We start from the raw sequence: 115,343 nt of genomic DNA on the forward strand, positions 1-115,343 counted from the left end.
AGAGCCAACGGGCATGGCGCAATTGCGGGGCTTTCGGGTGGATTTATACTAGCTATATTTATCATTTTGTCAAGTGTATTTGATTGGGCACCAGCACTTAATGAGATTCATTTCTTACACAAGGCACCGCTCTTGATGTTAGCGGTAATGTTGATTCAAGTATTGGTAAGTTTAATGACTGCTCCGCCAGCAGCAGAGAAAGTAGAGGATATGGTATGGTCAGTAAATATATTTAAGGCGGAAACTAAAGAATTGGAAGGATTACCATGGTATAAAAATTACAGGATTTTATCAGTTTTATTACTACTTGTAACCGCTGTAATTGTGATTTGGTTCTGGTAACTTAACTCATAACTCATAACTCATAACTCATAATTATCATGACTTGGTGGAAAGAAGCTATAGTGTATCAAATATATCCTAGAAGTTTTAAGGACAGCAATGGAGATGGGATAGGGGATTTACCCGGAATCTTTAGTAAATTAGATTACATTCAGTCTATTGGCGTAGATGTGATATGGCTTTGTCCCATTTATCAATCTCCAAATCATGATAATGGTTACGATATTAGCGATTATCGTCAAATCATGATAGATTTTGGAGATATGTCAGATTTCGATCAGCTTTTAGAGGGTATTCATGAAAGAGGAATGAAACTGATTATGGATATAGTTCCTAATCATACTTCTGATGAACACCGTTGGTTTAAAGCTTCCTGCGAAAGTGAAGACAATCCTTTCCGGGATTATTACATTTGGAGAAAAGGAGAAATGGACAAGCTCCCCAATAATTGGCCTTCTTTTTTCTCAGGTGATGCTTGGGATTATGACGAAAAGACCCAATCGCACTATCTACATTTATTCTCTAAAAAGCAGCCCGATTTGAATTGGGAAAATCCCAAGGTGCGGCAGGAGATGTATGAGATCATGCATTTTTGGTTTAAAAAAGGAATCGATGGTTTTAGAATGGATGTTGTTAGTTTGATTTCTAAACTTCCAGGCCTTCCTGATTCTGAAAGCAATGTTTTTACCGAAATCATTTCACAATATTATGCAAATGGGCCAAAAGTGCATAAATATTTAAAAGAAATGCATAAGGAAGTTTTTCAACATTACGATTGTATGACAGTTGGCGAAGGCCCTGGAATCACCTTAGATAATGCTCTGAATTATGTTGGGGAGGATAGAAATGAGCTCAATATGGTTTTCCATTTTGGTCATATGTACATAGATAATGGTCCTGGAGGAAAATATGACCCCATCCCCTTTGACTTGGTAGATATGAAGAAGGTTTTCAACGCTTGGGATGAAAAACTAGCTGCAAAGGGCTGGGGAAGTATCTTTTTAGGAAATCATGATTTTCCTCGGGTAGTTTCTCGTTTTGGAAATGACGGACTTTACTGGCAAGAATCGGCTAAATTGATTGCTACTTTACTATTATGTATGAGAGGAACGCCCTATATTTTCCAAGGGGATGAAATAGGAATGACTAATGTGGCTTATCAGTCTATTGATGAATATCGAGATATTGAGACTTTAAACAGTTGGAAAGATGCCATGCTAAAAGGTGCTGATTCTGAGAATTTTATGAAGCTAGTGCATCAACAAAGCCGAGATAACGCAAGAACCCCTTTCCAGTGGAACAATTCAAGAAATGGAGGCTTTTCAGAAAAGCATCCGTGGTTAAAATCCAATGATAATTTTGAGACAATTAATGTCGAAAAGCAGGAAAATGATGAACATTCAATATTGAATTATTATCGTAAAATGATAGAATACAGAAAGCAGAATCCAGACTTGGTAGATGGAAACTACCAATGCTATGAAGTAGAGCATCCTGAGTTGTTTCTATTTAAAAGATGGAGCGACAAAAATGAATATTGGGTCTTGTTGAATTTCTCCGAAAATCATCATAATGTAGCGATGCAATTTCCACAAAGTATTAGTCTTGAAGTAAACAACTATGGTGAACCCAATGGTATCAATAGACTAAGACCATGGGAAGCTAAGGTTTTAAAAGTTTAACAGTGAAAGATAGCCGGCAAGAAGCTCTTTAGCACGCTAATTAACCATTTAAAAAATCGGATTTTTTATTTTCAGAAAATCCCTCTAATTTCCACAAATGGAAGACGATAAAGATTTAGAGCATAATAATCCGCCAGTGTTAGGAAAGTGGAAAAATTTCTATTGGTTATTGATTATTGTGTTAGTTTCCTTAATTGGAATTTTTTACGCCATAACCCAATATTTTGCATGAGCGCTTTAGATTGGACAGTACTTTTCGGTACACTTTTACTTATAGTTGGGTATGGTGTATATAAAACCAAAGGAAGCAAGAATATTGAATCCTATTTAAAGGGGGATAATAGCATGAAGTGGTGGACCATCGGTCTTTCCATTATGGCAACACAGGCGAGTGCTATTACTTTCTTGTCCACTCCAGGTCAAGCCTACAATAGCGGTATGGGATTCATACAATTCTATTTCGGTTTGCCTATCGCTATGATTATTTTGAGCATCTGGGTGTTACCTATCTACTATAAATTAAAAGTTTATACAGCTTATGAATACCTAGAATCTCGTTTTGATTTAAAAACCAGAATATTAGGTGCATTTTTATTCTTGATTCAGAGAGGTCTTGCTGCAGGAATCACTATTTATGCTCCAGCCATTATTTTGTCCTCTATATTGGGCTGGCCCTTGGTTTATACAACTGTTATTATTGGTTCTTTAGTGATAATCTATACCGTAAGTGGAGGTACAAAGGCTGTTAGCCAAACGCAAAAGCATCAAATGATAGTGATGATGGGGGGGATGATTGTTGCCGGTCTTTTTGTGGTGAAGTTACTTCCTGAGGACATTGGAATAGTAGAAGCTACCAAAATAGCAGGACACTTAGGAAAGCTTGAGTTGATTAATACGGAAGTGGATCTAGAGAATCGCTATACTTTGTGGACCGGTCTTTTGGGAGGCTTATTTGTGGCATTATCATATTTTGGGACTGATCAATCACAGGTAGCGCGATATTTATCAGGTAAATCCTTGACTGAAAGCAGATTAGGATTAATGTTCAATGGATTGCTCAAGATCCCTATGCAATTTGTTATTTTGTTCATTGGAGCGCTTGTTTTTGTATTTTATCAGTTCAATCAAGCCCCAGTTTTCTTTAATGAAGCAGCCAAGGACGAAGTATATCTGGATGTAGATCAAAAGGAAAAGTATCAAGCTATTGAGCAGCAATACTCAGATTTGTTCGAAGAGAAAAGAAGACAAGTGCAACTATTGTCAACGGCAGAAGGAGAGGAAATTGAGGGTTTAAAGGAGCGCATTGCTGTTATCCATGATCAAGAGGAACAATTGAGAGATGAAGCGAAAGCTATCATTAAAGCAACCAACCAAGATTTAGAAACCACAGATACTGACTACGTTTTTATCACCTTTGTAATGGATAATCTGCCCAAAGGGATTATTGGGCTCTTATTAGCTGTGATTTTTTCTGCAGCTATGTCGTCAACAGCCTCGGAGTTAAATGCATTGGCTTCTACTAGTATTATAGACATTTATAAAAGAAATATTAATAAAAACGGAAGTGATAAACACTACCTAATTGCTTCTAAGCTTTTCACACTATTCTGGGGGCTAGTGGCTGTGTTCTTTGCTACTTTCGCAGGACTTCTAGATAATCTGATACAGGCGGTAAATATATTAGGTTCAATATTTTATGGTACGATATTAGGAATTTTCTTAACGGGTTTCTTTATAAAATACATAAAGGGGAATGCAGTATTTGTCGGAGCAGTCGTAGCGCAAATAGTAGTGTTGTATTTTTATTTCTTCAGTGAAATGGCTTATCTGTGGTTCAATGTCTTAGGTTGCGGCTTGGTAATCTTTAGCGGACTCATAATTCAATACGTGAAAAATAGTAAAACAAAATCCGATTGAGGTAAATTATAAGTTTAAACATCTAATGTTTAATTATATTTGGAGGTTTCCTTCACTAGTTGTATTTTTCTAATCTATATGAAGTCTTGTTTTAAAATATTTTTTGTTCTTGTTTTGATTCATATCACTACTTGCTTGGTAGCTCAGGACCCTGAATTGTCAAAAATCTACATGGAACAAGCTGACCAAGTATATGCAGAAGCGAAAGATGCAATTGAAATAGCTAAAGATATTTACGTTCAATCAGCAGAGGCAGATACAATGAATATCCGGGCTAATTACATGGCTGGTAAATTATACCTTGAAACAGTAAATAGAGATTATTCTACAAAGTATTTTGAGAGAGTAAAAAGATTAGATCCTAAATACCGATTTAATATTGATTATTTGCTGGGACGAGGTTATCAATATGGGTTAGAATTCGAGAAGGCGATTATGCATTTTAACCTCTATAAAAACAGGTTAGTGGCTAATAAGAGTTATCGAGGAGGAGACAAAACCTCTGTTTATGATGTGAATGACAGAATTGAAGAGTGCCAAAATGCTAAGGAAATTATTGGAATGCCGTCCTCTTACACGATCGAGAATGTTGGAGATGATGTGAACTCAACTTGGCCGGATTATGCACCGGTTTTGAATGAAGATGAAACCGTGATGATTTTCACTTCAAGAAGGCAAGAGGGTAATACAAACGAAAATGTTGATAAGGATAATTTTTACTTTGAGGATATTTATATATCAAAACGAAAAGGGGTTACTTGGAGCAAGTCAAAAAATATTGGGCAGAATATCAACACCCTTTATCACGACTCAAATTTATTTTTGAGCAGTGATGGAAAAGTTTTGTATATCTATTCAGACGAGGGGAATGGAGACATCTACTACTCCACTGAAAATGCTGCAGAAGAATGGTCTAAACCAGTTCCCTTAGAAGGGAGGATCAATTCAAATGGATTTGCAGAACAGTCCATCTGGGTTTCAGAGGATGGTGAGTTTATGATGTTTGCTTCCAACAGGCCTGGTGGTTACGGAGGCTTTGATATTTACGGCTGCTATCTTGAAGATGGTCAGTGGAAGAGACCCTTCAATATGGGACCTGAGATCAATACTAAACAAGACGAGGACGGGCCTTACATGGCCAAAGATGGTTTGACTGTTTACTTCAGTAGTAAAGGGCACAAAGGATTTGGTGGTTTTGACGTGTTTACTACAAAATATGATCCTAAATCAGAGAAATGGACTAAACCTGAAAATTTGGGATACCCTGTTAATACTGTTGACGATGAAGTCTATTTTCACCCAACTTCAGACGGTGAAAGAGGGTATCTTGCTTCTGTCCGTGAGGAAGGGCTAGGTTTTACGGATATCTACATGGTGAAACATGTGGGCGATTTGGGGATCACAGCTAGAGAAAGAATTGCTAAATTGAAGAAAACTAAGAATGAGTTTATCACTGACGAACAGCTGGAAACAAAGAAATTAATTGATTCAGTGTTAAGTATTTCAGCTTACCAAGTCTATTTCGAAGTTAATTCAACTGATGTCTTAGAAAGACATGAGCCTAAATTAAAGGACATGTCTACTTTCATTAAGGCTCATAATAATTTAGGCATACAGATATCTGCTTTTGCTTCTTCTGATGGTAATCCGAGATATAATTATGAACTATCAAATAAAAGAGCTCAAGCTGTGTTAGATTTCTTTCTTACGCAAGGAATAGAGGCGGATAGAATGGCGGCTAGAGGATTTGGTGTGCTTTCAGGTGGTACTGAAGATAAATCAAGAAAGGCCGAAGTTAAAATCCTCGACCTTTCGAAATTTGATGAGTGAAAAGGATGATTGTTTTCAGCCTTTTTATTTTATAATGAATTGATTAAATCCTGATTTCTTTTAACGTATCCGAAATCACCTGAACTATTCTTTTTAGCTAATTCAATTGATTTTTCTGCTACTTTTTTGGCGTCTTTTTTGTTACCCATTTTAGCTAATATTTGTGCTTTCAAGTGTAAATTCCAAAATTGAGCACTATTGTTTCCTTCCGCTAAATACGTATCAATCCATTTTAAAGCTTGTTTTAAGTCTTTATCCGTGGTGTAATAGTAATTAGCAGCTGTAATAAGATTTCTAGGGTCAACTTTAGTGTTTTGCTCAATTTGAGTCATAACTAAATCATCATAAGACACTTCAATAGGAATCTTGAGGCTAACATTCTCCCACTCAAAGTGAATATTAGCTGATTTATTATCTGCACTAATGTCTGAAATTTGATAAGTCAAAGTTTCTACTGCTTCGTCTAGTTCTTCAACTTCTCTAATAACAGAAATGACTTCCTTAGATTCATCGTAGTTTCCAACATTCCCTCCTAGTGATAAATCACTATACAATTTGAACTCCCATTCGTTTTCTTCAGGAGTCATGAAGATCAAATATTGTCCAGCGTCTACTTTTTTACCTGCTATGATAGCTTCGGTAGAAAGATTTAGAATACTACCACTGTTGGCTCCTGCTCTCCAAAGCACCCCATATGATTGTAAATAATCATCGCCATCTCCAAATATTTGTCTTCCTTTAAGGCTTGGTCTAAAATAGCTAATAGCCACATCAGTTAATCCAACCGTTGTTTCTACTTTTGCTTTTGGAGAAGGTTGAGGAATATTAATCTGTGCTTTCAGCTCAGGCGTACTTATCATGATAATAGATAAGCAAAATAGTACTAGTGATTTTTTCATCATGTTTATTATTTTTAGTTAAATTAAAAAGTATTTAGCATTCAAAAACTACTTTTCTGAATGAAAGTTACAAAAAAAAGATTAGGTAGAGCATTTTTTCAAAATCCAGATGTAGTATCAGTTGCCGAACAGTTACTTGGGAAAGTAATATGTGCACATATTGATGGAAACTATTGTGAAGCGATGATTACAGAAACCGAAGCATATGCCGGGAAAAATGATAAAGCTTGTCATGCACATAGGGGTAGATTTACTAAGAGGACTGCAGTAATGTATGAAGATGGCGGCACCTCTTACATTTACTTGTGCTATGGTATTCATTCTCTCTTTAATATCGTAACTAATGTCGAAGGGGCGGCTGATGCCGTCCTAATAAGAGCTATTGAACCTCTGAAAGGTACAGAGAGGATGCTACAAAGGAGAAATTCTAAAGAAGTTAAACCTAGTATTTTTTCCGGCCCCGGTAAGCTCACGAAAGCTTTAGGGATAGATAAATCTTTAAATGGAATAGATCTCGTAAGTAGTGATGATTTGTTTTTAGCTGATCATAAATTGCTTGTTGACAAAATTGTTAAAACTACTCGAATAGGAATTGATTATGCTGGAGAGGATGCGTTACTACCATGGCGCTTTTATATTTCGGGAAATAAATTTGTTAGTCAGCTCTAAAGCTATGTTTTTTTTATAAATTAGATATCAAATAATAAACAGATGGATAAATTCTTATGCCCAATAGATTTTTCAGCTTATTCCCTTAATGCTGTTGAATATGCAGCAAAAATTCTGCAAATAAGAAAAGGAAGCATGACGTTGATCCATATTTTTTCCGAAAAAGAGTTTCTGCATGCTGTAGAGGGAGAACAGTCTGAATTTGATGACTTAAAACAACATGCTAAGGAAAAATTGACTGGATTAGCAGATGAGATAGAAAATGAATACGGCTTTGAATGTGATTTTGTACTTTCTATCGGTGAAGTGAATAATTCAATTAGTCAATATGCACTCAAGAACGGCTTTGATTTAATTGTAATGGGCACTCAAGGAAATGGATATAATCGAAAGACGATAATTGGAAGCAGGACATTAAGAACGGTTCAAAATGCTTCCATTCCAGTCTTGACGGTTCCTCTGGATGCGGATTTTAAAAATTGGAATTCCGTAGTGTATGCTTCGGATTATTCTGAGCAAGATAAAATTACCATGCAGAAATTGGTAAGTTTTATTTATCCTTTTCGAAGTAGAATTAGATTCGTCCACGTCAGTCATTCTAATAATGTTATGAGTGAGAAAAGCTATGAGAAGTTTAAGACAGAATTATCTAGCTTTCTAGGTTACGAAAAAATAAGTTACTATTTAAAGGAGTACAAAAAAGATATAAGTAGTGGTATAGAAGAGTTTGTGAACGAGCAGCAAGGAGATGTATTAGTATTGCTTAAAAGAAAAAGAAATATTTTCGAGAAACTAATAGGAAGTAGTGTGTCTACTGAAATTACTTATTTAAGTACTCATGCACTTTTAATTTATCATGAAAAGGAATAGATCATTAAGTATATAGGGCTGATCAATACGCAGTTCGATCATGTACAGTTTTTGAAATTAATTTGATTATTTTAATGCGACTCTCGCAGTTTTTTGAATAGTAGTGGTATTATGCAATATGCTCAACCTAGCTAGTAGAAATACCATAAGTAACTGATAAACAACTTAAAAGATGCCTTTAATTATTTTATAACTTTAAGTTGATTTTAGTGAAAAATGTCTTAGATTAGCATTTCAATAGTACATTAGAATTGTTACGTTATTAAATTTTGCAAAGATTGGAAGTAAGATTTACTATCATTGACAATTGTAACAATTAATGATTTACTTTAAATTGTAATAATTATAAATTCTGAAAGAATGCGGGTACGGTTGGTATTTTTCATATTATTATTTTCAGTGAGCTACTTGAGTGATGGCCAGGATCGGCCATTAATTATAGATTCATTAGAAAGTATTTATGATGATATTGCGCCAGTATTATCAGCCGATGAAAACACACTGTATTTTACAAAAAAGAATAATCCTGAAAATGCAGGTGGTGAAAAAGATCAAGGAGACATTTGGTACAGCGAGAAAGTAAATGGAAGCTGGACCAAAGCGCAGAGATTAAAAGGTCCGGTAAATAATCTGAATTTTAATGCTGTAATTGGAATTACACCTGATGATTATATCATGTATGTGGTGGGTAATTACAAAAGTCCTAGAAAAGGAGGGATATCTTATTCAAGAAGAATAGGAGATAATTGGAGTGAACCACAACCGATTGATATCCCTTATTATAAAAATAAATCAGATCACCTTTCGGGTAGTCTAAGCAAAGACGGTAAAATAATGGTTCTAAGTTTGGAAAGTTTTGGGTCAAGAGGTAATGAAGATATTTACTATACCTTTAGGAAGTCGATAGATGAATGGACGGAACTACGAAATTTAGGAGTAGATATTAATACAGAAGCTCAAGATTTAACTCCCTTTTTAGCAGCAGATAATAAAACCTTGTTTTTTAGTTCAAATGGAAGAGGAGGACAAGGTAGTAGAGACGTCTTTTATTCAAAGCGACAGGATGCAACTTGGACTACTTGGTCTGAAGCAAAAAATTTGGAAGGCGTAAATTCTGAAGGTGCGGATTGGTATTTTCAGTTAATCAATTCTGGTAAAGATGCATTGCTTGTTAATACTGTCAATAGTATAGGGTTGGGTAATATCGTGCAAACCAATACTCCAGAACAAGTTGAAATAGAAGCGGAGGTAGAAAAAAGTATGACAGCTTCTTCGCAATCAGTTTTGGCTATTGGAACGAGCACAAATAAAAATAAGCCAATTGTGCGAGAGAAGATTCAAGTCCAATTTGAAGTAGTGGATGGTTTTACAGGAAATCCCCTCAAACCTCAAATGCTGATTAAAGGGGTGAATGAAATGAGTAAAAGTTCATATTCAGAGATTGTAATGGGTAAAAACTCATCATACCAAACGAAGCTTTTTAAAGATTCTATCTACACTATTGATATTTCTGTGGAAGGTTACTTAGACGATTTGCAAACTATTAAAACGGATACTATCAGTAATAATGATGTAGTTAAGTTGGAGCTTTTAAGTCTAGAGGAAGGAACCACAATTCAGTTGAAAAGTGTTTTATTTAAAAGAGGTACGGCTGATATTTTAGATGGCTCATTTGAAGAGTTAGATCGGGTTTATAATATGTTAAAAAAGAACCCAAATGTTGAAATTGAACTATCGGGTCATACTGATAATACAGGTAGTGCAAAGTTAAACATAGAGCTATCTCAAGAGCGCTCGGATAGAATAAAAGAGTATTTGGTAGGGAAGGGTGTAGATGCTAGGAGACTGGATAGCAAAGGATACGGTGGAGCAAGACCAATTGCTAGTAATAAATCAGAAGCTACTCGCAAGTTGAACAGGAGAGTGGAATTTACCATCATCAAAATCTAACAATTGTAAATGGTTACTGCGGGAACTAGTTTAAGGGAAAGGAAATCAGCAAAACTAAAATTGTTAGTATTGACTATAGCCAAAACCATGCTTCGCCAGCAAAGCTTTCAGGATATTCACGTGATGGATCTCTGTAAGAAAGCAGGGATCTCAAAAGTAACTTTCTTTCGCTATTTTCCTCAAAAAGAAGATTTATTACTGTATTTCATGCGAGTATGGGCTTTTGAGCTTAGTATAGACATGCAAACCACTAATATAAAAGGGCTAAAAGCAGTTAAATTTATTTTTGATAGATACGGTGATTTATGTGAGAATTATCATTCAGTCATCCTGCACTTGATTAAATATCATGCTATTTCCCCTTTAGTATTAAAGCCCATAAGTATTAAAAAAGCGGAAAAACAACTTTTATTTCCAAATCTAGAAGGGGTGGATCAAATGGAAGTCCTGGCATTTGACAGATTATTGGAGAAGTATGTGCTTGAAGCCATTTTCCAAACAGAAATTACCAAAAGTTCAGATGTTTCTGATTTGGTAAGCATGTTGTTAACCACTACCTATGGATCAATTCTTGTTGCTAAAATGAAGCAAACTCCAGTCAAAGCGACTTTAAAAAAGAATATTACGGCAGTCTTGGAAACTTTTTGATTTATCCTCCATTCGTAATAGCTCTTCATCATTTTTGATTATTTTTACAACAAATAATTAATTATGAAAATTACAGAGTTTTTAAAACATAACTATCGTCATTTTAATGCTGCAGCGCTTATAGATGCAGCTGATGCATACAAGAGTCATGTCGAATCCGGAAAAAAAATGTTGGTGTCCCTTGCTGGTGCAATGTCTACTGCAGAATTGGGGATTTCTTTTGCTGAAATGATTCGACAAGATAAGGTTCAAATCATTAGCTGTACGGGCGCAAATTTAGAGGAAGACTTAATGAATTTGGTGGCTCATAGCCACTATGAAAGAGTTCCCAATTACAGGGATTTAACACCTCAGCAAGAATGGGATTTGCTAGAAAAAGGACTCAATAGAGTAACGGATACTTGCATTCCTGAAGAAGAAGCCTTTAGAAGATTACAACAACACATTTTTGAAATTTGGAAGGACGCAGAAGAGAAGGGGGAGCGATATTTTCCTCATGAATTCATGTATAAATTAATTAGGTCAGGAGTTTTAGAACAATACTATGAGATAGATCCTAAAAATAGTTGGATGTTGGCAGCTGCCGAAAAAAACCTACCAATAATTGTTCCGGGATGGGAAGATAGTACAATGGGTAATATTTTTGCCAGTTATTGTGTGAAAGGTGAATTAAAACCTTCCACCATGAAATCAGGGATTGAGTATATGACGTTCTTAGCAGACTGGTATAAGCAAAATGCTGGAACAGAGGGCGTTGGCTTTTTTCAAATCGGAGGGGGTATTGCTGGTGATTTTCCAATTTGCGTAGTGCCTATGCTTTATCAAGATTTGGAGTACACTGACGTTCCTTTTTGGAGTTATTTTTGTCAGATCTCTGATTCTACAACGAGTTATGGTTCATATTCAGGTGCTGTACCTAATGAAAAAATAACATGGGGTAAATTGGATATAGATACGCCTAAATTCATTGTTGAATCAGATGCAACTATTGTAGCTCCTTTGATATTTGCGATTGTCTTAGGGCAGTAATAGAAGACCTAAAAAATTGGATTATAACCCTGCTTAAATCACTTAATGCAGGGTTTTACCTATTTCTAATACTTCAAGATAAATTCCTGCAGATTATCAGAACGTTCCAGTTCTAGTTTTTTACGTAATCTATAACGAGCTATTTCAACGCCTCTAACTGAAATATTTAATAGATGAGCAATTTCCTTGGTACTAAGATTCATTCGTAAATATGCACTTAATTTCATTTCCTGTGGACTTAGATTTGGGTAGTCGGTTTGCCACCTTTTAATGAAGTCTCCATGTACTTGATCAAAATGAATAGAAAAATGCTCCCAATCCTCGTCTGCGGTAATGTTTTTGTCAATATTATGAATTACCCGACTTATTTCATGTTTTACCTCTTGATTTTTGCTTCTTTTTAAAATACTGTTAAGATTTGATTTGATGCTATTGATAAAACTATTTTTATTTATTAAGTGCATAGTAGAAGTAGCTAACTCCTTATTTTTTAACTTAATTTCTGATTTTAACTTTTCGTTTTTCAAGTGTTCTAGCTTCTGTTCGGATGTTTTTAATTCACTATCAATTCTGGTGATTTCCTTCTGTTTCTGTTCGGTTATAATTTCTGTTTTCTTTTTGTACCGTAGTTCAAAAAATAGAAATACAAGTACTGATAATATTAAACCTATAAAGAAGTAGGTGCCGTAAGCCCAATTAGTGCGGTACCAAGGTGGTAAAATGGTAAATTCAAAAGTGGCCACAGTACTTAATTGTCCATGAATGTTTTTGGCTCTAACATGAAAAGTGTAATTACCCTCTCGGAGGTTGGTGTATTCTTTGGAAGTTCTTACTGACCAATTACTATAGCCTTCTTCATTGTTTTCCAACCAGTATTGATATTCATTATCAAATTGACCATTCATGTAAGGAGCACTGTATTCTATTCTGATGGAATTTTCTGAAAAAGGGATTTCAATTTTTTTATTGATTTGTTTGAAAGTCACTTTCTCTCCATCCATTTGCCTCCCATATGTGATAATTGAATCTTTTGAATTCAAAATACTCACTTTGGTGAAAATTACATTATAGTTGATCTCCTGCAATTTTGGAATTGAATTGTCAAAATGTATAAATCCTTCTTTAGCCGCAAATAAGACCTTATTTGCTTCTAATGTGGAAATATTATGAAGGTCATCGTTGAGAACATTGCGTAATTGGTTAAAAACTGCAGTATGCTTTTGATAATTACCATTGGTAGACTTTTCTAATACTCCAGTTTCATTTATACTTACAAAGTATATGTTTCCGAGTGCATCTTCAGCAAAGCTTACAAATTGCTCATTTTCATCAAAGTAATCAGATAAAAATGAAGACTTGACAAAGCGATCTTTACTTGTACTATATTCATATAATCCTCTTTCACTAGAAAAAATGAGGTTATTATTTAATCTCCATACATTGATTAAAACATTTGAAGGCAAACCCTTTTCCTTGCCGTAATATTCTGTTTTAACAGATCTCAAATCTTCAGACAATGTAATTTTGTAAACGCCTTTATAACCGTGAGTCATCCATATATTTCCTTCTTCATCTTCTTCCATTACCCGTGAAGACTCCTTAAATCCTTCGAGTTCATATAGAAATTGAAGACCCTCCTCTGATTTTTTAAAGAGGCTTAAACCTTTGTAATTACCTTGTATGACAAGTTTTGGATATTTCTTTAGATCTATACAAGTCCAAGTTCCAGGGATGTTTGCCAGCATTATTGCTTCAGCACCATTGACTTCGTAAGTACCTGAATGATGTCCCATTATAATAGAATTGTGAATTTGCTGAATGCTATAAACCTGGCCAGATGCATTTTCAACCTTTTTGAAGGTGGTGTTTTTTGAAGAAATGTCTTTGTAATATAATCCATTGTTAGTCCCTAGATAAAGTGTGTCTCGCAATAAGAGGGCGTCATAACCGGTTCCTGGAAGTCCAGTTTGTTCATTTACATGTTGGAAGGGCGAATTTAAAGCAACCGATGAAATTCCATTATTGTGTCCAAGCCAAAGGTTACCTTGAATATCTTCATATAGCGAAAGAACAGTTCTATTTTCAATGCCCCTGCCTTTGTTTAATTGCATTTTGATTTCTCCTCTGCTGTTGAGAATAAATAGGCCTTCATTTTGAGTACCAATAGCTATTTCTCCGCTTTTTAGCCTAATTATTTGATTAATATTTGATGATTTATAGGTGTTTTGATTTTCAGTATTCCAAATGGAGATTGAATTGCCTGTTTTTACAAAAATACCATTTTTCAATGTGCTAATTAAAAGCTGGTTATTGCTAATCTCCAGAATCCCACTTATAGTCATATCTTTAAAGAAGTCACCAATATCAGTCTTTTTTATTTCCCCGTTTTCCAAGATTGATAAGCCTTTTTCAACTTGATTGAGGTATAACTGATGGTTTACCAGGAAGAAATTATCTGGGTCATTCTCAGGATTGACCGTATTTATTAATTCCCCTGAATCATTAAATATAAAGATGTCATCAAAGGTGCAGAATAATAATCTATCATTTTGTTTAAATACTCTCCAAGCTTCATCAAAATCTCTTTTCTCTCCTTTGATGCTGTCTGCTAGACTAACAAAAGTTAATTTTCCAAGCCTGTCAGGAATGTAGTATCCGAAATCTCCTTGTGCAGCAATATAGATCTTACCGTCATTGTCTACTAGTACATCTCTACACTTTGTTCCACTTTCTAGTGAGTATTTATTCCAATGGGTTCCATTAAACTCCAATAATCCGAAATTGTTGGCCACGTAAAGTAAGCCATCTTGACTTTGGGTGATTTTCCAATTTTGGATACCACCGTGATAATCTTGGCTGGAATAGTATTTATAAAAAGGGTACCCAATAAACTGGCCATGGCAGAAATTCCCTATCATTAGTAGACTCAGTAGTATGAATAGTACCTTATTTTTCTCTTTCATTTTCCAGATATTAATAATTTACAATTTAGTGAAATATGATAAGATTGTAGTAATAGGGGAGAAAATTGTATAGAAATACATGGGCAATTGAAATAGATAAATAAGTGCTTTTAATCTATCTAATGGTAAGTTATGCTGATTTTTGATGTGGTTTTGAGAAATTGATATTTAGCAGTGAGGTATTATTGACGTAGTGCTTTTTTATGTTTAGAACAATTTTTCATGCTTACTTGAGGAAAAGATAATATCAGTCTGGGTTAATTTAGTGTTAGAAAGCAGTTGGTGGAAGCTAGGTTGTTATTAAGGGAAAATGTCAAATTAAAAAGTTGTCTAAATATGAAGCACGGTATACTTATTCTGCTGATTTTAACAATCAGCTTCAAATCTTTCGGGCAGAGCACTACAATTAATGGTGTTGTGACTGATCAAGCAGGGCAGACACTACCTGGTGTGAATGTCATGATAGTTGGTAGTCTAGAGGGAGCTGTCACCGATTTTAATGGAGAGTTCAAACTAACTGCTAGTCCCAATGATGTTTTACGCTTTAGCTTTATTGGATATAAACCAATTCAGATTACGGTTGGAAGCAAAACCAATATGACCATCCAAATGGAAGAGGATGTGGAAACTCTTGGTGAAGTAGTTGTAGTTGGGTATGGTAGTCAAAAGAAGAGCGATGTCGCTGGTTCAGTGGTGAGTGTAGAGGTAGAAGAAGCAACAGCCATTCCAACCACGAATGTTTCAGAAATGCTACGAGGAAGAGCGGCTGGAGTTCAAGTGAACTTGGGAGACGCAAGACCTGGCGGAAATTCAAATATAGTCATCAGAGGAAACGTTTCTGTGGCACCAGGTGGAAATGCTCCATTCGTGGTGGTAGACGGTGTGCCTTTTGACGACTTGAATGATATTCCACCAGATGATATTGCAAGTATAGAGATTTTAAAAGATGCTGCTTCAACCGCTATTTATGGCTCTAGAGCTTCTAATGGTGTAATTCTTGTTACTACAAAAAAGGGAAAGTCCGGCAAAGCTACCATAAACTATCATGGATACACTTCAACGCAGTCCGTGATCAGAAATTTTGATCAATATGATGGCCAAGAATTTATCGAATTAAGAAGAGAAGCTAATAGAAATAGATTTACTGGTTTGTATTTAAATGATGAAAATATTTTCTCACCATTTGAATTACAAACTATTGAAAATCAAGAATTTGTTGATTGGGAGGATTTAGTATTGCAAGATGCAACAATACAAAGTCATTCGCTTAGTTTTTCAGGGGGAGGTGAAAATACCAAAGTTTTTTCTAGTCTCAATTATTTCGATCAGAACGGTATCATCCCAAATTCTGGCTTTGAAAGAGGAGCCTTCAAACTCAACATTGATCAAAAGCTGAATGATAAGCTCTCACTTAATGCTATTCTAAATTACCAACTTTCAAATCAAGATAGAGAAACCGGCGGATTAAATTTTACAACTCGGTCTCCTCTTGCAAGAGCGTTTGACGAGGATAATGAATTAGTGAAGCTATATTTAGGCCCATCTGATATTCGGGTGAACCCATTGTGGGATCAACGAGAGTCCGTTGACGAAACCAAAACAAATCTTGCTGATATTACTTTAAATTTATCGTATGATATTTTACCGAATTTAAGTTACTCCCTTAACACCTTCGTGCGAAATAGAAATACCAATAGAGGTCTTTACCGCTCATCTCTGCATTCTGCAGGGGATGAAGGTATAGATGGATTTGGTTTACTTTCCAATACTCTTTTTAGACAGGTGTTGATTGAAAACATTGTTAATTATAAACCACAATTGGGTGATGCTCACTCTTTAGATTTCACTGGTGTAAACGCCTTTGATCAACAAAACAATGAGTATACTCAAATTGATAAGTCTGGATTTACAAATGACGCCCTCGCTTACAACGGCAATGCAACTGTTTTGCTGAATAATTTCAGGAACGTATCTCAGCGAAGACTACTTTCATATATGGGTAGGGTTAGGTATGGATTTCGTGACCGCTACTTAGTTGAAGCAACTGCCAGAGCAGATGGCGCTTCTGTTTTCGCAGAGAACAATAAATGGGGTTTTTTCCCGGCAGCATCCGTTGCATGGAAAATGCACAATGAGACTTTCATGGAAGCAGTGCCAGTAGTAAATGAACTTAAGTTGAGAGCAAGTTATGGAGCCACAGGTAACCAAGGTATTAATTCCTTAGAATCGCTTGGTCGTGCGGATGACTTACCCTATATCTTTGGTGGACAAACTGTTGCTGGCGCAACAGCATCATCAAGGTTGCCCAACCCAAACCTAAGATGGGAGACCACCACAACGCTCAATACTGCAGTAGACTTTACTTTATTTAATAATATTCTAAATGGTACTGTAGAGTATTATAAAGCCAATACCACAGACCTCTTGTTAGATAGAGCTATTTCTGGTACGACTGGATTCCAGGTTAGTCGATTCAACGTTGGTGAGTTGCAAAACCAAGGGATTGAGGCAGCGGTAACTTCCTATATATTAGAAAGAGATGATATAGGTTGGACTTTAGGGGTAATCTTCTCGAGAAATGTAAACGAAGTTATCTCTCTAACTGGCGAATTGGATGAAAATGGCGAAGAGATTGACATCAATGACACGTCAGGCAGGAGGTTGTCTGTTGGTGAATCCATTAACAACATTTGGCTTCCTAAATATGACGGAATCTTCCAAGAGGGTGACGATATAGCGGCTTCAGGTAACCCGTTAGCCCAGCCTGGAGATGTTCGAGTAATTGATCAGGACGGAAATGGTCAAATAGATAGCAGAGATAATGTATTCATCAATACAGATCCCGATTGGTTTGGGTCTGTCAACAGTACTTTTCGATTGAAAGGTTTTGAACTTTTTGCAGACCTTTACATCGTGCAGGGTGCTACAAGGTTGAATACTGTATTAGCAGATGGCGAATTATGGAAGGGTTCCATAAACGGAATCAGAACTGACTACTACACACCTGAATTTCCATCAACCGAGTTCCCTAGACCAAAACCGGATACACATTTACACCTTTTTCCTTTTGCTGTAAGAGACGCCTCTTACATTCGATTGAGAACCGTGACTTTAAGCTATGCCATACCTAATGAAGCTTTTGAAAGGATTGGTTTGAAGAGGGGAAAAGTATATCTGACAGGAACGAATCTATTGACTTTTACAGATTTCAAATCATATAGTCCAGAACAGAATCCTTTAAATGGTTCAGAAACAGCTTTCCCAGAAACGAGAAATATAACGGTTGGTCTAAAGTTTGGATTTTAAAAGATAGAAGATATGAAAAATTTAGTTAACAAAGCGCTTTTAAAAAGTAGATACTTTCTATGGTTAGTTGTATTAATGCTGGGTACTGCATGTGAGGACGAATTTTTGAAAGACGAATTGCTTTCGGATACCTCAGTAGATTTCTTATACTCAACCCCTGAGGGACTTGAGTCTGCGGTGGTTGGTCTTTATTCACTCAATAGAAATCTTCATTCAGACCTGAGCTTAAATGGTACGATTCCATTGATACCGCAAGCAAAAAGTGATATTTCCGTTGGAATAACGGGCGAGGTTTCACTGTACAGTAGATTGTTGTGGGGAGCAAGTCTAGGTGATTTTGGTACAACCTCAGGTATAAATGCATATTGGGTCCATTATTATAGATTAGTGGATAGATGTAATGCTATTATTGATGGAGCTGAGAATCTAGAGGGTATTAATGAAGAGAGAAAAAATCAGATTCTTGCAGAAGCAAAGGTTATGCGTGCTAATTCATTGTTTACCCTTTACCGTTTATTTAATAATATCTTCATTACAACTGTGCCTACTTCTCCTGATAATGCCTTCGAAGCTCCTCAGGATAAATCCTCTGAGGAAGAAATTTTTGCTTTGTTGAAGGCGGATCTAGATTTTAGCATCAATAATCTAGAGTACCAAACGAGTGAATTTGGACGATGGACAAAGGGTGCCGCACGGCATCTAAGAGCAAAAGTTGCCATGTGGGAGGAAGATTGGACGGGTGCTGCCTTGCAAATCGATAGCTTGATTACAAGTGGTGCTCATGCTTTGGTAGGTTCTACTGCCGATGTTTTTACCGGTGACTTGAACCACTCTGAAACCTTGTTTGCTCTTAATTTTATGAGAGAAACTATTGGGGGAGGTGGACCACATATACTTAGTTGGAACGTTGTTTCTGCCTACGCTGAAGCTCCAGGTTTGCTGCCGTCCATTGAAAATGGTGGCTCAGGTGTTGGCTTTCTTTCCTTGAATGATTATATGATTAACTTATTGGAAGAGGATCCAAATGATGATAGGAAAAACAACACCTATTACATCTTCGACTACAATTATAATGATGAAGCAACGCTTCCAGCTGGTGCTCAACTTGGTGAGCCCCTAGATTTATATGAGAACAGTCCTGATGATATGAATGAGTTCATGCTTTACTACAGAAGGCAAAACCCGGGAGTTCTTAAGTTTTTGGATGCCACAGCCGAACCAACCGATAGAAATCATTTTCAAAATGTTATGATTTACAGATTGGCTGAATCTTACTTGATTGGTGCGGAGGCACATATGATGTCGGGCAATACTGGTAAAGCTTTAGAGTATTTAAATGCGGTTAGAACAAGAGCAAATGCCGCACCTGCGACCCAAATAAGTCTAGAGACTGTTTTGGATGAGCGTGCTCGAGAATTAGGCTTTGAAGGTCAGCGTTGGTTCACTTTGAAAAGAACCGGATTACTATTTGAGTACCTAATTGATCACATGAATAATGACAATATGAATGAATCCTATCCAGAGGGAAATCCTAAGGATATTCTGATGGAGTATATGCAAAACTGGCCAATTCCAGAACAACAGATAGATCTTTTGGGACCGGGATACCCTCAGAATGAAGGTTATAACTAATATTGTTGCAAGTATTTAAGGAAAAGGAACAAATCATGTATATGTGTTATATAAGTTAATTTTTTAAGGTCAATTACTTTGTGAACTGAAATGCTGCTTGAGGCATTTGAATGCTTTGTCTGATGAGAGAAAAGGTGCTGTTACACCTCCTTCAGAATCTGTTGGACCAGAATCTACTGATGGCTGACCTTAAGATTTTTATTTCTTTATCATAAATCTAATTCACTTTAAAAAGAAGGCATGTATACTTATAAAATAAAACCATTAGTCTTATTTCTACTTATTAAAATAAGTCTCATTACACTACTTGCTTTTGAGTCCGCTTCAATGGATTTAGATGTAGTTCGAGAGAATCTGCAAATAAAAGTGGAGTTAGTAGGGGCTGATGATTCCAATCCAAATGGTGATGGTTCTGGGAAAGTATTTATATCTGCCTCAAAGACTAATGCCTTACGATATGCCTTTCGGTTTGATGATGGAGAGCTTCTAGAAAGCGAGTCGGGTAAGATAGAGCATTTATTTACAAAAGAAGGAGTAAATACCTATACAATGGTTGTTTGGGCTTATTCGGAGTCAGGACAATTTGTAAGCAAACCTATGGATCTTGAGGTATTAAGGTCTTTTAGTAATTTCTCAAATCTAGTATTTTCGGACGAGTTTGAGTATGAGGGAAAGTTAGATGAAGAGAAGTGGTTTCACCAAACCATCGCTCTTAATGACGGAAGTTGGTTCAACGAAGAAGTACAGCATTATACAAACCGGATTGAAAACTCTTTTGTAAGTGATGGCTCATTAAAGATAAAAGCGATTAAGGAAGAATACACTTATGAGGGTTCCACCAAATCTTATACCTCTGCTAGGCTGAACAGTAAATTTGCATTTCAATACGGACGTGTTGAAGTGCGAGCAAAGCTTCCTGCTAGTGCAGGCACATGGCCTGCAATCTGGACTTTGGGAGCAAATGTAAATGAAACTGGAAATTATTTTGGAGACAAGTTTGGTAGTGTTGGCTGGCCAGCATGCGGAGAAATTGACATAATGGAACAAAAAGGAGAAGATAAATCTAAGGTTCTTGGCTATTTTCATTGGGGCGATACCAACACAGGCGAATATAAAACTACAGGTAATGAGATTTCGATTGCAAATGCAGATGATAGCTATCATGTGTATACAATGGTTTGGAACGAAGTATCCATTAAACTGAAAGTGGATGGTAAAATAGTGATTGACCTTCCAAATACCCAAGATAAGCCTTATGATAATCCACATTATGTACTATTGAACATAGCAATGGGGGGTGCATTAGGAGGGCCCATACCAGCAGATTTTACAGAGGATACTTTTGAAATCGATTACATAAGAATATATCAATGAGCTTGTAAAATTATGATTGAGGTTTGATTCAGGCTTTTGACTCGATCGTTTTTTATAATTTAAATAAAAGTGGCTTAAAATACAGACAAAACAATTTAGAAAGTGAAATCGCTGGGCCGAGAAATAAGGAGGGCAAATCCAGTATTCGTAGAAGGGGTCATCAGGATATTGACTGCAAAAAATTCCCGGTCAGAACTAGTGGAAATCGTTTGATCAGTAGCTTAATTTTCTCTTTCATTTTCCCGATGTTACTTGTTAACAATTTGGTAAAATATGGTAAGATTGTAGTAACGGAGGTGAAAATAGTGTAGAAAAAAACCAGACATATGTAGTGACTTAAAAAGGCTTCTATTTGTCTTAAATGTTCATTTAGATGATAATTTGATGTGGTTTTGAGAAATTGAGTTTGTAGTGTTGATGTATTTATGATGTATGCTGAAAATTTGGATACTTTCTTTAATAGTGCTCATTTGAACCCTGCTTATGCTAAGAACGCATCAAAATATTTAATCAGATTATAACAAATGACTATGAAGCACTTTTTAACCTTATTTTTATTGATACTATGCACGTTCAGTGGTATTGCCCAAGATAGGACAGTTTCCGGTGTGGTTACTGACGAAAAAGATCAACCTCTTCCCGGAGTTAATATTATGATTGTCGGAACTTCTTCAGGAACTACCACTGATTTCGATGGGAATTATAAATTGTCAGTAGATGATAATGCCGTTCTCAGATATAGCTTTATTGGATATACAACGACTACTGCAAATGTTAATGGACGATCTGTGATCGACATTAAAATGCAATCAGATTTTGAATCATTGAGTGAGGTTGTAGTAGTAGGTTATGGTAGTCAAAAGAAATCGGTGGCATCAGCTGCGATATCTACAGCTGACGTGGAAACCATGGAAAAAATGAGTGTTCCTAATGTTGGCAGATCTTTACAAGGCTTAGTTAATGGAGTATCTGTTAGTGGGGTTTCAGGACAACCAGGGAACAACCCAACTATTCTTATTAGAGGGGTAGGAAGTAATTCAAATAACAGGCCTTTAGTTGTAATTGATGGTTTACAGACACAAGTTGAAAACTTAAATGCACTTTCTCCTAGTGATATTGAATCAATTCAGGTATTAAAAGATGCAGCTTCAACTGCTATTTATGGTACAAGAGGTGCTAATGGTGTCATAGTAGTTAAAACAAAATCAGGTAAGCCTGGTCAAATGAGTTTAAATTACAATGGCTCATACTTTATCCAGTCAGCATGGGAAACACCTCAAATGTTGAACGCAGAGCAGTACGTTGATATAATTAACGAAAAATACGAAAATGGTAATACTAATTTACCTTTAGGTTTTCCCGAACGAGGAACAACACCTGCTTTTGATACTGACTGGATGGACAGGCTTTTTACGGAAGGTAGTATTCAAAATCATAATTTGTCTATAAGTAAAGGTACTGAGAAAGGACATTTATTTGCTTCAATGACGTATACCGGTCAAGAAGGTATTATAGCTCCTGAAAAATCATATTTTGATCGATTAACAGTAAGACTTAATTCTGAAACTGAAGTGACAGATTTTATTACTTTTGGACAGAATTTGGCTGTTACTGCTACAAGATCTAGTGCGATACCTGAAAACAACGAGTTTGGAACTCCTATTGCAGATGCTATAGTCTATGATCCAATAACTCCTGTTTTTGACAATAATTCTCAATTCGGATTTGCTCAATCTCCATTTGTGCAGAAGGAATATATTAATCCTTTCAGTAGGATATTTATCAATAATAGCGAAACTAGTTCTGAGCAGATTTTTGGAAATGCATTTTTAGAAATTCAACCGATAAGTTGGTTGAAAATAAAAACAGATTTAGGCGTCAATAGATATAGTCAAATAGTTGACAATTATTCACCGGCTTACCAATTGACCCCAGCCATTTTTAATCCTAATAGCACAGTTGGGAACCAAAGTTACAGCAATTTTAGATGGCAGTGGGAAAATTATGCTACAGCTACTAAAGAATTTGGGCTGCATAATATTGAAGCAGTTCTAGGTTCTACTGCTATCAGATTTACTGAAAAGTCTTTTGGTGCCTCTGGTCAAAACTTACCAGTTGAAGCAGTTGAAAATGAAAGTTTAAGATATGTTAATTTAACTCCTGATTCCTCAAGAAGAGCTTATGGAGGAGCAAGTGCTCCAAGAATTAATTCAAGTATATTTTTCAGGACTTTATATAATTATGATGAAAAGTATCTAGCTACGGTTTCGTTTCGTAGAGATGGATCCTCCAACTTTGGTAGTGAATACAGATTTGTGATTTTCCCTTCTTTTTCGGCTGGATGGGTAGCTTCTGAGGAAAGTTTCTTCGCTATTCCTTTTGTTGATTTTGCGAAGCTTAGAGTTAGTTATGGATCAAACGGAAGTGATAATATAGGTGCTTTTAATTACACTAGTTTAGTTACATTTAATAGTACCTATCAGTTCGGTGATGCTTCAAATCAAACAATTTATTATGGTGCAGCACCAGCTAGTTTGTCGAACCCATTTGTACGATGGGAAGAGTCCAGACAGTTGGATATTGGACTAGAAACTAAACTGTTTAATAACCAGGTCTCTTTCGAACTGGATTATTATAGGAAAGTTACTGACGGATTATTGATTGTAAATGGTGCAACTCCTATCATCGGAGGTAATAACCCAGCATTTACAAATGTAGGTCAAATTGAAAATTCGGGTTTTGAATTTAAGGTTGACTATTTCAAGCAAGTAGGAGAGGTCGACTTTGGAATTACACTAAATGGCTCGACTCTTAAAAATATTGTTACAAGAGTCGATGGAAATGAAGGGTTTTTAAATGGTTACAACTGGCCTGTAAGAAATGCTTTTATAAGTAGAATGGAAGTGGGAGAGCCTTTATTTTATTTTAGAGGTTACCAAGCCGATGGTATTTTTAGAAATGAGGCCGAAGTTTTTAGCCATATCAACAGTGAAGGTGATTTACTGCAGCCAAATGCTAAACCTGGCGATTTAAGATATATCGATGTAAACGGTGATGGTGATATTAATCTTGATGATTGGACCAACATCGGAAAACCTTGGGCTGACTTCACTTTTGGATTGAATCTAACTGCCGACTATAAAGGATTTGATTTCAATATGTTACTTGCCGGACAGATTGGTAACCAAATTTACAGAACATTTGAACGACAAGATGTCGTAAATAACAATTACACAACAGAATGGCTAGATCGATGGTCTGAGTCTAATCCTGATGGTTCTTATCCTAGAGTTAATACAGGTGCTGTTGACCCTGTTGCTAATAATTACAGCCCTTCTAGCTTTTACGTTGAAGACGGAGATTTTTTAAGAATTAAAAACCTACAAATAGGATATTCTTTACCAAAAAGTCTCATTGAACAGGCTAAAATCAAGAAGGCTAGAATTTATTTCTCAGTTGATAATTTATTGACACTGACCGGTTATTCCGGGTTTGATCCAGAAATAGGCGTAAATAATTATAATGTGTCTGCTGCAGGCATTGATAGAGGATTTTATCCTCAAACAAGAAATTATGGTGGTGGAATTCAAGTAAGCTTTTAATATTATGAAATCAGTAAAATTTATTTATATCGCAATTTTAGTAGTGTTTATTTCATCTTGTAAAGATGAATTTATTGAGACGGAACCTCAAGCTACTATCTTAGAAGACAATTATTATCAATCTGAAGAGCAAATTTTTAGAGGATTGATTGCAGCCTATGATCCTTTGCAGTGGACTTTTTCGGAAGGTGCATGGTCAAGTAGTGTCATGTTAGGAGAAATCAGATCAGACAATGCTAATGCAGGTGGAGACCCTTCTGATGGTGATCAGCCCGGCTGGCAAGCAATCGATGACTTCCTTAGTAGCAGTTTAACGCTTGAAAGTCAAGCTTTTTGGAAGAAAGGCTGGTGGGGCGTATACAGATCAAATCTAGTAATCAATAATGATAATATTTCCTCTGAAACGGTAGATGCATTTAAGGCAGAAGCAAAATTTTTGCGAGCTTTCTATCATTTTGACATGTTCAGAACCTTCGGTCCAGTACCAATTGTAGACCATGTCATACTTGAGGATGAATATTCTACAATTGAGAGGGCCAATTTAACGGATCTCTTTGAATTTATTACCAATGATTTGGAAGAGGCCATCCCTTTATTGCAAGACTCCAAATATACAGGTTCAGAAGCTGGAAGAGTAAGTAGAACAACCGCTCAAGCTCTATTAGGTAAAGTATATTTGTACTGGGCGGATTTGGCTAATGATGATCCAAATTTATTTGACCAAGCAGCGACCCATTTAAATAGTGTGATTACATCAGGTCAGTATCAGTTATTAGATGATTATCATCAGTTATTTGCATTTGGAGCAAAGAATACAGAAGAGTCAGTTTTCGAAATTCAATTTACGAATGCAGTTCCAGGAGATTGGGGAGGACAAGAATTCATTGATGGTAATATGATTACCCAATTAGTAGGTATTAGAGGCTTATGTAGTGATCATCCTGAATATGATGCAGGTTGGGGATTTATGTTGCCAACTGAAAGTCTAAACGCCCATTTTTTAGCCGATGATCAGTATAGAAGGAATGCAAGCATAACCAGTCCTGCTGATTTAGCTGCTGAAGGTTGCAGTGTGGATTTAGCAGAGCAAAATACCGCTGATTTTGATGGTTACTTTCAAGTTAAATATGCCAACTATAGTAGTTATACTGCTCCTAATGGTGGCGATATAAATTTACAGAAAGATCCTAATCAACCAGTAATTAGATATGCTGATGTCTTATTGATGTATGCAGAAGCCTTAGTTAGAGGTAATGGTGCATCTGGTGATGCCATGCAATATATTGATATGGTTAGAGAAAGAGCAGTAGGTCCGGGTGATAATTCGGCTGATTTTAGAAATACACAACAATTAATGTCTCAGGAAGGCTTGACTTTGCTAGATGCAATATGGTACGAAAGAAGGGCAGAATTTGCTATTGAGGGTGATAGATGGTTTGATTTAGTCAGGTCAGGAAGATTTGAAAACAGTCTGTTTAGTGCTCAAAAGGCGGGGAACCTTGATCAATCAAGAGTTTACCTTCCAATTCCTCAGCGTGATATCGATAATACTGGAGGCTCCCTTACAGAGTACCCTTCTCCCGATTTATTTAATTAAACAGTAAAATCAATATAAATTCAACAATTATGAAAAAAACAATTTATCAATTAGGATTATGGTCATTAATATTGGCCTTAGCTTTTGCCTGTGAGGATGACGCAGAGGAGGTAGGCCTCCCTACAGCTAGTTTTCAGTTTGAAGTAGGTGAAACTGATTTTTTAACGGTAACTTTTGAGAATTTCTCTCAAAATTATGAATCGTCTGAATGGAATTTTGGTGACGGTAGCGCGGTTTCTACAGAGGATAACCCCGTACACACATATGAAGCTGCTGGTACGTATGATGTAACTTTAACAGTTACTGCTGCTTCTGGTGAAACTGCTGAAAGAACAGCGGAAGTGGAAGTAGAAGATCCAAATGCTAAGTTAACCTTGTTAGCTGGTACTGAATCAAAGACTTGGAAATTATTAAGAGAAGGAACTTCGATGTTATTAGCTTCTGATCCAGATTTCTCTCAGATTTTTTGGCCAGGTAATCAGAATGATGGCACAAGACCATGTTTATATGATGATACTTTTACTTTTACAAGAGACGGTGCTTACATATATGATGATGGTGGTACTTTCTGGGGTGAAGATGGAGTATTTCCAAGTGAAGGGTGCTTCGAAGCAACAGCGGCTAACATGGAAAATGTAAATGGAGACAACGTAAGTGAGTTTTTATCAGGAACACATGAATATACCTACGATGCTGCAGCCAATCAAATAACGCTTAATGGGCAAGGTGCTTGGATGGGAATCGTGGGACTAGCTACAACAGAAAAAACACCAGAGCCACAATCTTCTGTAACTTTTAACGCAATTACTGCTGCAGGTGGTGATAGTGGAGTTGATACGCTCTATATAAATTTTGACCATGACGGAACTTTCTGGGCCATCACGTATGTGTCATATGAAGATCCTTCTGTAGAGCCTGCTCTTGTGACTGAATTTGTACCGGAAGAATGTAATCCTTTAGAAGCTGTTTCTCCAGAGATTATTTCACATACTTTTGCGTCAAATGATGCTTCTGAATGGAATTTGATGCAGCCAGTTGAATCTGGAGCAGGACTTACTTTAGGTGTTGACGACCCTACTGATGCTGCGGCAACAAAAGTCGGTCAATACACTCGGAATGCTGGTGTTGACTTTCAAGAACTACAATTCAAGCTTGATCCTGCTAACGCAATCAATTTTGAGAATATGACTACTGTTACTATGGACGTTTATTTACCTTCATCTAATGATTATTCCGGTGATTTAACGGACAACGTTTTTGTAGGTTTTGGTGCTACTGAGTGCCCACCAGATTGGTTTACGGATCAACATGAGTACCAAGAAATGGCAGTTGCTAAAGATACATGGGTAACTATAACCTTTGATTTATCTGCTCCTGATTTTGTTGGTAATGATGGTAATGGAGCTACAGTATTCGATAGAAATGATTTAGATATGATTTATATAGCTATCGGAGGCGCTGGTCACGGTGTTGGCGGTGAATTCTATATGAGAAACTTCAGTATTGAATAATTTAGCTGTTTAAGCTGTCTAATTTCACGTGTATTTGTGATCTTAGGCAGCTTTTTTTATTTTTTTATTTTATTAAATATTCATCCCAAAGCAAATGTTAAAACTTGTTTTTTATTCCTTTCTACTGTTAACCTTAGCAGCTTGCAAAGATACTGCCATGCAAGATGACCGTCTTCCATCTATTTCTGCCAATCCAATAACAATAGCTGAAACTGACCAGAACCAAGAAATCACATTAGAATTAGAACTTGATAAAAGCTCTAATCAGGAAGTCATTGTAAATTTTAGTTCAGAGAACGGAACGGCATCAGCGGGCTCAGATTTTCAGAGTATTCAAAGTCAAACGGTGACTTTTCCTCCTGGAGATTTAACCACCTCAATCACATTAATAATATTAGGCGATGAAATTAAAGAAGATGAGGAGCAATTTTTAATAATCTTAAATTCCGCTATCAACGGTTCTATTGCAACTGAAGAAATAGAAATCACTATAACAGATTCTGATACTGTAGAGCCTAGTAACGATTATGAGGTTCCTACATCTGGCTACACCTCTCCCGATTCTTATTCAGGCTACGAACTGGTGTGGCAAGATGAATTTAATACGGAAGAGATTTCTGACAATTGGGTTTTTGAGATAGGAACAGGCAGCAATGGTTGGGGTAACAATGAATTGCAATTTTATAGAGAGGAAAACACTTTCTTCAAAGACGGGAGTATGGTCATAGAAGCCAGAAAAGAGTCTTTTGGTGGGAGAGGGTTTACTTCTTCTCGTATTATCTCTCAAGGCAGAGCTTCTTTCAAATATGGACGAATAGACATCAGAGCGGCTTTGCCGGAAGGACAAGGTATCTGGCCTGCCTTATGGATGTTGGGAAGTAACTTCTCCAATGTAGGCTGGCCTCGATGTGGAGAAATAGATATTATGGAAATGATTGGAGGAGATGGAAGAGAAAATAATGTATTCGGAACCTTGCATTGGGATAATGCCGGTTCTTATGCTTGTACTTGTGGTCAAGGAAGTGGCTATACTTTGTCAAGCGGAACATTTGCCGATGAATTTCATGTATTTAGTATTATTTGGGATGAAAATGAAATTGAGTGGCTCGTAGATAATCAGTCATTTAAAACCATTGATATTAGTCCTGCAGATTTGTCTGAATTTAGAGAAGAGTTCTTCTTTATCTTAAATATAGCTGTAGGCGGTAACTTACCGGGCTCTCCAAATTCCTCAACTACCTTCCCGCAGCGGATGGCAATTGACTATATTAGAGTTTTTCAACAACCATAAATTATTTAAATCGCCTATAACCATTAAATTTTAAATAAACATGACAATATTTCTACGGAAATTAATAGGTATTTCTTTTGCCTTCCTCATTATTTTTTCTTGCTCTCAGCCTGAAAAAGAAAAGTCGACAAAAAATGGAGTGGATTTAAGAGTAGATTCACTGCTTTCTTTAATGACCTTAGAAGAAAAAGTGGGTCAGTTAAATCAGTATAGTTTAGGGAGTGAATTTACAGGCCCCGGTAATAAAAATGGACAGGATAGCATTCGTTATCGACAATTAATTTCGGGGCAAGTCGGGTCAGTCCTTAATTTGTTGGGAGCTGAGAATACGCGTAAAATGCAAGAATTAGTTGTGGAGAACACCAGACTAGGCATTCCATTATTGTTTGCCTATGATGTTATTCACGGTTATGAAACAATGTTTCCTGTCCCCTTAGCTGAAAGTAGCTCTTGGAACTTAAATTTAATGCAGAAAACAGCTCAAGCAGCCGCTGCGGAATCAGCTGCTTCAGGATTGCATTGGACTTTTGCTCCTATGATTGATGTCACAGTTGATGCCCGATGGGGTAGAGTTATGGAAGGTGCGGGAGAAGATCCTTACTTGCATGCTGAAATAGCCAAAGCAAGAATCAATGGTTTTCAAGGTGACGATTTGGGGCATAATAAAACCATAGCAGCAACAGCCAAACATTTTGCTGGATATGGATATGCCGAAAGCGGGAAGGATTATAATTCTGTTAATATCAATCAATACGTCCTTCATAATCATATTTTGCCTCCATTCAAAGCTGCAGTTGAAGCTAATGCTGCAAGCTTTATGAATGCTTTTAACGATATCAATGCTACTCCAGCCACTGCAAATAAATATCTACTGCAGGATATTCTTAGAGAAAAATGGAAGTATGACGGTTTAGTTGTTTCGGACTGGAATTCAATTGGCGAATTGGTTAATCATGGAGTTAGCCAAGAGTTGAAAGATGCTGCTAAGAAAGCTGTTATAGCAGGGAGTGAAATTGATATGGAAGCCACTGCTTACGTTCAATTTTTGTCGGATCTTGTTAAAGAGGGAGAAATTGAAGAAGCTGTAATAGACAAAGCAGTTCGGCATGTACTCAAACTAAAATTTGAGCTGGGCCTTTTTGATGATCCATATAAATATTCTGATACCTCAAGGGAGAAAGAAATTGTAGGAAATCCAATTCATCATGATTTAGCAGAAGAAATTGCGAAAGAGTCAATAGTGTTATTGAAGAATGAAAATGGGTTATTACCAATTAAGGGCAGTAAAAATATAGCAGTCATAGGTCCTTTAGCTAAAGATAAGGATACACCCTTAGGAAACTGGAGAGCGCAAGCTGTGGAAAATTCTGCAATTTCACTGTTTGAAGGGTTGGAAAATACATTACCTAATTCTGTTAATTTACAATATGCAGAAGGGGTAAAATTATCTGTTGGTCCAAATAACTTTTTCCAAGAACAAGTAATAAACGAAGATGATCGTTCAGGTTTTGAAGAAGCTAAAAACTTGGCCAAAAACTCAGGCTTGGTCATCATGGCTTTAGGAGAGACCGCCTACATGTCAGGAGAGGGCAGAAGCAGAGCAGCTATAGGTTTGCCAGGCTTACAAAAGGAGTTGTTAAAAGAAATTCATGCAATTAATCCTAACATTGTGTTGGTATTAATGAATGGAAGACCACTCGAACTCAGCTGGGAAGATGAAAATATACCCGCTATTGTAGAAGCTTGGCATTTAGGTCAAAGAGCAGGAACAGCTATCGCAGAAACCCTCACCGGAAAAAATAATCCATCTGCTAAGTTAACGATGAGTTTTCCTCGTCATGTAGGGCAGTTACCAATTTATTACAATCACAAAGTCACAGGAAGGCCTTCGACTGGCCCAGGACAGGTTTTCTATTCACATTATACAGATATTGATAATTCGCCACTGTATCCATTTGGATATGGATTGAGCTACTCAACTTTTGAGTATGGCGAACTTGCGCTATCTGGTGAATCAATGACAGAAGATGGAACCATCACTGCATCGATTGTCATCAAAAATACCAGTGATATTGTTGGGCAGGAAATCGTTCAGCTTTACATACAGGATTTAGTGGCTGAAGAGACTCCGATGGTGAAATCACTAAAAGCTTTTGAAAAGGTGGAGATAAAAGCAGGGGAATCTGTTAAGGTTGAGTTTAAAATAAATAAAGAAATGTTGAGCTATTATAAATCCAATGGAGAATGGACATTAGAAAAAGGCCAGTTCAGGGTATATGTCGGGAAAAATTCCACGGTAAAACAATATAAAGAATTTAAACTTAGATGAGATACTTATATTTTTTCAGCTTTTTTATACTTTTTGCGCACTGTAGCGAAAAACAAGAGCAATTGATCTGGTCGGACGAATTTGATGGAGAAGGACTACCTGATACTAAAGATTGGAACATCACCCACGGAAATGGATGTCCAGAATTTTGTGGATTTGGTAATAATGAGAAACAGTTTTACACTAAGAGTCTTGAAAATATCCGTCAAGAAGATGGTAAATTAATGATTAAAGCATTAAAAGATGACAGCAAAGGGTATACTTCTGCCAAAGTAACAACAAAAAATAAGCACGATTGGAAATATGGCTATATTGAAGTCAGGGCTAAACTACCAATTGGAAAAGGAGCTTGGCCCGCTATCTGGATGTTGCCTTCATTATCAGGCGATATGGAATGGCCTAGAGATGGCGAAATTGATATAATGGAGCATGTTGGCTATAATCCAGGGACTGTATATGGGACTATTCATACCGAAAGATACAATCATGTAAAGGGAACTGAAAAATCTGATTCTATTAAAATAGAAGATGCGCATAAGGAGTTTCATACCTATGCCATCCACTGGACGGATGAGAAAATAGAGTGGTTGGTAGATGATATTCCTTACCACACCGTACTCAAAAATGGAGATGGAAAAGCTGGATGGCCATTTGACGAAGAATTTCATTTGATTTTGAATTTAGCAGTAGGAGGAAATTGGGGAGGTAAATATGGAGTTGATGAGGAAAGTTTTCCGCAAGAATTTGTAATAGACTATGTTCGTATTTATTCTCAAAAGCCAGATTTTTCTCAATAACATTAACCTGCTAAATTGAAATTTAGCACCATCTATAAAATTTACGGCTTATTGATGTCTTTACATCAATTTTTTTTGGTAATATAGCTGTTCACTTAAAATTACAATTGGAAAATGTCAAAGAAAGGACTTTTAATATTGATAGCTGCAGTAGCTGCCTTGGGTGGGCTATTATTTGGTTATGATACAGGTGTAATCAATGGGGCTCAATTCTATTTTAGTAAATATTTTGAATTGAATGCTGCTATGAAAGGATGGGTAGTTGGTAGCGCTCTACTGGGTTGTTTAGTTGGAGCATTGTCTGCTGGTTATATTACCACTAGAATCGGTCGAAAAGCCGCGCTGATTATTTCTGCTTCTTTATTTACGATTTCTGCTTTTGGATCTGGGCTACCAGAGTTTATGCAGCAATCCGTTACGCTTCTAGTTGTATTCAGAATAGTGGGTGGTTTAGGTATTGGTTTAGCTTCAATGGCTGCACCAACATATATTGCTGAAATATCGCCTAAAGATAAAAGAGGGATTTTAGTTTCTTTTTACCAGTTAGCAGTAGTAACTGGTTTTTTTGTGGTGTTTTTAGCCACATATTATATCGGTGAAGGAAATTCACCTGAACAAAACATTGAATCAGGATGGAGATGGATGTTTTGGTCGGAGCTGATTCCTTGTTCTCTTTTTCTAGTTCTTACATTTTTTATTCCAAGAAGTCCGAGATGGCTAGTTCTATCGGGCAGAGAAGAGGAAGCTCTTAAAGTATTAAACACTCTACATGAAAAAGAGGAGGCTCAAAGAGAAATAGATGAAATTAAGTTATCGCTAAAAAAAGAACGTAAGACACAATTGAAAGGGGCTTCAGCTCTTCAAAAATCAGTCTTGCCGATAATTATAATAGGTTCAGTGCTTTCATTGCTGCAGCAGTTTACAGGAATAAACGCTGTTTTGTACTATGGCGGTGATATATTTGAAAAAGCCTTAGGTTTTACGCAAGAAGACGTTTTAGCGCAGCAGATTTTATTGGGAGCGGTAAACTTTATCTTCACCTTCTTAGCGATGTTTACCGTGGATAAACTAGGGCGAAAGCCGCTCATTTACATAGGAGCTGTTGGTATGATTTTAGGTTTTGTTTTTCTTGGTGGATCCTTATATTTTGATGCAGTAGGCCTAATATCTCTAATTGGTATTTTACTTTTTATTGGCGCATTTGCTATGAGTATGGGGCCGGTAACTTGGGTGTTATTATCAGAAATGTTTCCAAATAAAATAAGAAGTGTAGCGATGTCGATTGCTGTTGCTATACAGTGGGCTGGTAACTTTTTAGTTTCTCAATCTTTCCCTATAATAGTCGAAAGTGATGCTAACGCTAGAGGCACTGGATTTTGGAATGGTTCTTTGCCTTATGTTATTTTTATAGCATTCATAATTTTCTTGATTTTCTTTACCAAGAAATACATCATTGAAACAAAAGGGAAAAGTTTGGAACAATTGGAAGGAATTTGGGCCGAAAAATATGGAGAAATCGAATCTTAGAATTTTATTTTGTTAAGTATTTTTATTGGGCTTGCCAATCACTGTTTTAATTAAACATATGATTGGCAAGCTTTTTTTTAAATAAAAATATTATATTTTTTTAATATAGCTATGGATTCTTTCTCTTGAATTTAAGAGCTCTTATTAGATTGATCTATTGATTTTGGTAGATTAAGGGTGGATTTTCGTTCTCTCCTTAAATTGTATTATTCAAAGTAATTTAATTTAGTTGTTTTCTTGCACCAACCTTCTGGAAGGTTACTGTGTCACTAAATACAAGACAATAGGAAACCCAGAAGTATGAAAAGATTTTTTTCGACATTTTTATTATTGGCAGCGGTAGCGTCAACTTTAGTAGTTAGTAATAGCTTTTACAAACAGGACAACTCACAATTTTCTGCTCAAAACAGTAATAGCATTAAAAAATCAATTGATTTAACCGAAGCAGATGTTTATCAATCCAAAAGAAATACCGTTTATGTTAGTTTTCCTAATTAACAGTTAGAAACAGAATTTCTTAAGTATATTTGAGTATTACAATAGCAATTACAATATGGGTTACTATTTTGCTCGTTTTATACTTTGGATTGGCGGTTGGAAAGTATCCGCAAAAATACCAGAAAACACAAAGAAAGCAGTGATGATCGCTGCTCCTCACACCTCAAATTGGGATCTAGTATGGGCAAGGGCTGCCTTTTACATTCTCAAAATACCTGTTCGCTTTACCGTCAAGAAAGAATTGCTAAAAGGTCCTTTAAAATGGCTTTTGAATGGTTTAGGTGCGATCGGCATTGACCGAAGCCACAAAAATGGAAAGAGGCAATCGATGACGGAGGCTATGGTGCAACTTTTTAATGAACGAGAAGAGTTAGTAGTCTTAGTAACTCCTGAAGGAACTCGCAGCTATCAACCAGAATGGAAGACAGGTTTTTACAGAGTAGCTGAAGGCGCTAATGTCCCTATATTCTGTGGTTATTTAGATTATAAAAATAAAATTGCTGGAGTTGGACCAAGTTTCATGGCAGAGGGAGACATGTCAGAAACCATTGAAAAAATTAAAGACTTTTATCGACCTATTCAAGGTAAATATCCGGAAAAGGGTGTTATTTGATTTCCTTTTCCTTAAAATCTAAAGCAGCAGAGTTTAAACAATACCTCAAGCCTGTCGGTTTTGGTCCATCTTCAAAGACATGTCCTAAATGCCCACCGCAAGTACCACAAACAACTTCGGTTCTAACCATTCCTAAGGAGCGGTCTTTTACTTCTAAAACATTCTTATCGTTCAGTGGCTTATAAAAGCTAGGCCAGCCTGTACCACTTTCGTATTTGGTTTCAGAACTGAATAGTTTTGTTTTACATCCATTACAAACAAATGTCCCTTCTTTCTTGAAATCGTTGTATTTCCCTGTGAAAGCTCTCTCAGTGCCTGCTTCTCTAAGCACTCTATATTCTAATGGATCCAGTATTTCTTTCCACTCCGATTCCGATTTCTGAACTTCAAAGGAATGCTCTTTTAAATTTTTTTTATTTTCAGAACTGTTGTTTTGCTGCGCACAGGATTGAAAACTAAACGTCAAGATCAACCCTAATATCCCAATATATTCCCCTAATCTAATACTTTTCATTTTTGCAATTTTATATACTGTTAGCTTTTTATACTCTTTTAAATTTATAAAGTTTTGTACAATTTAAATTACGGCTTTGCATATGCAAACTTTTTCAATTTGATTGGTTTAAAGTATTCATATAAACCTGAAATGGCTACAGTTCCTGCCCCAGACAGATCGACTGATCCATCTTCAGCAATCAATTTCTGATCTAAGTAAGCATGATGTATTTTTCCGACTACTAAGATGGTGCTGTTGACTGTGATTGGCAGTTCTTCTTCAAATCTCAAACCTAATTTAATCGTTGATTCTTTAACATATGGTGCGTGGAAATCATCTAGTATTTGCTTTTGAAATCCACAAGCATCAAATTCGGATATGTTCCGATCATATTTTGCTGACGTTTGATGCGCTTTTGCAATGAAATCTTCATGCACATGATTTAAGGTATAAAAGCCAGTGCTCTTAATATTTTCATAGGTGTGTCTATCAACAGTTGTGGGCCTCAAAATAAATCCTAAATATGGAGGATTTGCTCCAATATGAACTACAGAATTGAATATAGCTAAATTTGAGTTTCCACTTTCATCTGTTGTCCCAATTAAATTTCCGCTTTTGAAGCCTGAAATTGTATTGAATAAGTTGCCTCTATATCTGTTTTCCATCTGGGCAATGTCTTCTTCATTAAGATGTATCATTCTTTTTAGTTACTGATTCTATTTGCAATCAAATTCATTCCTTTTTAAACATAAAGAATTTAATACTATTCGTTTGTAGATTTGTTTAACTAAAGTAAAAATAAAGCTCCTTTCTTTTCCAAATATCTTTTTCGGCTGTAAATTGTGGCTGATGATCAACTTTCAAAATATTGAAAAGTCCTTTGGTGAGCAATTGGTATTGAAAAGTATCAACCTAGAAATTAAAAAAGGAGAGTTGATGGTGCTTTTAGGGGCTAGCGGGAGTGGTAAAACTACAATGCTTAGAATGATCAATGGGTTAGAAAACCCTGATTTTGGCTCAATTCAAATTGCTAATAAACGTCTTGAGAATCGTCCCTTATTAGAATTAAGAAAAGAAATAGGATATGTGATTCAAAAGGTGGGACTTTTTCCACATTATTCAGTTTACGATAACGTAGCAACTATTTTAAGGTTGAAGAATGAAAAAGAGCAAGTTGTTAAAGAAAAAGTTGAAAAGTGGTTAGATAAAATTGGGCTGAGAGTGTCAGTATATGGTAGGAAATTTCCAGCAGAGCTGAGCGGAGGAGAAGCACAAAGAATTGGTTTGGCTAGAGCTTTAGTGGCAAAACCTAAAATAATTCTTTTAGATGAGCCATTTAGTGCTTTAGACCCTATCTCAAGGTTGAAAATTAGAAATGAGTTTCGTGAAATTCAGAAAGAAGAAAAGCTAACTGCTGTAATGGTGACACATGATGTATTGGAAGCAGTGAGCATGGCTGATAGAATATGTTTACTGGCTCATGGCGAAATTCAACAAGTGGGCACTCCGCAGGAAATTATTTATAAACCGAAAAATCAATCGGTCAAGGAATTTGTGAAGGGGGATCAATTTCAAGCTGCTTTAGCCTCAGTAAGTTTACGAGAGATTATACCATTTCTTAAGGCAGATGCCCTAGAAAATCAAGACCTTGATAGTTCAGTTCTTGATTATTTACAAGAGGCTGATAGCACCTATCATGCTATTGTGCTGAATGCGTTCTACAAATGGAAGGAGGAACTACTATGAATTCCTTCTATGAATTTCTCTTAAAAAATAAAATGGAAGTCTTTAAGCAACTGATAGAGCATATCGAGTTGACTTTAGTTTCTTTATGTATAGCAATTTTATTAGGTGTGGCTATTGGGATTTTAATAGCTGTTAACAAAAGATCAACCAAGACGGTTCTTACTTTAGTTAATACGATTCAAACTATCCCGAGTTTAGCTTTATTAGGCTTTCTACTGCCTTTCCTAGGGATCGGAGTAGTTCCTGCAATCATGGCACTTTTTCTGTACGCCTTACTTCCTATCGTACGAAATACCTATACTGGAATTTCCGAAGTTGATGCTTCTGTTAAGGAATCTGCCATTGCGATGGGCATGACACGATCACAAATTTTGTTTAAAGTGGAATTGCCGCTCGCTTTACCTTATGTAATGGCAGGTATTAGAACTGCATCGGTAATCAATGTTGGGGTCGCTACTTTGAGTGCTTTTATTGCAGCAGGCGGTCTTGGTAAATTTATTCTTCAAGGGATTCAGCTGAACAATACCAATATGATCTTGGCTGGCGCAATACCAGCCTCTTTGCTGGCTTTGTTTTTTGATGCAATTTTAGGTAAAATTCAAAGCAGTAGCACCAAGGTGATTCGTTGGTTTTCCATTATTCTCTTAGGAGGAACTTTCATATATCTCCTGATATCAGGGGTGCAAAATTTCAATAAATCTACTATAGAAAAGGATTTAATTGGGGGCTTTCCCTCAGAATTTGTTTACAGAGAAGATGGCTTAAAAGGATTATTTAAAGCATATGATTTCGAAATAAAGTATGTAGAAATGGAAATTGGCTTAATGTATCAAGCTTTAGCTAATGGCGAGGTGGATGTTGTTAGTGGTTTTTCAACAGATGGGAGAATCAAAGCTTATAATTTGAGAACGCTTGAAGATAACCGGAATTATTTCCCTCCCTACGAAGCTGCTCCAGTTGCGAGGCAATTGATCATTAAAAAATATCCTGAAATTAAAGAATCCTTAGCTCGACTTGAAGATCGAATCACGAATGATGAAATGACGGAAATGAATTTTAAAGTTGATGAAAGAAAGATGCAGCCTGAGGAAGTCGCTTTAGACTTTCTACTAGCAAAAGGTATTCTTTCAACTGAGCGGGAAGCGCCAGTCAAAAGAAGCGGAATCATTAAAATTGGAAGTAAAGCTTTTACTGAGAATTATATTTTAGCGCACTTATTTAAATTTGTAATAGAAGCGCATACCAATCTAAAGGTAGAACTTAAACTTGGCTTTGGTGGTACTAAATTACTGATGGATGCTATGAAAAATGATGAAATAGATCTATATCCAGAGTACACAGGGACAGCATTATTGTTGCTTTTAGAAACTAACACTCAAGAGCGTGAATCCATAATGTCTAATCCTGAGAAAGTATATGGGTTCGTTAAAAGGGAATCGCTCAAGCAATTCGAGTTTGAATGGCTATCTACCCTGGGTTTTAATAATACATTTGCTATTTTAATGCGGTCTGAGCAAGCAGCAAAACTTAATTTGCAAAATGTTGAAGATTTAGCAAAATATTCTCTTCAATAGAAAATTATGATTTCAGTGCGTTAGATTTTGCTCAGGCTAAATGGTTTAATTTAATTGCTGTTTTTGGTAATCTCTAGGAGAGCAGCCTATGTGTTTCTCAAATTGCAATGTAAAATAAGAAGGACTTGTATAACCCAATTGAAAACCAACATCAGCAATGGGAGCTTCATTCCTACATAATAATAGCTTTGCTTTCTGTATTCTTTTTCCATGAATGAACTCAACCGGTGTAACACCAAGACTTTGCTTAAAGCGTCTGTAAAAAGTGGCTGGGCTCATGCAGGCTTTTGCAGCTAGTTGGCCTATCTCTATTTGAGATGTAAAATTAGCATCGATGTAGGCAATGACTTCTGATAAAGGATTATCTAACATTCGGTGCTTTGCATAACCATTAATAAGTGTTTTGTACATATTTGTTTGCAAGCAACATAATATCAGTTCCTCTATTTTAAGATCTATCCAGCGGTCCTTAAAACGTGCATCACTTTGTAAGAGATTTTGCATGCTCATAAGGTTGTTCATGACCATTTTAGCTCCATTTCCTTGATATACTTCCAGAGGAGAAAATTGCTCGTCACTTTCTGTCAAACTTTCTATTTCTTCTGAATCGTGTAATTTATCAAAAACAGAGTAGACTTTATTTTTTGATATTTCCATGCAAAAGCAATGTGCAGCATTTTGTGTTTTGTCAAGCGGTATTTCCACATGTGCTTCAATGGGAGCTGCTCCCATAATCACCATTTCGGGTGTCAAACTAAAGGGTTGGAGACCAGGTATACTTATATTTTTTAGTCCTCTCGCTACGTAGGCGAAAATAATATTATCAAAAGTATAATCTCGCTGGGCTTTAGTAACATCGTAGGTGATGAGTAACTGAGTATGATCAGAAGTATAAATGGCTTTTTGTGAAGTAGGGTGGCTTAAATCAATCTTATCCATAGCTTTTTAATTGTAGTGATAATATCATTATAGAATTTGATAATATCATTGGATTTAGTCTGCCTAACAAACGTTAACTTGACAAACAATATTCGTCATTTATTGTTTTGGCGACCTATTTATTCTTTAAAAAGTCTTAATATACAAATTATGATTAACCTTTCTGTTATTTTAGAAGATAGTGCTCGAAAATATCCCGATAAAAATGCTTTCATTTTTATGGATAATCATTTGACTTATGCACAAATTAATGGTGCTGCTAATCAGATTGCCCATGGCTTGGTTGCAGCTGGAATTAAAAAAGGAGATAGAGTAGCATTGAGTTGCTTAAATCTACCGTATTTTCCAATGGTTTATTTCGGTATTTTGAAAGCTGGAGCTATAGTAGTGCCGCTTTCAGTCCTTTTGAAAAGAGATGAGATAGCCTACCATCTGCAGGATTCAGGTGCGAAAGCTTATTTCTGTTTTGAAGGAACCCCTGAATTACCAATGGGAACTGAAGGCAAGGCAGGTTTTGATGCATCTAATGATTGTAAAGAGCTCTATATAATCACAGGAAAACCTTCGGATCCTTCTCCAATTCAAGGTGAGAAAACGCTGGGAATGTTGATGGGTAAGCAGCCAGTAGTATTTGAAAATGTTTTAACTTCAGCGGATGATACGGCTCTAATTATCTATACTTCCGGAACCACAGGAAAACCAAAGGGAGCAGAGTTAACACATTCTAATCTTCTGCATAATGCGATGCTTTCAACTGATATAACCGATTTGGTCCATAACGATAGGCAACTAATTGTGCTCCCGCTTTTCCACATATTTGCAATGACTGTGCTCATGAATGCAGGTCTTTACAAGGGAGCTACAAGTGTTTTATTACCAAGATTTGATGCTGAAGCAGTTTTAGGACTTATGCAACAGCATACCATTACTGTTTTTGCTGGAGTACCCACCATGTATTGGGGACTGCTTAATTACGAAAACACAAAATTTGATCTAAAGGGAATAGCAAAAAACCTTAAAACCTGTGTTTCTGGAGGAGCTGCTTTGCCAGTGAATGTCTTAGAAAAGTTTGAGGATAAGTTTGAAGTACCTATTCTGGAGGGATATGGTATGTCGGAAGGCTCACCTGTAGTGACCTTTAACCAAAAAGCTTTTGGGAAGAAGCCTGGCTCTGTTGGTACTCCTGTTTGGGGAGTAGAAGTAAAAGTGGTTGATGGGGAGGATAATGAAGTGCCAGTTGGTGAAAAAGGGGAGCTCATCTATAGAGGCCATAATGTGATGAAAGGCTACTTCAATAAACCGGAAGAAAATAAAGTGACTCTTAAAAATGGCTGGCTACATTCAGGTGACGTGGCAGTAAAAGACAAGGATGGTTTTTTCTTTATTGTAGACAGAACGAAAGAAATGATAATTCGCAAAGGATTAAATGTTTACCCGCGAGAAATAGAGGAGGTAATGGTAAAGCATGAGGCTGTTTCTATGGTGGCTGTAATAGGAGTACCCGATGATGAATCAGGGGAAGAAATTAAAGCTTGTGTGGTATTGCAAAAAGGCAAGAAGATTTCCGAGGCAGATTTGATCGCCTGGACAAAAAATAACATAGCAGCCTATAAATACCCAAGAATAATAGAATATATGGAAGCACTACCTATGAGTGCTACAGGGAAGATTCTGAAAAAAGAACTAAGTAAAGAAATAACTAAAACGATTCATTAATATACTCAAATAAATTTTAGTAACGACTAACTCAAAAAATTATGGAAGCGACATTAGAAGCACCAGTGGAAGCAAAAATTTCCGACATTCAACGCATTTTTGATAAACAACACGCTAACTATATGAAGGTTGGCAATACAACAGTTTCAGAACGAAAAGCTAAGCTTAAAAAATTTCATCAAGTAGTTGAGAAATATCGCCCTCAAATCAAGGAAGCGATGTATAATGATTATCGAAAGCATCCCAGTGAAGTGGATTTAACTGAAGTATATCCAGTTACCAGCGAAATCAAACATGCTCGCAGGAAATTAAGGAGTTGGATGGGAAAACAGCATATATCAACTCCTCTGGCTTTGTTGGGTTCAACTTCAAAAGTACATTACGAACCAAAAGGAATGGTTTTAATCATTTCACCATGGAATTTCCCTTTTAATCTAACTTTCGGCCCTTTGGTTTCTGCTGTAGCTGCAGGGAATACTGTAATTATAAAGCCATCCGAGATGACACCACATTCTTCTGCTTTGATGGGGAAATTATTGGCTGAAGTATTTGAAGAAAATGAAGTGGCAGTAATTGAAGGAGGAAAGGATACTTCTACCGAATTATTAGCTTTAAAATTTAACCACATATTCTTTACAGGAGCTCCTAGCATTGGTAAAATTGTGATGGCTGCAGCAGCTAAGCATCTTACCTCAGTAACCTTAGAGCTTGGTGGTAAATCACCAACCATAGTAGATGAAACAGCTGATTTGAAAATGGCAGCCCGCAGAGTAGCTTGGGGTAAATGTTTGAATAATGGTCAGGTTTGCATTGCTCCGGATTACGTATTTGTACATGAAAGTAAAAAAGCAGAATTCGTATCTGAAGTCAATAAAGCGATCAATCATTTCTACTCAGAAAATGCTTCCGAAGAGAGTTCCTATGCTCGAATTGTCAACGAACACCATTTCAATAGAATCAAAAGCTACGTAGATGATGCGGTAAGTAAAGGAGCGAAGGTTGAACTTGGAGCTAAATTTGATGAGTCGCAGAATTACATTTCTCCTACAGTCATGACCAATGTTTCAAATGATTCGAAACTGATGACCAATGAGATTTTCGGACCCATTATGCCAATTTTCACTTTTAAAGATGTAAATGAGGCAATCGACCAAATTAACGAGCGTGAAAAGCCATTGGCTCTGTACATTTTCAGTAAAAGCAATAAAAATATTAATCATATTTTAAAAAATACTAGAGCAGGTGGAGGCTGCATTAATCACAGTTCGGTACATTTCTTCAATACAAACTTGCCATTTGGTGGGTCCAACAATAGCGGAATTGGTAAAGGCCACGGATTTGATGGTTTTAAAGCTTTTTCTAATGCAAGAGGTGTCTTACGCCAACACGTACCGAATGCATTGGAACTATTGCTACCACCTTATACTAATTTCTCTCAAAAGCTGATTGACTTTACGATTAAGTACTTTTAGTATCTAAACTCCAAACTATGACAAATTCAGAATATGATTTTATAATTATTGGGGCAGGAGCCGCAGGTTGCGTCCTAGCTTCTCGATTATCGGAAAACGGAAAGCATAAAGTACTGATACTAGAAGCGGGAGGCAGTGATAAAAGCAATGATGTAAAGATTCCGGCTGCATTCCCCAAAACCTTTCTTTCGCCACTAGATTACAGCTATTATTCGGTTAAGATGAAGAGTATGAACAACCGCTCGGTTTATTTACCAAGGGGAAAGATGTTGGGAGGCTGTAGTAGCAATAATGCCATGATTTATATCCGTGGTCATAAAAATGACTATGATCAGTGGAAGAAGTTAGGAAATGAGGGTTGGTCCTATGAAGAGGTGCTTCCTTACTTTAAGAAAGCCGAAAATAACGAAACAATAGCAGATGAGTATCATGGCAAAGGAGGTCCTCTTAATATCAATAATAGAAATTACACTAATCATCTATCTGATGTTTTTGTAGAAGCCGGACAAGAGCTAGGTTATTCAAAAAATGAAGATTTCAATGGAGCTGAGCAGGATGGATTCGGTTATTTTCAAGTTAACCATATTAATGGGGAAAGATGTAGTGCGGCTAGAGCTTACCTTCACCCTGCGGAATCAAGGAATAATTTGACAGTAGAGATTCATGCTGAAGTAGAGAAAATAATTATTGAGGATAAAACGGCTAAAGGGGTTGTCTATCATCAAAATGGGGTGCGCCATGAAGTACATGCTCGTAAAGAGGTGATTTTAAGTGGTGGTGCCTACAATAGCCCAAAAGTACTAATGCTTTCAGGTGTTGGTGATCAAGAGGAACTAAAGAAGCTGGGAATAGAAGTTAAGCACCATTCGGCTCATGTTGGTAAAAATTTGCAAGATCATATGGTATTCTTTGTAATGTTTAATACCACTTATAAAAAGACCTTAGATGCTGCAGAACGGTTCCCTATCGTGATTAAGAACTTGGCAAACTACCTGATTTCTAAAAAAGGCCCTTTTGCAAGTAACATAGGTGAGGCGGGAGCTTTTGTGAAATCTTCAGAGGATAAGCCAAATCCAGATGTGCAGTACCATTTCGCTCCTGCTTTTTTTGTAGAGCATGGATTGAAAAGTCCCAAAACAGGTAATGGATATTCCATAGGAGGGAAACTGTTGAATCCTAGTAGTATGGGTACAGTTTCTTTGGCGTCTAGCAATTATCAAGATAAGCCCTCGATTGACCATAATTATATGAGTACTGAAGATGATGTGAAACGTTCAATTTGGGGCTATAAACTTGCTGACAAAATAGGGAAATCAAAAGCTTTTGCTCAACATTATGGTAGTCGTTTTATACCTGATAAACCGATAGAAGATGATCAAGAGATAGAAGAATTTATTCGTAATACGGGAGAGACGCTGTATCATCCTACATCAACTTGTCGCATGGGCAAGGAAGGCGAAGCAGTGGTAGACAATAAGTTAAAAGTCTATGGAATCGCTAATTTGCGTGTAGTAGATGCTTCGATTATGCCGAAGATTGTTAGTGGCAATACTCAGGCACCTACCATTATGATTGCAGAAAAAGCAGCGGACCTTATTTTAGAAGAATAGGTCACTTCTGAATAAAGTCAACTTCTTTACTTTTTACATATGATAAAATTAAAAGATGGATGTTGCTGGGGTCTTCGAAGGAGTCTTAGTGATATCCACTTTTCATTATCCAAAAGTACTAGTTGAGAATGAATAGGTGAAAATTTGAATAATTTAATTTTGAGCAGAGTTTACTCTACTTTATCGACATTTTTTGGTACCTGGGTTGTAACAATTAGTACTCCAATTCCCGCCATTATAGCACCTATTAAAAATGGTGTCAAATAGCCAAATCTAATTGAATAACCCGAGACAAAAGAGCCCAGAGATATCCCCAGACCAAAGGCCATTGTTACTACTGATAATTGCGTTCCTGTATTGCCTTTTTCTGCTAAATCTCCAGCTAACGCTAGGGAAGGGGCAAAGACCATGGCAGCACTTATACCTTGAAATGCTCGTGCCGTTATCAATTGCCAAGGTTGTGTTACCAATCCCTCAAGAAATACTATGGGTATAAGACCGACTAGGCCAATGATGATAAATATTCTTCTTCCGAATTTATCGCTGGCTTTACCAATGATAGGCTGGGCAATAGCCAATGCCCCAATTAGCGCACTAAATTCAAGGGAAAACATAAATGCACCTTGGGAAAGCCTTTCATTAGTTTTGGTTTCAATTGGAGCAAGTAGTGAAAAGCCAAAACTCATAACTAATGTTGCTAGCGCTAAGGCAAATATTGGATCTAGTATTCTCCCTTTTTCCGCGGAAGTAATTCGAATCTTCATTTTTCTGTTGCTAGGTTCGGTTTCTTCCGGATCTGAAACAAAAAAGGCTACCAGCAAAGCACTTAGTAATGCTGCCCCAGAGGCTACTAAAAATGAAGCTACAAATCCGTTGATGGGACCTATTAAGGGCAAGTTATATGGACCGCTTTCTACCAAAACTCCACTAGCGAGAGGACCCAGTCCGAACCCGATCAATCGGAATGAGTTATAGACGCCCATATTATTACCTCGCGTCTTTTTTTGGCTTAGCTCGCTTACCAGAGCCAAGCTTGCTGTAATCGTGAAGGCTGCGGCTATTCCTTGCGCAATACGAATCACCATCAATAAATAATATGTATGAGCTAGTGAGTAGGAAAAATTTGCTAAGGTAAAAATAGCAAGCCCAAGCACTACAAAAAGCTTTCGCTTCCCTATTTTGTCGGATAGTCTTCCGGTAAACGGCTGTGAAAAACTGGTTATCAGTCCAAATAGTCCAAGGATAAGACCTGTGATTAGGCTTTCTGTAAGTCCTAGGAATTCTCCTTTAATGCTTTCGCTTGCGATATAGAGTGGAAGTACTACGATGAGAAAAGAATTACCCATAGCGTCTGCCATTCTAGCAAATCCTAATATTACTACCCTTCTATCAGTGCCGAATATATCTTTCCTTTGTCTTTTTACCAATCCGAGACTTTTAATTTAGCATCTTCTATTTGTCCTGTTACGGCAGTTTTAAATAAAAGTATAGCGTATCAACAAAGAAGGTAGTTGATGGTTTTAATTTTTTAAAGTCTGTTACTTTTTTCAATATACTGATCTAATTTTTTATTGGTAGTTTTCTGAATCTTGTTCTTCATGAAAGAGGTCCATCCCAGCAAATACCCAGTAAAACCCATAGCTTGTTGGGTCCATTTCCACAGGTTAAAAGTATCTATATGTTCAATTATTTTGCCATCCTCAAATTTAAAATTAGCCTCGACTGTATTTACTACTTTTCTTTTCCCGTAAAAATACTCAGCAATCCAACGAGCCTTTCCTGTGTCAGAAGCAGTATGAATGATTTCATATCTAATTTTAATATCTCCATTTTTAGGAGTTAGTAGCATTTTCCACATCGACCGAGCTCTTGGACCTTCTAAGATCCCAAAAGCAGGATCTTGAAAAACTATATTTTCGTGATAGCACTCTACCATTTCTTCACTTTTCCCATTTGAGAATCCAGTATAGAATTTTTTTATTAGTTCTTTATTGTTCATGATGCTTATTTTTTGTGGGAATTACGTTTGAAGTATTCTACTAACTTATATTTTGAACTGTCTACCCTGGCTAGAGCGTGTTTTTTTAGCCACAATGTAGCCATTATTTTCTGATGCTGGACTTTAGATTTTCTAAAGCTTAATTGTAGCTTGATTCTTAAAGCTAAGGTTGATATTTGTTGGAGTGCATGAGAGTAAATTTTTGCTACCTACTATTTTGTTATTTGAATTTAGAAACATCTAAAAAGTTTTTAGTGGAGGCAAAATGTCTCCAACCTTTTCATTCAAAATGGGGTCTTATATCAAACTTAATTGATTTGCGATGAGAAAAATAATTGTTGCCTTTTTTCTTCTAACATGCATCTGGGCATGCGAACCAAAGGATGGAGAAATTTCAAAAGATTGCACTTATACTGCAACGGTTGTTGATCTATCAGGCATGGATGGTTGTGGTTATGTTTTTCAATTGGATAATGGCAACTACCTTGAGCCTGTCTGGCAATGGGGATGGTGTGGTACTCCTCCTTTACCCGAAGGTGCTACTGAAGACCCACTATGGAATTTCAGATTCGTAGAAGGCCAGCGGGTAAAATTAGGATATGAAGTGGCAGAACAAGGAGGAAGCATCTGTATGGTAGGAGAGCAGGTCATTATTACTTGTCTGGAAGTGATTGGAGAGGTCCCTGTTGAGCAATAAAGTGTCGTTCAACCTTTATTCTATCTGTAATTATGCTTCACACAGGCAATCGTTGATCAGCCTTAAATGCTCCTCGCATATGCAAAATCCACTGCGATTCATTTAGAGGTGAAACTCCCTTAAATGGTCTAATCTTATCTTCCGTAGTAGTCGTTTTTTCGTAGCCATCGAGGCTTAGTTTTAGGCGTCCTTTCCCAGAGGTGGTCGCATTAAATTTTATGCCGTAATCAATAGCTTCTGCCACAGCAACACGTCCTTTTAATATAAAAAAATCATCATCGAAAGTCGGAGCCTCTATCTGCGCTCTCATTTGGTTGAGGTCTCCTGAAATGGGCCCCAGTAAATCTTGTTGAGCTTTGATTTCAAATGCATACATCGGTTCTAAAAGATCAGTTCCTGCGTTCTCCAAGCCTCTGAGCACACCCATAGGAGTGGCTAGTAAAAAATCACCTGGGTTAGAATGTACATTATGTTCTGAGCCTTCTATAAGAGTGATGGATAAATCCGTTACTTCATAGCCTTTAAGTCCTTGCTTTAACGACCAAGGGATGGCTCTCTTGACCTCATTGATGTATTTATTGCTTATCTCACTGGTGCGGACTTTAGAAGTAAAGGAAATTCCACTGCCCACTGGTGCTGGATCGAGTAGGAAGGTCATAATGGCCCAGCAAGGTTTAGGCATCCAATAGCGAACATAACCTTCTGCTGACTTGGAAGGTGTTTCCTTATAAATTACTTTAGGTTTTAGGAATTCTGCCTCGATTGACCATCGCTGCACCAAGTTTTCTTTCAAAACTTCTGTTTGGATTGGGCCTAAGATTTTGAGATGAAACTCTCGGACTTCTTTAAACCATTTAAAATCTAAAGCAGGGTCTTCAAGGTTGAGGATCTCCAATGCTTCCCCTAGTTTTTGGTAATCCTTATCTTCAATAGCCTTTACTTCTACTCCTAAAACCGCATCACTAATCTTCGAAAATTCATCATGAAGAATTTCCGTGCCCAGTGCATCTCCAGCCTGAATGATTTCAGTAGTGCTGATAATGCCGACTTCCCCTGGTGACAATTCTGGAAATTGCGCTAAGCTGCCGAGATGTGGCTTAAAGATCTGATTAATTTTAATTTCCTTTTCAAGTTGTTGCGAATGAATGCTGTCTTTGGTTTTTAGGAGACCGCCATAAGATTTTATGTAGGCTAATCTCCCTAATTTATCATGAAACTCTACTTTAAACACCTTGGCAGAGGCTGTTGAGAAATAGGTTTGGGGATGGGAGAGGAGCACTGTGAGATTATTTAATAAAGCTTCTATTCCTATTCCCAGTTTAGCACTTCCGAAAAGGACAGGAAAAAGTGACTTGTTTTCTATAGCTTGCTGAGCTTTTTCTAAAATACTTTCAAAATTATCCGTTTTACCTTCAAGGTATTGTTCCAAAAAAATCTCATTGCATTCGGCTAGATTTTCTAGAGAAATTTCAAGGATTGGAACTCCTAAATGACCAGCAGTATTTGTGAAAGATCTTAATTTAGGATCATTTGCAACGGAAAGATCTGGAAAGTTCAAAGCGAAGAGCTTTGCCCTTAATTCTTCCTGAAGATCTAAAAAGACTTGCTCCGTATTGACTCCATCGCGATCAATTTTATTAATGAAAATGATAACAGGTAGGTTTCGCTCTTTCAAGCTCTCCCATAAATTAAGGGTGTGGGCTTGCACGCCCTCCTTGGCAGAAACGACCAAAATTACCGCATCTAAGATTGAAAGAGACCGATCTACTTCAGCAGCAAAATCAATGTGGCCCGGTGTGTCCACCATTTGAAAAATATGATTTTTCCAAGTAAAATTAACCGCTGCTGATTTGATTGAAATCCCTCGGCTTTTCTCAATCGCTAAACCATCCGTTATAGCAGAGCCTTTATCAACACTTCCTTGAGATGCTATGGCACCAGAATGATGCAATAAACACTCTGTCAGAGAGGTTTTGCCGGCATCCACATGCGCTAAAATCCCTATGGTTGTAATAGTTTTTGGAGACATCAATGAACAAAACTAGTAAGTTTAATAGGCTTTTTCAGGAATTAAAACACTTTTTGGGAATTTTAATAAAAAGGAAAAACATGGGGTTCATACTTTTTTTGTGGTTTAAATACTTTGATAAAACTTTTCTGCTTGTTTTCGTGCGTGCAGATAGGTCAGATTCAGCACTAGATTAGTTTAGAAATTGTAGCCAATGGAAACTGCAGCTAGTGGATGAACTTCTGAAAGAAATTTTCCGGATAATTCCCGCGGTAGTTTAGAAAATATATTTGTCTCTATAATCGGGGTGAAACCTGCTCTAAATAGAAATCGACCATCAGGTTTTTGATATCTGTATCCAATTCTAGCAGATAAGAAACCATCCCAAAACCAATCAATAGCAGTATTACCGGAATCACGAGAAGCCTCTCGAATAATCACCATGCCGACACCTGCTTCAATATGGTGGTTATTAATAGATAAAATCTCGTTAATTCCAATAGGTATCCACACATCTCTAAAACCTATGAAAGGAGGGTAGTACGCGATTCCTATTTGTCCGGTTGTTTTAAGAAGCTCACTATTAATTAATATTCTTTCATAATTGATTGAGTATATTAATCCATGGCCACCAAGTTCCAATTGAAAATTATTCTGATAATCAAATTTTTTTGAATACTGAGCTTGAGCCGAATATAAACTTGAAAGTATAATTACCAGAAGTAAAGGAATTAGGTTTTTCATAAAATAAAATGTAAATAAGATTTGGTCAAATGCAATTTTCTTTCATATTGATTAAACGCTACGTGTATCTATTTTAGTATGAATTGTTGGCATACTATTGATTCCCATTTCAAACCCTATTTCAGTTGTGATAACCCTATTTTTTTTTGTGAAAAAGGAGAATATTCCTTCAAGCTCATTTCCAAGTCCTGAATTAGCTGATTGTTTTCGTTCATAGATCTTTTCAGACTATTAAGATAAAATCCTATTAACAACCTAAGTTGTGAAAGGATGGGTAAAAAATAGCATGGTTTACTATTTGACTATATCTATGATTGATAGTCGAGGATTTCTAAAATTCGAAGGTTATACCTTTTAAGGAAGTGAATTTACAATTTAAAGCTTAGTGCTTTTAAACTAAAAAATTTTATATTTACCTATGGCACTAGCACTTATAAGACAGGCGATCACGATTTACTCTTTAATTTTCATATTTAATGTGAGTTATAGTAAATCCCAGAGTGCTCCTCCCAGCATAGAAATTGATTCGAAAGGTCATTCTGGTAAAATTTATAATCTTTCATATACAGCAGATGGTTCCCAACTTATATCAGTATCGGAAGATAAGAGCATAAGGGTTTGGAATACTGTTACTGGTGAGCTTATCAAAAAATATGTATCTGAAATCAGCGATGGCTATGGTGGAACTTTTTATACGAGCAGCATTTCTCCAGATGGTAAGTTATTGGCCGTTGCAGGCTACCCGGTAGAGAGTCAAAAAGAAAATTACATATTAATAATAGATTTAGAGGAAGGAAAACAAGTTGGCACGGCTGTAGGGCATTTTAATGTGATTCAATCACTCGATTTTAGTGGTAATGGACGATATTTGGCCAGCGGAGGTGATGATGGCTACATCATTATCTGGGAGCTTGAAACAAATGAAGGTGGGATGGATTTAACAAAAGTCTCCACCATTAACATGGGTACTCCTGTATCTTCTGTTTCTTTTAATAAAAAGAGCCAAGATTTAATTGTAGGCGCAGAAAGCGGAATCTTTATTTATGATCTATCAGTTATTCATGAAAATGGTGATTCTTTTCCGAATAAAAAGCTTTCCAAATACAAAGGAATTGTCAATAAAGTGAGTTGTTCTCCTGACGGCAAATATATTGCTGCTAGTACCTTTGAGAAGGAAGTATTACTCTGGCAGAATGATGGTAGTTTTATTACTGCTTTAGACGAGCAGGAAGGCATTGTTAATGCCCTTAGCTTTTCCTATGATTCTCGTATTCTGGTAACGATGGATATTGCAGGTAAAGGCATTAGCTATACACTACCTAATGCTTCTAAAATTGCAAGCTTCGATGCTCACGATAACACTGTTTTCGCAGCAGCTTTCTCACCAAAATCCTTAGAAGGCAATTATATGATAGCTACAGCTGGGGGTAATAATCATGAAATTTACATGTGGAATGCCATTAGTGGGCAATCTAAATTGAGTATCAAAAGCAAAGGAAATACGATTTGGGGCCTCGCTTTTGGTAAGGAACTTGAATTACACATTTCTACTGATCAGCGCAAAGACAAAACTTATTCTCAAAGCTTCGATTTCAAGAGTTTTCAACTGCATGCTGAACCGATTAGTGAATCAGGAAAGCAAATTTCAAGTGTGCCAAAAATGAAAGTGTACCAAAAGGATCTTTATTCTTTGGATATTGAAAGAGGGGGCACTATTGTGAATGATCCAAGAGTGGATGGTAGGATTTTAGCTTTTACTAGTTCAATTAATAATGAACTTATTGTTGCCAGCGATTTATCACTTAAAATGTATAATAGGGATGGGAATCTCAAAAAAATATTTAAAGGGCATAAGGGAAGCGTAAGGTCTGTTTCTGTCAGTGCCGATGGAAGATATCTTGCATCAGGCAGTGAAGACCAATCTGTGATCTTATGGAAATTGGATGAAGAAGGAGTTTTACCTAGCATTCGGGAGGTCTTCGATGATCCTATCTGGCAAGAGTATTTCGAAAGTCTACCATTTGACTCTTTAACATACATCACCAATACCAGTGCTTGGCAGGAAACTATTAACCTGATGAAGGATGCTAAAGATAGAAACTGGAAAGACCTCAATGAAGTCTACGAACAATTAGGTGCTGTTGCCGAACCTTTTTTAAATCTATTTATTTCTGCTGACAAAGAGTGGGTTTGCTGGGCACCAAAGGGTTATTTTAGTTGTAGTAGCGATGGTTCGCGTTATTTTGGCTGGCATATAAATAGAGGAATAAATACGCTTGCTGATTTTTATATTGCTGAACAATATTTTGATATTCTGTACAGACCTGAAATCCTATGGAAAAGTATTGCAAAAGGAGAACGAGTTGAGGATATATTGAGAGCAGAAGGTGACGAGATTTTTGACTTGACAAAGCTAAATAGGCCTTCAGCCATCTTTTTTGAGTTAACGAAGTCTCAAATTGATTCTGCTGGTCTTGATTATCAGAGGGGTACTTATGTTTCTGAAAGTCCGACTTTATCACTAGGTGTAACCTATTATGACGGAGGGGGAGGAGTAAAGGAAATTAACATTTACCAGAATGAAAAACTCATTATTCTGGATAAAGAAGTAGAGAGCATAGGTGAAGGTAGAAAAGAGAAAAAGAGCTATGAGGTTAATTTATCTCCAGGCTTGAATAATTTTACAGTAGTTGTAAAGAATTATCAAAACACTGAATCAAGAGAAGATAAATTAAAAATCTCCTATGATGGTGTTATGGAGGCATCATCTAACCTTCACATTATTTCTATTGGGATAAATAAGTATAAGAATTCTAAGTACAACCTGAATTATGCGTTTTCCGATGCTCAAACTTTTACCTCAACAATTCAAAAAAATACCAGCTCACTATTTAAATCTGTCAATCTAGTAGAGATTTACGATTACGAAGCCACTAAGGATAATATTGTTTCTGCTTTTGATGCGGTAAGTAAAAAGGCCGGTATTCAAGACGTATTTATATTTTACTACGCTGGACACGGAATTATTGATGAGGAAAATGAAAGTGAATACTTCTTGGTTCCTACGGATGTCACTAGCATTTATGGTGATTCAAAACAGCTCCAGCAAAAAGGTGTTTCTGCTTCTGATTTGAAACTGCTCTTGTCAAAAGTAAAAGCACAGAAGCAATTAATTCTTATGGATGCCTGCCATTCCGGTGGAGCCGTAGCAGCAATTACAACGCGAGCCGTGGCCTCAGAGGAAAAAGCGCTTTTTCAATTAGCAAGAGCTTCGGGTGTAGTAATGGTTGCTTCCAGTGGCTCAAAACAGTTCTCCACTGAATTTGAATCTTTAGGTCATGGAGTATTTACTTATGCTTTGCTAGAGGCACTGGATGGTAAAGCTGATCAGGGTGATGATAAAATAACAGTAAATGAAATTAAGCTTTATTTAGAAGAGCGGGTTCCTTTTCTAAGTAATGAGTATGGAGGCAAAGCTCAATACCCAACTGGCTTTGTGCACGGAAATGATTTTCCGATTGGCATCGTGACAAGGTAAGGGAACCGACAACACACAGCTTAACAACTATGCGGGTAGGTCAAAACTGCATAAGTAGCGTGATTTAATTAGCTTTAAAATAAAGGTGGTTACCAAGCTCTCTTAATCGATGGTTTTCTATCTTTTATTAAAAAAACCTTTGTTCCTCCTTTTGATTTTTCTCAAACGTTTCTTTTTATTGATAGATTTCCGAAGACCATTAGGTCTTTTTTTGCCAAATATTTTGAATTTCCCAGTAGTGCCGTAACGTTTGCTTGGGTTGAGCTTTCTTAGCTTTGCACGCTTGAATCCGTTCGGCCGAATAGGACTGCCGGAGTTGTTGGTTAAAGTTTTACGCCTAAGTGCCATAGCCATCTTGGTTTGTTCAATATGGCTTGCGTTTTCGTATTTGTAACCCGTTTTTAAGAGGTCAAAGCGCAACACTATTTCATGAGTAGGATTAGCAGATGAAAACAAGCCATTTCCTATGGTCTCATATGTATATCCTAATGCTAAGCGATTATTAATAGAAATACCAGTAGAGTAGCTCCATACTTCTGAGCTACGAAAAGCTGCACCCACAGTGACAATTTCTTGAAAAGTGTAAAACATACCAGCGGACCATTGACTCCCAGTAGAAGCAAGGTTTTGATAATTAAAAACAGGTTCTAATAAATCTTTTCTTGAACGCATTGGTAACAATACCCGAAGGTAACCATTGTAAAATTGAGAGAAATCTATTCCAGTTCTTTCGGTTTCCAAAGTGCTGATTAATCTGTTAGCAGAAACTCCTACGAGAAAATAACGACTTCTATAACTAGAACCTACTGAGAAATCATAATTAGTGGATTGACTTGCTAAGTTTGTTAAGGCAGACTCTGACAAGTCCTCAGCAAATATATTATCGAAATTCACATTTATAGTGGATAACTCTCCAGAAATACCAAATGAAAAAGCATTATCAGCATTTAGAGGAATATGATAAGCAAGTGCCCCAGACATGTGTAGATTATTGTAAAAATTAATATTTTCAGAAAGAATACTGAAGCCTGCCCCAAATCTAGTATTCGGAATGGGAGTGTTGATACTTAAGAAATTACTATTAGGAGCCCCAGGTGTATCTTGCCAGCTTTGGTTCCTCGCTAAGGTGATAGAGCCGTGATCAATTCCTGCAAATGAGGGGTTATAGATAAATGTATTGGTAAAATTCTGAGTAAACAGCGGGATGTCTTGTGCTACTAATACTCCTGAAAAAAAGCTTAATATTAAGATGATTAGTATTTGTTTTTTCATATTCCGACTATTTTACCACAGTTATTAACTGCTGCTGTTTGACTTGCATTCCAGCGAACCTAATAATCACTATGCAGACGTAATTGCCTGATTCTAGCTCAGGTCTATTAGCTATAGTGCTGGGAGTATTACTAAAAGAGGTAGATGAAAATACCACTTTACCCCATCGGTTTAGAAGTTGCACCTGATGATCCTCATATTTCTCAATATTTTCGATATAAATAAAATCGTTTTGACCATTGTTATTAGCTGTAATGATGTTTCCAATAGTAATAATGATCTCGGTGTTCACAATGACTGTTTGAGTCACAACATCTTCACAAGGACCATTGGAAACAGTTAAAGAAACTGTATAATTTCCAGGGAGTTCATACGTATGCGTTGGATTTTCACTAGCAGAGGTGCTACCATCTCCAAAATCCCAGCTCCAATTATTTACCTCTCCGGTAGAAGTACTAGTAAATTGGTATTCTAAGTCACTGAGAGGAGAAACCATAAAGCTGAAGTCTGCTGTTGCGGGGGGAGCCAAATTATATGAAATGTTTGAGGGTACGCCAACACCACAGCTATTGACACCTGCTACTGAAATTTGACCTGCATCTTGAGCCGTATAAGTAAGTTCAGGTGTATCAGTCGTCACGGATCCAGAAGGAGTTTCCCATTGGTAGCTTTCTGCACCGTTAATTGCCGATGTCGTGTAAGTAACTTCATCGCCAACACATAAATCATTAGGTCCATTAATCTCAGCAGCATCATCTGGAGCAGACAAGACCTCTATATTGATTTCACTTGCACCTGAGCAACCATCAATGTTGACCGTATAATTTATTAATGAAATACCTATGCCTGCTACTGTAGGATCGAAAGTGCCTGCATCAGGGTCAGTAATTCCAGAGCCACTCCATTGTCCACCGCTAGGTGTTCCAATTAAAGTGATAGGCGTACTTTCCAAACAAATTGGAGCCACTTCATCAATCGATACTTCAGGACTTTCATTAACGAGAATGGTTGTGGTTTTTACGTCTTGGCAGCTACCAACCTCAAGGGTATAGGTGATAATATTTTCACCAATAGTTGCAGAAGTTGGATCAAAGATGCCACTAGCTTCATCAGTAATACCAGTACCGCTCCAGCTTCCGCCAGGATTTATTGCACTTAAGGTGACGGGTGCATCTCCAGAACAGAAAGGTCCCGCTGCACTGATACTCGCATCAGGTGTTTCCAATACTGTTATGTCAATACTTTCTTCATTTGAACAGCCTAATTCCGAGATAGTGTAGGTAATCGTAAAAGTACCTACACCTGCTGTATTCGGATCAAAAGTACCAACCGTTCCATCAGTGATGCCAGTTCCACTCCAAATTCCACCTGAAGGTGTAGCGACTAAGGAAGTCGATGCATCTGACAAACAGAATGGACCCTGTGCGTCCAAAGTGATAATGCTAACAGGATTGACAGTAATTGTTGCAGATCCTGTAACAGCTGTTGCTGCACATCCACTTGCATCACTAGCACTTACTAAGGTGTAGGTAGTAGTTTCTGTGGGGGTTATCGCTTCGACATGTCCATTATCTATGCCTGTTAACACAACATCTGCTGCTCCATCATTATAGGTTACCTCAAAAGGACCAGTCCCGGTAAGCGTAAAAGTTAGATCGCTAGATTCGCCTTCACAAATAGTAACATCTCCTGCAATAGCAACCGTTGGTAACGGATTGATGTTGATTGTTGCAGATCCTGCAAGAGCAGTTGCCGCACAGCTATTTGCATCAGTTACACTCACTAAGGAGTAGGTGGTAGTGGCCGTTGGAGTTACCTGTTCTATATGTCCATTATCAATACCAGTTAATACAACATCTGCTGCTCCATCATTGTAGGTTACATCGTAAGGACCAGTGCCGGTCAGCGTAAAGCTAAGATCGCTAGATTCTCCTTCACAAATTGTAGCATCTCCTGAAATAATAACCGTTGGTTCGGGGTTCACTATTACTGTTGCAGAACCTGTGACAGCAGTGCCTGAGCAGTTATTAGCATCAATCACACTCACCAAGGAATAGGTGGTAGTAGCTGTTGGTGTTACCGATTCTATATAACCATCATTTATACCAGTTAACACAACATCTGTTGCTCCATCACTATAGGTTACATCGTAAGGACCAGTCCCGGTCAGCGTAAAAGTTAGATCGGTAGAAGTTCCTTCACAAATAGTAGCATCTCCTGCAATAACAACTGTTGGTACAGAGTTCACGGTTATGGTGAGCAAAGCGTCTAAAATGGTTTCGCAGGTTTGCCCTGCATCTTCACCTACCACGGTTAAAATATTATCTCCCAATATAATACCATCGACACCATCAGTTAAGGTGATAGGAGTGACTGCATTTCCTTCTGTCCAAGTTCCAAGTTCATTTCCTCTAGTGCTTAGATTCGTAAAGTTACTGTACAGCTTATAGGTAAAAGCCGTCTGAACGTTTGCACCAATGCTGAAATCAAAGGAACTCCCGTCACAAACACTTAATTGACTTGCAGTTGGTATTGCAGTCGCATCCACTAAGGGGGCATCCCCATTGATTATCCAATTATTTGGGGCTCCTGTAAGCTCATTTCTTCCTGTGGCATCACAATAAGTAAGTCCTACAGCGCCCAAGGTGATGCTGCTAGGGATGGCAGTTTCCCCTGCTCCGCCATCAATAGTTCCCCAACCCAGTAAAGTAGCTTCATAATTTGCGGTTGACATCCCCGAATTATCTAACATCTCTTCCATATCCAGCACATTTCCAATATCCCAACCTCCCAAATCTTGATCAAAAGCAGTAGCACCTCTAAACATTCCATCTTCAAAAGCACCGCTTGGCGATGCTCCCATATCCGTTACATTGCTTACATCCCAACTACCAATATCTCGATTAAAAGCAATTGCAAATGAAAACATTCCGCTCATGTTTGTTACATTACTTACGTCCCATCCAGATATATCGGAATTGAAGGCCTGAGCATCTGAAAACATTTGACTCATATCTTCAGCAGCGGTTAGTGTCCAGTTTGCAATATTCCCGTTGAAAACATCTGTGGATATAAACATTCTGTCAAAGTTTACCACCGTACTCACATCCCAGTTACTTAAATCCTGGTTAAATGCATTTGCTTGTTGGAACATCCCTTCCACGGTTAAAACGCCATTCAACTTATTTGCCCATCCATCCAAAGGCTGATTAAAAGAATCTGTAAAAGCAAACATCCCACTCATGTCAGTAGCCCCGATAACATTCCACGCCTCAAGAGGAGAATTATAATCATTTGCTCCGGCAAACATCCTTACAAAATTTTCTACTAAACTCACGTCCCATATACTAATGTTCTGATTGAATGCCTCAGCTCCATCAAACATTCTTTGCATTGATGTTACTGTACTCACGTCCCAAGCGGCTATATCGCCATTAAAAACTGATGCACTTTCAAACATGCTCTGCATTGAGCTTACTCCTGATAGGTCAGGAATATCAACAGCGTTATAGGTAAGGTTAGAACATCCTCTAAATGCTGATTCCATTGATCGCCAAGCGATATCTCCCCATTGTTCTATCGTTTGTATTTTGGCAGTGTTCGGATCAAGCTGACTAGGGTCATTGAAATATATTTGGGGAAAATTTCCCGAAATGGAAACCGTATAAGTACCAGCAGAAGCGTAAGTATGAGTGGCATCACCTGTTTGAGCTGTACTCGTATTACCATCACCCCAATCTACGTCATAAAGGTAACCTCCTCCAAAAGTAGGTATGTTAATCGATTCGCTAGCTGTGGTCGTCCTCCAGGTGGTGATAAAGGGTGGGCCAGGGGTCCTAATCAGAACATTTCCATCTCCAGATAAATAATTACCACCAACAACTGTGGTATTTAAGAAATTATCAGAGGAAAGGGATGGATCTGCAGCTAGGTTAGAGAAGAGGCCATTAGTAGTAGCTCCTTGATTAATTTCAAAATCTTGTGGGTTATTATTGTTATGGCTTATAAACACAGACCCGGAAGAAGTGCCTCCTACTGTGGAAATGCTTGCGTTATTACCGTTAAGATTAGAGAAAGAACCAGAGCCAATTACCTCATTTAGAGCAGTTATACTTACGTTACCACCTCCTTCAAGTGGGTATTCTGCACTTATGGTGGAAAAGTTTACTGACCCTGCAGAAGAATTTAAATCTATATTACCACTAGCACCATCACCTACTGTACAAACAGTTTCAATTTCACCTGTAGTAATGTTACCAAGGGCACTAATTGTTAAATCACCACTTCCTGCTGAACCGCCATTTGTAATAATACCATTGGGTATTGTTACAGTTCCATCACTTGTAAGTGCTACATCACCACCGCCATTAGTCCCACTTGTATTAATCCCTAAACCTGCTGCAAAAGTTATGTCAGCTAGTGACTGGATGATAACAGGAGCTCCGAAAGAACCAGATGCCACAACATCTGTATTAAAAATTAAGTCCCCTACAGTACTGATTGTTATATTTCCTGCCCCTTGGGCTCCACTAACTTGAATGCTGGAGAATGTTGTTGGAGCAGCTCCGCCTGTGGTAACATTTAAATTACCAAAAATACTCCCAACACCTGGTTGCGTATTAATATCTAAGGGCTGATTGATATTACCAAAAATATCTAAGGTGATGTTGTTTCCCTCATTAGCTGATGCTATAAGTTCTAATGGGGTAGCAGTAGAATTCAAATTCCCTGCGGTACTTGTAATTGTAATTTCTCCTGCCGTTGAAGGGAAACCAGTCGCTGAAGCATCTACTGTTCCATTTATGCTAATATCTCCGGCGGCTGTTAAGTCAATGTCGCCACCATTGTCAACGGCAGTAGTGTTTATGCCTAATCCAGCCCCAAAAGAAATCGTATTAACATCTATGAGAATATTTCCACCAGCACCGTTAGCTCCGGTAATATTAGAGTTAAGATTTGTATTAAACACTAAGTTTGAACTGCCGATTGCAGTAAAATCTCCACCTCCATTTGTGCCATTCATATTCAGCACAGCAATAGTGGTTGTTCCTGAAGCAATATCAAGTGAGACAGATCCGCCAGCACCTCCCGTTACTCCATTTTCACTCACATTAAAAGACAAGTCGTTTAAAACCTGATTTGAGTTAATAGCTATAGAACCTCCAGCACCTCCGGATGAGGCTGAGGTAGAAACATCAAAAATTAAATTACCTACTGGTTTAGACAATGTTTGAGCATCGATAAGTATAGAACCGCCACCACCATCTCCAGTAGCTAAAAAAGAGCCTGTTATATCCACTATGTTACCTGTTATATCGATTGTATTACCATTTGCCATTGTACTCCCCGCAGAAGCATCTACATTGCCGTTAATAGTAATATCGTTCCCTAATAAAGTAATTGGGCCCGATCCAGGTCCCCCTGTTGCTGCATCGAGAGTTCCAGTAGTAATATTATTTGCGGACGAGATATTAATCGGCCCAGAACCACTAAAACTATCTTCTGTTGCTAAGTCACCACAAGTAATATTACCAATGAAGCTATTGAGGTTTAAGGCAGGGCCTCCCGAATTCAAATCTAATACATTAATAATTCCTCCATCAATGTCTACGCCACCACCGCCAATCCCCCCATTTGTAGAAATATTACCAGTTGCTGTAACTGTGCCGTTAACTGCATTTAGTGTTATTGCACCACCAAAATCAGTGCCTCCGCTAGAGGCAAGGCTAGTGACCGAGATATTTCCGCTTGTACTTGTGATATCAATGGCTCCGCCATTTGGCACACCATTGTTTGTAAATGCTCCTAATAAACTAACATCTCCACCTGCCGTTATATTTAGAATTCCTCCAGAAATTAGTCCGCCATTTAGATTAAAGCCAGGAAGCGTTAAATCACCACCCACATTGAATGTGACATTTCCAGAGGCTCCTAAACCATTAGGACTGATTGTATTAATAGTAGTAGGGCCTATTCCAGAGGTTGTGATACTAATATCACCACCGCCTCCAGCTCCTCCAACCGTATTTATGCTTAGAGGAGTTAAAATACTTCCAGCTATAGTTAAGGTAATCGTGCTCCCGTTTTGGTCTGAAGCATTTAGACTTAGCGGGCTCGCCGAAGAATTTAAATTACCTCCAGTACTCTGGATAGAAATAGTTCCGGCACCAAGCCCACCTCCATCGGAGTTTACAGTTCCATTTATATCTATATCTCCACCTGCAACTACATTTATATTTCCGCCAGCACCACTTGCTGCTTGAGAACTTAAGTTGTTAAACTGTATTACATTTGCAGCAATTAGATCTATTGTTCCTCCATGAGTAACAATAGATTCTGTTGACCCAGCCATAAATCCATTTGCATTTAAAACAACAGAAATTGATTCGGAGTCTCCAGTAACTCCATCGAAGATACTTCCCTGTAAATTAATATTGTTTTCCGCATTGAGCGTAAGTGTATTACCAGCACCACTTCCATTATAATCAATATCAACCAAAAGATTAATATTACCTTGTTGAGCACCACCTGTATTGGTATTGATGGTAACATCACCGGAACCCAGTGCGCTAGTAATTAAATTAACTCCTAGCTGGGCATTATCTCCGGTTGGGTTAAAAGGAGAAGTGGTATTGATATTGGTATTTCCTCCACCCGCTACAATATCAATATTCCTTGGATCTAACAACCACTCGCCTCCATTACTACTTTCAGCGCTCACATCAGGGACGGTGCGCACGTCTAGGTTTATCTTTCCACTGGTTTCAATAAAGCCTCCTTTACCACTACCTGTTCCTTTGGCACTGAGGTTACCATATACTTGCGTAAAGTCATCCGCCCACACAATAATTCTACCGCCATCGCCATCCGCTGTGGCATTTGCTGTTATGGTAGCATTTGGGGCTATATAAGTTTTTTGCGCATTGGGTATACTCCCTTTACCTTTGAAGTCGCCACCAATTAAAATGGTACCGCCTCCATTTGGAGCAGATGCATCCAAGTAAGCTTTTTCTCCGATTTCAACGTCACCTTTAGAGAGTATCTGTATGAGCCCACTTGTTTTGTTGGATGTTATCTCACCAAATACTTGACTTAATCTATCTGCAAAAACTGAAACTTGAGCTCCATTTAATGCCCCTGTTACGATTAATTTTCCTTTCCCATCATTTCCTTCTAGTGCTTTGAGGTCAATATCGCCTGTAGTTCGAATAGTCTCTTTCACTTCGATCTCAGAAGCAGTTACATCTAATCCTTTATCACCCAAGTCTAAAACCTCTGAAAAAGTGACTGTCAGAGGAGTCTTGGAAACGGGATTTGAATTGATCTTCAAATTCTGTCCAAAAGAAGCGGGCAACTTGCCAATCTCTAACTCCTTCACATTAAGTCCTGTCACAATCTCAAGCGTTTTATTTTCTGGTGACAATGTCATAGAAAATTCCTTGTTATTGCATTTAAGGATGAGAAAAGTAGCATCTTCACCAGACTCTAAACTAATATCAGTATATCCGGCAGGAATATTTATTTGTTGTACCCCAATAGCTGAAAATTTGATCCAACTGTCCGGCACAGTTTGTAAAAGCAATTTATCTTTCGAATAACCATCTGAGTCGGAAAGCATTCCTTGATTATTGATCAAATCAGATGTTTTATGAGTAGAAAAGGCTGAACTATGAGCTAATACAGTTCCGTTAGCCAAGGTGAGTTTACTAATAGTTGATAATCGTTTAGTAGTATCAGCCCCTTGTTGTAAAATTTTCGGACTTAGTAACGTTGAGAAAAGTAAAATGAGTAATAAGACATTGTTCATAGAAGATCTAGCACCTAAGATATTAGGTTGGATGTTATTACTTTGAAATATAGTTTTAAGCTTCATTCTGATTGCCTATTTACTTTTTTGGTGTCTCAATAATCGTTTGTAAAAAGCAATTACTTTTGCAACCAGTTGTGATTATATCCCCCTAAAAAGGAGTTTTATATAGTTCAATGCATTTAAATTATACAGTAGCATTAATGTATTTCAGTAGCACTTATTGCTGACTGTAATTTTATTTCCCTCATTACTAAATAGCCCTTACTCTTATCCCTTTAAAGAAGAGATCATTTGTTCTATAAAAAATCTAATATTTTACCTAATAGTGATATAATCATTCATGCAAAATACAGTATTTCATTTTAAAATGATAATTTTTGCACTGTAAATCAACAGTTAAGTCTGAGATAAACAAAATTTTATAATGGAAAATTTAAATTTTTCGATAAAAAGCTTTTCTTATCCTATTGAATTGTTTGATTTTGGCTGGTTAAGCAAGATTAGGAGGCTAATGTGCTTTGCCAATCTTTTAAGATTTTGTGATTTCCATTAGAACCTCATGCTCTAGCTTTTTAAAATTATTAAGGAAGCCAGCAGTTCTCTAAAATATTTAAGATGCAATTTTTTTGTAGTGTGCTGAGGAGGATCAATTGCTGTTATTCCAATTTTTAAAGAGTTTCTATACTAGAAAGTCTATTAAATTGCCTATTAAAATTATAGCTAATGTAAATGTTAGCATCCCCAAGAAATATGCAAGAAAAGCTTTCATATAGCTCGAAAACTTCTTCTTATCAAAAAACTGTGCAATGGCCCAAGTAGCATAAATAACAAATAGTATTGCGCCAAATTGCAATACTGCTAACTGAGTCAGTCCCTCTATAATTCCAAAGAGCGCTAATATTAGCATTCCTATTCCCATTACAAAACATAAAAGAATCAGGATTTCAAAAAAATTATAACCAAATTTTTTAAATAGCACTTTTGCCCATAGTGCTATGAAAATTCCCATAATTAAATTTCCATATCCATAATTATCGGAAATCCATCCAAAAATATACATGGCAGTTGAATTTTCAGAATCATTGTAATGGATATATCCGTCTTCAAATTGTAAAATCTGTCTAATAAGTGAATAGATTAAAGAACATATGATGATGAATATCACGGGTTTGACAAGTCTGTTTCTATCTTCTTTGATAAAGCTGCGGATGGTGGAGCCCGGCCGAATGAGCAATTCCCGAATGGTATACAATATGCCTTTATCCAGGTACAAAACGCTTGTGATTTCTGTGAAGATGTACCGACCGTTAATTCTATTTAAATCAGCTTTTCTTCCACAATTTGGACAATAATTTTGCTCTACTTCGGATTTGCAGTTTTTACAGATGCTTTTCATGCCTTATTTTAAATTTCTTTCCTTTAACAATTGCTCTATTTTCTTAGCTTTTTTAGAATTATTAATAAAGTGATAGGCTAACCATAATGGTATTAAAGTGAGAAAACCCCAAGTGTTTACAACAACACTATAAATAACAATACCAAAGAGGAACCCAATGATGAGAGCATTAGCAATTGGGTTGGACTTTACTTTTTTTGACTCATCTAACACTTCTTGGTCACTAAGTTCGGAGAGTTCTTTGTTTTTCATAGCGTATCTTTTTGAAAGATGAAATCTATTTGCACTTTATTCAAGAGTAGGTAAAAAAGATAGTTTTAAAAGCAAGATAGTAAAAGTAGTTCTATTTAGCACTAATCATCATTATTTAGCATCACCTAGAAATTAAATGCAACTTTCTGAGGAATAGTACGATGGAAAGAAGAGTGTATGTGCAAAGGGTTTAGTTTCTACTGATTACAGCAAATTACTTTGCTCAATATTGATCACCACATTAGAAGGGCAGTGTCCTTTACTTAAATCGTCCATGGCCTCTGCTGCTTCGTCAAGAGTGTAGCGTTTATGGATGATAGCATTAAATTTGCCTTCATCTAATAATTGTACAAGATAAGCTAAATCTTCTTGATCAGCTTTTGCAGAAAGGGTTTTCATTTTCTTTCCTCCAAAAGAAAATAACCAGCCAAAGAATATGGATTTTAATACTTGACCTAGCGTACCGCCTACCATCACATATGTACCATTGGAATTTAAAATCCGTCTGTATCCTAATAAGGGATAATTTCCGTTGATGGCCAGAATTAGATCGTAACGATCGCTGCCTTTGGTGAAATCAGTCTTCGTATAATCTATTACTTTATCCGCACCTAAATCAATGCTTTGCGCCACGTTTTTGGAGCTACATACCGCAGTTACTTTTGCACCGAAATATTTCGCCAATTGAATTGCAGAAGTTCCAACACCACCGGCACTGCCGACAATTAACACCTTTTGTCCTGCGTGGATCTTGCCCTTCTCTCGCAATGCTTGCAGAGCTGTTGTTGCAGCTACTGGTAAAGTGACAGCATCTTCAAAGGATGTATTGGCAAGTTTGAGAGTGAATGCCTTTTCGGCAGCTGCTGTGTATTCTGCTAAGCCACCAAATTTAAAATCTGTTAGATCTCCGACTACGGCATCACCCGCCTTGAACTGCCGAACATTTCTTCCCACCGATTCGATGGTTCCCGATACAGCAGATCCAAATATTTTCTTTTTTGGAATGATCCCAATTTTCAGGGAACGATAGTCTGCAGCATTTAAGGATACTGATATCACTTTTACTAATACTTCATTGACGCTAGGTATAGATTTTCCTATCTCGCTTATTCGCAGTTTGTAAGGGGAGTACTTTTTGTTATATACTACTGCTTTCATCAAAGTCATATCAAATCTTAAGGTTTTTAATTATGCATCGGCTTGCTCAACATTATGCTTATAAAGATATAGTTTTTCTTAGTAAAAACTAGGGGTATTTAGTTGGGGGTAGGATGATACACTAGGAGCTCGCGAAGGAGTAAAAGTAGTTTTCATGCCACCTCAAGGGAGCATGAAAACTGATAGGTTTATAGATTAATGACTTTTTCCTTGGCGTCTTCTGAAGTAATTTGCTCCACGAAATCAGCAAATACCTTTTTATGAAGGTCAAGGTCTAAATCAGGTGATACCGATACTCGGGCAAAATAATCCTTGTTGTCTTCCTTGGTCGTTCCTTGGGTAGAAGTTGCTGGAATGGTCCAGTAGCAGCCTTTTAGCTGTCCATAGCTTACGCAGTATTTACTTTCTTCAGGGATTTCACTGTTCATCATATTGATCAGCTTGTTGTTTAAAGTGCTTTTGTAGGTTTCCCTTTCTTCATGCGTTTCACCTTTGGTTGGTAAGTCTAAGGAATACACAGAAGGAGTGAAGCCTGCTTTAGCTTATTCTTCTGAAACGAAATTGCTAATAGCCCGATATATTTTTAATTCGCAGAGGTTGAGAGAATACTATTTTCATTGTTTTATAAACTTCACTGTAGAAACATCATCGTCAATGGATATTTGTATTAGGTAGATACCAGCTGGAATGGAGCTTATATCGATTACATTATTTTGAACTTCGGTTTTCATCGGAACTGTTTTCGATAACTTTCCTTCTAAATTTAAAATTCTTATTTGATTAGATTCAATGATCATATCTGAATTTATTTTCAAATAATTGTTAGATGGATTAGGGAAGATTGAGAATTTAGGTTTGTCTGCCCGATTATTTATACTCAAAATGGCAGTTACAGAAATGGTGATATTGAGAGCTTCACTGTCAATATCTCCATCGTTTACCTTTACAGGCACCGTAAGATCACCTACAAAATCAGTATTTGGTCTTATTTGATTTTCTGTTAACTGGTAATTATCTCCCTCTAGCACAGAAAGCGAAAAATCGTCAGGAAAATCATTATCAACATCATTTACAGTCAGATCTGAAAGTGAAACCTCCAATAATTCATCTCCCGCTATATTTGTAGGACCCTTATATGCAACTACTACAGGAGCGTCATTAATAGGACTGACCTCAATAGTTAAATCAAAAACTGGACTATTATCTATTCCATCGTTAATTGAGATTGGTACATTAAGAATTCCGTTAAAGTTCTCATCCGGAATTATGATATTGGTACTCACAGAATAATTGTCGCCAGATTTAACAGCAAAAGTGAAATTCTCAGGATATGTATTTTCATCATCTACTATTAACTTATCAAGCGGAATTGATAATTCGGTATCTTCGTCAGAAATAATAGGTTCTTGTGAAAGTATAATTGGAGGAAGGTTCGCTTCAAGAATAGGGAGTTCCCAAACGCTAGAAGCAAATGTACCGGCATAAATTTTATCTGATGTCAAAATAATTTCATTGACTGCTGAATTGCCGAGCTCTCCACTTACATGATACCATTTCTCCCTAGTTTCAGAAGTAACAAATAACCCATTTTTAGTCGCAGCATATACTTTTTTTCCTGCCATAGCAATACCGGAAATAGAGAGATACTCATTGTTTAAGAAGGCCCAACTTTCACCTAGGTTTTCACTAAATAGTAACCCTTTACTTGTTGCTGCATATAATCTATCATTTGAATAATGTAAATCGTAAGTCATATAATAGTCACCTGTAATGGAAACATCTGTCCAGTTGTGCCCTAAATCTTGAGATAAGAACATTTCACCGTTCCGAGTACTTACTACAACTGTGTCTCCTTGCAATAAAATACTTTCATAACCAGTTTCAATATTGAGTCCATTATTTTCGCTTAAGACAAAAGTTTTAGCCGTGTCGCTTGAAACATATATCCCCGTGCCACCTGAGCCCAGTACGAATTTTCCATTATCAAAATCGAGGGTACTTGTCCCAAGGTCAGATATTCTGCTCCATTCAGTACCGAAATTGGAAGAACGATAAACACCTCCGCCAGTTCCGATAAAAACGTCATCTCCCACTATTACAATATTATGAATTGACTTTGCATTTAAGGCATCTAAGCCGAAATTCATTTTAGTCCAGTTTGACTCGGTATCATAACGAAAAATACCTTGCCTTTCAGTGCCAGCAAATATGTAAGTCCCATTTGAAGCGAGTGATTCTATCTCCAGTGCTTGAAGGCCTTGATTACTATTCACCCATTCATTTCCATTATCATAAGATGAATAGATGCCTTCAGATGTACTCATGATTATTGCATTATCTAGTAATTCAATGTCACGGACAAATTGGTCAGTTTCAGTATTTTGAACCAAAACCCAGTTCAAGCCTTCGTCTTTGGAGTAGTAGAATCTTCCCACACTAGTCGTTAAATAAATGCTATCGCCTGAAACTCCCATGTTTAAGATGGATGCATTTACGTTTAAGGTAGATTTGTTCCATGAAATACCGTCTGATGAAACAAATATGTTTCCATTATCTCCAACAATTAATGAATTTTCTGTTGCCGTCATTGATCTAACGCCATTTGCGTCAAGGCCGGTGATTTCTATTTCTTCCCAGGAATTTCCGCTGTTTGTACTTCTAAATAATGAACTCCCGCCAGCATAGACAGCTGATTTGAAATAAGCAAAATCTTCAAATTGTATGTCAGCAATCCCATCACTTTTTTCAGTCCAATTTGATCCATTGTCTTCTGAATAGTAAACACCTCCATTGGCATTTCCAGCATAGATGTCATTTTCATTGACCATAAAGTTATAGAAAGTAAGGTCTTCTACTTCATTATTAATTGCTGTCCAATTTTCAGCTTCGTCTGTAGATAAGTAAATTCCATTGTTAAAAACAGAGGCATAAATTGTTCCATTATTAGACACTAAATCATAGACTGTGCCATTAGTAGGAAGGCCTGTAGTTTTCTTTTCCCATGTTTGTCCATTGTCAATAGATTTATATACTCCTCCATTACCTGCTGAAGCAATAAGAGTATTTTCTGTTTTTACCAATTCACCCATAAACCCTCCATATGGGCCAGAAGTTGACATCCCTTGTGAAAATAATAATGTATACATTAGCAAGTTCAAAAGAACCAGAAGAGATACTTTTTTCATGATTACGTTATTTTAATTATTTCGACTCCTCGAATATAGTATTTATTGTTGACTCAGGTATAAACAGATTTGTGCAATTTATTTTATCAGCAACTATGAATTCGAAATACCTACTTGTGAAAAGGAGCTTTTGCAGGTTCTGGAAGTAAGTAAACTAATAATACCGTAAATATATAGATTTTTTTAGGAAAGCCTAGTGTCGATTCAAGGAAGTGGAAGGGGAGAATAGATTGAAGAATAGTTTAATACCTAGTATCTACACCTACTAACAAACTGAGCAGAGTAAATGAAATAATTTTCATGCCACCTTCAGGTAGCATGAAAACTGATGGGTTTACAGATCCATTGCTTTTTCCTTGGCGTCTTCTGAAGTAATTTGCTCAACGAAATCAGCAAATACCTTTTTATGAAGGTCAAGGTCTAAATCAGGTGATACCGATACTCGGGCAATATAATCCTTGTCGTCTTCCTTGGTAGTTCCTTGAGTAGAAGTTGCAGGGATGGTCCAATAACAGCCTTTAAGCTGTCCATAGCTTACGCAGTATTTACTTTCTTCAGGGATTTCACTGATCATCATATTGATGAGTTTGCTGTTTAAAGCCCTTTTGTAAGTTTCTCTTTCTTCATGCGTTTCACCTTTGGTTGGTAAGTCTAAGGAGAACACAGAAGGAGTGAAGCCTGCTTTCGCTAATTCTTCTGAAACGAAATTAATTTTGGCCGTTGGCAAAGTCTCGTCAATGAAGTTGACAAACTCACGTGTGTTTTTGTACGCATCCTTAATCCTCTGCAACATGGAAGGCATCTGTGCTGCTAAAATCTCTACTTGCAGATCGGTGGCTTCATTATCACAAAGCTTTATGTGCTTTTCAATATTGTCCATCAAGCTGGCTGCTTTTTGATTAGCCACCGTATATCCAGCCGTACATTTTCCGCCACTAGGAAATTTCGATCCGCTTACATATGATATTGTTCTGATGCCGGCAAGCACACCTTCTTCTCCACAGAATTGCACATTAGGACAGAAGGTTTGATCTAAAATGAAAACTGGATCAATGGCTTTCTCGCCTGTTGAGGTTGTGCGCTCCTTGCTTAACACATCTCTTAACTGCTCTAAATCCGGCACTTCTACTCTTGGGTTGGTCGGAATTTCAGCAATGATATAAGGTACCGCACCTTCCTGAGCAACTTGATTCAATACTTTATCAGTGCTTTGCACCATATCGTTATCGCCATCAACAGGTAAATCCAAAATCTCTACATTACTCACACAAGCCGCTACTCGTCTGGCCTGGTCGTTAGTACCGCCATAACAGTTAGGGGGAACAATGATTTTAATGGCTTTTCCCGGGTGCTTTTGTGAGGCCTCATCAATCAGCCCCATCATGATCGCGTATTGAACGGATAATCCGCAAGAGCCTAATAGCGATTTTGAGCTGGTAGCTGTAATTTCTTGAATGGAATTGATTACAGATTCTTTATTCTTCGCTACCATTTTTTTATCCTGTGGAGCAAAAGCTTTGCCTAACAAGAGCTTCAAAGCAGAAAAAGAATCATCCGGAGTCATTGAAATGGTTTCTCTTCTTCTCACATGTTGGACTTCCGATATGTAGGCTTCATTTGATGTACCGTTGACCAAAAGAATACTTCCTAATTCCTCATGACTATTGATGGAAAAGTCAATATTAGGGTTAAGTTCAAATTTACTGAAATCATCTGACGATGAAATGTAAATAGTAGTGCCTTCAAATTCAGGGATATCTCCTGAATCGGATACCTGCTTTAATTCAAATTGGTATTCGTACACTCTCTCTACCGTATCTGCATCAAAAAAAGTGGGTAATTCTCCTCTATAAGCGATCAGGGTATTTTTCTTTTCAAAATGGTTTTTTCTTAATACCGCTAAAACTGGGATCGTCTGTGACGAAAAGCTGATGACATTATCGGCTTTGGTTTCATTCAATTTGGCTATGGCCCATTCCAATACAGAAGATAAAGGATGACCTAAACGAATGTAGTCAAAAGCTGTAGGTAATTCACTAAGTGCTACAGTGTCAGAATTTTGAACGGCATATAAACTTTCAAAACGCTCTAAAAATTCAGTTTTCGCTAATTCTTCATTGTAAATATCAAGTCGATGTGTGGTAAGCTTCAACCAATCTGTTGGCATATTTCCTACTACATCTTCTATAAATTTCAGCACTTTAGTATCCTTCATAATTTTATCTTTTCAATAGATTCTTAACCGCTTTAATGACTAAATGTTACGCCAGATTGAGATCATAGAGCAATAGTCATTCCCATAACATTTACTCCTTTTCATCCAAGCGAGCGCTAAATTAGGCAAGGCTAATGGTTCCAGCAAAAATTCGTGGGATTAATAGGTATCAGCAGAGTGTCGAAGGGTAGATAGTCAAAGCGAAAGTTCAATGTCTTGTAATAAGTTCGGACAGGTCCTGTAGGACACTTGAACCAGTCAGGGAATAATGGGTCCCGCATCATGCTATGGTTACCCTGTATTATTTGCAAATTCTATAAGGAAAGCTTTTAGTTTTCATGTAAGGAGAAAGATTTTCATTTTATAAATAATGCTTGATTAGAACGAGCGGGCAGGAGGACAAACCTGTCTGCTGCAGGCAGGAATGCGGGCCGGAAGAGCATGAGTGTTGGAGCATATTTTTGTGTTGACTTTTTGTTTCTTTTTTGTCTAAGAAAAAAGAAAGTAAAAACAGATTTGGGAATGGAAATAAGTGTGAAGAGAAACGGCAATGCAGATAATGTATTTAAGTCGAAATTTTAGTATTTAAACTAAAAACCTGATTTCTTCTTCTTAACCTTCGGCATCGGCAATTCTTCAACCGAAACCCTCACCAATTCGCTCAACCATCCGCTGTCTTCAATTTTATCTTCAATTAAAAAGCTAGGCTTTGCCCCCGGGTAAGGGGGGTCTTCTACTACATCTCCAATAAATTCACGACCGGCCTTGGTAGGTTTTAAGAATAATTTATTGTTACAAATGAGGCCAAATATCTTCGAATCGGAAAAGATGCCATACTCTCCGAACATCTTTTTAGCCTTGATTTCTCCTGCATTCTCGATTTGTTCCACTATATAATCTACAAATTTTTGATCGGTTGCCATGGGTTTAGTGATTAGGTTAAATTTTATAATTCATGCTATTCTTTATACCTCCAACTACTTAAATTAGCTCCTTCTGGGGCGCTCTCATTAATTCGATTCATAATCTTATCTACATACATCGTGTTGTAGCGCAATCTGGAGATGTGATTTGGGTTTTCCTGATCGCCATTCCAGCAATGTTCGGCTCTGTCTCCATAATCGACTTCTCCATCATAGTAAGGATCAGTGGTGCTTTCCAGAAACTCTTCCATCAGATATACAGCATTATTGAGGTAATAATTATCCATATCACCACAGTAGATGTTAATTTTCCCTTGCAGTTGGGGGCCTAATTCTTCCCAATCTCTTTCGAGTATATATCGTAAATCATAATTCTCTTTCCAATACTGCGCAACTTCAGCGTTGATATCACCAGTCTTTTTATCCCAAATACGAACTGGATAGCCATCTTCTCCCTGAGGTGAGTAAGTAGCTTCCCAAATGTCAAATTGCTGACCAGATCGAGACTTATCGCCAAGTGCTAATTCTTTATGGTTAGCATCTTTCATATAAGAGTTTACTGCCCCTAGATAATCACGATGAGCAGGAATAGGGACTTGCTTGTGTTCACTTTCGTAATAATAAGCATTGTCGTATTCATATAAATCAACTAAGCAATACGCACGGAAATCTATTGGGTCAGGACATGCTGCAAAGGCGCCATTATATTCATCTGGATACATCACTTGCACGGCCAATGCTTCCCAGCCGCCTGTTGACCCACCGTAAAGAAAGCGCGACCAACCTTCACCGATTCCTCTAAATTGTTCCTCTATGTGAGGAATCAGTTCGTAGGTTATGGCGTCACCATAAGGTCCCTGACTTGCTGAATTGACCGCGTAGGAATCATCATAATAAGGAGTAGGATGCTGTATTTCAATGATAATAAAGCGCGGGAAATCATCACTTATCCATTGCAGATATTGATTATAAGCTTCCTGCTGCTGAATGATATTGTAGCCTTCCACATCGAATCTTTCGGAGTACTCCGGGTCCATGGTGGAGTCTGGAGGAGTTGTTCTAAACCCACCGAAATCAGAGGGGTAGTGGCCATGAAAGACCATTAGAGGGTAGTTTGCCTCTGGATGTTCATCAAAGCCTTTTGGCAAGAGCACATGCGCTCCGAGATAAGTATCCCTTCCCCAAAACTCACTTAAGCGCTCACTTTTTATTTTAATATGCTTGATCCATTTGGTGTCTTCCGGCTCCTCAATAGGAGGGATGATCTGATCCATTACAATGGAAAAATTTGCCGATTGATTATTTGGAGGGATAGTTATTTTTTTCGGACTGCTATAGATATTGCCTGGCGATCGATTCCACTGCTGTCCTTCACCATTGTCCATTGGAAGTTTTACCGTATGCCCAGTAGCCAGATTGAAGGTTTCATAGGTGTGCAATAATGCCTGCACCCAGTAATCACCAGGCTCTAAATCATTAAGGTTTTCGATCGGATAGCCAAATTGTTCAGCATTGAAGACTACAGCTTGACTAGCTGCCATCGCATCAACATTTTGACCGTAAACGAGCTGTGTATTGGGTCCGTCATTTATTTGGAAACGTGGTTCTTGAGAATCATCTGTGGAAAGCAATAACAATAGTCTACCATCTTTTGCTTCTTCAGAGACTTGATCACTAAACGAAACTTCAAAAGTGAGGGTGGCTGGGTCTGGCTGACAAGCAACACAACAAAGTGTTATTAAAAGAATTGTGAGTTTTTTCATAGAGATGATTTTTTACAGTAACAAGATACTGATAATCATCGAAATTTTGCTAGTTCCCCCATTTCTATTTAAATAGGTTTTACCTATCTAATTATTTGGCTCTTCTTTTACCTTCCGCATCTCTTCAGCAATGCTGATAGAACTAGAGTCTCCATTTTTTTTCAATTCTGATGTAATGGTACGATAATCTGTTTCATCATGCTTTTGGGAAAGTTTATATGCGGCTTGAACTTCCTTGATCTTAATTGAAAATCCCACAACTCCATTTATTTGCTGCAATGTTTTGCTTGACATTTTGTCAACAGAAACCGGATTTGCTGAATTTTGCTCGTATTTATCAACCAGTTTTTTCATCGCTTCAAATAATTCCTCTCCTTCGATTATTTTGATGGTTCCATATACATGCACTGCAATATAATTCCATGTAGGAACATCCTCTTTTTGGTACCAGGAAGATGAAATGTAACTGTGAGGCCCATTGAAAATGGCCAATACTTCTGCCTTTTCCGTAAAGTTTTTTGCTTGAGGATTCCGTTTGGCAATATGGCCTACTAAAACGTCTTCGCCATTTTCATCCTTATCAAGCTCCATAGGAATATGAGTGCCTGAAATTTTACCATCAACTTGATTGATGAGAATCCCAAAACTGTTTGCCTTTAGAAACTCTTTTACTTCTTCAATATTTTCGTTTTTATAACTCTCTGGTATGTACATTAAAATTGAATTAAGTGTATTATCATCATATGGTTAAACCTACTTATCCCTTACATAAGCTTTAATAATCAAATCCTGATTCGGTGCAGTTGGGTCATTGGAGAATACAGTTATGCGTTTGATTTGTGTGCCTCTTCTTCCTTTTGAATCAAATTTGATTTTAATCTGACCCAGTTCACCAGGCGCATATTCCATTTTTTCAAGTTCAGACACTGTACATCCGCAGGTCGTTTTTGTCTTTCTTATCTTTAGCGCTTCCTTGCCAGAGTTTGTAAACTGAAAAGTATGTGATACCGTATCGCCCTCATTCAAATGTCCGAAATCATATTCCGAAGTTTCAAATTCGATGTGCGGTGCCTTGGCTAATTCTTCCTCAGTCATAGGAGGGAAATACTCGTTAATAGTAGCAATTACATTAAGCGATTTATTACTCTTTTCTACTTCGTCAGTAAAAAATGTAAGCGGATCATTCATAAAACCTAGGTCAGCTCTTATTTTTGGCAAATAGGTGATCTCAATTTCCCCAGATTTTTTCGGTGGAATTATAGCAGGTAATTTTGTTACTTTAATGAAGTCTGCAGATACAAATCGATCTAAAACGGTTATAGTATCTTCTGATTGATTATAGAGCTCAATTAATTTACTAACGGGCTTTTCGTTTGTAATATTCCCGAAGTTGATGAATTTACTTTTAAGTCTAATTCCACCCAATGCTGTATTGTATTCGTCTTCTATGCTTTTTGGCTTCGGCTCTACATAACCTGAAATGCGTAAGAGTTTGGTCGAAGGCTCTCCTGAGGTGGTGATGGTTACCGTTTTGGCGAATTTACCCGGTCGGTTTAAGGGATTATAAGCTACTTCGACTTTTCCAGTATCCCCAGGCATTAAGGCTTCTTTTTCCCAGAAAGGAGTTGTGCAACCGCAGGAAGCTCTTACAGACGTTAGCTTTATGGAATCACTGCCAGAGTTAATGAATTTGAAAGTGTGTTTAGCTATACCGCTTACTTCTTCAATAGTACCGAAGTTATGGCTTTCTTCCATAAATGTGATTTTAGCACTATTATTTTGTGCAAATACTGCAATGTGGAAAAAAAATAAAAAAACAATCACAGGCGTACTTTTAAACAAATGGATATTCTTCATAAATTCGTTTTTTTGTTTCAAGCGAAGATACATAATTCTTTATTTGTTGAGTGGTGCGCTGCCATAGATTTTTAACTTTTACAAAATAAGAAGATCTGATATTAATTACATTTTATAGATTCAATTAAATATGCCTTACAAGAATTTAAGTTTATTGGTTTTGCGATTAGCAGGTGGACTCATGATGTTAACGCATGGCTATCCTAAATTTATGAAGTTGCTAAGCGGTGATTTTAGTTTTGCTGACCCTATTGGATTAGGAGAAGAAGTAAGTCTAGTTGCTACCGTTTTTGCTGAATTTGTCTGCTCAATTTTAGTAGCTTTAGGACTCTACACTCGTTTGGCCAGTGTTCCTATTTTGTTCACAATGTTAATTGCTGCTTTGGTAGTGCATAGTGGAGATCCTTTCGGACGGCAGGAGCTAGGCTTATTGTACGCGGCAGTATTTTCTGTAACGGCTTTGAATGGCGGTGGGAGTTTTAGTTTAGATAAAATTATCAGAAAGAAAAATATTTAAGATGTCAAGAATTTTAACAGGTATTCAAAGTTCCGGAAAACCACATTTAGGTAATTTGTTAGGCGCTATTATTCCAGCGATCAAATTATCACAAGATCCAAAAAATGAAAGCTTCTTTTTTATTGCCGATCTGCATTCACTAACAACAATAAAAGATGCTGAAGTAAGAAAGGAGAATGTTAATGCAGTAGCCGCTGCATGGTTGGCATTTGGTTTTGATACGGATCAAAACTTGTTTTACAGACAATCAAAAGTGCCGCAGGTAACGGAGCTTAACTGGTATATGAGTTGTTATACGCCATTCCCGATGTTGGCCAATGCACATTCATTTAAAGATAAATCTGATCGTTTGGCAGATGTAAATGCAGGTCTTTTTACGTATCCTGTATTGATGGCCTGTGATATCATCTTATATGATGCAGATATTGTTCCTGTAGGAAAAGATCAAAAGCAACATCTTGAAATGACTCGTGATATTGCCAGTGCTTTCAATCACCGCTACGGAGATGTATTTGTTTTGCCAGAAGCAAGAATAGATGAGCAAAGCATGACTATTCCCGGCACGGATGGAGAGAAGATGAGCAAATCTTATGGTAATACTATTGATATTTTTCAGCCTGATAAAAAGCTCAGGAAAAATGTGATGAAGATTGTGACGGATAGCACGCCAATGGAGGAGCCTAAAAATCCGGATACCTGCAATGTTTACAATATTTATAAATTACTAGGCTCCGAAGAGCAGATTGCAGAAATGCGTAAAAATTATGAAGGTGGTAATTATGGTTATGGGCATGCCAAGCAGGCGCTCTATGAATTGATTGTAGAGAAATACGCAAAGGAGCGTGAATTATATAATCATTATATGGAGAACTTAGATGAGCTCCACGAGAAACTGGAAAAAGGTGAGGCAAAGGCAGCGTCAATTGCAGATAAAACCTTAGGAAGAGTAAGAAAAGTGTTGGGATATTAAAGGAGAATCTAGAGTCTAGATTCTAGAACCAAGATGAGTATTGTTGTCCAAAATAATCTACGTATATAATAGGAAGGTTTTAATTAAACTCTTTCTAAAATCATAAATCCAAAGTCTAGAATCTAGATTCTAGCATCTTAAATCTAAAATATGGATCACATTATTAAAATTGCAGGGGAACTCAATGCGCGTCCCCAACAGGTTAAAGCAGTAATAGAATTATTAGATGGTGGTGCCACGGTGCCGTTCATCTCCCGATATAGAAAAGAAATGACGGGAAGTTTAGATGAGGTAGCTGTGGCGGATGTGCGTGATCGACTGCAGCAATTACGCGATTTGGATAAAAGGAGAGAGGCGATCTTGAAGTCTATTAAAGAGCAAGAGAAGTTAACGCCTGAGTTGGAAAAAGAGATAAATGCAGCCGAAACGATGTCCAAGCTAGAGGATATCTACCTTCCATATAAACCCAAGAGAAGAACAAAGGCAACGATTGCAAGAGAAAAAGGCTTGGAGCCCTTAGCCAAGCTTATTTTTGAACAAGGTAATTCTGATTTGCAATTAGAAGCTGCAAAGTTCATAGATGAAGAAAAGGAAGTGGCTGATGTGGAAGCTGCCTTACAAGGAGCTCGAGATATTATAGCGGAATGGGCCAATGAAAATGCTGAAGTAAGAGCAGATATTCGTGATCTTTTTCTTAAGAAAGGAAAGTTCCGCTCGAAAGTTTTAAGTGGAAAAGAAACTGAAGGTCAGAAGTACAAAGATTATTTCGAATGGGAGGAAGACGTTAAAACGGCACCTTCTCACAGAATCTTAGCCATGCGAAGAGCAGAAAAAGAGATGATTTTGATGCTGGATATTAGCCCTGAGGAGGAAGATGCCACTTTCATTATGGAAAAGCATTTTGTGAAAGCAGATACTGAAGCTGGCCAACAAGTAAAACAGGCGGTAACCGATGCCTATAAAAGGTTGCTAAAGCCCAGCATGGAAACGGAAATCCGGATTTTCACTAAGAAGAAAGCGGATGAGGAAGCTATCAAAGTGTTTTCTGACAATTTAAGACAATTGCTATTAGCTGCTCCTATGGGCCAGAAAAATGTAATGGCAGTAGATCCGGGATTTAGAACAGGTTGTAAAATGGTCTGTTTAGATAGACAAGGGAAATTGTTATTTAATGAGGCGATCTATCCTCATGAACCACAGCGTCAAACGGCTAAAGCAGCAGCACTGATTTTACAATTAGTAGAGAAATACAATGTGGAGGCTATCGCGATTGGGAATGGTACTGCAGGACGTGAGACGGAGAAATTTATAAATTCAATTGGTTTGCCTCAGTCGGTCACTGTTGTTATGGTGAATGAGAGTGGTGCTTCTGTATATTCCGCTTCAGAAGTAGCGAGAGAAGAATTTAAAGAATATGATTTGACCGTAAGAGGTGCTGTATCAATTGGTCGAAGGTTGATGGATCCATTAGCTGAATTAGTGAAGATTGATGCTAAATCAATAGGAGTGGGGCAATACCAGCATGATGTAGACCAGAATTTATTGAAAGCTGGACTGGATGACACCGTAGTCAGTTGTGTGAATAATGTAGGGGTAGAGTTGAATACGGCTAGTAAGCAATTGTTGACCTATGTTTCCGGTTTGGGCCCTTCTATTGCTGAAAATATTGTCAAGTACAGAGATGAAAATGGTGCATTTAAAAGTAAAGAAGAACTTAAAAAAGTCCCACGTTTAGGGGATAAAGCTTTTGAACAAGCAGCAGGTTTCTTGCGGATTAGTGATGCTAAAAATCCGCTGGATAGCAGTGCGGTTCACCCTGAAAGTTATGCTTTGGTGAATAAAATGGCAAAAGATGTTCAAGCCTCTATCACCGATTTGATGGGAAGCAAAGAATTGCGAGAGAAATTGGACATGAAGCAATATGTAACCGAAACAGTTGGGCTTCCAACTTTGCAAGATATTATGCAAGAGTTAGCGAAACCAGGTCGTGATCCTCGTGAGCAGTTTGAAGCTTTTTCTTTTACAGAAGGGGTAAATGAAGTGAAAGATCTTCATGTAGGCATGAAATTGCCTGGTATTGTTACTAATATTACCAATTTTGGAGCTTTCGTTGATGTAGGAGTTCACCAAGATGGATTAGTTCATGTTAGCCATATTGCAGATAAATTTGTGAGTAATCCTGCTGAAGTGGTTAATGTAGCCCAAAAGGTGGAAGTAACGGTTATGGAGGTTGACACTGCGAGAAAACGAATTTCACTTTCTATGAAGAAGGATCCATTCAAGCAGCAGTCTAAAGAAGAAAAGCCTAAAGGTAAATTCAAGCGAAAAGCTGAGGAGAAAGCTCCTGAAGGAGATTTACAAGCTAAGTTAGCAGCTTTGAAAGGAAAATTTGGATGATCATTAAGTGCCTATTCTTAAGAAGGATAGGCCTTTTTTTAAATTCTTATACCAGCTATAGAAATATCGTCAGTTTGTTCATGTTCTCCTTTCCAATCCAAAATCGATTTTCGCAACTGAGCTCTTTGTTCAGTAAAAGGGCGTAATTTAATTTCATCGAGTAAAGCCATTAATTTTTTACGCATGAACTTTTTATTTTCAGCCCCACCAAACTGATCAACAAAGCCATCACTATAAATGTAGATTTGCATATCCTGCTTCACCTTCAGTGTGATATTTCTTGCTTTTTTATCAAAAGAATCCACCATGCCGCCAATGGAAAATCGCTGTCCCTTGATCAATTCCCAGTTATCGTCTTGAAAAACAATAAGATCCATACTAGCTCCTGCAAAATTAACTTCTTGTCTTTGTTGATCGAAACACAATAGTGCGATATCTAAACCGTCATTAGAGGAGTTCTCTTTGTATTGAAGGCTATTCAATACAGATCTATCTAATATTTTTAATATTTCAGCACAATCTTCAATTCCTTGCTGATTTACAATGCTGTTTAGTAGATCATTTGCCATTACCGTCATAAATGCTCCGGGAATCCCATGACCGGTGCAATCGGCCAAGGCAAAGTACGTTTTATGTTTTCTTTGAGCAAACCAATAGAAATCTCCACTAACAATGGATTTGGGCAAATACAGCATGAAAAATTCGTTAAATGCAGATTTTACGCTCTTGAGGTCTGGTAAAATCGCTCTTTGTATATTCTGCGCATATTTAATACTATTGGTAGTATCTGCTGTTGCTTCTTCAAGTGCTAGTTTCTGAGCAATTATACTATCTCTTTGCGCTTCAATTTCGTCTCGATTTTCTTGAATTTCAGCTTTTTGGAGATTGATTTCATCGTTTTTGAGCTTTAGTAGTCGATGTGCTCTGTTTTTTATATTATAACGATTATAACTGATCAAAGCCAATACTGCTAATAAAATACCGAGCACAATCAAAAAATAATTTGAGTTCTCTCTTCTTATTAATTGTAGTCCTGTAATCTCTGCTTTGGTTTTTAATAGTTGTATCTCTTTTTCTTTTGAATCTATTTCGAAATTCTTTTCTAATTGAGATACTTTTGCTGTAAAGTCTTGATTAAAAATTGAGTCGTTTAATTTTTTATATTTTTTATAGGCTAATAAGGACTGTTTATATTGCTGCTTAAGCTCATAGATAGTGGAAAGCCCGTTATAAGAACTTTTCAGGACTTCAATGGCTTTTACCTCTGCCCCCGAACTGATGGCTCTTTTGAAGTATTTTTCTGCCTGTGCAAATTCTTCCTTCTTCAAATAGCTTTCAGCCAAACTTTTTTCTATGTAAGCTTTATCATAATTTTTTTGACCTGTAGGAACTGCAAGCAGGGCTCTTTCGATGTAGTAAACTGCTGAATCTACATCTCCGTAATCTTTATGATATACTCCGATATTATGCAAGGAATTGTAAATTCCTACAGTGTATTCAAAGTCTTTATCAATTTTGTACGAAGCCCTGAAGTATTTGATTGCTTTCTCAGGAAGCTCTCTTTTCATAAACAGAAGACCGAGATTACTCATCGTATTTGAAATTCCTAAAGAATCTGAAAATTCTTCTTTTATCTTTAATGACTGCTGATAATATTCCGCTGCTCTATCTAGTCTGCCTATTTCCTCAAAAATGATTCCTACATTATTCATAGCTCTCGATAATGCTTGAGGGCTTTGTCGATCCTTCTCCATTTTTAGGACCTGCAGAAAGTAATTAAGCGTTTTCTCGTAATCTCCTAAGCCGTAATATGCTATTCCTAAGTTATTAAGGAACTGTGTCTCTGCTAGCTTATCAGTCTTTTTCTGAGCAAGCTCCAGACCCTTTGTTCCATATAATATTGCTTGGGAAGGATCTGATGTACTGAATGAATAAAGTAGCTCTTTGTAGATTTGAAGCTTGCTACTATCATGGAGGTTTGTTTCTAACAGATTCCGAAGACTATCTGTGCTTTGTTCGCCATATAATATATGGGAGCTCACAAAAAGTAATAAGATGAATATTCTATGCACCATTTAGTTAAATAAAAACTTCATGGAATAAGGTATTATAAAAACACAACCGAAACAATAAAAAGAAGCAGGTTTTTAATAATTTTTGGTCTGATACCAGAGAATCAATTCTCTGGATACCAATTTCTTAACCTTACCTCAATATTATCATTTTTATCATTGACCAATGATTTGAATTTCTCTACATCTGCTAAGCCACCTTGACCTCTGAAGTGAAAAGGGTAAATGATTGCAGGCTTAAAATCTAGTACTGCATCAGCTGCTTTGTCGACTGACATTGTATATGGTAAATTCATGCAAACGAAAGCTACATCTATATTTTTAAGTGCTCGCATTTCCGGAATATCTTCTGTATCGCCAGAGATATAGATTGTTTTATCAGCAATACTTAATAAATAGCCATTTCCTCTACCTTTTGGGTGTCTAGTTTCTGCATCTACTGGAAGATTGTACATCGGTATAGCTTTTATGTCTATCCCATTGAGAGAAGTGCTTTTATCATTATCGAGGACTTCTATTTCATCATTATTGATGCCCTCCATTTGCTTGGCTACTGCTTCAGGAACTATAAAATGGGAATTAGTAGTATTTAAGGCTTTAAGTGTTTCTGTATTTAAATGATCACCATGTATATCGGTAATCAGAATTAAATCAGCATCGTTTAGTCCTTTAAAACCTTCTGCACCACCATAAGGATCAACATAAATGGTTATGTCATTGTATTCAATAGCTAGAGTTCCATGAAGGATTGGATGGATTTTAATTTCAGCACTTTTGGTTTTGATAATATCTTGTGCAAAGGCGCTAGAGCTAAACAGAGCGAAAATAAAGACTAATATTTTTTTCATAGGTATAATTTTAATGATATAAACCTAGCTAGTCAGGAAAAGTTAAACCATTCATCAAATAAAAATCAATCCTCCAACTGATAATCGATAGTGGAAACCACTCTGACATTTTTAATATGTGGAGTATTACTATCTAGATCATTAATCGTGAAAAGTCCTTGTTGTGCATTTCTAATTTTCCCCACTTTTGAATTTGAGTCTTCTGCAAACTTTTCAGCTACTTCCCTCGCATTCTTGGTTGCTTCTTCTATCATTTCTGGTTTCAAACTATTGAGAGATGAAAAACTGTATTCAATTGGTCTCCAGGTATTTTTCGAACCAATTATAATGCCTTCAGAAAGGAGATCTAATGAGGAAGATAAGGCATTTTGCAGTAGAGCGATATTCTCGGTTCTTACAGTAAAATCAGATTTAGCAATGTAGCGGAATTCCTGATAGTTATTGTTACTGTAAGCATTGGCTTTCACGTCTTCAATATTAATGCTTCCCTGTTGTAATTCCGTTTGGTCAAATCCCTGCGCGATGAAAAACTGATATACGATTTTATTCTGTTTTTCAATAGTGGATTTTATGTCTGCTAGATCATTTCCAGTAATGGTAATATTCAATGGCCATACTGCCAGATCAGCATTTACTGTTCTTTCAGATAAACCTTTAACTCTAACAGATCTATCGTAAGCTTTCCCTGTCTTTATAGTATTTCCTATCCAAAAACCAGCCAAGGCGACAGAGAAAGCTAATATGGTAGCTGCTATCCAATAATTATGTTTCATTTTGACTTGAATTAAATGGTAACATTTTGAATAATTAAAACATCACTCTTTCTTTTTTATTGCAATCATAACAATAACAATTCACTTTATCTTTTAGTAAACCAGATTTTAGAATTGATTTACCCAATAATGCCCTCACTGATTCCTGGATTCCTTCTGTGATACTTGGGTGAGGGTGTACACATTCGGCTAATTCTTCTATTCCTTTTTCCATGCTAATTAGCAAAGCTACGGCTTGAATGGCGGCAGAAGCTTGTTCACCTACTACCCGCATTCCTAAAATCTGCATTTCATCATCATCAGTCACTAGTAATTTGATAAAGCCTTGTGTATTTCTCTTGGCCACCGCTCTGGCAATGGTTGAATAGTCCGTTGTGACGACTTTATAATTGAGTCCCTTTGCTTGAGCAGTTTTTTCATTATACCCAACACCAGCAACTTCCGGATTGAGAAACATAATCGTACTGATATTTTCGTAGACGAGTTTTCTCTTAGGGGATCCATAGATTTTTTCAACCGCATACCTTCCTTCCAACTCACCCACATTTACCAAATTAATGTCAGCGGTAATATCGCCCACTGCGTAAATATTTTTTACTGAAGTATTAGTATCGTGATCTTCCACACCTCTTTTTCCCATTTTAATAGGCACAGCCTCCTTCCATATCTTCTCATAATTTGGTACTCTTCCTACAGAGACGAGTGCTTTATCGACTTCAAAGGTTTCTTGATGACCATCTGAGAAATTGAGCGTGTACCGAACTTTTCCATTTTCCCTTTCCATTCTGGACAGAGAAGAATTTCGATGGATATGTACTCCTTGCGCCTCTAAGTTCTTTTCAATTACTGCCACTACATCAGCATCTTCAAAAGGCAAAATGCTGTCTCCTTTGTCAATCAAATAGACTTTAGTTTGCCCGAAGCCTGAGAATATAGTGGCATACTCACAGCCAATCACACCAGCACCCACTATGACCATACTTTCAGGAAAATCCTCCATTTGTTCGATTCCGTCACTAGTGAGGATGTATTTTTCATCGATTGGAATATTGGGTAAAAATCGAGGACGGCTTCCAGTGGCTATAATAATATAATCGGTCTCAAAGGCCAAGCGTTCGTCTAGTGTTTCTATCTCCACAAGATGCTCGCTTATTATAGAAGCTTCACCTTCTATAAAATCAATATAAGTAGCATATTTTGGATTGTTTTGTAATTCTTGGAGATGACTATCTAATAGATGCACTCTTTCCTGTACAGCATTTTGAACTTCTACTTGTATTTCTTTCCAAACTGCTTTCGGTGGCTCTAAGTGATACCTGTCTAAGTTCTTTCGAAACGCCAACATATCTCTTGAAAGCTCCCACAGGGTTTTAGAAGATAAGGCCCCATTGGTAATGCCAGCACCCCCTAAAGTACTTTTTTCGATTAGTAAGGTTTTCTTTTTTAAATCTATTGCCCGCATTGCAGCAGCGTATCCCGAAGGACCTGCTCCAATGATCACTAAATCATAATGCTTCATAAGCGTGAATTAATTATAAAGCAATATAAAAATTTATTAAGATTAATAAGGATATAGGAGCGTTAAAGGTAGTACGAGGCGCCTCTTAAAAAGTAGCCTCATTCATATAGTTTGTGCAGCTTTTCCGTTTTATTAATCATTTCTTTACTTCCGACAAAAACCGCCCACATCGCCAATGATAAAATCCCTAATAAGATTGCCGTCCAAATTGGACTCACTAACTCTAAATAGAGATATCGAAAGTTGAAGACAATGGAAGCCATTATTGGAATGATCCCATAAGACATTCTAAAGCTTAAATACGACTTCAGATATTTTTTTGACCTTTGCTCTCTAAAAGCATAAACCAAAGTGAAGACACAAAATCCGAGTATTCCACCAAGTATGATCCCATCAAAGTTGATAGGGAATTGTTTCGATAAAAGGTGTACAAGAACACCAATCAGTATCGGTATCAAAATCTTACGAGAAAGTAGAATCTCTTTAGCAGCTGCCCAATAGGAGCGCCAAAGTTCCTTATTGAGTCGGCTTGTAATGGCTTCCTCGACCTCAGCAAACCCATAAACCCCAAATGATCGATGCACTTCATTAAATGCCCCCTCTAAGCTTATTTTTGGTTTTTCCTCCATTTTATCTTCAATTGCAGAAGCTACATGATCGATTATTTCATATTGGACATCCGTATGGGTGAAACCTCTTTTGGAGATCCATGATTTTATTTGGGCTATTTGTTCGGATGATAATTTCATAAGTATTGGATTCTGATTTTGCTTTTAAATACTTTAAGACCAATGTAGCCAACTATGAGAAAAATCATCAAAAAGGCGAATGGTACTAATGGATAATTTTCATAAAAAACTACTCTTTCTTGGTAGGGTTCCAAAAAGAATACTGGTAGGATCGTGCTCAAATTTAAAATTGAGGTTGGCAAAATAAGAAAATGTGTAGTTGCACTTAAATGAGCAGAATTAAGTCTTTTGCCTCCATATTTTTTCAATCTAGACAGCACATAACCATAAGTTGGTATTCCAATTGAAAAAAACGTAAGTGGGATTAGGATCCACCAAAAAATAATATCCATCGGAAGTGTCTCTATAAGTGTAAAGCCTAAAAAGATAATGGCTAGTGTGGAAATAATTTGTGGCCATCTCCAAAATTTTTTAAATTCTGAAACATAAATCTTATTCACCGACTTTATGGTTTTACCCACTAGGTTTCTATTAATACTGACAAGCTTGTAATAGTCAAATTCTTTATCTAAATCTTGTAAAGTTTGTTCGAAGCTTTTTTCTCCGTTCTCATAGGCTAAAGCATAATGGTCATATAATTCATTGTAGAGTTCAATGTATTTGATAGGCTTTTTAGCAATGTGCTGAGCCAGCTCTTCATTTTGGTCTGTCGTTAAAGTTTTCATAAACTTTATTTTTCAATAAACATTCTTTTTACACGTAATGATTTCATAGATATTGGATTTTGATTTTGCTTTTAAATACCTTGAGTCCAATTGTAGCAGAGCTTAAAAATAATGTCATCAAAATGAGTACTATTATTGGGTACTGCTCAAAGAAATGAATTCCTGGAGTGTTAGGACTCCCAGCCATCAACGGTAAAATAACCGCTAAATTAAAAATACTAGTCGGGAATGTTAAATAGAATTGACTTGCATAGAGATGAGCAGATTTATACTTTTTTGAACCATATTCATTTTTTCGCCCCAAGTACTGACCATACAGAAAAATTCCCGCATTAAAGATTAACATGGGAATAACCACTGACCACATTATTAATTTTATCGATACTAATTGTAGTAAGGTGAAGCCCAATATTATAAGCCCTAAAGTAGTTACAATCTGAGGCCATCTCCAAAAGTTCTTAAACTCCGTCCAGTAGATGTCATTCACTGACTTTTTAGTCTTTTTTAGTAAGCCAGCATTTATACTTTTAACTTTTTGATAATGGAAATGCTCATCTAGTTTTTCTAATGTTTCCTCAAATGTCCCCTCGCTATTTTCATAAGCAGAAGCGTAATGATCATATAGTTCATTATACAATTCTATATAATCGATCGGTTTTTTAGCTATGTGATTTGCTAGTAGATCCTGTTGTTCTTTCGTCAGCTTCATGCTATTTGGTATCTCATTTTCTGTTTAAAAACTTTGAGGGTAATAACAGCATAAGCAATCAGAACGCTTATTGAAAGTCCGAGAACAACCGCAGTTACCCAATGACTCCAATTATCAGCAAAGGAAGTAAAGAAAAGCGCACTATTGAAAACCAAGGAAAATAAAGATCCTATCTTATTCATTGCTTGATAAGAGGCACTCTTTAAATTGCGAGGAACCAGTTTTCTGTGCTCTTGTATAAGAAAGTAAATAAACGGAACGATGGGGATAGCTATAGTAGGAAATAAAATATACCAAATTGAACTATAAAGTGGCAGAAGATAAACAACAGCTACGATAAGTGCCACGAATAAGACTGAAGTCACAATCTGTGGCCATCTAAAAAATTTGTTAATTTCCTTTTTATACACTGATCGAATATTCTTAAATATCCTTTTACTGATTTGCTTCCTATGCTCATCAATGTACTCTTGTGTGAAAGTTTGATCTAGTCCATTGATGATATTTTCAAAATTGTCATTTCCTAGCTCATAGGCGCTAGCATAATGATCATAGATTTCATCATAAAGCTCTACATATTCTATGAGTTTTTGTTTTAGGTGTATCTGCAACTCTTCCTTCTGATTGTCACTTAATTTTCTCATGAGCTTAATTTTATATTAAGTCCTAGAACACGCTGCATATTCAATAAGAATGCCTCTAATTCCTCCATTCTTTCAGCTGTGGCTTTCTTTCCGTCTTCTGTTAGTCGATAGTACTTTCTCACTCTTCCATCTACTTTCCTGCTTTCAGTAGTCAAAGTTCCTTCAGCTTCCAATTTGTGTAAAGTAGGATAGAGGGCGCCTTCTGTAAGCTTGATTTCATCGGAAGTAAGTTGTTTTACCTTCTGCGTGATTTCATAACCGTACATTTCTCCCGCGCTTTGTAATAAATGCAAAACTATAGTCGAGAGACTTCCTTTTATCAATTGCTGATTTGCCATACTGCAAGTATACAAAATTATCTTATGCATAAGAAAATTATGTATAAAAAATATTTTAGGATGTTGATAGGTTGGAACTCTGAGTACTCTTTGGATTAAGCCGATGCAGTAAATAATATCCTAAATGTAGTAGCGAAAATTAACAAGTAGGAATTTTGAGCTTTAGTCATTCCTCGAATGCTTCTGCCTGCTTGTTTGTCATTACTAAGTTAATTTGATTCTATGGAATCAATTCACTCTCAGGAACTAAGGATTTTTCTGTAATTTTTTATGATAAATCATCCAAAAAGCTTTGCATTCAAAAACAAAAATTCTTTTCTTTGCACTCGCTTAAGGGAAAAGCGGTTAATTTTCCTACTTAAATATATAAATCAGCTGGTTAGTCCAGCTGGATAGAGCATCCCGACATTCAAATCGGGAAGGTTCCAGGTTGAATCCTTAGCCTGTAAAATATAAGGATACTTTTTGGTCCGTTAGCTCAGCTGGATAGAGCAACTGCCTTCTAAGCAGTAGGTCTCAGGTTCGAATCCTGAACGGATCACACAGCTAATTCAATTAGCTTCAAAAAGCCTTAAATCTTATGATTTAGGGCTTTTTTGTTTTATTTGATTCATATAATACCAACGAATATCAAATAAAATGTGCCCTATTTGTGCCCTAATCTATTATTACTAAATTGGGGCACAAAATCAGGTTAATGTGGTTTAACTATATTTTAACTCACTTTATCTGATACTTTATTAATTGTTGTCGTCATTTGTTGTGCCCCTTTTGTTGCTCAAAACTGTAATGTTTAAATCATTAATTAAATGTTATGAGCAACTCATTCTCAGTACGGTTTATACTGAAAAAGTATAAAGCAAAAAACGGAAAAGCACCTATTTACATTAGGTTAACTCACAATGGAAAACATTGTGACAGTTCATTAAAAAGAAAGATTCCAGTAGAAAAATGGAATACTAATCAGAGAGTTTCTGGAACTTCTATAGAAGTTCGAAAGCTTAACAGATATCTTGATCAGATCTATAATAAAGCTTTTGAAATCTTTGAGAATTTGCAGTTAAAAGATGAATTCATCTCAGCAGAAATCATCCGAAACAAACTATTCAACCTAGAGGAAGAACAGCAAATTACACTGCTCTCAGCTTCAAAGTATCACTATGACCAAAACATCAATAATTTTTCAACAGGAACCTTAAAGCACTATAAAGTGACAGAGCGCTACTTTGAAAGGTTCTTAAGCGCCAAAAAGAATCTTTCAGATATAGCCATCGAGAAAGTCGACTATAAGTTTCTACTTGATTTCGAAGCATTTTTGAGAGCTTGGAAACCAAAAGACCATCAAAAACCAATAGGTCATAATGGGATAATGAAACACATGTGCAGGTTTAGAAAGGTGTTGAATTATGCTTACAAAATGGACTGGATAGCCGATACCCCTTTTAAGAAATACCATATCTCCTATGAAAAATCAACAAGAACCTATCTAACAGAAGAGGAATTGTCAGCAATTGAGGTAAAGGAATTGGATATTGCAAGACTAGAACAAATCAGGGATATATTTATTTTCAGCTGCTATACAGGGCTTTCTTATATTGACCTATTCAATTTAAGCAAAGATCATATTGTAATTGGAATTAATGGAGAAAAATGGATCCAATATAAACGTCAGAAAACCTCCACCCCATTCTCTGTTCCTTTATTACCAAAAGCACTTGAATTGATTGAAAAATATGAAGATCATCCCAAGGCTCAAGAAAACCAATTATTGCCAGTGGTTTCCAATCAAAAAACAAATGCATACTTAAAGGAAATAGCTGATATTTGCGGAATCAAAAAGCAGCTAACATTTCACATTGCAAGGCATACATTCGCTACCACAGTTACTTTAACTAATGGTGTTCCAATGGAAACAGTCAGCAAAATGTTAGGCCATACCAAATTATCAACCACTCAAATCTACGCCAAGGTAGTAGAGAATAAAATCGGTACTGACATGGCAGCACTTCAGGAAAAGCTTTCAAATTCAGAACAGATGAGAAAGGCAGACTAATCTGCCTTTCTTTTACAATAAATCACCAAATCAAATCGTAATGATAAGGCAAAATAGTTGTATTAATTTATTGTGATTTATCAACATTTGTATAATATTGCAGTCAAATAGTACTACTTATTATTGTTTAAAATCAATAATATTTCAGCCAAATTGAACCACTACCCAAGACAATAAAAGTATATTCTAAAACTAAAACCTTTGGCTTAAATTGAGATATGAACTACAGAAGTTTGATGACTTCGTCTCAAACTATTTATCTTCGGAAAACAACAAACAACTATCAACATCCGAGTTTCATCAGTGGAAACAAACTTTTATTAAAGAGCAAGAAAGAATCCAGAACGCTTTTATGGCCTTGGCTTTCAGTAATAATGATGACAAAATCATTGAACGCCAAATTCAGCTCTATCAAAACAAACTGATTCTACTTTCAAATGAGTTATCAAAGCACATCGGTTCTCAGGTAAATACTGAGGAAAATGTGGTTGCTGATAATGATCTACATTCTAGATTATTGATAGAACTTTTAAAATGCCTTACGGCATTGTTAACCTTTATTGAAAAGCACTTTACAAAATACTTCTGTCAGGACAGCATCATTTCTGCATCTTATTTTGAAACATCAAAATCCATCCTCCTCAATAAACTAATAGGGATAAAAGAACAAAGCCTCAAAAAGAAATTAGACCCGAAACTTTTAAGAATCATTCACTATCACATGAAAAACTATATTGATTCGCCCAAAGGCTCATCATATAGAAAATTCATTTATTGTAAAACCTTTATTGCAGAAATACACAACATCGTATCTTCCAGCCTTTTAGGCTTAAAACTCGAAAAGCAATTGATTGTAAACCTGATATATCTGAACTTTAATGTTTATGCTTTCTACAGTTATCTTGGCAAACGGATAATCAAACACTATCAGTCAAAATCAACATATCAAGAGCAATTAATTTGTCTCAAACGATTCAAAAAATTAATACAACAATCTCAAATTAAACCTGATTTTGAATTTAATCAAGGAGTTGAAAGTCTTAAAAATACTTTGTCCAAATGGATTGAAGAGGAAATTTCTTTCTTTAAAGAACGTAGGCAATTGGCCATACAGTTTAAAGAAAAATCCTCTCGAAAAAATCTACCTGCAAAAAATACTGATAAAATCTATAGTAATTTGTCTGTAGCTCAGTTAACCTATTTAATGAAGTTGATGGCTAATGCCAAAATATTCACACCTGAGAGCTTATCTCATCTTGTGAATTTCATCTCCTATAACTTTTCAACGGCTGGTCAAAAGAGCTTATCCAGGAAGAGTGTCAGGAATAAAATGTATTCAATAGAAGCTAACACAATTGATAATATTCAACAATTGATGGAGGCATTAATTGAGCAGGCTGAAAGTGACAAAGAGTTGCTTTAGGCCTCCTCATCCATAAACCTTTCCAACCCGTGATCTTCCAAAAAATTCAAGTATTCCAACAACATCCTTTTGGTAAATCCCTCTGTTTGGTCCAGCTTTTTTGTGCCAACGATTATGAAATCTGACACAGTGAGTAATCCTTCCATTTGAGCAAATTCCTTGATTTCCGAACTGAAGTTCAATTCGGAAATGGAGTGATTCATTATGTTCAAAGAGGTGTTTTTCATGATCTTTCACACCCCGCTAAAAGTAGCGTGGGTTAGCAGCCCCAGGCACCACGGGAACCGCCAAGCTCCCAAACGCACGCTGAAAACTGCGCCCACGCATAGCGTGAGCGAACAGCTTCTAGTCGTGCGTCTAAAATTGAAATTGGCGGTTTCGTGGTGCACTATCTAAGCTTTCGCTTCAATATTTTTTTACTTCGATATTTTCTGATGCAAATATAGGTATTTAAAATCTTTTAACCCTCCCCTAAATTATCCCTCTAAAATTTTTTTACATTTTTTTTACTGCCAAAATCGCTGTTTCCAGTAAATTGAAGGGGGTTGCAAGGGGGTTGTGCAACCCCCTTGCAACTGGTTTGATATTCCTCATTTTCCCAGCTTTGTCCCGACAACAAAAACAACTAAAATTTATGGCAGCAGAAGTAATCACAACAGACGACTTGCACGAGTTCAAATTGGAACTTGTGGACGAATTCAGAAAGCTCCTTTCGGAGCAAAAAGGGGTTTCAACCAAAAAATGGTTGAAATCCGATGAGGTTAGAAAACTCCTGGGTATTAGTCCTGGTACGCTTCAAAACCTCAGGGTAAACGGCACCTTGCCATTCACCAAAATGGGCGGGGTTTTATACTACGATTCTCAGGACATTCACAGCATTTTGGAACAAAACAAAATAAGCTGATGGATACTCATGAAAACTCAACACAGGAACCGGTGAATTTCATTCACCAGTTCCTATCAGCAATGGATAAAATTTCAGATACACCTGAAATGAATACCTCTCATGTCAGTCTCTATATTGGCTTGTTTACCATTTGGAATTATAGTCACTTCAAAAAGACTATCTCAATTAGTAGAAAAGATGTGATGAATATTTCAAGAATAGGCTCTAAGCACACTTATTACAAATGTTTAAAAGACCTCCACCGAATGGGTTTTTTGAAATATTCCCCATCTCGCAATCCAATGATAGGTAGCTTAATAGAGATGACCACTTTCAGTACAAGTACTGAACAAGCAGTGAACAACCTTAGGGGCAATAATGAGACAAGTACTGCACTAGTTGGGGGCAAAAGTGGTACAAGTAGTGAACAAGTACTGCACCAGCTTAGGGGCAAAAGTGGTACAAGCAGTGAACAAGTACTGCACCCTTACATAAACAATACAAACTATATAAACAATAAACAATATATATATGAAAAAAATAAAAATTCAGAAAAAGAAAAAACTAAAAGCAGCACAAATTCAAGAGCTTCAGCTCCAGTCTCGGATTCTGGCAAAAACGCATCACCAAAAGGTTCGCGTTTCACACCACCATCAAAAAAAGAGCTAAAAGCTTTTTTTGAACAGCAAACCGAAAAGTATTCTATTCCGGTTCGCTTAGCTCCCGTGGAGGCTGAAAAATTTTTCAATTATTATTCAGCAAAAGGCTGGAAAGTGGGCTCAAAATCGCCCATGAAAGATTGGAAAGCAGCAGTGCGAAACTGGCTCTTGAATTTTAAAAAATTCAATGGCTTTCAAAACGAGAAAAATGAAGCTGGCAAACTCCACAACAAAGAGGACAAAAGATATGACATACCGCTTTGACATCCAAAGCATCAACGCTGGAGGTCTCCGACCTCCACTTTTTTAATAAAAAACTCAAACCCAATGCAACCAAAAAACTATTCTAGCAAGAAATTTCAATTCGAAAGATGCATTGATTTCCTGCAAAAAGCAGGACAAACAGAATTTGGAAATCACTTTAAAGTTTACCGTGCTGACTATGAAATTATCTTCAAAATACTGGCGTATTTTTTCGAGGATGAAAAGCTCTGTGAGCAATACAAGCTTTCCATAAGAAAAGGACTTCTTTTGACTGGTCCCGTAGGCTGTGGCAAAACAACACTCATGATGCTCTTCCGCCACTTCCTCCACGCAGTCCACAAATACCCTGTTAAATCAACCAGAGAAATTTCTTACGAATTTCTAGACCATGGCTTTTCCATTATCAACAAATATTCAAAAGCCCATTTCCAACGCTATCAAGACCAAATGGTACCTCGTACCCTTTGCCTCGATGACCTCGGCCTAGAATCCACTATCAAACATTTCGGAAATGAAACTAACACAATAGCTGAAATACTTCTTAATCGCTATAGCCTTTTCACCTCCAGAGGAATGATTACCCATGCCACTACAAACTTAAATCCTGCTGAATTAGAAAATCTCTATGGAAATAGAGTGAGGTCGAGAATGAGAGAAATGTTCAATTTGATTCCCTTTTCTTCAAATGACAAAAGGATTTAGTTACGATTAACGAAATCCTTTTAATTGTTAAGAAATTACAATAGTTTCATCTTAAAATTGTTGATGCAACTAAAAAACTTATGGCAATAGCAAAGGTTAGATGAAATTAAGTGCTGAATAAGTGATTTTTATCCATTAAAAAATTTATCAGAACTATATATGCAATTATAAGTAGAACAATTTTTGCAACAAAAAAGAACCAAGTAGGAAAATTTAGTACTCTAGGATAATGAACATCATCTTCTGCCTGTTTAGCAGAGGTAATTCTCAGCAGAATCCCTATCATCACCGAGCCATAGATAAACTGCATAAGATCAGATAGTAAAGCAAGACAAAAAATTAGCAAAGGTTTATACAAAATCTCGGGTAACTTAAACTCAGTCCCTTCATAAACTTTGAAGATCCAAATTATTGCTATTCCAGCAAAACATAGCTGACGGCTAAGGTCACTTGCTTTGGTTGTAAAAACATCAAATGATTGACGTACATATTCTAATTTCATTAATACTTTTTTGGTCCTGTATTGTTACTATCATCCTCTTTTCGTGATTGAACTTCAATTCTGATTTCTTGTGCAAGATTTTTCAAATCTTGCATTCCTTTTCTTATTCTAGTACCGGCAGCTTGATTTCCTTTATTATAGAACTTATCAAAGTCTTCTTCCAATGATAAAAGTAATTCTTTGATTGCTTCAAACCTTTTCATAATTTCTATTAATTTCTATTAAAATTAATAAATCCATCTAACAAATGCTAAAATGAATATGCATACATAGTTTTCTCCAAATTCTAGTTTTAGTATTATTCTAGCAAATGAGCTTCATATTCTTTTTTGCTGGGCATTAACTATGCCTTGTATCCATTCCCTTTTTTGTTTTATTTATTTCTTCCATCATTTTACTGTTTCCAAGTATTTTACAAATGCCTTGAAACCTACAAATCCTCTAAATTGGGAAAATAATAGAATTAAAACATTGCTATCACAGTCTCCTTCCCTTTTGGAGAAGGATTAAGGATGGGGCTAATACCCTAGTCGAAATCATCCTCAATCGTTACAATCTTTGCATCAACAGAGGAATTATAACACAAACCACCATAAACTTGAACCCTGACCACCGAAAAAGCTTTAGAGTTAGATCAAGGATCAGAAAAATGATTAATTTAGTCCCATTTCAATCATCTGATAAAAGAACTTAATGAGTCCAATCCTTATTGGTTTATCGCATTTTGTTGGAAACTCATCAAAAATTTTTATTAATATATATTATCCACTAATTTGACACTTTGAATATTAACAATGTTGATATTCAATTTTAATTATTTCATCGTAGTTTGTAATTATGTCAATTTTAAGTAAAAAGCGTGAAATTAATCGACTCATCAAATCTTTCGAAAGCGAAGCAGATCAGTATCATGACATTGACTTTCATATTTATACTATAAACCAATCGCAAAGCACTATTAACAGGAAGTTTCGAAGACCAAATCATGGTATAATGTTATGGCAATACATTGGCGAATTAGGCTCTGATAAGGCATTGACCGAATTTACTGAGAATCTACAAGACAGTGATCTCAAATGGGGTGTCAGAGGAGCAAAATTGACCAAATACGGTATAATTGAAGGACAAGGCACAATTCAGTTTTTAAAAATGGCAAAACGTGCTGGTTCTTTATTTAGCGAGTCTGAAACAATGAAATTTAAATCAAGAGTGTTTCAAGAGATTCAGGACGATGAATTAAGAAAAAATCCAAAATCGAAACCAACCGTAGCTACAAATGACAATCCATTAGCCATTTGGCTGAATTATCTGTTATACTTCATATCAAAGAATAATCCGTATCGACAATACTCAACAAAAATAGAACCAGATCTTTTTACTTTGTCTTTGCTAGCATTAGAAAAAATGGTAGAAGATGAAACACCTAACAAATCAGATAAATCATCAACGAAGTTAACTGATATTAATTTCAAAGTTGCTGTGTCATTTCCAGGAGAGAAAAGAAGGTACGTTTCCAGTGTAGTTGATAACTTAAGAGCCCAATTAGGCAAAGACAAAATTTTCTATGATTTCGATTATCAAGCACAAATTGCACGTCCTAATGCTGATGTTCTTTTACAAGATATCTATCATAAGCAATCAGAGTTGATTGTAGTCTTTCTATGTCAGGAGTACTCTCAAAAAGACTGGTGTGGTTTGGAATGGAGAGGCGTTCGTGACTTAATAAAAGCCAAAGAAGATGACAAAATTATGTTTGTGAGATTTGATAATGCAGAAATCGATGGTGCTTTTTCCATAGATGGCTATATTGATGGAAATATATTCCAGCCTAAAGAAGTAGCAAGCTTCATTATTGAAAGAATTAACATTCTCTAATGAATGCTTAAAAATCTGTGTTAAAGTTCTTAAATGCTGCAATTTTCAATAAAGTAAACTGAGAAGTATTTAATTTAAGGACCATTCCAGTCTGATCTTAAAAATTAAAATTTTAATTACTTTTTATTAATAACAAATTCTACTAACTTATTTATCAAAGACATGTGGCTAACTCTAAATACACTTCTTACCTATCAATAACGTGTAAATGATATATCAGTTAGAGCTAGTCGATAATTTAACCAAACCACCTGAAGATGAAAAATCTTTCTTTATTAATAGTACTATTCATTTCATTTAAGACCTTTTCCCAAAGTCCAGTTTCACCAAATCTTACTATCGGAGCTGGAAAAGTCCTTTTTGAAAAAGGACAACTGGACAGTGAACTAATAGCAGAAATAGTTTCTACAAAACAGGATGAGGTAAAAACCCAACTAACCAAAAACTTAATAAATAAATACTTAAGCAACAGTAATCTAGCGTTAAAAACCTTTGTTGCAAATAATCTTGATCTATTATTCAGTGAATCTTCAAAAGATATCAAAAAGAAAGAACTCCTTAAAAATTCAGCAGAATTGGCTGTCACAATGGGTTTTGCAGAATATTTTTTAGGAGATTTATCTAATAGGACAAATCAGTTTTTTAAAGAACAGAGAAATTATGATTTGAAGCTAGATAAAGACTTCAAAAGTGAAATAATAAAACGCGAAGAGCTAGAATTTCTTTTCGAATATATGCGAAATCTAAGTTTAGACTCAAGAGTAATTTTCTTTCATTACTTCTTTGGAAGCATGGACATCAAGATAGATAAATCTGGCAATTTGAACGATCAAAGATATGACCAGTTCATTTTATCGGTAGAAAATCACCAGAACGACCTTTCTAACATCACAGATTTAAAGGAATCGGTTAGGTTTAAAAAAGATAAAGAGTTTTACGATTCGCTTTCTTTAAGATCAAAAATATATTTCAGTTCGTCTTACTATTCAGTCAAAGGTTTTAGTAAATACGATCCAAGGCTTTTTACCCAAAACCCTGAGAAGATTAAGAAAACTAACACTGAAAAAAATGCATTCAAATTTATAAGTTCACAAAGCTCTGACAATGATCAATACAAATATTTGATCAAGCCAAATTTACTCTCAATTTTTAAAAATGAACAAGACTTTGCATCTGAAAAATCAGGCGACTTCACTAGCCCTAACCATATTTATATTGATCTTGTATACGAAACTCTCAGAAGTAATGAGAAAATAAAACAATTAGGTTTTTTTCAGAGAGAAAGAAACGAGTCCCATGCCAATTCTCGCTACATGTTTCTTAAAAGTGTCAAAAGCCATACTTTTAAAGAATATTTTGAGCCGCTTGAACAAATTATTTCTAACAAAATTGATGTCCTTATTATCTATTATGAATTGGCTCAAACTGTGCTTCATGAAGTCAAAACAAACCCTGACATAGTTAAAATGTATAAACAAGGTATCGAAAAAGATAAAACGCTGCAGCTAACGAAGGAATTAAATTTACTCAAAGAAAAAATAATAACAGCAAATTCTGATGTCCAAATTCCAGACCAAGAAAAAGCCTTCCTTAAAGAGCTAATGCAAAATCTTTCTCAAATTGAATATGAAACATCTGTCCTAAATAACTATGTTAATTATTTCAGATCGGCTGTTATCCCCACTATTACTAGCTTTAGATTCAGCAACAATGCTTACCGAGAAATCTTGATTCAAGCTGATAGCGTCTATACAGGTCTGCGGCAGGTTGGTATATCTAGGACATTTGAATTAGTTGGAATAAGTGATAATGATTTCTCCACTGAATACATTTCTAATGTTTGCAAAATAGATTCCGCGATGGAGTCTTTTAAACCGTACCTCACTCTACTCCAATATTTGGGTAGTTTAGATCAGGCCACAACTTATGATCGTATTTTCAAATTTATCGCTGACTTAGGTGATATAGCTAATAATCAAGAATCTCAAAAAATAATTAACACAATGGTTAATTATTTTGATAAGTATGCTTTGGTTAATGAGGAAAGTAATAGTATTCAAGTTGATTTAGAGGGCATTACTTCAGAATTATATAGTAGATATCAAGAAAATCTCAACAGTAGATTTTCTTTAATGTTTACTGTTGGAATTAATACAGCTACACCTTGGGTCAAAGATTCTCAACTAAGTTTTTTAAAAGACAGTACAGGAATCTCTCCTTCAAGTGCCTCTTTTGTAAGTGAAAAAATAGGTTTTAGGTTTAATGTATTTGATTTTGCAAGAAAAAGCTCTACCAAGGGTGGAGCATATACACCTATACTAAATGACATTCACATATTAGGTTACTTTTCTGGTCTCTTATATCAAATAGATGCTTTAAATAGTGTTAATGGTTTCGATAAAACTACTTTTGGTCTTGGAATCGGAACAACATTTTTTAATGATCTATCATTTAACTTATCATATGCTGGGGCTGTTAGTTCTTGGAATAAAAGTAATTATATAAACATTGGGTTTGATATTCATATAACAGAGTATCTAAATCAATTAAATAAGCGTAGAAAAGAAAAAAAACTTGCAAAATAAAGGCATCTAGCAACTTCCATACATAAATATTAACTTGTAGAATTCAAGGGAGAATAATTAATTCAAAATGTATTCAACAGTGCACAAAATACGGTTTCTTCAAATCTTTACACTAAGCCAATCAATCTGGTAAATCCCACCAAAATCAAAAAAACAATGGCTTATCTGGTACGGAACTTTTTACAGACGGCTCTCCGAAAAAAAATATTTATCTGAATTAGTACCATGTACGTGCTATGTAAGAATATTGATTATTTCTCCAAGAATCATCTTTTCTAAATCATTTTCAATAGGTTTTTGCACCTAATTCTTCAAGTCACCATGAGAAGGCTTTATAATTGTACTCAAAATGGCAAAAAGAAATAGAATTAATATTGGTCTTAGCTTTAATTTTTTGAATTTCTAACTTTTTTTCGTGCCTTAGAATTTATCCATAGATTGAGGAACCCTCACTTATAATCAAAGTAACATGTCTCTAGTCAGGACTTTTTCTTATTCTTACTTTAAAATAGTTAATCAGTAACTGTAATTTATTTTGTAATTATTTACCAGTGATTTTTTACGTTTTGTCTTTTCTTTTAAATAAAACTAATTTTGTTTCACTAAATAAAATTAACTTTTCGCTTACATGACCATATATCATAAAATTGACAACTTCATATTTTCATTATTCAATATCAAGTCCGAAGATGAAGGAAAGCTCATAGATGCTGCCAAGCAATTTTATTCCTTCCAAGGCATGGAACCAACGGTTTCAATTTCTGAAGGCTTACTCAAAATAGAGCTAAATGAAAAAGGATCAAATCAGGCTAATCAGGAGTTTCAGGAAGTATTGGATTTATGCAATAGCCGTCAATTTGAAGAAGCAAAGCCGTTAATAGAGTCCATTATTAAAGAATCCCCTCAAGTTTCAGAATTCCATAGAGTCTATGGTCAAATCCTATCTGAATTGGGCGATCAAGAAGAAGCACAAAACGAACTCATTGACGCTTTAAAATGGGATCCAAATAATGAATGGGCATTACTCATGATGGGCAATATTTTAGTCAAAGAAAAAAATGACATTGATGCAGCCCTGAAATACTATGACCAAATTCTTGAAACCAATCCAGAGGAAAACATCACCCTTAATAATATTGGTGCAGTCCTCATGAACCAAGGCAGATTCTTAGAGGCTCAAAAATACTTTCAAAAATCAATAGAAATCCAGCCTGAGTTCCCTAACCCTTACTATGCATTGGGCAGATGTCATTCAGCACTCAAGCAACATTCAAAAGCTTTTGAATTAGCAATTACCGCAGCTAAAAAGAATAATCAGCGAGATGAGATTTATACAAGCTCACTTCAATTAGCTTTAGATTCTGCCACAGCCATTCGTGAAGATAGAGATGAATTCGAAACAGTGGAGTCTTACAAATTAGAGCTACAGGAAAGATCAGGTGTTGAAATCACCATTGAGCCTGACCCTACTATCCAAACGGCTGCTAAGTTGGAAATCAATGAGAAATACAAAAGAGGTTATCATCTAGTTAAGTTCAACCCTAAGCATTCCAATGTTGAGCATTTAATAATGCACGAACTAGTGCATTTAGAATTCATCTTGGATGCTCGGGATAATGGAGAGAACTTCCTTTTCACCTCATCAAACCACCACAAGAGCAACTTCGAAAAGCCTCTTCAAAAATACAAGGTCAAACTAATCAAAAATGGAATTGAACCCAATAAGGCTGACAAACTAATCAACTCACTTTTTGATGGCATTAATGGTCAAATTTATAATACACCAATCGATATCTTCATAGAAGATTTACTTTATAAAAAGCATGAAAACTTAAGACCAACCCAATTCCTTTCAATATTCAATATTGTTAAGGATGGAATCAAAGCCACTACTTCAAAAGATATTGTCAATCTAACCCCTGCAAAAGTGGTTTCCGTTTCCAAAATTTTAAACTTGGTCAATGCCTTACATTTTAAAGACCTATTTGGGGTAGATTTAATTCAACAGTTCAAGGCTACGCCTTTAGAGAAAAAACAAGGCGAAGAATTTTTTGAAGAGTTTAGTGAATATAGGCAGGACAAACAACCAGGGGAAGAATATGAAATCATCCAACATTGGGCGGAAGATCTAGAAATTGATACTTACTTCGAATTAAAAGATGAAATGGAAGTTTATAAATCTCAATCAGCAAAAGTAAATTCTCCTGAAGATGTATTGGAATCAATTGAGAAAGATCCTTACGGATTAGATCAAGAGAATCCTGATAATGAAGCAGAGATGAAAACTTTCATCGAAACCCATTCTAAAGGAGATGTGAACATGGCGGTGGCCATGTACATGGTGGAGGCTTTAAAATACTTCTCCAATATGCCGCAGGAAGATATTAAAAAAATAGCTTTTGAAATTGCTCATATTGGCATTACTGGTATCAACCCATCAAGTAATTATAAGGTAGGTTCCATTCCAGGCAAATCCTTTTCAGGTTATCACCTATTAGCTTATTATTATACAAGCTGGGCTCTGGCAGTTCCTGAAATGCTTTCGCAGCTCCAAATGCCATTCGATGAGGAATTCCGACTGGCTAACCTACTTAACGAAAATTGATCATGAAACTACCTCCTCTATTCAAATGCTTTCCCATTACAGAATCTTTGGCTGAACTTTATGGAGGTTGGTCAGAAGGTCCAATCTTCAAAGTCAGCTTTACAGCTGAAAGTTTTGAATTGGCCATCGAAAAAACCAATATCTATTTAGCTAAGCATGGCTTCACCTACGAACTGAAAGTGGAGGACTTTGAGGAAGAAAAATCTATCGATTTTGCAGATTTAACATTTGCAAAAAACATCACTGCAAAAAATCAAATACTTTTAGCCTACCACCAACCACTTGATAATAAACCTTTAGATAATATCTTGGCTTTCCTTAACAGCTTCAGAGAAGAAAGAGATTGGAAGAAGTTCCACACTTCCAAAGACCTGTCCCTGGCCATCAATTCCGAAGCGGGCGAATTAGCAGATCTATTCCTTTGGGATCGGGCGGAAAGGGTCAATGAGGAAAAAGTAAAAGACGAGTTAGCGGATATAATAACTTATTGCATATATTTAGCAGGTAACTACAAAATAGATTTATTGGATGCCATAATATCCAAAACCATCTTAAATTCAGAAAAATACCCTGTGGCCAAAGCAAAAGGCTCTGCTAAAAAATATAACGACATATGATTGTATACAAATCAACCAAAAAAGATTTCCTAGTAGATGTTTATGATGCAGATATCCAAGACATTGTACGGGAAGCAGTTGAGAAAAAACTGTTTATAAAAGTTGGTGATAGCGAGCTAAATTCATGGGGTAACTCAATTCCTCAAGTTGAATTAATTCTTAGGGATGAAGACATCCCTGATGATGCCTTAGTGGCTATTGAATACAACATTCCACGAACACAAAACAGGATTGATTTTATCATAAGTGGCACTGGTGAAAATGGAGAAGATAATGTCATCCTGATCGAATTAAAGCAATGGTCTAAAGCCACACTTACAGAAAAAGATGCTATTGTATCTACTCGCTTCGCTCATGGCGAAAAAGAAACGGTTCATCCTAGCTATCAAGCTTGGTCATACTCCATGCTTCTCAAAGGGTATAATGCTGCAGTCTATGAAGGAAAAATCAACCTTTTCCCATGTGCCTACCTCCACAATTATAATGATGATGGCATCATCTCAAATGAATTCTATAAAGATCATATTACAAATGCTCCGCTTTTTTGTAAAGGTGATAAAAGGGATTTTAGGGAATTTGTCAAACGCTTTATAAAATATGGCGATAAAAAGGATTTGATCCTAACCATTGAAAATGGCGAATTAAGGCCTTCAAAAAAGTTGGCCAACAGTTTATCCTCATTAATTAAAGGCAATAAAGAATTCACCCTAATTGATACTCAGAAGGAAGTATACGAAACAGCAAAATCAGGAGCGATTGCAGCAAAAAATGGCCATAAAAAAGTCTTGATTGTGGAGGGTGGTCCAGGAACTGGTAAATCAGTAATAGCCATAAATTTATTGGTGGAACTTACCAAGAAAGGGCTTATCACGCAGTATGTAACTAAAAACTCAGCCCCTAGAAAAGTCTATGAATCAAAGCTGACGGGTACAATCAAAAAAACGCAGTTCTCCAACCTATTTTCAGGTTCAGGCTCATTTCATAATGCAAAGCCAAGTTCATATGATGCCCTAATAGTGGATGAAGCGCACAGGTTAAACGAGAAATCAGGCCTATTCTCTAATTTAGGTGAAAATCAAATCAAAGAAATCATATCCTCCTCCGTTTTCTCCATCTTCTTTATCGATGAGAAACAAAAAATTCATATAAAGGACATTGGCTCTATCGAAGAAATTAAAGTATGGGCAGAAACAGCTGGTGCAGAAGTAGAAATAATGCAACTAACGTCCCAATTCAGGTGCGAAGGATCAGATGGTTATTTAGCATGGATAGACAATTCTCTTCAAATCAGACCCACAGCTAATAAAACACTAAATAAAAAAGAATACGACTTCAGAGTGTACGATACGCCTACAGCATTAAGAGATGAAATTTACAAATTAAATGAAATAGACAACAGTGCCCGATTGCTTGCCGGTTATTGCTGGGATTGGAACAGCAAAAAAGACCCTGAACTTATGGATATCATTATACCGGAATACAATTTTGAAATGCAATGGAATTTGGGCAAAGATGGTATGCTATGGATCATCAAACCAGATTCAGTTTCAGAGATAGGCTGTATCCATACATCCCAAGGTTTAGAGTTAGATTATGTAGGCGTCATAATTGGCGATGATCTAGTAGTTCGTGATGGCGAGATTATTACCGATGCCTCCCAAAGGTCTCGAATGGATCAATCAATTAAGGGTTTTAAAAAACGCCATAAAGCCAACCCTGTTGAAACCGATAAGCTGATGGATGAAATAATTAAAAATACCTACAGAACTTTGATGACCAGGGGCATGAAAGGATGTTTCCTATATTGCACTGATGAAGAAACTTCAGAGTACTTTAAAAATTTAATCAACTATTAAATCGTAAAATATTTATAATTATTAATAAAATCCCTATGCTGAACGATAAAAAATCAATATAGTTTAATCATCTAAAATCTTTACAATTTTCAATCAACGATAGTTTTATGTCAAAATATCCAAGTAAAATCACCTATTCCCTTTTACCTCTTCTTTCCGCTCTTTTATTAGCAATCTCATGGTTATACTATGATTTACTAGTTTTTATTGCACTACTACCACTGTTCTACTTTTTGAAAAAATGCGCGAATAAATCTGAAAAATCTATCGTGGTATTCTCAATGCTGTACTTAACTTACATACTTTTCAATGCGATAAGCAGCTTTTGGATAGTGAATGCTAACACTAATGGATTTTTAGGAATAGTTGTTTTGAATTCAGTTGTATTAGCCCTTCCCTGGATTATATATTGGTTCTATTTAAAAAGTCGTAATTCAAAGTATTCCTTCTTAGTTTTAATATTATCATGGCTGTCAGTAGAATTTTTACATAATAAATGGGATTTGGGTTTCCCAATGTATTCATTAGGAAATTTTCTCAATGACACTATCGAAATTATTCAATTTTATGAATTTACAGGTCTAAGGGGTGGAACATTATTAATATTGATCACTAATTATGTTATATTCTTAGGACTAACTTCGTACAAACAGTATAAGGCATATATTATTTCATTCACTTTGATTTTATTATCGCTGTTCTCATGGTCTATATATCGCTTTCAATCATATGAAGAAAAAGAAAACCCTATCTCAGTTGCCGTTTTACATACCTTTGCTGATGTATATACATTTAAGTATAATTTGAGTGATACTCAACTTCTAAAGTTCTATTTAGAATCTCTAAAGAAAATGCCAGGCAATATTGATCTATTTATTTTACCGGAAACAGCTTTTCCAAATATGAGATGGGTGGAAGATCTACACATTAATTCTACATTAAGCAATTTAAACAGCTGGTTGTTAGAAAATGATATTGCCAGCGTCATCTCTGGTTCTATTTTAAATGAACTGTATTACGGTGAATCGTCTGATCCAGCTGGCACAAAATATATTGAAAACACAAATCAATTTTACTACACGTACAATAGTTCCTTCTTATTGAATGCGAAAAACAATTTGCTTCGATATCGGCACAAAAAATACCTGGTCCCCTTCGAAGAGACTATTCCATTTTCATCTAAACTATCATTTCTTCAAGAACTAATACCATCCTTAGGTAATTTTAAATTTGCTTACAAAGAAACTAATTCTAACGTATTTGAATTTAAAAGTGGCAAATATATTGGGAATTTAATATGTTTTGAATCTTTGTTTTTTGATCTATACAGGGAAATGTCAAATAAGGGTGTTGGACTATTTTCAATTATCTTAAATGAAGGTTGGTATTATAATACAAATTTAACTGGGGCAAAATCATTCCACAAAATAGCAAAAATCAAAGCTATAGAATTTAGGAAACCTATTTTAAGATCTTCAAATCAAGGTATATCAAGTACTATAAATCAGAGAGGGCAAGTTATAAATCTTACATCTACCAATAAAAATAATCTGCTTTTAGATAATGTCAATTACAATACTAAAGCAACATTTTATTCAATATTTGGAGATTTTTTAGGATTAGTGTCATTAATTTTATTACCTTTAATATTAGTTAAAACCAAAAAAATTAAAACCCTATGAAATTTTATTACAAAACATTAATTTCTCTTTCTCTATTATTTATTATCCGACAAGCTAACGTTTTAGCTTGCGGAGACATCCAAGACGCATTTATTTCAGGTCCGACAACAATTCCAATTCAAGAGAGCTCCCAATTTACAATGAACATGACGGAAGCCTATAAATATGAGTCCCCATTTTGTCCTGGGACAACAGAAGGTTATCAAAGTACAACATGGAGTGTTAGTTCTCAAAACAATTTTGCAACAGGTGAAACTGTTAATATTAATCCGACAGCTTTGGGGCTTCAATTAGGACAATATCAACTAACTGGCTTTAATGATTATGGTAATCCTCAATGTGATGCTACATATTCAAAGAATATTACTGTTGCAGCACCTGATTTAACAATTGCTTCACCCTCTTTGTCTGGTAGTTCTCCAGTTTACAATTCAAATGCAACTTATACTATAAATGTTAGAGCTAGAAACAGGAATTCTGTAAGATCATTACCGACATCAGCCAAGATTTATTTTAGTACCAATAGTTCATACTCTAGTAATGATTTTTTTGCTGGTGAGGTTAATATTCCGGCAATCTCAGCCAATAGCGAGACTTCAAATATAAATGTTAATATTACAACTCCTTCTATAACTTTTTCTCCTTCGTATTTTTATATAATTATAGTTATTAATCAGAGCCAACAAATTATTGAGTCAACTTATGCTAATAATTCAGACGATTATTCGGTTACGGTTCAGAATTCTGGAGGTCGATTTTTAACTAACGATATTTCTATATACCCTAATCCTAGCAAGGATCGATTTAATATTGATTCAAACGGTAAAAATATCCAGAATATAATAGTTGTTGACGATAAAGGCAATGAGGTTTATAGACAAAATGTCAATTCAAATAAAAAGTTAATTGAAAATATAAATATATCATCTCTAAAACCAGGTAATTACATAATTAGATCTTATACTGATGACAATCAAGTTATCAATAAGAAGATAGTTGTGGAATAGATTTTACCATAAGAAAATTGCTTGAGATTTAAATAGGTTTTAATAAGAAATTTATATAGTCTCAAGCAATTTCATTCTATTCACCAATTCATTTTCAATCAAAATCTCCATTAATAAATAGCCCTAAATATAGCAGGTGAATTGTAAATCATTTCCCCATTATACATGATCAAATCCTTATACTGCAATGCGCCATCTACTAACTGAAGTTTTTTCCCATGCGGGAAAAATGATATGGGTTTAGTCAATATGACCGCCTCAATTCTTTTTCCAGGAAAGTATGGCCACAAATAATACTTATCCAAATCATCATGCTCATAGGGTTTAAACACGTAATCCACTGGTCTACGCTTGCGCTTTTCAATATCCACAAACTTCAAGCTTGGCACCTCTGAATACGCCTGATAAAACACTTGCTCTCTATTGGGTATAAACCCACCTCTAAGTAAACTTCCTAAACTTCTCATGGTACTAAATATATTAGTAATAGCTGAATTAATTAGTATTGGTAAGAAATGGAAATCAAAAGCTTACTTTTGATAATAAATTAAATTACCTAACTTCATGACTATATTTTAAAATAAAAGAATGAAATATAAGAGGATACCCACTCAATCAATTTTCATAGATAAAATGAACCTAGAAATAGACGATATTAAACTATACCTCAACTAAAATTCAACCAACATGAAAACTCAACTAACCTTATTTTTATCATTACTAGTATTTTCACTTTCAGCTCAAATCCCCGAAGGCTATTATGAAACCACAGCTGGTCTAGATGGTGAAGAGTTAAAAGCAGAACTACACGAAATCATTAACGATCATGTAGTTTACACCTACACAAGCTCCAATACCGATACTTGGGACATCCTCAAACAAACCGATAAAGACCCGGAAGACGGAAGCTATGTAATTGGCTTCTATTCAGGTTTCAAAATGGATGCATCTGAAGAATACAACAGTGGTAATGGCTGGAACAGAGAGCATGTTTGGGCTAAAAGCCGTGGCAGTTTAGGCACAAACAGAGGTCCAGGAACTGACGTTCATAACCTACGAGCTGCAGACATTTCAACTAACTCAGCTCGCAACAACCGCAATTTTGATGAAGCCACAGTTCAATACATAGATGAATCAGGTCAATACCAAGGAGAAACAGAAAGCTACACAAGCTCCTCAGATTGGATATGGGAACCAAGAGACGAAGTAAAAGGAGATGTAGCAAGAATCCTTTTCTACATGGCCACTCGCTATGAAGGAACCAGCGGTGAACCTGATTTAGAATTAAGAGAAGAATTATTAAGTGATGATAGCAACGACCCCTACCACGCTCGACTTTCAGTCTTGCTCGAATGGCACGAAGCAGATCCAGTAGATGAAATAGAAAGAGAAAGAAATGATGTCATCTATTCTTTTCAAGAAAACCGCAATCCCTTTATAGACCACCCAGAATTTGTAGGCCTAATCTGGGGAGGAGAAGAAGCAGACGATATGGTGTGCTGCACTTGGGCTGCGGCAAAGGGTCTCGCCAGCATTGGCTTCAGGCTTTAAATAAGTGTTGCTTTATAAGGTATTTAAAGCCAAAAGCCAACCCCTTCGGGGCAAGTGCTGTCATGCCCCTTGCAGCTTAGCCCAAGTGCATCACGGCAACCTACCTGGTCTGTTCCTTTAAAATTCCGTAAACTCCATTTAAAAGGAACAGCCCCCGGTTGCCAGAGTTAGGCTCGCCTGCGGGCGCCCCCGGGCTGCGGCTTGTCATGGTTTTTAAAAAAAAGCTGTTAGTATTTAATTGGAAAACGGTTACAGCTTTTTTTAACTAAAAACCACGCCAAGCCTTGTTCGCTCCGTTACTCTCCGCTCGTGGCTAGCCCCCGTTTCCTGCGGTCACTCTCGGTCTACCACCCGGGGTCGCACTCGCAGACGGCTCGACACACAGCGGATTGCAAACCATTCCGTAAACTCCATTATTTGCAACCGCTCTTCCTGCGTTCACCTTCCCACATCTTCCCGCATGGTGCCTTGATCAAACTGTAGTGCCAATACGATAGGACGGCATTCCACATCCATTCCCAACTTCCACACCACCCGTTTAAGGTGCGGCTTTAGACCACATTGAGTTTGCCCCAGGAATTTGGATAAACTTCGATTGGAATTTTGCAGGTAAATATTTCTTCAAAAATTAAATAAAAGAGGAAAGCAAATTAGGGATCAATTGCTTTTTCGGCCGCAAGTCCAAGCCCGTTGGGTTTTTTGAAAAATCTCCACCGCAAGCGGTTGTATTTTCCAAAAAAGACTTGCCCCCGAAGCAATTCCCCCTGAAAGAAAAGCTTTCTCTTTTCTTTTTTTTTCTTTTCTCTTTTGAAAATATTTCCCTTGGGTCTGTGCGTTAGTGAGCGGTTGCATTTCATAGCTCAATTCAAATAAATAGGATTCCGCAAATAGTTCTTTTTAAGAAAATTGTGCGCTGAAATTATTATTATAATCAGGATTTCTGATAAGAAATTGAAGCGAGATAAGGTAGTATTTCATAGCTAGATTTTGCAGTATAAGCACAATTTGCAAAAGGCTCTTTACCAGCTTTCCTGCGTCAGGACAGTAGAAAAATCAATCCAAACATAGTGAAAATTACAGGCATGCGGATGAGAAAGATGCAAGAGTTCGCTTTGCCGGCTACAAAAAAAATCTCCACCGCAAGCGGTTGTATTTTTTTTGTGCCGCTCTTGCATCTATCTCACCGGTCCTGTGTGGATGCGCACTATGTTTAAATTAATTTTTAGAGTGCGCATCGCCAGCCGGTGGTTGGTGGCGTACGTTCGTCTTCGTCCAGCGTTTAGTTTAACGCGGTTTAGTGTTCAGTCTGAAGGTTATTATTTCCTTCGGTTTTTGTGGTTTGAGATTAATTTCTCGCCATTGCCGTTTTAGTTTTATTGCCTGGTGGGTTTAGCCTGCCAGGCTTTTCTTTCATGATATCATTAAGAACCTAAGGTAGTAGAACGAATTAGGGTATCAGTCCCAAATACCAACAGTCAAGGTTGGATATTAAGCCTTTACAGTTCTCAAAATTTTTCTTAAATTAAGGCATGAAATACATTATATTTATTATTCTATCTCTAATAAGTACATCGATATTCTTTGGTGCTTTGGAATTATTATTTGAATTCCTTCAAGGTTTAGGTTTAATATGGAAAATTGTTTCTCTTGTAATAATAGCACTTCTTTTCGCATGGAGAATTATGGTTTTAGTACCATCATTAATAAATGGATTTTTACTCTTACTAGTAAAAGATAAATCATTTGGTAAAGGGGTTTTAAATAGTTTTAATGTAATAGGAGCGATTAGTACATCAGTGATAATATGGCAGAAAAGTGACCTTAGTACTGCATCAATTATTAATAACTTAATTTTTACTGTTATACTTCTTATTTATATTAATGAAGTCTACAAAATATTGGCCATTTCAGCTAACACCCAAGAAGTACTAGCTTCGGAAAATAGACAAAAAAAACCGTAGCTATAAACTACGGCCTTTCTTATTGATTTTCTTGACCACCCATTTCATGGCCAAGGACATACAAAAACTAACTAATGCTCCGACAGCTGCCAAAATGCAAGTCTTGATAATATCAGCACTTTGCAGATTGACCAGCACGGTGAGCAATGTTCCCCCAGCTGTGCCCGCCTTACCGTGGACTTGCATCTCCTTTGTTTTTTACCTCAGGCAGTGGAGGAATTTTGACCTCATCATCCACTGTCACCTGACTGACCGCAGTCAGGACACTGGCGCCAACGGTCAGATATCCTGCAACTGTGATTAAGCCAGCTGGCAAAGTGATGGGCGCTCCTAAAATAGCACCTCCTGCAGCTGCCAATATCAAACCGACTGTCCGCAATTTTCTAAACAATTTTGGAGTGGGCTTTTTCACCCTTTCTAAAATATTCATAGTTGATTTCTCTTTAATAGTGATGTATATATGATTCTGTTCCTCTTGAGCCTCTTCAAAGACTTCTAAAAGCCTATCCATGGCTTCACCCGATCGGATTCCTTTTCCTATTCCTGTCAGCTCCGAGACTGGTGCAATGCAGCCTTCTAGTTCTGTTCGCGCATCATTCGCAGGATGGATTAAAATCCAACTCCTTCCAGGAACGCTCTTCAATATCAGATGGAATCCCCTTTCATGGGTAATCCTCTTTTCCATTAGATATCTCCCCTCAGGGATACAACTAATAAAAGGCTGATTCTCTTTCCACGGAAGTTCAATGGTATGGCAGATTTTTTCACTGCCATACCTTAAAATTCCATTTGTTCCGCCTGACCTATAATATCGAATAAGTTCAAAACTCATTACCCAATTCTATAAAGGTCCAGGAATGGTATTGTTAATCTCCACCAATGCAAGGGCATTGAATGCACCGTTTTTAAGCGGGTACATAGTCCCATTCACCTCCTGAAGGAATTCTACTCCAAAAAGCAAAAAGATAGGTTCTTTTCCACCAGAAGGAACTGTAGCTGTTAAAGTAATTGCAGCTTCAGTTTGAGGACCAATAGCAATTTCACTGCTTTCATCAGTGCCCAGACTGAACGTTTCCTCTGCAAAATCCACTTTACTTGCGGCTGATACCAATCGCATATGCGATGCGCCTGATGGTGCTGCAAAAGTGTTCTGTGGAATAAATCCCGGAATATTTACCGTTGCTTCACCAGTTGCTCGATCAATAGCAGCCGAAAAAGGCGCATACATGGTCGCATTCAGTTTTCCGCTTTGATTGAACTCAAAGCCCTTCAGTATTTCAATATCACCGTCAGTAGCCATTCTTTCGCCTCTATCGTTGGATGTATCGCTTTTCACGACCTTCACCATTTCTCGAGTCATTCGGCTGGCCACTCGGCCATCAGCAGCTTTCAAAAGCAAAGGACGAACAGAAGTTCTCAAAAGCCGTCCAGCTTTTCCAGCTCTCCCAAATTCAGCGCCATTTTCTCGAGTCCTTTGGAAAGCTGGATCATTCTTCATCCGCTCTTTGTCAATGCCTCCTTTTTCCCTAGCCAGATAGCCATCTTTCGTTTTGTAAAAAGACAGATCCCCGATCTTGCCTTTCAGTTTGATTATTCCTTTTTGTCTTGCCATAATTGAAAAATATATTTGATGAGCAGGCAAAGTATTCTCTCAAATAGCGTTTGTCAAAAACTGACTTCCGTCAAAGGTCATGTTGTCTTAATTGGTAATTATTGTCGGTATAGCTTTCAAGAAATTGGCTATATTAGTGTATAGCATCCTTATGGATACAGTATAGATAAAGTATGAAGTAATGATATTAAAAAGAACCGTCATATACCCAAAGGATATTCAGCGCATAACAGGTAAGAGCGAACGCACCGGAAGAAGGTTATTAGAGAAGATTCGGGAGAAAAGAGGAAAAGAAAAACACCAGCTCATAACAGTTTCCGAGTTCGCAGATTACACTGGAATAGATGCTGAAACAGTCCAAGAATACCTCACAGATTAAGCCAAATATTTAGGTTCTAATCCAGAAATTTCTCGCCTTTTATTCATAAAATTTGCCCTTTTTTGCGTATATTTAATATATCAAAGAAGAGTTCTTTGGCAGTTTTAGCTTCAAAAGTAGCCTACAAATGGCGGTTATTTCAAATAAATAATTTGTGCCCTATTTGTGCCCCTTTTAAAAGGAACAAAAGCAACTTTCTATAAATCAGTAAGATACATAAATGGCATGTGATCCTGAACGGATCACTATCCAAGCCTTGCAATCTGTTTTGCAAGGCTTTTTTTTATGTAAAAATTTTATCTGAATTCTAACGGAGTGCTATTTATAAATTCAGAAAAGTATAGGGCTTAAATTGATTTCAGGACGAGAAAAGAGTATGAAAAAAGCCTATCCAAATTCATTGATAGGCCTGTATTTTCATTTTGTAATTCTGTTTAGCAGATATTAGAATGTTAGATCTTAGCTGAGCCCAACCAATGTAATTCCGTCTCCGCCTCTTTCTACATGCTCGTTTCTCAACGATTTAACATAATTATATTGTCTTAAATAGTCTCTTATAAACTTTCGCAAAATCCCATCGCCTCTTCCGTGCAGTATGCTGACTTCACCATAGCCTAGCACCATGGCATCATCAACGAATCGGTCCACCGCTTGGATCGCCTCTTCTGCGCGCAGTCCTCTAACATCTATTTGATGTTTGAAATTCGTGCTTCGCTCTATCATTCCAGTAGATGATCCAGAGTAGGTTTTCTTCTTTTCTTTTTTGATCGCGGTATTGGACATCCGTTCTAATCGATTAAGCTTTATCTTGGATTTAAGCTCTCCTAGCATAATTTCAGCTTCTTTTTGTCCTAAAGCTAGCACCTCACCAATCGTATCTTGATCTTTTATTTTTACAAAATCTCCCACTTTAATACTGCCTTCTGCAGGTTTGTAACTTGGTTTGCTAGGTTTGTTTTCTTTCTTTTCAGTAGAAAGCGCCATTTTTTCATCGTAATCACTAAGTTGTTTACGAGCTTTTTTAGTGCGTTCTTTTTCAGCTTGCGATTCTTTAATTTCTCTAATGGCTTGCTCCACTCTTTTATTAGCTTCCTTAATAATAGATTTAGCTTCTTGCTTTGCTTCTATGATGATTTGCTTTTTTTGAGTTTTTAGAAATTCATTAAGCTCGTCATAGTCTTGGGCGCTTTTTTCAAGGTGGCCCTCTCTTTTTTGAATTTCTTTAATCTTATTCTCGAGCTCTCTTTTTTCTTTTCCTAACTGGTTGAGAAGTTTGTCATAATTGACCCGCTCTGTCCCAATTTTACTTTTAGCTTTATTCAAAATAGTAGGAGGGATGCCCATTTTTTCAGCTACTTCTATGGCAAATGAACTTCCTGGCTTGCCAATTTCTAATTCATATAGTGGCTCCAGGTTGCGTTCATCAAATTTCATAGCCCCATTGATGACATTCTGGTTTTTTACTGCAAAATTTTTGATGTTGTCGTAATGTGTAGTGATGACTCCAAAAGCCTTTTGAGCGTACAATTCCTCTAATATTGATTCTGCTATTGCACCTCCAAATCTGGGCTCAGTGCCTGTTCCGAATTCGTCAATCAAAAACAAGGTTTGTTTATTAGAATTCAGAAGGAAATTTTTCATGTTTTGGAGATGAGAACTATACGTACTCAAATCATTTTCGATGCTTTGCTGATCTCCTATGTCGATAAATAGATTTGAAAATATGCCACACTTACTGTCTGGATGAACAGGAATGAGTAAGCCACATTGCAACATAAATTGCAAAAGCCCCACGGTTTTTAAAGCCACTGATTTACCCCCTGCATTAGGTCCTGAAATAATTAGAATTCTTTTATCCCCTTTCAACTGGATGGACAATGGAATTACTTTCTTGTTGTTTTCAGCTAAACTCAATTTCAGTAATGGATGCTCAGCATTTCTATATTCAATTATTCTAGAATTTTCTAACTGAGGAAGCACAGCACCAATTTTTTGAGCAAATCTTGCTTTGGCCCTAATGAAATCTACTATGGCTAAAAACCGATAGGCTTTTTCCAGATTTTCTAGCTCAGGTTTTACCAATGCGGTCAATTGGGTCAAGATTTTAACAATCTCCCTGCGTTCTGCGTACTGCAGTTCTCTTACTTCATTGTTTAGTTCTAAGGCTTCAGTAGGTTCAATATAAACCGTTTGACCAGTACCTGATTGATCGTGAATAAAGCCTTTTACTCTTCTTTTGTACTCAGCTAGGACAGGGATCACAATTCTTCCGTCACGGACGGTTATAGAAGCATCTTCAGGAGTGTATTTATTGGCAGAGGCTTGTTTATAGATTTTTTCGACTTGCCTTCGCAGCTGTGCTTGTGCTTTGAATATATCGCTTCGAATTTGCTGCAGTGCTGGACTTGCATTATTTCTTAAACTACCTCTTTCATCGATTTTAGCATCAATGGCTTTGTATAAGGCTGGTTCAAGATCTACTGCTTTTCTCAAACTAAAGAGATGGGGATACTCTTTTTCAAATTCATCAAAAAAAGAAATGCAATCTAATATCGTTTTTAGACTTAGTTTCAAATCAAAAAATTCTTCTTCTGTGAAGAAAGCGCCATTGACTTTAGCTCTTTTTATAAAATGGCTTACATCTATGAAGTTTCCTGAAGGAAAATATTCTCCTGATTGAAAAATTTTCAGAAATTCGTTAGTTTGCAATAGGAGAGGTTCAAGCTTTTCAAATTTTCGGATGAAAGCCATTTTTTCCACTATAGCTTGACCTAAATTACTGCTGCACTCAGCAGATATCAATTCTCTTATTTTATCAAAACCAATTCTTTGCTCAAAATCCAGGGGTAAAATCATAAACGTATTGAGGCTTTACTTGCTCTTCTTTTTTGCATTTTCTACTTGATCTCTAAGGCTTACCGTATCGATAACGATATCGTAAACAGCTTCTAATTTATCGGGATGATCGAGGTAATATTTAAAACTTTCTTTATAAATAGAGTCAGTGGTATTGTGATCATCAAAAATTTTTAATTCGTAGTGTTTTAAAACTACTTTTGCCGAATCTAGGGTTAAACCAATATTGGCTGCTTTATGTTCTGCTAAATAGATATCCGAAAGAATTAACGCCATTTTTTCAGGGGGTAATATACCTTTTGGCTGTTCTTCTTTTCCACTACAGGAAACTATTGTTAATATTGCGATGATGTAGATAAGTTTTCTCATTTTTATATTAATATTACAATTGGCTTCATCAAATTCGTTGCCAATTATATTTTTGTAAACTGATAATGACATTTATCGTTATCTTTTTCGTTTGCGTCTTATGGACTGCAAAATTAACAATTTAAAAGACCTATTATGAGGGAGCTGTTTAAAAAGCTTCGAAAATATGAAATAAAAATCCGGAAAGCGGTTAATAATCAAATGCAGGGAGACTTTCATTCTGTGTTTAAGGGCTCCGGATTAGAGTTTGATGATGTTCGTCCTTATCAATATGGGGATGATGTGCGAACTATTGACTGGAATGTTTCTGCAAAAGGACATGGTACATTTGTTAAAACCTTTAAGGAAGACAAAGAGCAAAGTGTTTACTTTCTGATTGATGTAAGTGCTTCGCAGGAGATTGGATTGGAGGGACAGCAAAAATCTGATATCGCCAAAGAGATAGCGGGAAT

The 115,343-nt window shown here is 36.6% G+C and carries 86 protein-coding genes and 1 tRNA gene (2 of these 87 only partly in view); 49 read left to right on the forward strand and 38 right to left on the reverse strand.

All coding sequences use genetic code 11. From position 1 onward, the window contains the following. From B9Y84_RS01135 to B9Y84_RS01150, 5 genes are all read left to right on the forward strand, one after another. On the forward strand, positions 1–342 hold the final stretch of the coding sequence (locus B9Y84_RS01135) for a sodium:solute symporter (protein ID WP_085515253.1). Its footprint begins 1,341 nt before the window's first position; the window shows 342 of its 1,683 coding nt (coding positions 1,342–1,683); its start codon lies beyond the left edge, outside the window; it ends in the stop codon at positions 340–342. 38 nt (positions 343–380) lie between these two features. Beyond that, complete coding sequence (locus B9Y84_RS01140; protein ID WP_085515254.1) at positions 381–2,024, forward strand: alpha-glucosidase; 1,644 nt, start codon at positions 381–383, stop codon at positions 2,022–2,024. A 97-nt stretch (positions 2,025–2,121) separates the two neighbouring features. Further along, the gene (locus B9Y84_RS20905; RefSeq protein WP_262494114.1) at positions 2,122–2,256 is read left to right on the forward strand and encodes a hypothetical protein; all 135 of its coding nucleotides are present in this window, start codon (positions 2,122–2,124) and stop codon (positions 2,254–2,256) included. Further along, positions 2,253–3,941, forward strand: coding sequence for a sodium:solute symporter family protein (locus tag B9Y84_RS01145; RefSeq protein WP_085515255.1), 1,689 nt, complete (start codon positions 2,253–2,255; stop codon positions 3,939–3,941). The genes B9Y84_RS20905 and B9Y84_RS01145 overlap by 4 nt, the downstream gene beginning before the upstream one ends. Before the next feature lie 171 nt (positions 3,942–4,112). Next, the gene (locus B9Y84_RS01150; protein WP_176223677.1) at positions 4,113–5,771 is read left to right on the forward strand and encodes an OmpA family protein; all 1,659 of its coding nucleotides are present in this window, start codon (positions 4,113–4,115) and stop codon (positions 5,769–5,771) included. A gap of 29 nt (positions 5,772–5,800) precedes the next feature. On the opposite strand, the gene B9Y84_RS01155 is transcribed toward B9Y84_RS01150, so the two are convergent. Further along, a complete protein-coding gene (locus B9Y84_RS01155) occupies positions 5,801–6,673 on the reverse strand; it encodes a DUF2911 domain-containing protein (RefSeq protein WP_245830798.1) in 873 nt (290 codons plus the stop codon). A gap of 57 nt (positions 6,674–6,730) precedes the next feature. On the opposite strand from B9Y84_RS01155, the gene B9Y84_RS01160 reads away from it, so the two are divergent. The 5 genes from B9Y84_RS01160 to B9Y84_RS01180 all read left to right on the forward strand — a co-directional run bounded on the left by B9Y84_RS01160 (position 6,731) and on the right by B9Y84_RS01180 (position 11,836). Beyond that, positions 6,731–7,339 (forward strand): DNA-3-methyladenine glycosylase, encoded by a 609-nt coding sequence (locus tag B9Y84_RS01160; protein WP_085515257.1) that lies wholly within the window; start codon positions 6,731–6,733, stop codon positions 7,337–7,339. A 42-nt stretch (positions 7,340–7,381) separates the two neighbouring features. Next, positions 7,382–8,209 (forward strand): universal stress protein, encoded by an 828-nt coding sequence (locus B9Y84_RS01165; RefSeq protein ID WP_085515258.1) that lies wholly within the window; start codon positions 7,382–7,384, stop codon positions 8,207–8,209. Between the two features lie 399 nt (positions 8,210–8,608). Then, positions 8,609–10,159, forward strand: coding sequence for an OmpA family protein (locus B9Y84_RS01170; RefSeq protein ID WP_176223678.1), 1,551 nt, complete (start codon positions 8,609–8,611; stop codon positions 10,157–10,159). Positions 10,160–10,168: 9 nt separating this feature from the next. Beyond that, positions 10,169–10,807, forward strand: coding sequence for a TetR/AcrR family transcriptional regulator (locus B9Y84_RS01175; RefSeq protein WP_085515260.1), 639 nt, complete (start codon positions 10,169–10,171; stop codon positions 10,805–10,807). A gap of 63 nt (positions 10,808–10,870) precedes the next feature. Continuing rightward, entirely contained in the window at positions 10,871–11,836 is a 966-nt protein-coding gene (locus B9Y84_RS01180; protein ID WP_085515261.1) for a deoxyhypusine synthase family protein, read from the forward strand. Between the two features lie 65 nt (positions 11,837–11,901). Here B9Y84_RS01180 and B9Y84_RS01185 read toward each other — a convergent pair whose 3' ends face one another. After that, a complete protein-coding gene (locus B9Y84_RS01185; RefSeq protein WP_085515262.1) occupies positions 11,902–14,799 on the reverse strand; it encodes a two-component regulator propeller domain-containing protein in 2,898 nt (965 codons plus the stop codon). A 336-nt stretch (positions 14,800–15,135) separates the two neighbouring features. On the opposite strand from B9Y84_RS01185, the gene B9Y84_RS01190 reads away from it, so the two are divergent. From B9Y84_RS01190 to B9Y84_RS01245, 12 genes are all read left to right on the forward strand, one after another. After that, positions 15,136–18,105, forward strand: coding sequence for a SusC/RagA family TonB-linked outer membrane protein (locus tag B9Y84_RS01190; protein ID WP_085515263.1), 2,970 nt, complete (start codon positions 15,136–15,138; stop codon positions 18,103–18,105). 12 nt (positions 18,106–18,117) lie between these two features. Next, positions 18,118–19,737 carry a RagB/SusD family nutrient uptake outer membrane protein gene (locus B9Y84_RS01195; protein WP_085515264.1) on the forward strand — a complete coding sequence of 540 codons (1,620 nt, stop codon included), beginning with the start codon at positions 18,118–18,120 and terminating at the stop codon, positions 19,735–19,737. Between the two features lie 240 nt (positions 19,738–19,977). Then, a complete protein-coding gene (locus tag B9Y84_RS01200; RefSeq protein ID WP_085515265.1) occupies positions 19,978–21,111 on the forward strand; it encodes a glycoside hydrolase family 16 protein in 1,134 nt (377 codons plus the stop codon). 530 nt (positions 21,112–21,641) lie between these two features. Beyond that, positions 21,642–24,713, forward strand: a complete 3,072-nt coding sequence (locus tag B9Y84_RS01210) for a SusC/RagA family TonB-linked outer membrane protein (protein ID WP_176223679.1) — start codon at positions 21,642–21,644, stop codon at positions 24,711–24,713. Between the two features lie 4 nt (positions 24,714–24,717). Further along, positions 24,718–26,310, forward strand: a complete 1,593-nt coding sequence (locus B9Y84_RS01215; RefSeq protein WP_085515268.1) for a RagB/SusD family nutrient uptake outer membrane protein — start codon at positions 24,718–24,720, stop codon at positions 26,308–26,310. A gap of 29 nt (positions 26,311–26,339) precedes the next feature. Further along, positions 26,340–27,821, forward strand: a complete 1,482-nt coding sequence (locus tag B9Y84_RS01220; protein ID WP_085515269.1) for a PKD domain-containing protein — start codon at positions 26,340–26,342, stop codon at positions 27,819–27,821. 94 nt (positions 27,822–27,915) lie between these two features. Further along, positions 27,916–29,112, forward strand: coding sequence for a family 16 glycosylhydrolase (locus tag B9Y84_RS01225; RefSeq protein WP_085515270.1), 1,197 nt, complete (start codon positions 27,916–27,918; stop codon positions 29,110–29,112). A 40-nt stretch (positions 29,113–29,152) separates the two neighbouring features. Beyond that, positions 29,153–31,441, forward strand: a complete 2,289-nt coding sequence (bglX, locus tag B9Y84_RS01230; protein ID WP_085515271.1) for a beta-glucosidase BglX — start codon at positions 29,153–29,155, stop codon at positions 31,439–31,441. Next, on the forward strand, positions 31,438–32,238 hold the full coding sequence (locus B9Y84_RS01235) for a glycoside hydrolase family 16 protein (protein WP_085515272.1): 801 nt from the start codon (positions 31,438–31,440) through the stop codon (positions 32,236–32,238). Before bglX ends, B9Y84_RS01235 begins: the two co-directional genes overlap by 4 nt. 114 nt (positions 32,239–32,352) lie before the next feature. Next, entirely contained in the window at positions 32,353–33,765 is a 1,413-nt protein-coding gene (locus B9Y84_RS01240) for a sugar porter family MFS transporter (RefSeq protein WP_085515273.1), read from the forward strand. A 300-nt stretch (positions 33,766–34,065) separates the two neighbouring features. Further along, positions 34,066–34,263 carry a hypothetical protein gene (locus B9Y84_RS20375; protein WP_139827915.1) on the forward strand — a complete coding sequence of 66 codons (198 nt, stop codon included), beginning with the start codon at positions 34,066–34,068 and terminating at the stop codon, positions 34,261–34,263. A 55-nt stretch (positions 34,264–34,318) separates the two neighbouring features. Further along, positions 34,319–34,876, forward strand: a complete 558-nt coding sequence (locus tag B9Y84_RS01245; RefSeq protein ID WP_085515274.1) for a 1-acyl-sn-glycerol-3-phosphate acyltransferase — start codon at positions 34,319–34,321, stop codon at positions 34,874–34,876. Here B9Y84_RS01245 and msrB read toward each other — a convergent pair. Both msrB and B9Y84_RS01255 read right to left on the reverse strand, forming a co-directional pair. Continuing rightward, entirely contained in the window at positions 34,869–35,390 is a 522-nt protein-coding gene (gene msrB / locus B9Y84_RS01250; RefSeq protein WP_085515275.1) for a peptide-methionine (R)-S-oxide reductase MsrB, read from the reverse strand. The genes B9Y84_RS01245 and msrB overlap by 8 nt on opposite strands. Positions 35,391–35,458: 68 nt before the next feature. Continuing rightward, a complete protein-coding gene (locus B9Y84_RS01255; RefSeq protein ID WP_085515276.1) occupies positions 35,459–36,070 on the reverse strand; it encodes a flavin reductase family protein in 612 nt (203 codons plus the stop codon). Between the two features lie 151 nt (positions 36,071–36,221). Between B9Y84_RS01255 and B9Y84_RS01260 the strand changes: the two genes are divergently transcribed. Further along, on the forward strand, positions 36,222–37,118 hold the full coding sequence (locus tag B9Y84_RS01260; RefSeq protein ID WP_085515277.1) for an ATP-binding cassette domain-containing protein: 897 nt from the start codon (positions 36,222–36,224) through the stop codon (positions 37,116–37,118). Between the two features lie 32 nt (positions 37,119–37,150). Then, positions 37,151–38,692, forward strand: coding sequence for a glycine betaine ABC transporter substrate-binding protein (locus tag B9Y84_RS01265; RefSeq protein WP_245830799.1), 1,542 nt, complete (start codon positions 37,151–37,153; stop codon positions 38,690–38,692). Between the two features lie 45 nt (positions 38,693–38,737). Here B9Y84_RS01265 and B9Y84_RS01270 read toward each other — a convergent pair whose 3' ends face one another. Then, the gene (locus B9Y84_RS01270; RefSeq protein WP_085515278.1) at positions 38,738–39,631 is read right to left on the reverse strand and encodes a helix-turn-helix domain-containing protein; all 894 of its coding nucleotides are present in this window, start codon (positions 39,629–39,631) and stop codon (positions 38,738–38,740) included. Between the two features lie 150 nt (positions 39,632–39,781). Here B9Y84_RS01270 and B9Y84_RS01275 point away from each other — a divergent pair, with 150 nt between their 5' ends. Genes B9Y84_RS01275 through B9Y84_RS01285 form a run of 3 tightly spaced genes read left to right on the forward strand, consistent with a single transcriptional unit; the run spans position 39,782 to position 44,429 of the window. After that, on the forward strand, positions 39,782–41,347 hold the full coding sequence (locus B9Y84_RS01275; RefSeq protein WP_085515279.1) for a long-chain-fatty-acid--CoA ligase: 1,566 nt from the start codon (positions 39,782–39,784) through the stop codon (positions 41,345–41,347). A gap of 41 nt (positions 41,348–41,388) precedes the next feature. Further along, positions 41,389–42,819, forward strand: coding sequence for an aldehyde dehydrogenase family protein (locus B9Y84_RS01280; RefSeq protein ID WP_085515280.1), 1,431 nt, complete (start codon positions 41,389–41,391; stop codon positions 42,817–42,819). A 17-nt stretch (positions 42,820–42,836) separates the two neighbouring features. Beyond that, complete coding sequence (locus B9Y84_RS01285; protein WP_085515281.1) at positions 42,837–44,429, forward strand: GMC family oxidoreductase; 1,593 nt, start codon at positions 42,837–42,839, stop codon at positions 44,427–44,429. Positions 44,430–44,599: 170 nt separating this feature from the next. Here B9Y84_RS01285 and B9Y84_RS01290 read toward each other — a convergent pair whose 3' ends face one another. Then, entirely contained in the window at positions 44,600–45,856 is a 1,257-nt protein-coding gene (locus tag B9Y84_RS01290; protein WP_221406399.1) for an MFS transporter, read from the reverse strand. Between the two features lie 101 nt (positions 45,857–45,957). Beyond that, on the reverse strand, positions 45,958–46,428 hold the full coding sequence (locus B9Y84_RS01295) for a nuclear transport factor 2 family protein (RefSeq protein ID WP_085515283.1): 471 nt from the start codon (positions 46,426–46,428) through the stop codon (positions 45,958–45,960). A 322-nt stretch (positions 46,429–46,750) separates the two neighbouring features. Here B9Y84_RS01295 and B9Y84_RS01300 point away from each other — a divergent pair, with 322 nt between their 5' ends. Further along, complete coding sequence (locus B9Y84_RS01300) at positions 46,751–47,125, forward strand: hypothetical protein (protein WP_085515284.1); 375 nt, start codon at positions 46,751–46,753, stop codon at positions 47,123–47,125. A gap of 37 nt (positions 47,126–47,162) precedes the next feature. Here B9Y84_RS01300 and B9Y84_RS01305 read toward each other — a convergent pair whose 3' ends face one another. Together B9Y84_RS01305 and B9Y84_RS01310 are read right to left on the reverse strand one after the other, a co-directional pair. Further along, on the reverse strand, positions 47,163–49,154 hold the full coding sequence (locus B9Y84_RS01305) for an elongation factor G (protein WP_085515285.1): 1,992 nt from the start codon (positions 49,152–49,154) through the stop codon (positions 47,163–47,165). A gap of 177 nt (positions 49,155–49,331) precedes the next feature. Beyond that, the gene (locus tag B9Y84_RS01310; protein WP_085515286.1) at positions 49,332–49,877 is read right to left on the reverse strand and encodes a hypothetical protein; all 546 of its coding nucleotides are present in this window, start codon (positions 49,875–49,877) and stop codon (positions 49,332–49,334) included. 418 nt (positions 49,878–50,295) lie between these two features. Between B9Y84_RS01310 and B9Y84_RS01315 the strand changes: the two genes are divergently transcribed. Beyond that, positions 50,296–53,415, forward strand: coding sequence for a caspase family protein (locus tag B9Y84_RS01315; protein WP_085515287.1), 3,120 nt, complete (start codon positions 50,296–50,298; stop codon positions 53,413–53,415). Positions 53,416–53,532: 117 nt separating this feature from the next. On the opposite strand, the gene B9Y84_RS01320 is transcribed toward B9Y84_RS01315, so the two are convergent. From B9Y84_RS01320 to B9Y84_RS01375, 12 genes are all read right to left on the reverse strand, one after another. After that, positions 53,533–54,687, reverse strand: a complete 1,155-nt coding sequence (locus B9Y84_RS01320; protein WP_085515288.1) for a PorP/SprF family type IX secretion system membrane protein — start codon at positions 54,685–54,687, stop codon at positions 53,533–53,535. Between the two features lie 7 nt (positions 54,688–54,694). After that, positions 54,695–62,560 (reverse strand): BspA family leucine-rich repeat surface protein, encoded by a 7,866-nt coding sequence (locus B9Y84_RS01325; protein ID WP_085515289.1) that lies wholly within the window; start codon positions 62,558–62,560, stop codon positions 54,695–54,697. A 616-nt stretch (positions 62,561–63,176) separates the two neighbouring features. Continuing rightward, positions 63,177–63,893 carry a DUF3667 domain-containing protein gene (locus B9Y84_RS01330; RefSeq protein ID WP_085515290.1) on the reverse strand — a complete coding sequence of 239 codons (717 nt, stop codon included), beginning with the start codon at positions 63,891–63,893 and terminating at the stop codon, positions 63,177–63,179. A gap of 3 nt (positions 63,894–63,896) precedes the next feature. Continuing rightward, positions 63,897–64,145: an FUSC family protein gene (locus B9Y84_RS01335; protein ID WP_085515291.1), complete on the reverse strand. Its 249-nt coding sequence runs from the start codon at positions 64,143–64,145 to the stop codon at positions 63,897–63,899. A 204-nt stretch (positions 64,146–64,349) separates the two neighbouring features. Then, positions 64,350–65,303, reverse strand: coding sequence for an NAD(P)-dependent alcohol dehydrogenase (locus B9Y84_RS01340; protein WP_139827916.1), 954 nt, complete (start codon positions 65,301–65,303; stop codon positions 64,350–64,352). Positions 65,304–65,491: 188 nt separating this feature from the next. Next, complete coding sequence (locus tag B9Y84_RS01345) at positions 65,492–65,821, reverse strand: hypothetical protein (protein WP_085515293.1); 330 nt, start codon at positions 65,819–65,821, stop codon at positions 65,492–65,494. Positions 65,822–65,917: 96 nt separating this feature from the next. Further along, positions 65,918–68,488 carry a DUF6242 domain-containing protein gene (locus tag B9Y84_RS01350; RefSeq protein WP_085515294.1) on the reverse strand — a complete coding sequence of 857 codons (2,571 nt, stop codon included), beginning with the start codon at positions 68,486–68,488 and terminating at the stop codon, positions 65,918–65,920. Positions 68,489–68,822: 334 nt separating this feature from the next. Beyond that, complete coding sequence (locus B9Y84_RS01355; RefSeq protein ID WP_085515295.1) at positions 68,823–70,703, reverse strand: PLP-dependent aminotransferase family protein; 1,881 nt, start codon at positions 70,701–70,703, stop codon at positions 68,823–68,825. A 590-nt stretch (positions 70,704–71,293) separates the two neighbouring features. Then, the gene (locus B9Y84_RS01360) at positions 71,294–71,626 is read right to left on the reverse strand and encodes a TfoX/Sxy family protein (RefSeq protein ID WP_085515296.1); all 333 of its coding nucleotides are present in this window, start codon (positions 71,624–71,626) and stop codon (positions 71,294–71,296) included. 35 nt (positions 71,627–71,661) lie between these two features. Next, positions 71,662–73,389, reverse strand: a complete 1,728-nt coding sequence (locus B9Y84_RS01365; protein WP_085515297.1) for an alpha/beta hydrolase — start codon at positions 73,387–73,389, stop codon at positions 71,662–71,664. Between the two features lie 87 nt (positions 73,390–73,476). Continuing rightward, positions 73,477–74,103 (reverse strand): FMN-binding negative transcriptional regulator, encoded by a 627-nt coding sequence (locus B9Y84_RS01370; protein ID WP_085515298.1) that lies wholly within the window; start codon positions 74,101–74,103, stop codon positions 73,477–73,479. 39 nt (positions 74,104–74,142) lie between these two features. Beyond that, positions 74,143–75,246 carry a DUF1573 domain-containing protein gene (locus B9Y84_RS01375; RefSeq protein WP_176223680.1) on the reverse strand — a complete coding sequence of 368 codons (1,104 nt, stop codon included), beginning with the start codon at positions 75,244–75,246 and terminating at the stop codon, positions 74,143–74,145. 130 nt (positions 75,247–75,376) lie between these two features. Here B9Y84_RS01375 and B9Y84_RS01380 point away from each other — a divergent pair, with 130 nt between their 5' ends. The 3 genes from B9Y84_RS01380 to B9Y84_RS01390 all read left to right on the forward strand — a co-directional run bounded on the left by B9Y84_RS01380 (position 75,377) and on the right by B9Y84_RS01390 (position 79,130). Next, a complete protein-coding gene (locus tag B9Y84_RS01380; RefSeq protein ID WP_085515300.1) occupies positions 75,377–75,763 on the forward strand; it encodes a DoxX family protein in 387 nt (128 codons plus the stop codon). 1 nt (position 75,764) lies between these two features. Further along, a complete protein-coding gene (gene trpS, locus B9Y84_RS01385) occupies positions 75,765–76,733 on the forward strand; it encodes a tryptophan--tRNA ligase (RefSeq protein WP_085515301.1) in 969 nt (322 codons plus the stop codon). Between the two features lie 150 nt (positions 76,734–76,883). After that, a complete protein-coding gene (locus B9Y84_RS01390) occupies positions 76,884–79,130 on the forward strand; it encodes a Tex family protein (protein WP_085515302.1) in 2,247 nt (748 codons plus the stop codon). Positions 79,131–79,168: 38 nt separating this feature from the next. Here the strand turns inward: B9Y84_RS01390 and B9Y84_RS01395 are convergent, their stop codons facing one another. The 9 genes from B9Y84_RS01395 to B9Y84_RS01435 form a co-directional block, all read right to left on the reverse strand. Then, entirely contained in the window at positions 79,169–81,205 is a 2,037-nt protein-coding gene (locus B9Y84_RS01395) for a tetratricopeptide repeat protein (protein ID WP_085515303.1), read from the reverse strand. A gap of 101 nt (positions 81,206–81,306) precedes the next feature. Then, on the reverse strand, positions 81,307–82,050 hold the full coding sequence (locus B9Y84_RS01400) for an MBL fold metallo-hydrolase (RefSeq protein WP_085515304.1): 744 nt from the start codon (positions 82,048–82,050) through the stop codon (positions 81,307–81,309). Between the two features lie 65 nt (positions 82,051–82,115). Next, positions 82,116–82,823 carry an SIMPL domain-containing protein gene (locus B9Y84_RS01405; RefSeq protein ID WP_085515305.1) on the reverse strand — a complete coding sequence of 236 codons (708 nt, stop codon included), beginning with the start codon at positions 82,821–82,823 and terminating at the stop codon, positions 82,116–82,118. Between the two features lie 34 nt (positions 82,824–82,857). Beyond that, entirely contained in the window at positions 82,858–84,342 is a 1,485-nt protein-coding gene (locus B9Y84_RS01410; RefSeq protein ID WP_085515306.1) for a dihydrolipoyl dehydrogenase family protein, read from the reverse strand. Positions 84,343–84,440: 98 nt separating this feature from the next. Further along, positions 84,441–85,091 carry a hypothetical protein gene (locus tag B9Y84_RS01415; RefSeq protein ID WP_085515307.1) on the reverse strand — a complete coding sequence of 217 codons (651 nt, stop codon included), beginning with the start codon at positions 85,089–85,091 and terminating at the stop codon, positions 84,441–84,443. After that, complete coding sequence (locus B9Y84_RS01420; protein WP_085515308.1) at positions 85,088–85,756, reverse strand: hypothetical protein; 669 nt, start codon at positions 85,754–85,756, stop codon at positions 85,088–85,090. The genes B9Y84_RS01415 and B9Y84_RS01420 overlap by 4 nt, the downstream gene beginning before the upstream one ends. A 43-nt stretch (positions 85,757–85,799) precedes the next feature. After that, entirely contained in the window at positions 85,800–86,465 is a 666-nt protein-coding gene (locus tag B9Y84_RS01425) for a hypothetical protein (RefSeq protein WP_085515309.1), read from the reverse strand. Continuing rightward, positions 86,462–87,109: a hypothetical protein gene (locus B9Y84_RS01430; protein ID WP_085515310.1), complete on the reverse strand. Its 648-nt coding sequence runs from the start codon at positions 87,107–87,109 to the stop codon at positions 86,462–86,464. Before B9Y84_RS01430 ends, B9Y84_RS01425 begins: the two co-directional genes overlap by 4 nt. Continuing rightward, on the reverse strand, positions 87,106–87,447 hold the full coding sequence (locus B9Y84_RS01435) for a PadR family transcriptional regulator (RefSeq protein WP_085515311.1): 342 nt from the start codon (positions 87,445–87,447) through the stop codon (positions 87,106–87,108). The genes B9Y84_RS01430 and B9Y84_RS01435 overlap by 4 nt, the downstream gene beginning before the upstream one ends. A gap of 467 nt (positions 87,448–87,914) precedes the next feature. On the opposite strand from B9Y84_RS01435, the gene B9Y84_RS01440 reads away from it, so the two are divergent. From B9Y84_RS01440 to B9Y84_RS01450, 3 genes are all read left to right on the forward strand, one after another. After that, a tRNA-Arg gene (locus B9Y84_RS01440) sits at positions 87,915–87,988 on the forward strand. 273 nt (positions 87,989–88,261) lie between these two features. Then, complete coding sequence (locus tag B9Y84_RS01445) at positions 88,262–89,500, forward strand: site-specific integrase (protein WP_085515312.1); 1,239 nt, start codon at positions 88,262–88,264, stop codon at positions 89,498–89,500. Between the two features lie 211 nt (positions 89,501–89,711). Then, positions 89,712–90,923, forward strand: coding sequence for a hypothetical protein (locus tag B9Y84_RS01450; protein WP_139827917.1), 1,212 nt, complete (start codon positions 89,712–89,714; stop codon positions 90,921–90,923). Here B9Y84_RS01450 and B9Y84_RS01455 read toward each other — a convergent pair. Next, positions 90,920–91,126, reverse strand: coding sequence for a hypothetical protein (locus B9Y84_RS01455; protein ID WP_085515314.1), 207 nt, complete (start codon positions 91,124–91,126; stop codon positions 90,920–90,922). The genes B9Y84_RS01450 and B9Y84_RS01455 overlap by 4 nt on opposite strands. A 431-nt stretch (positions 91,127–91,557) precedes the next feature. Here B9Y84_RS01455 and B9Y84_RS01460 point away from each other — a divergent pair, with 431 nt between their 5' ends. From B9Y84_RS01460 to B9Y84_RS01470, 3 genes are all read left to right on the forward strand, one after another. Further along, positions 91,558–91,827: a helix-turn-helix domain-containing protein gene (locus B9Y84_RS01460; protein ID WP_085515315.1), complete on the forward strand. Its 270-nt coding sequence runs from the start codon at positions 91,558–91,560 to the stop codon at positions 91,825–91,827. Beyond that, a complete protein-coding gene (locus B9Y84_RS01465; RefSeq protein WP_085515316.1) occupies positions 91,827–92,732 on the forward strand; it encodes a hypothetical protein in 906 nt (301 codons plus the stop codon). The genes B9Y84_RS01460 and B9Y84_RS01465 overlap by 1 nt, the downstream gene beginning before the upstream one ends. 63 nt (positions 92,733–92,795) lie before the next feature. After that, positions 92,796–93,434: an AAA family ATPase gene (locus tag B9Y84_RS01470; RefSeq protein ID WP_085515317.1), complete on the forward strand. Its 639-nt coding sequence runs from the start codon at positions 92,796–92,798 to the stop codon at positions 93,432–93,434. 106 nt (positions 93,435–93,540) lie between these two features. Here B9Y84_RS01470 and B9Y84_RS01475 read toward each other — a convergent pair whose 3' ends face one another. Then, on the reverse strand, positions 93,541–93,936 hold the full coding sequence (locus B9Y84_RS01475) for a hypothetical protein (protein WP_085515318.1): 396 nt from the start codon (positions 93,934–93,936) through the stop codon (positions 93,541–93,543). Continuing rightward, positions 93,936–94,139 (reverse strand): histone H1, encoded by a 204-nt coding sequence (locus B9Y84_RS01480; protein WP_085515319.1) that lies wholly within the window; start codon positions 94,137–94,139, stop codon positions 93,936–93,938. The genes B9Y84_RS01475 and B9Y84_RS01480 overlap by 1 nt, the downstream gene beginning before the upstream one ends. Before the next feature lie 634 nt (positions 94,140–94,773). Between B9Y84_RS01480 and B9Y84_RS01485 the strand changes: the two genes are divergently transcribed. From B9Y84_RS01485 to B9Y84_RS01515, 7 genes are all read left to right on the forward strand, one after another. Continuing rightward, the gene (locus B9Y84_RS01485; RefSeq protein ID WP_085515320.1) at positions 94,774–95,811 is read left to right on the forward strand and encodes a TIR domain-containing protein; all 1,038 of its coding nucleotides are present in this window, start codon (positions 94,774–94,776) and stop codon (positions 95,809–95,811) included. A gap of 257 nt (positions 95,812–96,068) precedes the next feature. Continuing rightward, positions 96,069–98,396, forward strand: a complete 2,328-nt coding sequence (locus B9Y84_RS01490) for a hypothetical protein (RefSeq protein WP_085515321.1) — start codon at positions 96,069–96,071, stop codon at positions 98,394–98,396. A 628-nt stretch (positions 98,397–99,024) separates the two neighbouring features. Beyond that, positions 99,025–101,001 carry a tetratricopeptide repeat protein gene (locus B9Y84_RS01495; RefSeq protein ID WP_085515322.1) on the forward strand — a complete coding sequence of 659 codons (1,977 nt, stop codon included), beginning with the start codon at positions 99,025–99,027 and terminating at the stop codon, positions 100,999–101,001. A 2-nt stretch (positions 101,002–101,003) separates the two neighbouring features. Then, positions 101,004–101,618 carry a nucleotide pyrophosphohydrolase gene (locus B9Y84_RS01500; RefSeq protein WP_085515323.1) on the forward strand — a complete coding sequence of 205 codons (615 nt, stop codon included), beginning with the start codon at positions 101,004–101,006 and terminating at the stop codon, positions 101,616–101,618. Beyond that, positions 101,615–103,474 (forward strand): DUF2075 domain-containing protein, encoded by a 1,860-nt coding sequence (locus B9Y84_RS01505; protein ID WP_085515324.1) that lies wholly within the window; start codon positions 101,615–101,617, stop codon positions 103,472–103,474. The genes B9Y84_RS01500 and B9Y84_RS01505 overlap by 4 nt, the downstream gene beginning before the upstream one ends. 107 nt (positions 103,475–103,581) lie before the next feature. After that, entirely contained in the window at positions 103,582–105,156 is a 1,575-nt protein-coding gene (gene lnt, locus B9Y84_RS01510; protein ID WP_085515325.1) for an apolipoprotein N-acyltransferase, read from the forward strand. Next, a complete protein-coding gene (locus B9Y84_RS01515) occupies positions 105,153–106,163 on the forward strand; it encodes a T9SS type A sorting domain-containing protein (protein WP_085515326.1) in 1,011 nt (336 codons plus the stop codon). Before lnt ends, B9Y84_RS01515 begins: the two co-directional genes overlap by 4 nt. 110 nt (positions 106,164–106,273) lie before the next feature. Here B9Y84_RS01515 and B9Y84_RS01520 read toward each other — a convergent pair whose 3' ends face one another. Next, positions 106,274–106,630, reverse strand: coding sequence for a hypothetical protein (locus tag B9Y84_RS01520; protein ID WP_085515327.1), 357 nt, complete (start codon positions 106,628–106,630; stop codon positions 106,274–106,276). A gap of 220 nt (positions 106,631–106,850) precedes the next feature. Between B9Y84_RS01520 and B9Y84_RS01525 the strand changes: the two genes are divergently transcribed. Together B9Y84_RS01525 and B9Y84_RS01535 are read left to right on the forward strand one after the other, a co-directional pair. Beyond that, positions 106,851–107,714, forward strand: coding sequence for an endonuclease I family protein (locus tag B9Y84_RS01525; RefSeq protein ID WP_085515328.1), 864 nt, complete (start codon positions 106,851–106,853; stop codon positions 107,712–107,714). Positions 107,715–109,243: 1,529 nt separating this feature from the next. Continuing rightward, positions 109,244–109,675 carry a hypothetical protein gene (locus tag B9Y84_RS01535; RefSeq protein WP_085515330.1) on the forward strand — a complete coding sequence of 144 codons (432 nt, stop codon included), beginning with the start codon at positions 109,244–109,246 and terminating at the stop codon, positions 109,673–109,675. Positions 109,676–109,844: 169 nt separating this feature from the next. Here the strand turns inward: B9Y84_RS01535 and B9Y84_RS20965 are convergent, their stop codons facing one another. Then, positions 109,845–110,507, reverse strand: a complete 663-nt coding sequence (locus B9Y84_RS20965) for a DUF5675 family protein (RefSeq protein WP_085515332.1) — start codon at positions 110,505–110,507, stop codon at positions 109,845–109,847. A 9-nt stretch (positions 110,508–110,516) separates the two neighbouring features. Then, positions 110,517–111,287, reverse strand: a complete 771-nt coding sequence (locus B9Y84_RS01550) for a hypothetical protein (protein ID WP_085515333.1) — start codon at positions 111,285–111,287, stop codon at positions 110,517–110,519. Between the two features lie 181 nt (positions 111,288–111,468). On the opposite strand from B9Y84_RS01550, the gene B9Y84_RS01555 reads away from it, so the two are divergent. Next, the gene (locus B9Y84_RS01555) at positions 111,469–111,666 is read left to right on the forward strand and encodes a hypothetical protein (protein ID WP_085515334.1); all 198 of its coding nucleotides are present in this window, start codon (positions 111,469–111,471) and stop codon (positions 111,664–111,666) included. 459 nt (positions 111,667–112,125) lie between these two features. On the opposite strand, the gene B9Y84_RS01560 is transcribed toward B9Y84_RS01555, so the two are convergent. Both B9Y84_RS01560 and B9Y84_RS01565 read right to left on the reverse strand, forming a co-directional pair. Next, positions 112,126–114,522, reverse strand: a complete 2,397-nt coding sequence (locus B9Y84_RS01560; RefSeq protein WP_085515335.1) for an endonuclease MutS2 — start codon at positions 114,520–114,522, stop codon at positions 112,126–112,128. A gap of 15 nt (positions 114,523–114,537) precedes the next feature. Then, positions 114,538–114,963: a DUF4296 domain-containing protein gene (locus tag B9Y84_RS01565; protein ID WP_085515336.1), complete on the reverse strand. Its 426-nt coding sequence runs from the start codon at positions 114,961–114,963 to the stop codon at positions 114,538–114,540. A gap of 63 nt (positions 114,964–115,026) precedes the next feature. Here B9Y84_RS01565 and B9Y84_RS01570 point away from each other — a divergent pair, with 63 nt between their 5' ends. Then, positions 115,027–115,343 carry the start of a DUF58 domain-containing protein gene (locus tag B9Y84_RS01570; RefSeq protein WP_085515337.1) on the forward strand. Its footprint extends 562 nt past the window's final position, so 317 of the gene's 879 nt are visible here — the first part of the coding sequence; its start codon is at positions 115,027–115,029; its stop codon lies beyond the right edge, outside the window.

The sequence above is a fragment of the Marivirga sericea genome (genome assembly GCF_900177665.1).
In the GTDB taxonomy this organism is placed as follows: Bacteria; Bacteroidota; Bacteroidia; order Cytophagales; family Cyclobacteriaceae; genus Marivirga; species Marivirga sericea.

Excerpts from the sequence above, each read along its gene's own strand:
- B9Y84_RS01140 (WP_085515254.1), top strand. The coding sequence starts at position 381 with ATGACTTGGTGGAAAGAAGCTATAGTGTATCAAATATATCCTAGAAGT.
- B9Y84_RS20905 (WP_262494114.1), top strand. The coding sequence starts at position 2,122 with ATGGAAGACGATAAAGATTTAGAGCATAATAATCCGCCAGTGTTAGGA.
- B9Y84_RS01145 (WP_085515255.1), top strand. The coding sequence starts at position 2,253 with ATGAGCGCTTTAGATTGGACAGTACTTTTCGGTACACTTTTACTTATA.
- B9Y84_RS01150 (WP_176223677.1), top strand. The coding sequence starts at position 4,113 with ATGGAACAAGCTGACCAAGTATATGCAGAAGCGAAAGATGCAATTGAA.
- B9Y84_RS01155 (WP_245830798.1), bottom strand. The coding sequence starts at position 6,673 with ATGATGAAAAAATCACTAGTACTATTTTGCTTATCTATTATCATGATA.
- B9Y84_RS01160 (WP_085515257.1), top strand. The coding sequence starts at position 6,731 with ATGAAAGTTACAAAAAAAAGATTAGGTAGAGCATTTTTTCAAAATCCA.
- B9Y84_RS01165 (WP_085515258.1), top strand. The coding sequence starts at position 7,382 with ATGGATAAATTCTTATGCCCAATAGATTTTTCAGCTTATTCCCTTAAT.
- B9Y84_RS01175 (WP_085515260.1), top strand. The coding sequence starts at position 10,169 with ATGGTTACTGCGGGAACTAGTTTAAGGGAAAGGAAATCAGCAAAACTA.
- B9Y84_RS01180 (WP_085515261.1), top strand. The coding sequence starts at position 10,871 with ATGAAAATTACAGAGTTTTTAAAACATAACTATCGTCATTTTAATGCT.
- B9Y84_RS01185 (WP_085515262.1), bottom strand. The coding sequence starts at position 14,799 with ATGAAAGAGAAAAATAAGGTACTATTCATACTACTGAGTCTACTAATG.
- B9Y84_RS01190 (WP_085515263.1), top strand. The coding sequence starts at position 15,136 with ATGAAGCACGGTATACTTATTCTGCTGATTTTAACAATCAGCTTCAAA.
- B9Y84_RS01195 (WP_085515264.1), top strand. The coding sequence starts at position 18,118 with ATGAAAAATTTAGTTAACAAAGCGCTTTTAAAAAGTAGATACTTTCTA.
- B9Y84_RS01200 (WP_085515265.1), top strand. The coding sequence starts at position 19,978 with ATGTATACTTATAAAATAAAACCATTAGTCTTATTTCTACTTATTAAA.
- B9Y84_RS01210 (WP_176223679.1), top strand. The coding sequence starts at position 21,642 with ATGAAGCACTTTTTAACCTTATTTTTATTGATACTATGCACGTTCAGT.
- B9Y84_RS01215 (WP_085515268.1), top strand. The coding sequence starts at position 24,718 with ATGAAATCAGTAAAATTTATTTATATCGCAATTTTAGTAGTGTTTATT.
- B9Y84_RS01220 (WP_085515269.1), top strand. The coding sequence starts at position 26,340 with ATGAAAAAAACAATTTATCAATTAGGATTATGGTCATTAATATTGGCC.
- B9Y84_RS01225 (WP_085515270.1), top strand. The coding sequence starts at position 27,916 with ATGTTAAAACTTGTTTTTTATTCCTTTCTACTGTTAACCTTAGCAGCT.
- bglX (WP_085515271.1), top strand. The coding sequence starts at position 29,153 with ATGACAATATTTCTACGGAAATTAATAGGTATTTCTTTTGCCTTCCTC.
- B9Y84_RS01235 (WP_085515272.1), top strand. The coding sequence starts at position 31,438 with ATGAGATACTTATATTTTTTCAGCTTTTTTATACTTTTTGCGCACTGT.
- B9Y84_RS01240 (WP_085515273.1), top strand. The coding sequence starts at position 32,353 with ATGTCAAAGAAAGGACTTTTAATATTGATAGCTGCAGTAGCTGCCTTG.
- B9Y84_RS20375 (WP_139827915.1), top strand. The coding sequence starts at position 34,066 with ATGAAAAGATTTTTTTCGACATTTTTATTATTGGCAGCGGTAGCGTCA.
- B9Y84_RS01245 (WP_085515274.1), top strand. The coding sequence starts at position 34,319 with ATGGGTTACTATTTTGCTCGTTTTATACTTTGGATTGGCGGTTGGAAA.
- msrB (WP_085515275.1), bottom strand. The coding sequence starts at position 35,390 with ATGAAAAGTATTAGATTAGGGGAATATATTGGGATATTAGGGTTGATC.
- B9Y84_RS01255 (WP_085515276.1), bottom strand. The coding sequence starts at position 36,070 with ATGATACATCTTAATGAAGAAGACATTGCCCAGATGGAAAACAGATAT.
- B9Y84_RS01260 (WP_085515277.1), top strand. The coding sequence starts at position 36,222 with ATGATCAACTTTCAAAATATTGAAAAGTCCTTTGGTGAGCAATTGGTA.
- B9Y84_RS01265 (WP_245830799.1), top strand. The coding sequence starts at position 37,151 with ATGGAAGTCTTTAAGCAACTGATAGAGCATATCGAGTTGACTTTAGTT.
- B9Y84_RS01270 (WP_085515278.1), bottom strand. The coding sequence starts at position 39,631 with ATGGATAAGATTGATTTAAGCCACCCTACTTCACAAAAAGCCATTTAT.
- B9Y84_RS01275 (WP_085515279.1), top strand. The coding sequence starts at position 39,782 with ATGATTAACCTTTCTGTTATTTTAGAAGATAGTGCTCGAAAATATCCC.
- B9Y84_RS01280 (WP_085515280.1), top strand. The coding sequence starts at position 41,389 with ATGGAAGCGACATTAGAAGCACCAGTGGAAGCAAAAATTTCCGACATT.
- B9Y84_RS01285 (WP_085515281.1), top strand. The coding sequence starts at position 42,837 with ATGACAAATTCAGAATATGATTTTATAATTATTGGGGCAGGAGCCGCA.
- B9Y84_RS01295 (WP_085515283.1), bottom strand. The coding sequence starts at position 46,428 with ATGAACAATAAAGAACTAATAAAAAAATTCTATACTGGATTCTCAAAT.
- B9Y84_RS01300 (WP_085515284.1), top strand. The coding sequence starts at position 46,751 with ATGAGAAAAATAATTGTTGCCTTTTTTCTTCTAACATGCATCTGGGCA.
- B9Y84_RS01305 (WP_085515285.1), bottom strand. The coding sequence starts at position 49,154 with ATGTCTCCAAAAACTATTACAACCATAGGGATTTTAGCGCATGTGGAT.
- B9Y84_RS01310 (WP_085515286.1), bottom strand. The coding sequence starts at position 49,877 with ATGAAAAACCTAATTCCTTTACTTCTGGTAATTATACTTTCAAGTTTA.
- B9Y84_RS01315 (WP_085515287.1), top strand. The coding sequence starts at position 50,296 with ATGGCACTAGCACTTATAAGACAGGCGATCACGATTTACTCTTTAATT.
- B9Y84_RS01320 (WP_085515288.1), bottom strand. The coding sequence starts at position 54,687 with ATGAAAAAACAAATACTAATCATCTTAATATTAAGCTTTTTTTCAGGA.
- B9Y84_RS01325 (WP_085515289.1), bottom strand. The coding sequence starts at position 62,560 with ATGAAGCTTAAAACTATATTTCAAAGTAATAACATCCAACCTAATATC.
- B9Y84_RS01330 (WP_085515290.1), bottom strand. The coding sequence starts at position 63,893 with ATGAAAAGCATCTGTAAAAACTGCAAATCCGAAGTAGAGCAAAATTAT.
- B9Y84_RS01335 (WP_085515291.1), bottom strand. The coding sequence starts at position 64,145 with ATGAAAAACAAAGAACTCTCCGAACTTAGTGACCAAGAAGTGTTAGAT.
- B9Y84_RS01340 (WP_139827916.1), bottom strand. The coding sequence starts at position 65,303 with ATGAAAGCAGTAGTATATAACAAAAAGTACTCCCCTTACAAACTGCGA.
- B9Y84_RS01350 (WP_085515294.1), bottom strand. The coding sequence starts at position 68,488 with ATGAAAAAAGTATCTCTTCTGGTTCTTTTGAACTTGCTAATGTATACA.
- B9Y84_RS01355 (WP_085515295.1), bottom strand. The coding sequence starts at position 70,703 with ATGAAGGATACTAAAGTGCTGAAATTTATAGAAGATGTAGTAGGAAAT.
- B9Y84_RS01360 (WP_085515296.1), bottom strand. The coding sequence starts at position 71,626 with ATGGCAACCGATCAAAAATTTGTAGATTATATAGTGGAACAAATCGAG.
- B9Y84_RS01365 (WP_085515297.1), bottom strand. The coding sequence starts at position 73,389 with ATGAAAAAACTCACAATTCTTTTAATAACACTTTGTTGTGTTGCTTGT.
- B9Y84_RS01370 (WP_085515298.1), bottom strand. The coding sequence starts at position 74,103 with ATGTACATACCAGAGAGTTATAAAAACGAAAATATTGAAGAAGTAAAA.
- B9Y84_RS01375 (WP_176223680.1), bottom strand. The coding sequence starts at position 75,246 with ATGAAGAATATCCATTTGTTTAAAAGTACGCCTGTGATTGTTTTTTTA.
- B9Y84_RS01380 (WP_085515300.1), top strand. The coding sequence starts at position 75,377 with ATGCCTTACAAGAATTTAAGTTTATTGGTTTTGCGATTAGCAGGTGGA.
- trpS (WP_085515301.1), top strand. The coding sequence starts at position 75,765 with ATGTCAAGAATTTTAACAGGTATTCAAAGTTCCGGAAAACCACATTTA.
- B9Y84_RS01390 (WP_085515302.1), top strand. The coding sequence starts at position 76,884 with ATGGATCACATTATTAAAATTGCAGGGGAACTCAATGCGCGTCCCCAA.
- B9Y84_RS01395 (WP_085515303.1), bottom strand. The coding sequence starts at position 81,205 with ATGGTGCATAGAATATTCATCTTATTACTTTTTGTGAGCTCCCATATA.
- B9Y84_RS01400 (WP_085515304.1), bottom strand. The coding sequence starts at position 82,050 with ATGAAAAAAATATTAGTCTTTATTTTCGCTCTGTTTAGCTCTAGCGCC.
- B9Y84_RS01405 (WP_085515305.1), bottom strand. The coding sequence starts at position 82,823 with ATGAAACATAATTATTGGATAGCAGCTACCATATTAGCTTTCTCTGTC.
- B9Y84_RS01410 (WP_085515306.1), bottom strand. The coding sequence starts at position 84,342 with ATGAAGCATTATGATTTAGTGATCATTGGAGCAGGTCCTTCGGGATAC.
- B9Y84_RS01415 (WP_085515307.1), bottom strand. The coding sequence starts at position 85,091 with ATGAAATTATCATCCGAACAAATAGCCCAAATAAAATCATGGATCTCC.
- B9Y84_RS01420 (WP_085515308.1), bottom strand. The coding sequence starts at position 85,756 with ATGAAAACTTTAACGACAGACCAAAATGAAGAGCTGGCTCAGCACATT.
- B9Y84_RS01425 (WP_085515309.1), bottom strand. The coding sequence starts at position 86,465 with ATGAAGCTGACGAAAGAACAACAGGATCTACTAGCAAATCACATAGCT.
- B9Y84_RS01430 (WP_085515310.1), bottom strand. The coding sequence starts at position 87,109 with ATGAGAAAATTAAGTGACAATCAGAAGGAAGAGTTGCAGATACACCTA.
- B9Y84_RS01435 (WP_085515311.1), bottom strand. The coding sequence starts at position 87,447 with ATGGCAAATCAGCAATTGATAAAAGGAAGTCTCTCGACTATAGTTTTG.
- B9Y84_RS01445 (WP_085515312.1), top strand. The coding sequence starts at position 88,262 with ATGAGCAACTCATTCTCAGTACGGTTTATACTGAAAAAGTATAAAGCA.
- B9Y84_RS01455 (WP_085515314.1), bottom strand. The coding sequence starts at position 91,126 with ATGAATCACTCCATTTCCGAATTGAACTTCAGTTCGGAAATCAAGGAA.
- B9Y84_RS01460 (WP_085515315.1), top strand. The coding sequence starts at position 91,558 with ATGGCAGCAGAAGTAATCACAACAGACGACTTGCACGAGTTCAAATTG.
- B9Y84_RS01465 (WP_085515316.1), top strand. The coding sequence starts at position 91,827 with ATGGATACTCATGAAAACTCAACACAGGAACCGGTGAATTTCATTCAC.
- B9Y84_RS01470 (WP_085515317.1), top strand. The coding sequence starts at position 92,796 with ATGCAACCAAAAAACTATTCTAGCAAGAAATTTCAATTCGAAAGATGC.
- B9Y84_RS01475 (WP_085515318.1), bottom strand. The coding sequence starts at position 93,936 with ATGAAATTAGAATATGTACGTCAATCATTTGATGTTTTTACAACCAAA.
- B9Y84_RS01480 (WP_085515319.1), bottom strand. The coding sequence starts at position 94,139 with ATGAAAAGGTTTGAAGCAATCAAAGAATTACTTTTATCATTGGAAGAA.
- B9Y84_RS01485 (WP_085515320.1), top strand. The coding sequence starts at position 94,774 with ATGTCAATTTTAAGTAAAAAGCGTGAAATTAATCGACTCATCAAATCT.
- B9Y84_RS01490 (WP_085515321.1), top strand. The coding sequence starts at position 96,069 with ATGAAAAATCTTTCTTTATTAATAGTACTATTCATTTCATTTAAGACC.
- B9Y84_RS01495 (WP_085515322.1), top strand. The coding sequence starts at position 99,025 with ATGACCATATATCATAAAATTGACAACTTCATATTTTCATTATTCAAT.
- B9Y84_RS01500 (WP_085515323.1), top strand. The coding sequence starts at position 101,004 with ATGAAACTACCTCCTCTATTCAAATGCTTTCCCATTACAGAATCTTTG.
- B9Y84_RS01505 (WP_085515324.1), top strand. The coding sequence starts at position 101,615 with ATGATTGTATACAAATCAACCAAAAAAGATTTCCTAGTAGATGTTTAT.
- lnt (WP_085515325.1), top strand. The coding sequence starts at position 103,582 with ATGTCAAAATATCCAAGTAAAATCACCTATTCCCTTTTACCTCTTCTT.
- B9Y84_RS01515 (WP_085515326.1), top strand. The coding sequence starts at position 105,153 with ATGAAATTTTATTACAAAACATTAATTTCTCTTTCTCTATTATTTATT.
- B9Y84_RS01520 (WP_085515327.1), bottom strand. The coding sequence starts at position 106,630 with ATGAGAAGTTTAGGAAGTTTACTTAGAGGTGGGTTTATACCCAATAGA.
- B9Y84_RS01525 (WP_085515328.1), top strand. The coding sequence starts at position 106,851 with ATGAAAACTCAACTAACCTTATTTTTATCATTACTAGTATTTTCACTT.
- B9Y84_RS01535 (WP_085515330.1), top strand. The coding sequence starts at position 109,244 with ATGAAATACATTATATTTATTATTCTATCTCTAATAAGTACATCGATA.
- B9Y84_RS20965 (WP_085515332.1), bottom strand. The coding sequence starts at position 110,507 with ATGAGTTTTGAACTTATTCGATATTATAGGTCAGGCGGAACAAATGGA.
- B9Y84_RS01550 (WP_085515333.1), bottom strand. The coding sequence starts at position 111,287 with ATGGCAAGACAAAAAGGAATAATCAAACTGAAAGGCAAGATCGGGGAT.
- B9Y84_RS01555 (WP_085515334.1), top strand. The coding sequence starts at position 111,469 with ATGATATTAAAAAGAACCGTCATATACCCAAAGGATATTCAGCGCATA.
- B9Y84_RS01560 (WP_085515335.1), bottom strand. The coding sequence starts at position 114,522 with ATGATTTTACCCCTGGATTTTGAGCAAAGAATTGGTTTTGATAAAATA.
- B9Y84_RS01565 (WP_085515336.1), bottom strand. The coding sequence starts at position 114,963 with ATGTCATTATCAGTTTACAAAAATATAATTGGCAACGAATTTGATGAA.